General features: G+C 40.7%; 97 protein-coding genes and 5 tRNA genes (1 of these 102 running past the window's edge). 61 read left to right on the top strand and 41 right to left on the bottom strand.

Translation table 11 applies throughout. The features are described from left to right. From lepA to acpS, 7 genes are all read left to right on the top strand, one after another. Positions 1-161 carry the 3' portion of a translation elongation factor 4 gene (gene lepA, locus PR809_RS11265; protein WP_102137794.1) on the top strand. 1,633 nt of this gene lie to the left of the window's left edge, so 161 of the gene's 1,794 nt are visible here — the last part of the coding sequence; the start codon falls outside the window, past its left edge; the stop codon is at positions 159-161. Between the two features lie 17 nt (positions 162-178). After that, positions 179-1,144, top strand: a complete 966-nt coding sequence (lepB, locus tag PR809_RS11260; RefSeq protein WP_102137507.1) for a signal peptidase I — start codon at positions 179-181, stop codon at positions 1,142-1,144. A 301-nt stretch (positions 1,145-1,445) separates the two neighbouring features. Further along, positions 1,446-2,126 (top strand): ribonuclease III, encoded by a 681-nt coding sequence (rnc, locus tag PR809_RS11255; RefSeq protein ID WP_102137508.1) that lies wholly within the window; start codon positions 1,446-1,448, stop codon positions 2,124-2,126. Then, the gene (gene era, locus PR809_RS11250; protein ID WP_166267572.1) at positions 2,123-3,031 is read left to right on the top strand and encodes a GTPase Era; all 909 of its coding nucleotides are present in this window, start codon (positions 2,123-2,125) and stop codon (positions 3,029-3,031) included. Before rnc ends, era begins: the two co-directional genes overlap by 4 nt. Before the next feature lie 11 nt (positions 3,032-3,042). After that, positions 3,043-3,771: a DNA repair protein RecO gene (gene recO / locus PR809_RS11245; protein ID WP_102137510.1), complete on the top strand. Its 729-nt coding sequence runs from the start codon at positions 3,043-3,045 to the stop codon at positions 3,769-3,771. Between the two features lie 287 nt (positions 3,772-4,058). Beyond that, positions 4,059-4,790: a pyridoxine 5'-phosphate synthase gene (gene pdxJ / locus PR809_RS11240; RefSeq protein WP_102137511.1), complete on the top strand. Its 732-nt coding sequence runs from the start codon at positions 4,059-4,061 to the stop codon at positions 4,788-4,790. After that, positions 4,790-5,176 (top strand): holo-ACP synthase, encoded by a 387-nt coding sequence (gene acpS / locus PR809_RS11235; protein ID WP_102137512.1) that lies wholly within the window; start codon positions 4,790-4,792, stop codon positions 5,174-5,176. Before pdxJ ends, acpS begins: the two co-directional genes overlap by 1 nt. An 88-nt stretch (positions 5,177-5,264) precedes the next feature. On the opposite strand, the gene PR809_RS11230 is transcribed toward acpS, so the two are convergent. Then, a complete protein-coding gene (locus tag PR809_RS11230) occupies positions 5,265-5,525 on the bottom strand; it encodes a YfhL family 4Fe-4S dicluster ferredoxin (RefSeq protein WP_036959019.1) in 261 nt (86 codons plus the stop codon). Between the two features lie 538 nt (positions 5,526-6,063). Then, the gene (locus tag PR809_RS11225; RefSeq protein ID WP_102137513.1) at positions 6,064-6,513 is read right to left on the bottom strand and encodes an XRE family transcriptional regulator; all 450 of its coding nucleotides are present in this window, start codon (positions 6,511-6,513) and stop codon (positions 6,064-6,066) included. Between the two features lie 184 nt (positions 6,514-6,697). Between PR809_RS11225 and leuE the strand changes: the two genes are divergently transcribed. Together leuE and tadA are read left to right on the top strand one after the other, a co-directional pair. After that, entirely contained in the window at positions 6,698-7,345 is a 648-nt protein-coding gene (gene leuE, locus PR809_RS11220; protein ID WP_166267570.1) for a leucine efflux protein LeuE, read from the top strand. 95 nt (positions 7,346-7,440) lie between these two features. Further along, positions 7,441-7,923: a tRNA adenosine(34) deaminase TadA gene (tadA, locus tag PR809_RS11215; protein WP_102137515.1), complete on the top strand. Its 483-nt coding sequence runs from the start codon at positions 7,441-7,443 to the stop codon at positions 7,921-7,923. A gap of 42 nt (positions 7,924-7,965) precedes the next feature. Here the strand turns inward: tadA and mltF are convergent, their stop codons facing one another. After that, positions 7,966-9,630, bottom strand: coding sequence for a membrane-bound lytic murein transglycosylase MltF (gene mltF / locus PR809_RS11210; RefSeq protein ID WP_206276242.1), 1,665 nt, complete (start codon positions 9,628-9,630; stop codon positions 7,966-7,968). Positions 9,631-9,900: 270 nt separating this feature from the next. Between mltF and purL the strand changes: the two genes are divergently transcribed. Continuing rightward, on the top strand, positions 9,901-13,788 hold the full coding sequence (purL, locus tag PR809_RS11205) for a phosphoribosylformylglycinamidine synthase (protein ID WP_206276243.1): 3,888 nt from the start codon (positions 9,901-9,903) through the stop codon (positions 13,786-13,788). Between the two features lie 264 nt (positions 13,789-14,052). Further along, positions 14,053-16,629 carry a calcium-binding protein gene (locus tag PR809_RS11200; RefSeq protein WP_206276244.1) on the top strand — a complete coding sequence of 859 codons (2,577 nt, stop codon included), beginning with the start codon at positions 14,053-14,055 and terminating at the stop codon, positions 16,627-16,629. A gap of 148 nt (positions 16,630-16,777) precedes the next feature. On the opposite strand, the gene PR809_RS11195 is transcribed toward PR809_RS11200, so the two are convergent. From PR809_RS11195 to PR809_RS11180, 4 genes are all read right to left on the bottom strand, one after another. Continuing rightward, positions 16,778-17,425 (bottom strand): 3-keto-L-gulonate-6-phosphate decarboxylase UlaD, encoded by a 648-nt coding sequence (locus tag PR809_RS11195; protein WP_206276245.1) that lies wholly within the window; start codon positions 17,423-17,425, stop codon positions 16,778-16,780. Beyond that, entirely contained in the window at positions 17,422-18,252 is an 831-nt protein-coding gene (locus PR809_RS11190; protein WP_102137520.1) for a Cof-type HAD-IIB family hydrolase, read from the bottom strand. The genes PR809_RS11195 and PR809_RS11190 overlap by 4 nt, the downstream gene beginning before the upstream one ends. Positions 18,253-18,300: 48 nt before the next feature. Further along, a complete protein-coding gene (locus PR809_RS11185) occupies positions 18,301-18,768 on the bottom strand; it encodes a PTS sugar transporter subunit IIA (RefSeq protein ID WP_166267610.1) in 468 nt (155 codons plus the stop codon). 72 nt (positions 18,769-18,840) lie between these two features. Then, on the bottom strand, positions 18,841-20,595 hold the full coding sequence (locus PR809_RS11180) for a PTS ascorbate-specific subunit IIBC (protein WP_102137522.1): 1,755 nt from the start codon (positions 20,593-20,595) through the stop codon (positions 18,841-18,843). Positions 20,596-20,998: 403 nt separating this feature from the next. Between PR809_RS11180 and ulaR the strand changes: the two genes are divergently transcribed. After that, positions 20,999-21,754, top strand: coding sequence for an HTH-type transcriptional regulator UlaR (gene ulaR, locus PR809_RS11175; RefSeq protein ID WP_206276246.1), 756 nt, complete (start codon positions 20,999-21,001; stop codon positions 21,752-21,754). Positions 21,755-21,867: 113 nt separating this feature from the next. Then, positions 21,868-22,935, top strand: coding sequence for an L-ascorbate 6-phosphate lactonase (ulaG, locus tag PR809_RS11170; protein WP_102137524.1), 1,068 nt, complete (start codon positions 21,868-21,870; stop codon positions 22,933-22,935). A 112-nt stretch (positions 22,936-23,047) separates the two neighbouring features. On the opposite strand, the gene fbpC is transcribed toward ulaG, so the two are convergent. From fbpC to PR809_RS11140, 6 genes are all read right to left on the bottom strand, one after another. After that, complete coding sequence (gene fbpC, locus PR809_RS11165; RefSeq protein WP_206276247.1) at positions 23,048-24,097, bottom strand: ferric ABC transporter ATP-binding protein; 1,050 nt, start codon at positions 24,095-24,097, stop codon at positions 23,048-23,050. Positions 24,098-24,113: 16 nt separating this feature from the next. Next, positions 24,114-26,192 carry an ABC transporter permease gene (locus tag PR809_RS11160; RefSeq protein WP_206276248.1) on the bottom strand — a complete coding sequence of 693 codons (2,079 nt, stop codon included), beginning with the start codon at positions 26,190-26,192 and terminating at the stop codon, positions 24,114-24,116. Between the two features lie 202 nt (positions 26,193-26,394). Continuing rightward, complete coding sequence (locus PR809_RS11155) at positions 26,395-27,426, bottom strand: ABC transporter substrate-binding protein (RefSeq protein WP_102137526.1); 1,032 nt, start codon at positions 27,424-27,426, stop codon at positions 26,395-26,397. A 14-nt stretch (positions 27,427-27,440) separates the two neighbouring features. Then, positions 27,441-28,766, bottom strand: a complete 1,326-nt coding sequence (gene uhpC / locus PR809_RS11150; RefSeq protein WP_102137527.1) for an MFS transporter family glucose-6-phosphate receptor UhpC — start codon at positions 28,764-28,766, stop codon at positions 27,441-27,443. A 106-nt stretch (positions 28,767-28,872) separates the two neighbouring features. Then, positions 28,873-30,399 (bottom strand): MASE1 domain-containing sensor histidine kinase, encoded by a 1,527-nt coding sequence (locus PR809_RS11145; protein WP_206276249.1) that lies wholly within the window; start codon positions 30,397-30,399, stop codon positions 28,873-28,875. A gap of 7 nt (positions 30,400-30,406) precedes the next feature. Then, a complete protein-coding gene (locus PR809_RS11140; RefSeq protein WP_102137529.1) occupies positions 30,407-31,033 on the bottom strand; it encodes a response regulator transcription factor in 627 nt (208 codons plus the stop codon). Between the two features lie 1,053 nt (positions 31,034-32,086). Here PR809_RS11140 and PR809_RS11135 point away from each other — a divergent pair. From PR809_RS11135 to glnB, 5 genes are all read left to right on the top strand, one after another. Continuing rightward, entirely contained in the window at positions 32,087-33,526 is a 1,440-nt protein-coding gene (locus tag PR809_RS11135) for a sensor histidine kinase (protein ID WP_195697449.1), read from the top strand. After that, positions 33,526-34,356, top strand: coding sequence for a two-component system QseEF-associated lipoprotein QseG (qseG, locus tag PR809_RS11130; RefSeq protein ID WP_206276250.1), 831 nt, complete (start codon positions 33,526-33,528; stop codon positions 34,354-34,356). Before PR809_RS11135 ends, qseG begins: the two co-directional genes overlap by 1 nt. Further along, positions 34,353-35,693: a two-component system response regulator GlrR gene (gene glrR, locus PR809_RS11125; RefSeq protein ID WP_102137532.1), complete on the top strand. Its 1,341-nt coding sequence runs from the start codon at positions 34,353-34,355 to the stop codon at positions 35,691-35,693. The genes qseG and glrR overlap by 4 nt, the downstream gene beginning before the upstream one ends. An 88-nt stretch (positions 35,694-35,781) precedes the next feature. After that, positions 35,782-37,404 carry an NAD+ synthase gene (locus PR809_RS11120; protein ID WP_166267550.1) on the top strand — a complete coding sequence of 541 codons (1,623 nt, stop codon included), beginning with the start codon at positions 35,782-35,784 and terminating at the stop codon, positions 37,402-37,404. Positions 37,405-37,416: 12 nt separating this feature from the next. Further along, positions 37,417-37,755, top strand: a complete 339-nt coding sequence (gene glnB, locus PR809_RS11115; protein ID WP_004912721.1) for a nitrogen regulatory protein P-II — start codon at positions 37,417-37,419, stop codon at positions 37,753-37,755. Positions 37,756-37,943: 188 nt separating this feature from the next. Here glnB and hmpA read toward each other — a convergent pair whose 3' ends face one another. After that, entirely contained in the window at positions 37,944-39,143 is a 1,200-nt protein-coding gene (gene hmpA / locus PR809_RS11110) for an NO-inducible flavohemoprotein (protein ID WP_206276251.1), read from the bottom strand. Between the two features lie 462 nt (positions 39,144-39,605). Between hmpA and glyA the strand changes: the two genes are divergently transcribed. Further along, positions 39,606-40,859, top strand: coding sequence for a serine hydroxymethyltransferase (gene glyA, locus PR809_RS11105; RefSeq protein WP_102137535.1), 1,254 nt, complete (start codon positions 39,606-39,608; stop codon positions 40,857-40,859). An 81-nt stretch (positions 40,860-40,940) separates the two neighbouring features. Beyond that, entirely contained in the window at positions 40,941-42,092 is a 1,152-nt protein-coding gene (locus PR809_RS11100; RefSeq protein WP_102137536.1) for a 3-phenylpropionate MFS transporter, read from the top strand. Positions 42,093-42,129: 37 nt separating this feature from the next. On the opposite strand, the gene PR809_RS11095 is transcribed toward PR809_RS11100, so the two are convergent. The 10 genes from PR809_RS11095 to PR809_RS11050 form a co-directional block, all read right to left on the bottom strand. Next, the gene (locus PR809_RS11095) at positions 42,130-42,834 is read right to left on the bottom strand and encodes a fimbrial biogenesis chaperone (RefSeq protein WP_102137537.1); all 705 of its coding nucleotides are present in this window, start codon (positions 42,832-42,834) and stop codon (positions 42,130-42,132) included. A gap of 13 nt (positions 42,835-42,847) precedes the next feature. Further along, the gene (locus tag PR809_RS11090) at positions 42,848-43,927 is read right to left on the bottom strand and encodes a fimbrial protein (RefSeq protein WP_336298717.1); all 1,080 of its coding nucleotides are present in this window, start codon (positions 43,925-43,927) and stop codon (positions 42,848-42,850) included. An 11-nt stretch (positions 43,928-43,938) separates the two neighbouring features. After that, positions 43,939-46,443 carry a fimbria/pilus outer membrane usher protein gene (locus tag PR809_RS11085; protein WP_206276252.1) on the bottom strand — a complete coding sequence of 835 codons (2,505 nt, stop codon included), beginning with the start codon at positions 46,441-46,443 and terminating at the stop codon, positions 43,939-43,941. 14 nt (positions 46,444-46,457) lie between these two features. Further along, on the bottom strand, positions 46,458-47,147 hold the full coding sequence (locus tag PR809_RS11080) for a fimbrial biogenesis chaperone (protein WP_206276253.1): 690 nt from the start codon (positions 47,145-47,147) through the stop codon (positions 46,458-46,460). A 49-nt stretch (positions 47,148-47,196) separates the two neighbouring features. Then, the gene (locus tag PR809_RS11075) at positions 47,197-47,787 is read right to left on the bottom strand and encodes a fimbrial protein (RefSeq protein ID WP_036958998.1); all 591 of its coding nucleotides are present in this window, start codon (positions 47,785-47,787) and stop codon (positions 47,197-47,199) included. A gap of 419 nt (positions 47,788-48,206) precedes the next feature. After that, positions 48,207-49,484, bottom strand: a complete 1,278-nt coding sequence (locus PR809_RS11070; protein ID WP_102137540.1) for a TRAP transporter large permease — start codon at positions 49,482-49,484, stop codon at positions 48,207-48,209. Continuing rightward, positions 49,475-49,954, bottom strand: coding sequence for a TRAP transporter small permease (locus PR809_RS11065; RefSeq protein ID WP_004264924.1), 480 nt, complete (start codon positions 49,952-49,954; stop codon positions 49,475-49,477). The genes PR809_RS11070 and PR809_RS11065 overlap by 10 nt, the downstream gene beginning before the upstream one ends. A gap of 77 nt (positions 49,955-50,031) precedes the next feature. Further along, positions 50,032-51,036 carry a C4-dicarboxylate TRAP transporter substrate-binding protein gene (locus tag PR809_RS11060; protein ID WP_102137541.1) on the bottom strand — a complete coding sequence of 335 codons (1,005 nt, stop codon included), beginning with the start codon at positions 51,034-51,036 and terminating at the stop codon, positions 50,032-50,034. Between the two features lie 52 nt (positions 51,037-51,088). Then, positions 51,089-52,534 carry a tagaturonate reductase gene (locus PR809_RS11055; protein ID WP_206276254.1) on the bottom strand — a complete coding sequence of 482 codons (1,446 nt, stop codon included), beginning with the start codon at positions 52,532-52,534 and terminating at the stop codon, positions 51,089-51,091. Positions 52,535-52,897: 363 nt separating this feature from the next. Next, entirely contained in the window at positions 52,898-53,803 is a 906-nt protein-coding gene (locus PR809_RS11050; RefSeq protein ID WP_102137543.1) for a GntR family transcriptional regulator, read from the bottom strand. Positions 53,804-53,946: 143 nt separating this feature from the next. Between PR809_RS11050 and PR809_RS11045 the strand changes: the two genes are divergently transcribed. Continuing rightward, complete coding sequence (locus PR809_RS11045) at positions 53,947-54,963, top strand: zinc-binding alcohol dehydrogenase family protein (protein ID WP_102137544.1); 1,017 nt, start codon at positions 53,947-53,949, stop codon at positions 54,961-54,963. Between the two features lie 85 nt (positions 54,964-55,048). Here the strand turns inward: PR809_RS11045 and suhB are convergent, their stop codons facing one another. Continuing rightward, a complete protein-coding gene (gene suhB, locus PR809_RS11040) occupies positions 55,049-55,852 on the bottom strand; it encodes an inositol-1-monophosphatase (RefSeq protein ID WP_102137545.1) in 804 nt (267 codons plus the stop codon). Positions 55,853-55,975: 123 nt separating this feature from the next. On the opposite strand from suhB, the gene trmJ reads away from it, so the two are divergent. From trmJ to rluF, 22 genes are all read left to right on the top strand, one after another. After that, positions 55,976-56,707: a tRNA (cytosine(32)/uridine(32)-2'-O)-methyltransferase TrmJ gene (gene trmJ / locus PR809_RS11035; protein ID WP_102137546.1), complete on the top strand. Its 732-nt coding sequence runs from the start codon at positions 55,976-55,978 to the stop codon at positions 56,705-56,707. A gap of 119 nt (positions 56,708-56,826) precedes the next feature. After that, positions 56,827-57,324 carry a Fe-S cluster assembly transcriptional regulator IscR gene (gene iscR / locus PR809_RS11030; protein ID WP_004264917.1) on the top strand — a complete coding sequence of 166 codons (498 nt, stop codon included), beginning with the start codon at positions 56,827-56,829 and terminating at the stop codon, positions 57,322-57,324. Positions 57,325-57,445: 121 nt separating this feature from the next. After that, on the top strand, positions 57,446-58,660 hold the full coding sequence (locus PR809_RS11025; RefSeq protein WP_004264915.1) for an IscS subfamily cysteine desulfurase: 1,215 nt from the start codon (positions 57,446-57,448) through the stop codon (positions 58,658-58,660). A 24-nt stretch (positions 58,661-58,684) separates the two neighbouring features. Then, positions 58,685-59,071, top strand: a complete 387-nt coding sequence (gene iscU / locus PR809_RS11020; RefSeq protein ID WP_004264914.1) for a Fe-S cluster assembly scaffold IscU — start codon at positions 58,685-58,687, stop codon at positions 59,069-59,071. A 201-nt stretch (positions 59,072-59,272) separates the two neighbouring features. Continuing rightward, positions 59,273-59,596 carry an iron-sulfur cluster assembly protein IscA gene (gene iscA / locus PR809_RS11015; RefSeq protein WP_004912669.1) on the top strand — a complete coding sequence of 108 codons (324 nt, stop codon included), beginning with the start codon at positions 59,273-59,275 and terminating at the stop codon, positions 59,594-59,596. Positions 59,597-59,684: 88 nt separating this feature from the next. Then, positions 59,685-60,206, top strand: a complete 522-nt coding sequence (gene hscB, locus PR809_RS11010; protein ID WP_206277015.1) for a co-chaperone HscB — start codon at positions 59,685-59,687, stop codon at positions 60,204-60,206. Between the two features lie 12 nt (positions 60,207-60,218). After that, on the top strand, positions 60,219-62,069 hold the full coding sequence (gene hscA / locus PR809_RS11005) for a Fe-S protein assembly chaperone HscA (RefSeq protein ID WP_206277016.1): 1,851 nt from the start codon (positions 60,219-60,221) through the stop codon (positions 62,067-62,069). A gap of 2 nt (positions 62,070-62,071) precedes the next feature. Next, positions 62,072-62,407 carry an ISC system 2Fe-2S type ferredoxin gene (fdx, locus tag PR809_RS11000; protein WP_004912660.1) on the top strand — a complete coding sequence of 112 codons (336 nt, stop codon included), beginning with the start codon at positions 62,072-62,074 and terminating at the stop codon, positions 62,405-62,407. A gap of 338 nt (positions 62,408-62,745) precedes the next feature. Further along, a complete protein-coding gene (gene iscX, locus PR809_RS10995) occupies positions 62,746-62,946 on the top strand; it encodes a Fe-S cluster assembly protein IscX (protein WP_166267534.1) in 201 nt (66 codons plus the stop codon). A gap of 173 nt (positions 62,947-63,119) precedes the next feature. Then, a complete protein-coding gene (gene pepB / locus PR809_RS10990; RefSeq protein ID WP_166267532.1) occupies positions 63,120-64,415 on the top strand; it encodes an aminopeptidase PepB in 1,296 nt (431 codons plus the stop codon). A gap of 112 nt (positions 64,416-64,527) precedes the next feature. After that, a complete protein-coding gene (locus PR809_RS10985; RefSeq protein ID WP_102137549.1) occupies positions 64,528-64,980 on the top strand; it encodes an enhanced serine sensitivity protein SseB C-terminal domain-containing protein in 453 nt (150 codons plus the stop codon). A 315-nt stretch (positions 64,981-65,295) separates the two neighbouring features. After that, positions 65,296-70,335 (top strand): alpha-2-macroglobulin family protein, encoded by a 5,040-nt coding sequence (locus PR809_RS10980; RefSeq protein ID WP_206276576.1) that lies wholly within the window; start codon positions 65,296-65,298, stop codon positions 70,333-70,335. A 73-nt stretch (positions 70,336-70,408) separates the two neighbouring features. After that, positions 70,409-72,730, top strand: coding sequence for a peptidoglycan glycosyltransferase PbpC (gene pbpC, locus PR809_RS10975; protein ID WP_166267528.1), 2,322 nt, complete (start codon positions 70,409-70,411; stop codon positions 72,728-72,730). Positions 72,731-73,007: 277 nt separating this feature from the next. Continuing rightward, positions 73,008-73,433, top strand: a complete 426-nt coding sequence (gene ndk / locus PR809_RS10970) for a nucleoside-diphosphate kinase (protein ID WP_004264899.1) — start codon at positions 73,008-73,010, stop codon at positions 73,431-73,433. A gap of 161 nt (positions 73,434-73,594) precedes the next feature. After that, a complete protein-coding gene (locus PR809_RS10965; protein WP_206276577.1) occupies positions 73,595-74,776 on the top strand; it encodes a bifunctional tRNA (adenosine(37)-C2)-methyltransferase TrmG/ribosomal RNA large subunit methyltransferase RlmN in 1,182 nt (393 codons plus the stop codon). Positions 74,777-74,978: 202 nt separating this feature from the next. Then, the gene (rodZ, locus tag PR809_RS10960; protein ID WP_102137552.1) at positions 74,979-75,923 is read left to right on the top strand and encodes a cytoskeleton protein RodZ; all 945 of its coding nucleotides are present in this window, start codon (positions 74,979-74,981) and stop codon (positions 75,921-75,923) included. Between the two features lie 173 nt (positions 75,924-76,096). Then, positions 76,097-77,215, top strand: a complete 1,119-nt coding sequence (ispG, locus tag PR809_RS10955; RefSeq protein WP_004264895.1) for a flavodoxin-dependent (E)-4-hydroxy-3-methylbut-2-enyl-diphosphate synthase — start codon at positions 76,097-76,099, stop codon at positions 77,213-77,215. Between the two features lie 219 nt (positions 77,216-77,434). Continuing rightward, entirely contained in the window at positions 77,435-78,712 is a 1,278-nt protein-coding gene (hisS, locus tag PR809_RS10950) for a histidine--tRNA ligase (RefSeq protein ID WP_102137553.1), read from the top strand. A gap of 10 nt (positions 78,713-78,722) precedes the next feature. Further along, the gene (locus PR809_RS10945) at positions 78,723-79,346 is read left to right on the top strand and encodes a YfgM family protein (protein WP_102137554.1); all 624 of its coding nucleotides are present in this window, start codon (positions 78,723-78,725) and stop codon (positions 79,344-79,346) included. A 20-nt stretch (positions 79,347-79,366) separates the two neighbouring features. Next, the gene (gene bamB / locus PR809_RS10940; protein WP_166267522.1) at positions 79,367-80,539 is read left to right on the top strand and encodes an outer membrane protein assembly factor BamB; all 1,173 of its coding nucleotides are present in this window, start codon (positions 79,367-79,369) and stop codon (positions 80,537-80,539) included. 130 nt (positions 80,540-80,669) lie between these two features. Further along, on the top strand, positions 80,670-82,148 hold the full coding sequence (gene der, locus PR809_RS10935; protein ID WP_102137556.1) for a ribosome biogenesis GTPase Der: 1,479 nt from the start codon (positions 80,670-80,672) through the stop codon (positions 82,146-82,148). 180 nt (positions 82,149-82,328) lie between these two features. Beyond that, positions 82,329-83,198, top strand: coding sequence for a 23S rRNA pseudouridine(2604) synthase RluF (rluF, locus tag PR809_RS10930; protein ID WP_102137557.1), 870 nt, complete (start codon positions 82,329-82,331; stop codon positions 83,196-83,198). Between the two features lie 119 nt (positions 83,199-83,317). Here rluF and PR809_RS10925 read toward each other — a convergent pair whose 3' ends face one another. Beyond that, the gene (locus PR809_RS10925) at positions 83,318-84,454 is read right to left on the bottom strand and encodes a M4 family metallopeptidase (protein WP_166267520.1); all 1,137 of its coding nucleotides are present in this window, start codon (positions 84,452-84,454) and stop codon (positions 83,318-83,320) included. Positions 84,455-84,612: 158 nt separating this feature from the next. After that, complete coding sequence (gene hemF, locus PR809_RS10920) at positions 84,613-85,530, bottom strand: oxygen-dependent coproporphyrinogen oxidase (RefSeq protein ID WP_102137558.1); 918 nt, start codon at positions 85,528-85,530, stop codon at positions 84,613-84,615. Between the two features lie 136 nt (positions 85,531-85,666). Between hemF and PR809_RS10915 the strand changes: the two genes are divergently transcribed. The 3 genes from PR809_RS10915 (at position 85,667) to PR809_RS10905 (ending at position 87,937) form a co-directional block, all read left to right on the top strand. Beyond that, a complete protein-coding gene (locus tag PR809_RS10915) occupies positions 85,667-86,098 on the top strand; it encodes a GNAT family acetyltransferase (protein ID WP_004264887.1) in 432 nt (143 codons plus the stop codon). A gap of 91 nt (positions 86,099-86,189) precedes the next feature. After that, complete coding sequence (locus PR809_RS10910; protein WP_206276578.1) at positions 86,190-86,795, top strand: RpoE-regulated lipoprotein; 606 nt, start codon at positions 86,190-86,192, stop codon at positions 86,793-86,795. A gap of 242 nt (positions 86,796-87,037) precedes the next feature. Continuing rightward, positions 87,038-87,937 (top strand): Dyp-type peroxidase, encoded by a 900-nt coding sequence (locus PR809_RS10905; RefSeq protein WP_195697433.1) that lies wholly within the window; start codon positions 87,038-87,040, stop codon positions 87,935-87,937. Between the two features lie 65 nt (positions 87,938-88,002). Here the strand turns inward: PR809_RS10905 and PR809_RS10900 are convergent, their stop codons facing one another. Both PR809_RS10900 and PR809_RS10895 read right to left on the bottom strand, forming a co-directional pair. Then, positions 88,003-88,416 carry a type II toxin-antitoxin system HicB family antitoxin gene (locus PR809_RS10900; protein ID WP_094961723.1) on the bottom strand — a complete coding sequence of 138 codons (414 nt, stop codon included), beginning with the start codon at positions 88,414-88,416 and terminating at the stop codon, positions 88,003-88,005. Positions 88,417-88,465: 49 nt separating this feature from the next. Continuing rightward, entirely contained in the window at positions 88,466-88,651 is a 186-nt protein-coding gene (locus PR809_RS10895; protein WP_094961724.1) for a type II toxin-antitoxin system HicA family toxin, read from the bottom strand. A 322-nt stretch (positions 88,652-88,973) separates the two neighbouring features. On the opposite strand from PR809_RS10895, the gene PR809_RS10890 reads away from it, so the two are divergent. From PR809_RS10890 to cysM, 5 genes are all read left to right on the top strand, one after another. After that, positions 88,974-89,996 carry a sulfate ABC transporter substrate-binding protein gene (locus PR809_RS10890; protein ID WP_206276579.1) on the top strand — a complete coding sequence of 341 codons (1,023 nt, stop codon included), beginning with the start codon at positions 88,974-88,976 and terminating at the stop codon, positions 89,994-89,996. Next, complete coding sequence (gene cysT / locus PR809_RS10885) at positions 89,996-90,826, top strand: sulfate/thiosulfate ABC transporter permease CysT (protein WP_102137562.1); 831 nt, start codon at positions 89,996-89,998, stop codon at positions 90,824-90,826. The genes PR809_RS10890 and cysT overlap by 1 nt, the downstream gene beginning before the upstream one ends. After that, complete coding sequence (gene cysW, locus PR809_RS10880; RefSeq protein ID WP_102137563.1) at positions 90,826-91,686, top strand: sulfate/thiosulfate ABC transporter permease CysW; 861 nt, start codon at positions 90,826-90,828, stop codon at positions 91,684-91,686. The genes cysT and cysW overlap by 1 nt, the downstream gene beginning before the upstream one ends. Positions 91,687-91,688: 2 nt before the next feature. Then, positions 91,689-92,777 (top strand): sulfate/thiosulfate ABC transporter ATP-binding protein CysA, encoded by a 1,089-nt coding sequence (cysA, locus tag PR809_RS10875; protein WP_102137564.1) that lies wholly within the window; start codon positions 91,689-91,691, stop codon positions 92,775-92,777. A gap of 374 nt (positions 92,778-93,151) precedes the next feature. Then, positions 93,152-94,036 carry a cysteine synthase CysM gene (gene cysM / locus PR809_RS10870; RefSeq protein ID WP_206277095.1) on the top strand — a complete coding sequence of 295 codons (885 nt, stop codon included), beginning with the start codon at positions 93,152-93,154 and terminating at the stop codon, positions 94,034-94,036. Between the two features lie 302 nt (positions 94,037-94,338). Here cysM and PR809_RS10865 read toward each other — a convergent pair whose 3' ends face one another. The 3 genes from PR809_RS10865 to PR809_RS10855 all read right to left on the bottom strand — a co-directional run bounded on the left by PR809_RS10865 (position 94,339) and on the right by PR809_RS10855 (position 98,198). Then, positions 94,339-95,076 (bottom strand): fimbrial biogenesis chaperone, encoded by a 738-nt coding sequence (locus PR809_RS10865; protein WP_195697431.1) that lies wholly within the window; start codon positions 95,074-95,076, stop codon positions 94,339-94,341. Positions 95,077-95,098: 22 nt separating this feature from the next. Beyond that, positions 95,099-97,582 carry a fimbria/pilus outer membrane usher protein gene (locus tag PR809_RS10860; protein ID WP_102137567.1) on the bottom strand — a complete coding sequence of 828 codons (2,484 nt, stop codon included), beginning with the start codon at positions 97,580-97,582 and terminating at the stop codon, positions 95,099-95,101. An 85-nt stretch (positions 97,583-97,667) separates the two neighbouring features. Further along, a complete protein-coding gene (locus PR809_RS10855) occupies positions 97,668-98,198 on the bottom strand; it encodes a fimbrial protein (protein WP_102137568.1) in 531 nt (176 codons plus the stop codon). An 837-nt stretch (positions 98,199-99,035) separates the two neighbouring features. Here PR809_RS10855 and PR809_RS10850 point away from each other — a divergent pair. Both PR809_RS10850 and PR809_RS10845 read left to right on the top strand, forming a co-directional pair. Further along, complete coding sequence (locus tag PR809_RS10850) at positions 99,036-99,242, top strand: Tn3 family transposase (RefSeq protein ID WP_114365397.1); 207 nt, start codon at positions 99,036-99,038, stop codon at positions 99,240-99,242. A 1,059-nt stretch (positions 99,243-100,301) separates the two neighbouring features. Next, positions 100,302-101,270 carry a fimbrial protein gene (locus PR809_RS10845; protein ID WP_102137569.1) on the top strand — a complete coding sequence of 323 codons (969 nt, stop codon included), beginning with the start codon at positions 100,302-100,304 and terminating at the stop codon, positions 101,268-101,270. Positions 101,271-101,401: 131 nt separating this feature from the next. Here PR809_RS10845 and crr read toward each other — a convergent pair whose 3' ends face one another. The 5 genes from crr to cysZ form a co-directional block, all read right to left on the bottom strand. Next, positions 101,402-101,911 carry a PTS glucose transporter subunit IIA gene (gene crr, locus PR809_RS10840; RefSeq protein ID WP_004264878.1) on the bottom strand — a complete coding sequence of 170 codons (510 nt, stop codon included), beginning with the start codon at positions 101,909-101,911 and terminating at the stop codon, positions 101,402-101,404. A 48-nt stretch (positions 101,912-101,959) separates the two neighbouring features. Beyond that, the gene (ptsI, locus tag PR809_RS10835) at positions 101,960-103,687 is read right to left on the bottom strand and encodes a phosphoenolpyruvate-protein phosphotransferase PtsI (RefSeq protein ID WP_102137570.1); all 1,728 of its coding nucleotides are present in this window, start codon (positions 103,685-103,687) and stop codon (positions 101,960-101,962) included. Between the two features lie 140 nt (positions 103,688-103,827). After that, complete coding sequence (ptsH, locus tag PR809_RS10830; RefSeq protein ID WP_004264876.1) at positions 103,828-104,085, bottom strand: phosphocarrier protein Hpr; 258 nt, start codon at positions 104,083-104,085, stop codon at positions 103,828-103,830. Positions 104,086-104,437: 352 nt separating this feature from the next. Continuing rightward, positions 104,438-105,391: a cysteine synthase A gene (gene cysK / locus PR809_RS10825; RefSeq protein WP_102137571.1), complete on the bottom strand. Its 954-nt coding sequence runs from the start codon at positions 105,389-105,391 to the stop codon at positions 104,438-104,440. Positions 105,392-105,630: 239 nt separating this feature from the next. After that, entirely contained in the window at positions 105,631-106,395 is a 765-nt protein-coding gene (cysZ, locus tag PR809_RS10820) for a sulfate transporter CysZ (RefSeq protein ID WP_102137572.1), read from the bottom strand. A 218-nt stretch (positions 106,396-106,613) separates the two neighbouring features. On the opposite strand from cysZ, the gene zipA reads away from it, so the two are divergent. From zipA to PR809_RS10800, 4 genes are all read left to right on the top strand, one after another. Beyond that, on the top strand, positions 106,614-107,615 hold the full coding sequence (gene zipA / locus PR809_RS10815; protein WP_206276906.1) for a cell division protein ZipA: 1,002 nt from the start codon (positions 106,614-106,616) through the stop codon (positions 107,613-107,615). Positions 107,616-107,672: 57 nt separating this feature from the next. Continuing rightward, the gene (gene ligA / locus PR809_RS10810) at positions 107,673-109,691 is read left to right on the top strand and encodes an NAD-dependent DNA ligase LigA (RefSeq protein ID WP_102137574.1); all 2,019 of its coding nucleotides are present in this window, start codon (positions 107,673-107,675) and stop codon (positions 109,689-109,691) included. A gap of 276 nt (positions 109,692-109,967) precedes the next feature. Next, the gene (locus PR809_RS10805) at positions 109,968-111,152 is read left to right on the top strand and encodes a NupC/NupG family nucleoside CNT transporter (protein WP_102137575.1); all 1,185 of its coding nucleotides are present in this window, start codon (positions 109,968-109,970) and stop codon (positions 111,150-111,152) included. 81 nt (positions 111,153-111,233) lie between these two features. Continuing rightward, positions 111,234-111,449: a DUF3820 family protein gene (locus tag PR809_RS10800; RefSeq protein WP_004912576.1), complete on the top strand. Its 216-nt coding sequence runs from the start codon at positions 111,234-111,236 to the stop codon at positions 111,447-111,449. On the opposite strand, the gene PR809_RS10795 is transcribed toward PR809_RS10800, so the two are convergent. Next, positions 111,446-111,862, bottom strand: coding sequence for a MarR family winged helix-turn-helix transcriptional regulator (locus PR809_RS10795; RefSeq protein WP_206276905.1), 417 nt, complete (start codon positions 111,860-111,862; stop codon positions 111,446-111,448). The genes PR809_RS10800 and PR809_RS10795 overlap by 4 nt on opposite strands. Positions 111,863-111,985: 123 nt before the next feature. Here PR809_RS10795 and PR809_RS10790 point away from each other — a divergent pair, with 123 nt between their 5' ends. Further along, positions 111,986-112,738 (top strand): SDR family NAD(P)-dependent oxidoreductase, encoded by a 753-nt coding sequence (locus PR809_RS10790; protein WP_102137577.1) that lies wholly within the window; start codon positions 111,986-111,988, stop codon positions 112,736-112,738. Between the two features lie 70 nt (positions 112,739-112,808). Here the strand turns inward: PR809_RS10790 and PR809_RS10785 are convergent. The 3 genes from PR809_RS10785 to gltX all read right to left on the bottom strand — a co-directional run bounded on the left by PR809_RS10785 (position 112,809) and on the right by gltX (position 114,599). Next, positions 112,809-112,884, bottom strand: a tRNA-Ala gene (locus PR809_RS10785). Positions 112,885-112,926: 42 nt separating this feature from the next. Continuing rightward, positions 112,927-113,002, bottom strand: a tRNA-Ala gene (locus PR809_RS10780). Positions 113,003-113,177: 175 nt separating this feature from the next. Further along, positions 113,178-114,599 (bottom strand): glutamate--tRNA ligase, encoded by a 1,422-nt coding sequence (gene gltX, locus PR809_RS10775; protein ID WP_206276904.1) that lies wholly within the window; start codon positions 114,597-114,599, stop codon positions 113,178-113,180. Positions 114,600-115,022: 423 nt separating this feature from the next. Between gltX and PR809_RS10770 the strand changes: the two genes are divergently transcribed. The 3 genes from PR809_RS10770 (at position 115,023) to PR809_RS10760 (ending at position 115,313) form a co-directional block, all read left to right on the top strand. Then, positions 115,023-115,098, top strand: a tRNA-Val gene (locus PR809_RS10770). 26 nt (positions 115,099-115,124) lie between these two features. After that, positions 115,125-115,200: transfer RNA gene (locus tag PR809_RS10765), tRNA-Val, on the top strand. A 37-nt stretch (positions 115,201-115,237) separates the two neighbouring features. Further along, positions 115,238-115,313: transfer RNA gene (locus PR809_RS10760), tRNA-Val, on the top strand. Positions 115,314-115,343: the final 30 nt, after the last annotated feature.

Here is a 115,343-nt window from a genome sequence, read left to right as displayed (position 1 = left end):
TGCGTAAAAACGTACTCGCCAAGTGTTATGGTGGTGACGTTAGCCGTAAGAAAAAACTGTTGCAGAAGCAAAAGGATGGTAAGAAACGTATGAAGCAAGTTGGTAACGTTGAGCTACCACAAGAAGCGTTCCTTGCTATATTGCACGTTGGTAAAGACTAAGTTTACAAGGAGCCTCAATGGCGAACACCTTTGCCTTGATCCTAACACTGGCAACATTAATCACAGGGATTATATGGTGTTTAGACAAGTTTAAATTTGCACCTGCGCGTAAAGCAAAACTCAAGCAGTTACAGGATGCAGCGAATGGCGCAGTGAGTGAAGCGGATGTGGCAAATGCTGTCCGCCGTCCATCTTGGCTTGAAACAGGGTCGTCTATTTTCCCTGTGTTAGCGATTGTATTGATTGTGCGCTCATTTATTTATGAGCCATTTCAAATACCTTCAGGGTCAATGATGCCAACATTGTTAGTTGGTGACTTTATGTTGGTTGAGAAATTTGCTTATGGGCTAAAAGATCCAATTACCCAAACGACACTAGTCGAAACGGGTAAGCCAAAGCGTGGTGATATCGCGGTATTTAAATATCCGAAAGATACTAACGTGGATTTTGTGAAGCGTGTTATTGGTCTACCGGGAGATAAAATTGTTTATAACCCGGATGCTAAAGAGCTAACAATTTACCCTAATTGTGCTGACAACAAGTGCACAGAGAAACTGCCAATTGTTTATGGTCCTCTAGCCCCGAGTGAGTGGACAATGTTCCTTGATATCGGTTCTGTTGTTGATAACCAAAAAGGGAATTATGAAGTTCCGTTAGATCAAGCATTGCCAAGAAATGCACTACGTCAGTATGAGCGCAGCGAAAAATTAGATACCGTAGAGCATCAAATTCTTATTATTCGCCAAGCGATTACTGAAGCAAAATATTTGCAACCAGGTATGCCGAAGAATGAATGGATTGTTCCTGAAAAGCACTACTTTATGATGGGTGATAACAGAGATAATAGCTCTGACAGCCGCATGTGGGGCTTTGTACCGGAAGAAAATTTAGTTGGTCGTGCGGTATTTATTTGGTTAAGTTTAGATAAGCAAGAAAACGAATGGCCGACGGGTGTACGCTTTAGTCGAATTGGTCCACTATAATTTGATTAGTCGGTTAGCTAAATATTGAAAATGCGGGTTTTCGTTTGAAAATCCGCATTATCCGAAGCATTATTGTTTTACCCAGTGTACAATATAAATTAATTAATATTATTGGCTCCTCAATTATTAACTCACCTATTTTAACTTATTGTAACTAATGGTTTTTTATAATTAGTTCCACTGAGCTGCAAAAAATGTGGGAAAATAAGGTGTCAGTGCAAACGCAACAGTTTTGTAAAATGGGACATTTTACAGGTCTGTTGCGTGTGCTTTTTTATCAAATAAAAATGGTTGGGCGCACATGAACCCCTCTTTATTAGAAAGATTACAGCGTAAGCTTGGTTATCAATTCAAACAGAACGAATTATTAATCCAAGCATTAACACATAGAAGTGCAAGCAGCAAACATAATGAGCGTCTAGAATTTTTAGGTGACTCGATTTTAAGTTTTGTGATTGCAAATGACTTATACCATCGTTTTCCAAAGGTAGACGAGGGGGATATGAGTCGCATGCGAGCAACGCTTGTACGCGGAAATACATTAGCAGAAATCGCACGTGAATTTGAACTCGGTGAATGTTTACGTTTAGGGCCGGGGGAATTAAAAAGCGGTGGTTTTCGTCGCGAATCTATCCTTGCTGATACTGTTGAAGCACTGATCGGTGGTATTTTTTTAGATAGTGATATCCAAACGATCGAAAGAATTATTTTAGATTGGTATCAAAGTAGACTGGTTGAGATCAGTCCGGGTGATAAACAAAAAGACCCGAAAACAAGGTTACAAGAATATCTGCAAGGGCGCCATTTACCACTACCTAATTATTTGGTTGTTCAGGTTAAGGGTGAAGCTCACGATCAAGAATTTACGATCCACTGTCAAGTCAGTGGTATTGACCAACCGATTAATGGCGTTGGTTCAAGCCGTCGTAAAGCGGAGCAAGCAGCAGCAGAACAAGCATTGAAAATTTTGGAGCTTGAATGAGTGAATTACAATCCCACTGTGGTTTCGTCGCCATAGTTGGACGGCCAAATGTCGGTAAATCGACATTATTGAATCAATTACTGGGGCAAAAAGTTTCGATTACATCGAGAAAGCCACAGACGACTCGCCATCGTATTATGGGGATCCATACAGAAGATAATTACCAAATTATTTATGTTGATACCCCAGGACTTCATATTGAAGAAAAACGTGCAATTAACCGTTTAATGAACCGCGCTGCATCCAGTTCAATCGGCGATGTTGAGTTAGTTATTTTTGTTGTTGAAGGGACTAATTGGACCGCTGATGATGAGATGGTACTGACCAAGCTATCTAGCTTACGCTGCCCTGTGATCTTAGCGATTAATAAGATTGACAACGTCACTGATAAAACGGTTTTACTTCCTCATATTGGTATGATCAGCCAGAAAATGAATTTCTTGGATGTTGTTCCTATCAGTGCAGAAAAAGGTGTAGGTGTTGATACCATTGCTAAGATTGTAAAACAGCATATCCCTGAAGCAGTGCACCATTTTCCAGAAGACTATATTACTGACCGTTCGCAGCGTTTTATGGCATCAGAAATTATCCGAGAAAAGCTCATGCGTTTCTTAGGTGACGAACTGCCATACTCAGTTACAGTTGAAATTGAACAATTTAAAGTAACAGATGCGGGTATTTACCATATCAATGGCTTAATTCTTGTTGAGCGTGAAGGCCAAAAGAAAATGGTTATTGGTAACAAAGGTAGCAAACTGAAAACTATTGGTACCGAAGCGCGTATCGATATGGAAAGAATGTTTGATAACAAGGTTCACCTTGAGCTTTGGGTTAAGGTTAAATCTGGTTGGGCTGATGACGAAAGAGCATTACGCAGCCTAGGTTATGTTGACGACCTAAAATAGTAGGTGGCAAAGTGAGTGGTTGGCAGCGTGCGTTTGTACTCCATTCAAGGCCTTACAGTGAGACGAGTTTACTGCTCGATTTTTTTACTGAAGGTGAAGGAAAAATACGTTTACTTGCAAAAGGCGCTCGCCGTAATCGCTCACCATTGAGGGGCTGTTTACAGCCCTTTACACCTTTGCTTATCCGTTGGGGTGGCAAAGGTGAAATCAAAACCTTAATTAATGCTGATCCCGTATCTTTAGCCCTCCCTTTAACAGGTACCGTTCTATATAGCGGTTTATACCTTAATGAATTAACCGCGCGTGTATTAGAGTTTGGTACACCATATTCCGCACTATTTTTTGATTACCTCTCCTGCTTACAAATTCTGGCTGCAAGTGAGCACACTCCCGAGTTTGCATTGCGTCGATTTGAACTAGCTTTGCTTTCTTACCTTGGTTATGGTGTTGATTTTTTACATTGTGCTGGTAGCGGGGAACCTGTTTCTGACACAATGACTTACCGGTATAGAGAAGAAAAGGGGTTCATTGGCAGTTTGGTTGTTGACCAACTTAGTTTTACGGGTAAACAACTGAAAGCATTGGCGAGTCGAGAATTCCCTGACACAGATACGCTTAAAGCAGCAAAACGTTTTACCCGGCTGGCATTAAAACCCTATTTAGGTGGTAAGCCATTAAAAAGTCGAGAATTATTTCGTCAGTTTACTTATTCACCCGTTGAACATAACAAACAGAGTTAAAACTGTTTTTAATTTTATTTTTATCTAATTTGTCACGCCGTTATTACTAGCATATATCCTTTTCTCATGTGTCTTTTTAGCTGAATTAGCGTAATCAGACAACGCAAATTTTTTGCCGATATAAAATCTTACGAAGCGCTTCGCAAAAATAAAGTTCAAATACTGAAACAGAGCGTGCGGATTGGAATTTGCTTCGAATGGTGAGAGATTTATTCCCTCAACAGAGAAAATTACAGTAGGATAGTGGGTAGATAAGTTTATTAGCGTTTATTAATGGGGAATAAAAAATGGCAGAGCTTTTGTTAGGCGTAAATATCGACCATATTGCAACGGTTAGAAATGCAAGAGGAACTCAATATCCAGACCCTGTACAAGCTGCATTTGTTGCGGAGCAAGCCGGAGCTGACGGTATTACAGTGCACTTACGCGAGGACCGTCGCCATATTACAGATAGAGACATCGCTTTGTTGAATGAAACTATTCAAACGCGTATGAATCTTGAAATGGCAGTAACTGAGGAAATGGTTGAAATTGCATGCCGTATCAAACCAACTTTTTGCTGTTTAGTGCCAGAAAAGCGTGAAGAAGTCACTACTGAAGGTGGTTTAGATGTTGCGGGCCAAAAGCAAAAAGTGGCTGATGCTGTAAAACGTCTAACTGACGCGGGTATTCTTGTTTCATTATTCATTGATGCGGATCATCAACAAATTGATGCTGCTCAAGCGTGTGGCGCACCATTTATTGAAATTCACACTGGAGCTTATGCTGATGCGAAGTCAGAACAAGAGCAAGAGTTAGAATTTCGTCGTATTCGTGATGGCGTCGTGTACGCAGCAAGTAAAGGCATTAAAGTCAATGCAGGTCACGGCTTAACATACCATAACGTTCAACGCATTGCGCAGTTGCCTGAAATTTATGAGCTTAATATTGGCCATGCAATTATTGGTCGAGCTTTATTTAGTGGGTTGGCTCAAGCCGTTGCTGACATGAAAAAAATCTTATTAGAAGCACGCAAATAATGGCAATTGTTGGATTGGGAACGGATATTGTTGAAATTGCACGTATTGAGTCTGTTCTTGAACGAACGGGTGATAGCTTAGCAAAAAGGATCTTAACGGAGACTGAGTTAGTTCAATATCAACAACAGTCAAAGCCAGCTCGCTTTTTAGCCAAACGGTTTGCAGTGAAAGAAGCAGCAGCTAAAGCATTAGGCACTGGGATCCGTAATGGCTTAGCATTTAACCAATTTGAAGTCAGCAATGATAAATTGGGGAAACCATTACTAAGCCTAACAGGAGAAGCATTGGCACTAGCAAATCGGTTAAGAGTCACGCATTGCCATGTTTCTATTACCGATGAGCGGCACTATGCATCTGCGACAGTTATCATAGAAAGTAATTCTTAAACCGATGTCATATTGAGCTGCCAGTAAGAGTTACTGGCAGCATTTAGGGGTAACTAGGCGAATAATTGAAAACAAAGTGAAGTTAAGCCTAAATTTTATCCGCATGGTGAATGGCGACAAACTTATCCCAAAGCTGTTCTTCAGTTTCGATATGTTGCGGATCAGTGATGATCGTATTAGTAATTGGGCATACGGACTGGCAAGTAGGTTTGTCGTAATGGCCTACACATTCAGTACATAGAGTTGAGTCAATTTCATAAATTTCATCGCCCATAAAAATTGCATCATTTGGGCACTCAGGTTCGCACATATCGCAATTGATACAGCGTTTTGTAATTAATAAAGACATATCAGTGATTTACATTGTATTAAGTTAAAAACTAGTAACTTATACCTTGCACCTATTCGTTACTTTCGTTTGGTTTTTATATTTTTATGTCGTGTATTTTACCTTTAAAGTTCGAAAAAAGTAACAACAAATCATAATGTAGATGCTTTATATCATTTAAACGATAAATTTATGTTTTTTGCGTTCAATTTTTGTTACATCAAGATGTTGGCAGTCTTTTCTGTTATTTGAGTGATACCTGGATAGTTACCTTCTGATTTTACAATAATCAGTAAATTAGAATATAATAATAATGTAAGCTTAGATGAGGATATAACTAGACTTGTACTAAAAAATTGAATTTAGATGTGTGAAATAAAATTTATTATTTTAAATTAATTACTCATGATAGAGTTTTTACGCTGATAAATTTATATTTTTATGATTAATATTTTTATTTATTTTTTATAAAAACATAATTTAAAATTAGTTATTTTAAATAAGGGGCATAGTGCCCCTTGGAAACTAATTTAAATTTTCATAAAATATAAGGCTGATATTATATGATACTATAGCTATGAGTTCTCCAGCTTTTATCTTTTTCAGCTTGACTAAATATATGAATAAGCCCATTAGCGATAAACAGAGTTGCTGATTGAATCGTACTTCCAACAGTAAATTCATCAACATAGAGTAGTTTTATACCTGCTTTATCGTCGATTTCATATAACTCGACAATTTTTTCGCTTAAATTATATCCATATAAATATTGTTTATTCTCTACCGTATCATAAAATGCTTGAATGTTACCAAGGTAGGATCTTAATTTTCCTTTTTGAGCTGGAGCATTTGGGTCAATTTTACCATTTTCAGCCATAGAATATACAACGTAAGTTTTATCTTTTGAGTGACCTAAAAAATAATTACGCTTTGCAGCACTGAACGTCATTGTTGTTGGGTAAAACTCTTCAAATGAACCATCTTGTACTAATCGTCTAATGATAGCCATATATTTATTCCTTCTAATGTTAATAATGAATAATAATGTGATTGCCTAGTTATCATAAATAAATAAGTTAGATTTAAAATAATCTTTATTATTAGTTCATTTCATATATCTAATTAATAGAATAAACATTCACAAAGATTGAAAGTTATGATAGAAATAATAAAAAAGATAAAGGGTTAACAATATGTTCGAAAATCTTGGCGTTCTTAACTTCTGGACTTATTTGGCAGGGCTTGTACTAATCATTATCGTACCAGGGCCTAATTCATTATATGTATTAAAAACAAGTACATCGAGCGGCACACGGTTTGGTTATCGGGCTGCGCTAGGGGTATTTACTGGGGATGCGATATTAATTTTCCTATCATTTATCGGTGTCGCGTCAGTGATAAAAGCATCTCCAACGCTATTTATGATAGTGCGCTATTTAGGTGCGGCTTATCTGCTATATTTAGGCGGTAAGATTTTATATAGCACCTTTATGCGTAAAAAATCGAGTCAAGACGGCATTGACGTTATCTCAATTAAAACAGAAAAACATTTTACTCGTGCCCTTGTACTTAGCTTAACAAACCCGAAAGCTATTTTATTTTATATCTCTTTCTTCATTCAATTTGTTGATTTTAATTACTCTCATGCATGGGTGCCCTACCTTGTACTCGCGACGATCTTAGAATTAGTTAGTTTTTTATACTTAAGCTTATTGATTTTTAGTGGTTACTTGATAGCGCGTTTTTTACGTGAAAAACAACTCCTTGCAAAGCTTGGAAATTGTACGGTAGGTGCTTTCTTTATGGGTTTTGCCGCTAAATTAGCGATTTTTAGTAATTAAAATTAGGCTGTTATTATAGAGGCAAAAGCATTTTAATTGCGGTCACTCTAACATTTAAGGATAATTACGTGTAAACGCATTGGCCAGAGGCAAGAGTGACGCAAATAGAAATTGATGAATATTGGATGCAACAAGCCATTGAACTTGCGCTAAAAGCACAAGATCTCGGAGAAATTCCTGTTGGTGCGGTTTTAGTTAAAGATAACCGCTTAATTGCTTCGGGTTGGAACCGCTCTATTATTGATCACAATCCGACAGCACATGCTGAGATCATAGCTTTGCAACATGCAGGGCAAGCGCTATCAAATTATCGGCTATTAGATACCACGCTATATGTCACGTTAGAGCCTTGTATTATGTGTGCAGGTGCAATGATCCACAGCCGCATTAGCCGTGTAGTTTATGGCGCGAAGGATTTTAAAACAGGAGCTTGTGGTTCTTACCTAAATATCATGGGGCAAGCTGGGCTAAATCATTATGTTGATGTTACTGGTGGTGTTCTAGAAAAAGAGTGTTCTTCAATGCTGAGTGCTTTTTTTAAACTGCGTAGAGCCCAAAAAAAAGAACAAAAGCGCTAACACAATAAAATTTAGCGCTTTTATTTTTTATTTCAGCACAACTTATAGTGGGTTTTCAGGTGCTTTTGGTGGAGAGACAGCGGCATCACCATCGGCCTCATCGGTATTTTGCGATGGGTGCAGTGAAAGCAAATATTTTCCTAATGGTAGTCTTTTTTCTTCAAGAGTTTTAGGGGGTTGCGTCGTAGAGCGCATTTTCTCTAAGTGCGAAATACTCACTTTTTCAGGAACAGGGGACTGGTTTTGAATCGTTTGAGCCCCTGCTGGGGTAAGATCTTCTGGAGAAATTAAATAAATAAGTGATTTTTGCGCAATATCAAGCGCATGTTGCTTTCTTTCTTGGCTTTGTAGGTAACCAACTAGGCTTTGATGATAACGACGAATGTTTTCAACGTAACGATAAGCTTCATGGCCACGAGCATAGCCATAAGTGAGTTGTGAGTAATATTTTTTCTGCGTTAATAAGGGTAAACGGGCTTTTACGTCTAACCACCTGTTAGGGTCTCCACCTAACATTTCAGTTAATTTACGCACATCCTGCATATGCCCATATCCCATATTATAGGCAGAAAGGGCGAACCAGATACGGTCATCCTCTTCGATGGTTTCAGGTAAACGTTCCATAATATAAGCAATATACGCGGCCCCACCCTTGATACTTTCTTCAGGGTCTAACCTGTCCACAATACCCATTGTTGTTGCTGTTGGCTTGGTTAGCATCATCAAACCGCGTACCCCTGTAGGCGAAGTTGCTAAAGGATCCCAATGGGACTCTTGCCATGCGATAGCCGCTAACAGTTTCCAGTCAATGACTTGAGCGTATTTTTCAAAAAGTGGTTGATATTCAGGGAGCTTGCTATCAATTGCTTTTATAAATGCCATTGTGTCGAAATAATCGAAAGACTCTACATGGCTAAAATATTTTTCATTAAGACGTGCGAGTAATTCGGTTTCATGGCTGAGATTGAAGAAATCAAGCAATGCAGCGTCTAAACTGTTTTCTTTGCTACGACGCATGTACCAAGTGACAGCATGTTCATCCAAGAGATCAAAAGCAACGGCAATTTGAGGGTGAATGCGTTGCTGTAGCGCAACAGCGATAGAGTCTTCTAATGTGTAGTCAACCTCACCATCGGCAACCATTTCAAGGATTTGATTGGTATTGTATTTTGAGGTTTCTTCCCATTTTAGGTTTGGGTATTCTTTGGCCAGTTCTTTCAGTGTACTTGCATGAGCCGTACCTGCTGTAACTAACAATTTACCATTAATTTCATTGAAATTTTTAGGTCGATTAGTCCCTTTGCGATAGACAAGCTGTTGAGTGACATTAAGATAACTTGGACCTGTTTTCGTTTTGGCTAAACGATCTTTGTTATACAGCAAGCCCGCGACTGCGATATCAGCATCACCATTTTCAAGGTCATCGAATATTTGCTCGAATGTTGGGCGGATGGTTATTTTAAGCTTAACTCCTAGGTATGAAGCAAAGCCTTGAGCCAGCTCGTAGTCAAACCCACGCAGCTGTTTTTGCTCATCAATATAGATAAGTGGTGAGCTAACGGCACTAATACGTAATTCACCTTGAGAAATAATTTTATTAATTTGTGAATCTTGCGTATTGGGCCAACGGACGTTAAAACCGATGACCATAGTAGCCAGTAGCGCGATGACCACGACAATTAAATAGTTAACTTTTAAGTTATTCAAATAATAGTTTCTCGTGCATTGACTGGTGTTGTATGTCCATAAAAGAGTATGGCTAAGTAATGGTTATAATTCCAGTGGTCGGCTATTTTGCTCAACATTTAGGAACGGTGCAACCTATATTATCGTATTTAGCACAGAATAATATTTAACTAATCGCTTTATTTTTAATCACGCAAACGGTTTCGTATTGATGAACATTGCTCTATAATGTGTTCCGGTTTCCCTGCTTTCATGTTCAGGGCTGGCGTTTAAAAGAGAGAAATTAAGACGATGGAAATTTTGCGTGGTTCACCTGCTCTATCAGCATTTCGTATTACCCGCCTTTTGGCGCTGTTTGCAGAAAAACAGCTTCCTGTCACGGATATCTATGCTGAATATATGCACTTTGCTGAATTATCAGCGCCGTTGAGTGATAGCGAGCAAGGCAAACTAAGCAGTTTGTTAAAGTATGGTCCTTCTCTGGCAGAGCACGACCCATTCGGTAAGCTTATTTTAGTCACCCCTCGTCCGGGTACTATCTCTCCATGGTCTTCAAAAGCAACGGATATTGCCCATAACTGTGGCCTTAGCCAAGTAAAGCGTATTGAGCGTGGGATTGCTTATTATATTCAAGGTGATGAACTGACCCAAGAACAGTGGCATGAAGTGATCGCGGCTTTACACGATCGCATGATGGAAAGCATTTTCTCTTCTTTTGAACAAGCGAGCGCATTATTTGTGCAGCAGCAGCCGGCACCAATGAAATCCATAGATGTGATTACGGGCGGCCGCCTTGCATTGGAAACAGCAAATAGGGAAATGGGTCTAGCGTTAGCTGATGACGAAATTGATTACTTGCTAGATGCATTTATTGGGTTAGAACGTAACCCAACGGATGTTGAGCTTTACATGTTTGCTCAAGCAAACTCAGAACATTGCCGCCACAAAATCTTTAATGCAGATTGGGTTATTGATGGTGAAGAACAGCCTAAGTCGCTGTTTAAAATGATTAAAAACACCTTTGAAAAAACACCTGACCATGTTTTATCTGCTTATAAAGATAATGCTGCGGTGATGGAAGGTTCATCTGTTGGGCGTTTCTTCCCTGAGCCTGAAGGGCGTACATACCGTTATCATCAAGAAGATGCTCATATCTTAATGAAGGTCGAAACTCATAACCACCCAACAGCGATTTCCCCTTGGCCAGGCGCAGCAACGGGCTCTGGCGGTGAAATTCGTGATGAAGGCGCAACGGGCCGTGGTGCTAAGCCAAAAGCCGGTTTAGTGGGTTTTTCTGTTTCTAACTTACGCATTCCCGGCTTTGAACAGCCTTGGGAAGAGGATTTCGGTAAGCCAGAGCGCATTGTGACCGCTTTAGATATTATGATGGAAGGGCCATTAGGCGGCGCGGCATTTAATAATGAATTTGGCCGTCCTGCGTTATTAGGTTATTTCCGTACTTATGAAGAAAAGGTCAATAGCCACAATGGTGAAGAGTTACGTGGTTATCATAAACCTATCATGTTAGCGGGTGGCATCGGCAATATCCGTGCTGATCACGTACAAAAAGGTGAAATTACGGTTGGTGCCAAACTCATTGTACTGGGTGGCCCTTCGATGAATATTGGGTTAGGTGGTGGAGCTGCTTCATCCATGGCATCCGGCCAATCAGATGCAGACCTCGATTTTGCTTCGGTACAGCGTGATAACGCAGAGATGGAACGCCGTTGCCAAGAAGTCATCGATAGCTGCTGGCAACTGGGTGATGATAACCCAATTTTATTTATCCATGACGTAGGCGCAGGTGGTTTGTCGAACGCAATGCCTGAACTGGTCAGTGATGGTGGCCGTGGTGGGCGCTTTGAGCTACGTAAAATTCTCAATGATGAACCAGGAATGAGCCCACTGGAGGTTTGGTGTAATGAATCTCAAGAACGTTATGTAATGGCAGTTTCACCTGAGCAACTCCCTGTGTTCACCGCGATTTGTGAACGTGAACGTGCTCCGTTCGCAGTGATTGGGGAAGCCACTGAAGAGCGTCATTTAACGCTTAATGATGAACACTTTGCTAACCAACCAATAGACATGCCACTGGATGTTTTATTAGGCAAAACGCCAAAAATGTTGCGTGACGTGAAAACATTAAAGGCAGAGCCGGATTCATTAGACAGAACGGCGATTAATTTAAATGAAGCGGTAAAACGTGTCCTGCATTTACCCGCTGTAGCTGAAAAAACATTCTTAATTACCATTGGCGACCGCACAGTTACAGGTATGGTTGCTCGTGACCAGATGGTTGGCCCATGGCAAATTCCTGTCGCTAACTGCGCGGTAACCACTGCTAGCTTAGATAGCTACTATGGGGAATCCATGTCAATTGGCGAAAGAACGCCAGTGGCTTTAGTGGATTTCGCTGCGTCAGCGCGTATGGCGGTAGGTGAAGCATTAACTAACTTAGCGTGTTCTTATGTGCAAGATCTTAAACGTGTAAAACTTTCTGCAAACTGGATGGCAGCAGCTGGGCACCCGGGGGAAGACGCAGGTTTATATGAAGCGGTTAAAGCGGTTGGGGAAGAACTTTGCCCTGCGTTAGGGTTAACGATCCCAGTTGGTAAAGACTCCATGTCAATGAAAACCCGTTGGCAGCAAGATGGCGAAGAGCGTGAAATGACATCGCCACTGTCCTTGGTGATCAGCGCATTTGGCCGTGTTGAAGATGTCCGCTTAACAGTGACACCTGAGCTAAAAACAGGCCATGATAACGCCTTGTTATTGATTGACCTTGGACAAGGCAATAACGCACTGGGCGGTTCTGCACTTGCACAGGTATATCGTCAATTAGGTAATAAAGCCCCTGATGTACGCAGCCCGGAAGTCTTGCTCGGCTTCTTTAATACCATTCAGAAGTTATTATCAGAGCAAAAACTATTAGCCTACCATGACCGCTCAGATGGTGGTTTATTCGTCACGTTAGTGGAAATGGCCTTTGCGGGTCATTGCGGCATTAATGTTGATATCAGCTCTTTTGATGAAGACACGCTGGCAGCGTTATTTAACGAAGAGTTAGGTGCGGTCATTCAAATTCATGAAGCTGATAGAGCGTATGTGGCAGAATGCTTTGAGCAAGCAGGGCTTGCAGGCTGTGTTCATCATCTAGGTTCTGCAATAAAGGATGATGCCGTGATCATCAATAGCCGAGATACCGTTGTTTATCGTGAGTCTCGCAGCTTACTGCGTCAATGGTGGGCTGAAACGACTTGGCAAATGCAGCGTTTGCGCGATAACGAAGTGTGCGCAGATGAAGAACACGCATTAAAACAGGATAACCAAGACCCTGGTTTGAATGTGAAACTGACTTATGACATTGAAGAAGACATTGCAGCACCGTTTATTTTGTCTGGTGTGCGTCCTAAAGTGGCCGTTTTACGTGAACAAGGCGTGAACTCCCATGTGGAAATGGCTGCCGCTTTCGACCGTGCTGGTTTCGACGCAGTTGATGTGCATATGAGTGATTTACTTGCAGGTAACTTGTCTTTGGAACAGTTCCAAACATTAGTGGCTTGCGGCGGTTTCTCTTATGGGGACGTATTAGGTGCAGGCGAGGGTTGGGCAAAATCTATTCTGTTCAACAATAAAGTCCGCGATGAATTTGCTGCGTTCTTTAACCGTGCAGACACCTTATCACTGGGGGTATGTAATGGCTGCCAGATGATGTCGAATTTACATACGCTTATTCCAGGTGCAGAGTTCTGGCCGCGTTTTGTGCGTAACCGTTCTGAACGCTTTGAAGCGCGTTTTAGCTTAGTTGAAATAGCAAAAAGCCCATCGCTGTTGCTGCAAGACATGGCGGGCTCTCGTATGCCAATAGCGGTTTCTCATGGGGAAGGGCAAGTGGAAACCCGTGCGGCTGCACATTTACAGCAGTTAGAAGATAATGGGCTGGTGGCAATGCGCTTCGTAAATAACTACGGCCAAGTGACAGAACAATATCCAGCTAATCCGAATGGGTCAGTTAATGGTATTACTTCGGTGACCTCGAAAGATGGCCGAGCAACGATCATGATGCCGCACCCAGAGCGTGTTTTCCGTACCGTGAGCAATTCATGGCACCCTGAAAATTGGGGAGAAGATAGCCCATGGATGCGTATTTTCCGTAACGCACGTAAGCAATTAGGTTAATTAGCATTTAAGCAAATTAGTCTCTAAGCAAATTTTGAATACAAGCACTCTATCACTAGGTATAAAGCCAACGTGATAGAGTGCTTTTTTATTATTTAAATATTAATTAATTTCTAATTTATTTCATGAATAAATTTATTGATATATCAGATTAACTTTTTAATTAAAAAATAAATTAAGTGCTAAATTGTTGAATGTTAAATAGTGCTAAGGCAGTGAATGGCTTAGTTATTTATATTCACGGTAAAATTCTAGAGAGTTAATATGGATGCTATAAATAAATTAAAAATGATGATGTCTTATGATAAGGAAATTGAAGGTTTGGATTATATTGATAAGAAATCAATATACATTAATTTAATGAGGGATTGCCTTAATTTAAATGAGGGGGAAGGGCATGAAGTTAAACTGAAAAATACTCGAAATGTTGTTTTTTCAGGGGAGGTGAAATCAAATTTATTTATAAAAGGGAATAAAGAAAACAATGTATTAGATGCAGGTAAAATGAAAGCTTCGATTAATGGGTATGATGGAAACGATCATCTTATTTTTCGGTCGGGTGTTGCACGAGGTGGAGATGGCGATGATAATTATTATTTACGCCGTTATCAATGGGAGAATGTTAAAAATAAAAAAACAATTAAATTAAATGCGAGAATTGTTGAAAAAACTGAAAGCCAGAGTGAAGTTAACTTAGGTTACACGCTAAATGAGATAACTAATGTAAAACTCATTGATAATGACCTGATGTTAACAATTAAGACAAAGTCGCCTTATAAAACGACGGATACTTTAGAGTTGAATTTAACATTAAAAAATGCGTATCAAAATTCAGCAGATGGAAAAGTATTAAAACATCATTATCAACTTTATACCCATGATGGTTTCTGTTTAACACCTATTCTAAAAAATTATAGAAATAAGGGAAGTTTTGATAAGATTTATGAGATTAGCTATTTTCAAGATAAAGATTATCTTAAGAGGCGTGCTGAGAATGACAAAGTTATCATCAATCAAGAAAAGAAAAATATTATTATCAATAATCAGGGGTATTCATCTCCGTCATGGGGGGATTTTAATCCTAATGGGAATGTTAAAAACCTAACGTACACAGGTAGTCATAATGATGATAACTTAACTATGGTAAATAGAGATAGCTATATTATAGCAACAAAAGGGAATGATATTTATCAATTGAAAATAGGTGGTCTTGCACAGTCAGAATTGACCGTTGATCTTAGTAATATGAAAGGAAGGGATGGTCGCGATAATAGCATTATTATAAAGCTGTTTGATGAATATGGAAAGCAGTTACGTGCAGAGGGTCACTCAATATATTTTTCCAATATGTTTAATGATAAAAAACTGAATATCAAATTCGTAGGTTATGAAAATAAAGAATTCCAACATATATATATAAAGGATGCGAATGATAATCTATTTAAGATTAACCTAAAGGTAGATGGACATGAAATAGTTACTGAAAAAAGACCCGATTTATTTACTCAGCAATCTGATGAACTTTACCATAGAAGAGGAGAGATTTATCAAAATGCGATTATTGATGCATTAGATGGAGATGATAAAATTTATAATTATAGTTATTTTGGCATGGTTGTTAATGGTGGAAAGGGTAACGACAGAATCGCTGCACATGAAGGAATGAATGTTTTATATGGTGGTGCTGGGAATGATTTTTTAGAGGGCAGTGTGCAAGGGGACTTATTATTATCAGATTTAGGTAATGATACCTTAAATGGCAATGATGGTAATGATCACTATATTGTTGATGGTTCTATAGGCCGCGGAATAACAGTTATCAATGATAATAATGGAATTAACAACATCCATTTAATGCATTTTAATAATAAATATAAAGATATAGAAGAAAATGGGGTGCCGTATCAAGTTTTTACGTCAAATTCAAAGTTACGCGAGGTGAAAATAAAAAGAATATCCTCTGATGAAATAAATAAAAATCATATTCACCATTATGATAGGCTTCCTGATAATATCTCAAATGATGTAAAGGAAAGTATGAGTCATATGGTAAGGTACTTGGCAGAACATAAACAATATTGGAAAAGAGAATATCCATTATTACCATGGCAGCCGATGTTTGCTTTTAAAGGTTTTTTCGAAAACTCGGATCACGCAATAATCGATTTATCTTTACCAGAGATCCATATTACAAAGGATTCCAAACCTTCTCAGTTAGTTATGCAATTTACTGGTAATCAACATAAAGTAATAGATGAAAGTAAACACGGACGAGTATTTAAAGCCAATATGGGCACTGGAAGTATATCTATGGCACACAATAATACTGGCCATAATGTCTTGTATGCAGAAGAAGGAAATATTGATTTATACGGTGGTGCAGGAAATGACGTACTAATTGCTAATGGCCATAGTGGGTTGTTAAGTGACCAAGAAGGAGAAAATATATTTATTGTTAATGGGGAGTTCAGAGGGGAGAGTATTATTCACCACTATAATGATAAAGACAAAATACACCTAATTAGCTTTAATCGAATACCTGAACTAATAGAGCCTGATAACCAAAATGAAATAGTTCACTATATTTATAGCTCTGAGTCTGGTTATAAAGTCACGATTATCCAACACAAAAATAGTCAAGAGCCAATCGTTATTCATCATAATTCATTATCAGGGGCTCGAAAGTATACAACAGCCCAAAAACTTGAGTATTTAGTGAATACTTTAGCAGAAATGCGGTTGCAAGATGAATATAATAGCGGTGGAATTAATGATTTTGAAAGAATAAATAACCATTGGCAACCAGCTCAACTTGTTAATAATTTTTTGTCAAAAAGGTAAGTACAAAAAAATATTAAGTACATGAGCGATTTATTTTTAACGTTATAGAGCGAATAAAATATGAAGCCCTAACCTATTGATAGTATTAGGGCTAGCTGTATTATAACAGACTGTATTCGAGCGAATATAGCAGTTTAATTAAAGCTCATTATTTCCAAAAACGGTCAATTTGTTCCCTTAATGCTTCCGCCGTTTTTTTGCCTTTTTCGCCAACTAATGCACGGCCAGCAATAAAGGCTTTTGCTTTGATACCGTTAAATAGATGAAGGTCTTCAGGGACTATTCCGCCTGTAATCGAGAGTTCTAACCCTAAATCAGACAGTTTACGCATTTTTTCGATATCTTCATTTGTCCAGCCAATACCAGCAAGTTCGGCATCGCGGGAACGATGGTAAATTGCTTGCGTAATACCAAGTTTGACCCAATTTTTGGCATCTTCAAATGTCCAATTACCATAGATTTCAATTTGGATCTCACGATTAAACTCATCGGCAACTTTTTTACAGGCAGCAATAGTGGCAATATGCGCTGCGGCTGAAACCGTGATCCAGTCTGCTCCCGCTTCAAATGCCATTCTCGATAAAATGGCTCCCCCGTCGGTGGTTTTCATATCGCAAACCAGAATGTGGTCGGGGTACTTTTGACGTAAAGTCGAGACCGCATTCATGCCATCAGCGAAAGCCAAAATGGTACCCACTTCAATAATATCAACAAAAGTGTGTACATTTTCAGCCACTTCGAGAGCAGCGGGTAAGTTGGTTTGGTCTAAAGCAATTTGGATCAAAGGTTTTGTCATTGTGATTGTCCTAAAATATTTTCATGTATTAGACGCGCAAGGCCATCACCATTGTTATCTGTCGCACAAACAAAATCCGCGTGGGACTTCACGGTGTCATCGGCATTTTTCATTGCAACTCCTAAGCCTGCTAGCTCAATCATGGAGATATCGTTGTGATTATCACCAACAGCAATAACTTGGTTTGAGTCATAACCCAGAGAGTTAAGATACTCAGCTAAACGCGTTCCTTTGTTATTGCCTTTAGCAGCAAAATCGAAACGGTTTGACCATGATTTTTCTGCATTAAAAGTTTGTTTTATCCAAGGCAAGTTTAAGAAACGCGCTAACGTAGCGGGTTCACCTTCGACGACAAATTTCCAAATATAGTCAGCGTGCTGGACTTGTTCTTCAAATGAATCAATGCGATAAATTTTTGGCGGATGTGCCATGGTTGGGTTGTTAGCCCATTGCTCCATCGCGCTCATGTAATCGATAGGGTCGATTTTTGAATACACCATGGCGTCGGTGATATACATCACCATTTTTAGTTTGTCCTGTTGCGCTAATTCAATAAAAGTAAGCGCATTCTCTTTGGTGAGAGCATTGTGTGTGAGAACTTTTTCATTTTGGTAATCATAGATATAAGTACCATTGCAACAAATAATTGGCGTGGTTAAACCAAGCTCATCATAATAGGGACGGGCTGCGGTGTGGTGGCGCCCTGTGACTATCATGACATGGCATTGCTTTGCTGCGTTGTTAATAGCTTGTTTGACAGCGGGATGGATAGTGTGTTCTTGGGTTAAAACTGTGCCATCTAAGTCAAGCGCTAATACGTTATACATAGTTGATTACCTCTATCGCTAATTAATGATTCTTTTATTATCATTAAATTAGCATAATGCTTGATCAATAACCTGATAAACATCATCAATGGTGCGGCAGCGACGTAATTTATCAAGGTCGACACCGGTTTCGCTGTCTTCATCATCGAGGACGCGAGTCACCTCCATCAAGCCCTCCATATGTTCATCGGATGAACTGCCTGCTAAAGTGATCAGCACATCAACCGGTTCATCTTCACCCTCAAAAATAATCGGTTTTTTCAGTGTGACTAAAGCAAAGGCGGTTTTTAGCACACCATCTTCAGGTCTAGCATGGGGCAGGGCCAAGCTAGGCGCGATGCAAATATAAGGTCCGAGTTTTTCGACGCTGCTGATGATTGCCTCATGATAACTGGGTTTTATTGCACCTGATGCGATGAGCAGGTCTGTACCTATCTTAATGGCATCACGCCAGTTATCAGCGGATGCTTGAAGCTGTATCGAATTATTGTCGATTAGTGACTGTTTAAATCCCATCATTGCGTTCCTATTTTTTAATGTTAAGGAAATCGATACCGCCATGAGCGATATCTATTCCTATGACTTAGGCTATTTATTTACGATAAAATTGGTATGTATGATATCGAGTAGTTCATCACCGAATGAGTTGGGGTTGAGCATATTTTGTACGCCAAGCACAAATTTTCCATCACCGGGATCCATCTCTGAGCTTAAATGCTTAGAAGAGACAATAATGTCTGTCGCTGTTAATTTCGATTTATAGTCAGATACTGCGCAGGAATCCATGATGTGTGGGATCCCCTTTTTCTCAAGATACTGGCCAATTTTCATTTTCATCATCATGGACGAGCCTTGCCCATTACCACAAACGGCTAAGATACGTACAGGTTTAGCTCCACTATGTTCAATAGGCGCTGATTCGGCTTCTTCACTAATACTAACGACGGGTTCGCTTGTACTCTGTGCATCTTCTTCGGCACGCAATTTCTTTGCCGCAAAATACATATAGACAACGGCTAAGGCGACAATGACAAAGAAGAACATTTTAGTGAACGACAAACCTTGCATAATGACAGGGAAGGCGAGTGCCCAGTCGGCCATGCCCATCCAACCACTGAATTCAGTTCCGTGGTTGTTAATTAAGCTGATTGCCCAAGCTGAACCCAATACTTCGATGATGCCCATCACGAAACACACTTTCATGACCGCTTTCCAGCCGCCAAAATGGTTTGCAAAGATACCAATAGTGGCATTGGAGAAAAACATTGGGATAAAACCAGGGATAATCATAATTGGCGAATTAAATGCCAACATACCCAGAACGGCAACAAATTGCCCGATAGCACCCCACATAAAACCAAATACCATAGCATTAGGGGAGAATGCATAGATTGCCGCACAATCGATGGCGAGCACTGCATTAGGAATGACACGCTCGGAAATCCCTTTAAAGGCCTCAGAAAGCTCGGCAACAAACATTCGCACGCCAGTGACAATGATTTGGATAGCGACGGCAAATTTTAGGCCGGTTTCAATAATATAAATGGTCCAGTGGGTGGTCCCTGCCATGGTTTGTAGGTTGGGGATACCAAAGGAAATTAAGATCACACCAAAGAATAAGGTCATTACAATGGCAGTGGCGGAGATACTGTCGTGGAAGATATGCAGCCATTTGGGCAGTTTTAAATTATCAACACTGTCATTTTTATCGCCCAATTTCGGGGAAACTTTGGTTGCTATCCATGAAGCAAACTGTTGTTGGTGGCCGATAGAAAAACCTGCACCACCCGTAACTTCTTGTGTTGGCTTGAACATAATATTGGAGGAAATACCCCAATACAGCGCCATTAAAACCGAGGAGTATAAAATGGTTTCCCACATGCTTGAGCCGAGAACAAAATAGAAAACTGCGATCAAGCCAGCTTGTTGAAACATAATATGCCCCGTCAACATAATGGTACGAATACCCGTCACGCGGCGAAAAAGGACTAAAAGAATGTTAAGGGCGAGGGCTAATAAGACGGTATAGCCCACCCAAGAGTAGTTATCCCCCATCGCTTCCATCGTGGCCATCATGGAAGTGTAAGGGTCAATAACTGAGCCTGTCAGTCCGTGGTATTCAGACATTTTTTCTATGACGGGTTTAAAGCTGGAAACTAAGGTACTAGCACCCACGCCAACTAGCATAAATCCAACAATTGTTTTGATTGTACCCTTGAGGATCGTCGTACCATCGCGCTTTAATAGCCAATAACCAATAAATGTGACTAAGCCTAATAATAGAGGCGCTTTTGTCATTACTTGGCTGTAAAAAATATAGAAAGCGTCGTATAAAAAATCCATATTTTTACCTCTAATCAAATTGTATTTGTAATTTATCTGGGTCAGAGATGATTCATATTGATCGTATCTGGTGTTATTGCGATATAATCATTTAAAGCGGTCAAACAGTCTCGCAAAAATCAAAGGTGATCATATGTAATCACGAATTGCTCTTTTATGATTGTTTGCATTTGTCTGTTTTTTTACCAGTAAAAAAATGAATAAATGGCGACTTGATCACGTAAAATTTAAATTATCAATATATATCAATATGTTAATTTTTACTTATGTCAAATGTTGTATTTTTGCATGAGCAAAGGTTGACAACATTAGATGAGATAAATAGAATCAAAACTAATCACAGATAATCATTTTGAATCATTTGTCATCATGGTGGTGATTATTAACAAATAAGGCGATGATTATGAATGAAGTGCAAAGACACAATGAAATATTGTCGTTATTGGAATCACATCGAGTGATCAATGTTTCTCATATAACCGAACAATTTAGTGTGTCTCCTGCAACTGCTCGTCGTGATATTTCAAAGTTAGATGGGCAAGGTAAATTACGAAAAGTCCGTAATGGTGCTGAACGCATTGAAAATAAAAAGCGTAAGTGGTCACCGTTAAACATCAATAGCACTGAGCACTATGAAGAAAAATCAGAAATCGCGATTAAAGCCGCGGAGCTGTGTCTTCCTGGGGAAAGTGCTGTCATTAACTGTGGTTCAACAGCTTTTATGTTAGGACAGCAATTGTGCGGAAAAAACGTACAAATTGTGACTAATTATTTTCCATTAGCGAGCTATTTGATTGACCAAGACCATGATGACGTTATTTTAATCGGTGGGCAGTATAATAAGGCTCAGAATATCTTTTTAAACCCCGCATTGAACACGTTAATGGGTTACGCAGGTAACTGGATGTTCACTTCAGGTAAAGGATTAACCGAAGCTGGCTTATACAAAGCTGACATGCTAACCGCGGTAGCTGAGCAGCAAATGCTTGACCAAATTGATAAATTAGTCGTTGTTGTAGACAGTTCCAAGGTGGGTCATCGAACCGGAATGTTATTTTGCCCAGCTAATAAGATAGATGTTCTTATCACTGGGAGGAATGCCAACTCTGAAGTTATCAAAGCGATTGCTGCACAGGGCACGCGAGTGATACTGGTTTAATTCCGTCGAATACCTGATTTTTTAATATAGACAAATTCAGCCGCCATGCCTTAATTTCTCGATTAAGGCATCAGGCTCCCTACATCTAAAATTCTAGAAAAGGTATTGTTACTATGAGCAAAGTAAATGAAATCACACGTGAATCTTGGATTTTAAGTACGTTTCCTGAGTGGGGAACGTGGCTAAATGAAGAAATTGAAAAAACGGTTATTGAACCCAATACCTTTTCAATGTGGTGGCTTGGGTGCACAGGAATTTGGTTAAAAAGTGAGGGAAATACCAATATTTGTATCGATTTTTGGTGTGGAACTGGGAAAAAAACGCAAAAAAATCCACTGATGAATAAACAGCATCAAATGATGCGTATGGGGGGGGTAGAAGCGCTGCAACCTAATTTACGTACTGCAATTTTTCCTCTCGACCCGTTTGCTATTAAAGAGGTTGATGCGATTTTAGCGTCTCATGACCATGCTGACCATATAGATGTCAATGTTGCTGCTGCGGTAATGCAAAACTGCGGTGACCACGTTAAATTTATTGGCCCTCAAGCCTGTGTGGATTTATGGACGAAGTGGGGCGTACCCGTAGAGCGCTGTGTGGTCGCCAAAGTGGGGGATGTGATTGATATCGGTGATATGAAAATCCGTGTATTAGATTCATTCGACCGTACTGCGTTAGTGACATTGCCACAGGGCGTTTCTTCCTATGATAAGCAAATTTTAGATGGTATGGATTCACGTGCAGTGAATTACCTGATTGAAACGACAGGTGGCTCGATTTACCATTCAGGCGATTCACATTATTCAAACTATTATGCGGCTCACGGTAACCGTTATCAAATTGATGTGGCATTGCTTTCCTATGGCGAGAACCCGCGTGGTGTGACCGATAAAATGACTTCATCAGATATTTTACGTGCAGCAGAGTCATTGGATTGCGAACGTGTTATTCCATTCCACCATGATATTTGGGCGAACTTCCAAAACGACCCACGTGAAATTGAAGTTTTATGGAATATGAAAAAAGAGCGTCTGCAATATAAATTTGCGCCGTTCTTCTGGCAAGTAGGTGGAAAATACACTTATCCAACGGATAAAGACCGTATGCATTATCAACATTTCCGCGGTTTTAACGATATATTTAAAAATGAACCTGAATTGCCATATAAAGCATTTTTGTAATTAATTGGTTTGTTAAGAAAAGCAGAAGGGGAAACTCTTCTGTTTTTTATTTGGGCTTAATAACGAAAAAACCGCCACGATGAAGTGACGGTTTAAGCTATTACATTTGAGATTATTCTTTTTCGTTTAAGATAAACATGCCGTATGGGTGGATCTGCAAATAGAGGTTTTCCCCAACAGAAGGTTGTAATTGAGTGGCATTGATTTGCAGCAACATTGATTGACCATGCCAATCAACAGTAACCTCATATTGAGGCCCCATATAAGCAACGTGAGTCACCGTACAGCGTTGGCTATCGTCGCCTTGTAAACTCAGTGTGATGGCTTCAGGACGAACCCCCACAGTCACCGCAGTTTTATCAGTCACAAACTGTTCTGGGCGTGGTAAGCGATAATTGAAAATATCCACAGAATCCGCACTGAGTGTTGCAGGGAAAATATTCGCATCACCCATAAAGCTCGCCATAAATTTTGAGGCTGGCTGGCGGTAGAGTTCTTGCGGTGAGCCTAGCTGCATGATTTTCCCTTTATTCATCACTAAAACCATATCCGATACCGCAAAGGCCTCGCTTTGGTCATGAGTGACATATAAAGAGGTGATATTAAACTGCTGCTGTAACTCACGAATTTTTTCACGCATGCTTCGACGTAAATTTGCATCCAAGTTACTTAATGGCTCATCGAATAACAGGACTTTTGGTTTAAGGATCAATGCACGAGCCAAAGCGACACGTTGTTGTTGGCCACCTGATATTTGGTCAACGAAACGGTCAGCAAAACCGGCTAAATCCACTAATTCTAATGCTTCCTCAACCCGTTTTTTAATTTCAGCTTTGGATAATCCTAACATTTTCAAGCCGTAACCGACGTTGTCACCCAAGGACATATGCGGAAACAGGGCGTAGGATTGGAAAACCATACAGATATCGCGTTGTTGAATGGAACGGTCTGTCACATCTTCACCGTCAATAAACATACGGCCTTCAGAGGGTTTCTCTAAGCCAGCCACTAAGCGTAATACGGTAGTTTTACCGCAGCCTGATGGGCCGAGTAGGGTCACCATGCTACCTTGCGGAATTGAAAGACTTAAATCATCGATGACGGTATTGTTGCCAAAGCGTTTAGTCACATTTTTTAGTTCAACAAAATGATGTTGTGTCATGTCAGTTACTCCATGATTACTGTGCATTTTTGGCTTTGGAACGTGAAACACGGGCTTCGCCAATCAAATAGTCAAATAAGAAAATAATTGCCAACATTACGACAATCAGGATTGAGCCGTAGGCAATGGCAACGCCATATTCACCGTCTTCGACACGGTTCAATATATAGGCCGTTGCGACGCGCGTATCTGGGGTAACCAAGAACACAATCGCACTGACAGTAGTGATCGCGCGGACAAAGCTATAAATCAACGCGGAGAGAATGGCTGGGCGCAACAGTGGCAACAGGATAAAGAAGATGGTGCGCATTGAACCCGCTCGTAAGCTGAGTGACGCTTCATCCAATGATTTATCAATTTGGCCTAATCCTGCGATACCGGCACGGATCCCCACAGGGACGTTACGCATGGTCATTGAAATAATTACGATGGCAGCCGTTCCCGTTAAATAAAACGGTGAGTCGTTAAAGGCTAAAATGTATGATACACCTGCCACGGTACCTGGTACCGCAAAGCACAACATCGTCGTGAATTCGATGGTCTTTTTACCACGGAAGTCTTGGCGAACCACGATATAGGCAATCAGTAAACCAAGGATCGCGGTAATAGGTGCGGCAATACCTGCGTACAGAAGGGTATCCAACAATGACGGCCATGCCCCATCGCTCATGCCTTGACCAAATAATTTAATAAAGTTATCAAAGGTTAAGGTGTAATCAACTCCCCAGTTAACAGTGAAACTGCCGTAGAAAATACTGCCGTATAACAAGACGTTAAATGCAACCCAAATGGCTAAGAAAGTTGTTACGGTGGCAATTAACGATGTCGGTAATGGTTGAACATCACCACGGTAAGATTTTCCTGACACAGTGACATAGGAGCGCTTGCCTATCCACATATACTGAACGCAGAATACTAATAGTGAGAACACTAATAGTGACGCACCTAAGGTACTGGCGGCTTGATAGTCCAGCTGTGACCCGGTGATATAGAAGTAAATTTGTGTTGCGAGTACGTCGAAATTTCCGCCTAAAACTAATGGGTTACTAAAGTCAGCCAATGATTGCACGATAACGATTAAAAATGCGTTTGCCAAAGCAGGTTTCAGTAATGGCATAAATACATTAAAGAAAGTTTGGTAACGGTTGGCTCGTAAAGTATAAGACGCTTCTTCTAAAGATGGGTGAATGGTTTTAATCGCACCATCTAAGATCATGAATGACATTGGCGTGAAGGCTAGAACTTGCGCTAACCAAATCCCTGTAAAGCCATACAGCCAGTTGGTATTTTCAAGGCCCATATAGGTCGCAAGGAATTCAGTAATATACCCTGAGCGTCCCATCATCAAGGTAACTCCGAGACCGACGACAAATGGTGGAGTGACGATAGGCAAAATAGAAAAAACACGGCCAATAATGGCAGAGCGTTTAGCAATACGCGTGGTATAAATGGCTAAAATTAAACCAAAGAAAGTACAGCCAGCCCCTACCGCTAACGATAAAAATACTGAGTTAATAATAACTTGGACAATATGAGATTGTGTCAAAATTGCCACAAAGGCGAATGGTGCAAAGTCTCCATTTCCATCAGTAAACATTGGGATAAAAATAGCGACACTTGGGAACACAATAAACAGGGTTATTAAAGCAACAACGGTGATCAGCGAGCCAATAACAAACTGGTCTCCACCGAGCCACTCAAGGCGGGTTAACGCCAATGTCATCACCATTCCCAAGGCGATAAATAGCACAATAGCGGAGTAACCTAACCCTTTTCCTTCAAAGTAGGAGGTTAAAATCACCACGGCGGCGGTGATAACAGCCACGCCAATATCGAAATAATGGCGTGTTTTGTGATAACGGTCCGCTGGTGTTAACGGGCGAATAAATAAAATGGAAGGTAATAAATACCAAAGCCAGCTAATGTTTAGGCTACTCCAACCGTAAGCCGCTATGATTTCGTCTTGTGTTGAGTCAAGAACGCCATAATCTAGGCTCCAAGAAGGTAGTAATGCGAAACCTAGCCAAGCAATCAGCAGCCAAAAAAAGATACTATCTTTTTTGGTTGGGGTCGATAAGGTTAGGGTTTGAGACATAGTTCCCCCTAAGCTCGTCATATTTTGCATTGTCACGGTGTTGGCTTATTTCGCTAACCCTAGTCACATACTTTTGCATGTTCTTAGAGATAACGTCACTTGCCGCCTAGTGGCAACGCTCATAACTCGAAGCTTAATTAAATTAATTTTTTATTTTAGTTAAGTAAGTGCTCAGTGCGGCGAGTTAACGCCGCACTTAATACTATTTGCTCATTTTGACTTCAGTAACCCATTTGTTGATAAGGTTTTTACGGACGTCAGCATCGCCGTATTTATCCATATCGTAATTAATTAGGTTCAACTCATTGAGTTTCAATGAGATAGGTGAGGATTCAGCCGTCGTATTGGTCAGGATTTGATAAGATTTCCCTTCTTTCCAGCTCAGCTCTTGAGCTTCTTTCGATAAGACGAAATCGACAAACAGTTTCGCGTTGTCCATATTACGTGCATTTTTCAGGATACTGATCCCACCGATTTCATAGCCTGTTCCTTCACAAGGGGCGATAAGTTCTAATGGCGCACCGTTTTCCACTTCTAATGAATAATCATGTAAGAAGCCAATACCAATTGCCGACTCACCACGAGCGGCATTACGTGCCGGGGCAATACCAGACTTAGTATATTGAGAGATATTTGAGTTTAGTTTTTTCAGGTAATCAAAGGCTTGCTCATTTCCCCATAATTGGTCGAAAGTGGCTAATGCGGTATAAGCAGTTCCTGAACTTTGTGGATCTGCAATTTGAATTTCGCCTTTATATTCAGGTTTAGTTAAATCTTTCCAGCAAGTTGGGATTGGCAAGCCTTTCTCTTTTAAGCGGTCTTTATTGACACCGAAACCTAAAATACCGATGTAAACAGCGGAAGAGTAGTTGCCTTTACGTTTTGCTGGGTCTTGGAACTGCGGCATGATTTCAGACAGATTCGGCGATTTGTATGGCTCAAGTAAATCCATTTCCCCAGCTTGTGAATGTGGGTCTAATGTACCGCCATACCACACGTCAGCTTGTGGGTTACGTTTTTCTGCTTCAATTTTGGCTAAAGTACTGCCAGAACCATTACGTACAAAGGTGGTTTTGACATCGTATTTCTTAGCAAAAGCTTGCGTTTCAGTTTCACACATGGCGTTAGTGGCGCTACAGTAAACAACTAAACGGCCTGCCGCATTCACAGTGGTAGAAATAGCCGCTAGGGATAAACCCGCAGCGATAAGCGTAGAGAGAGTTTTCAGTTTCATTTTCAGTCCTTTATTCAGGTTTTATTATCAGAGGGTGAAACAGTGCCTGCTAAATGCTCTCGTTTGCTGACATTGGCAATCAAAAGAGGCATTAGCAGTAATCCCATCAAAGCCGCGGCACTGGCTAGTAAAGAAAACATCCCTGACCAACCATAGTGTGCAATGACTTGAGAGAGTGGCCATCCAGCGATTGCAGCCCCTAAATAGGCATACAAACCCAGATAGCCCGTTACCGCTCCAGCTGCTTTTTTATGACAATATTCTGTTGCAGCTAGACCGATTAACATTTGGGGCCCAAAAACAAAAAATCCGATAGCAAAAAAACATACAGCCAATAAAGCGTAGTGATGAATTGGTGTTAACCATAAGGCGCTCACGGAGACACAAAGCCCCAATGAAAACAGTAGGATCATAGGTGCACGTTGGCCACGAAATAGGATATCAGAGCCCCAGCCCGAGCAGAGCGCACCTAATAATCCCCCTAATTCAAATAACGACAGTGTGGCATTTGCACTGAGTAAGTTAGTGCCATGCTTTTCTGTTAACCATAAATTCCCCCAATCGTTTATCGCCATGCGAATCAGATAAACCAAAATATAGGAGAAGCCTAGTAACCAAATCATTCGGTTAAAAATAATGGCATCTTTTAAAATCGTTAACATCGGCATGGGAGGGGACAAACGCTCTTGGCGTAACTCCAAAACATCTTGTCGCCATTGCCCCACGCTTGGTAGCTGTTCTTCTTGTGGTGTGCCACGTAATTGGCGGCACAGCCATAACCCAATGATGACACCAATAATCCCGGGGACAATTAACGCCATTTGCCAGCTGTACTGGGTTGCCAATAGTGCTGTAAGCAAAGGCAGTAACATTCCACCTAGGTTGATGGAAATATTCCACAGCCCCCACCAAAACCCACGCTCATTGCGTGAATACCAGTGCGTTAGAATACGTGCGCAAGGTGGCCAGCCCCAACCTTGAAAAAAGCCATTTAGTGTCCAGACAATTAATAACGCGGGAAACGATAAACAATAGGCAAAAATAATATTCAGTAGCCCAGTCATCACTAAACCGACGCCCATAAACCAACGGTATCCGGTAATATCGTGGAAAATTCCCGATAAAAACTTAGAAATACCGTAGGTTAAATAAAAGGCAGTCGCTATCCAGCCAATATCGCTTTTATCGAGAAACAGCTCGTTTTGCATGACAGGCATCACGAAGTTAAAACTCTTTCGCGTAAGGTAAAAAGTGGCATAACCAATAATCATTGATAGCATTAAGCGGCGACGCCAAAAACGATACGTGTTATCCAGACTCAAGGTGTCTTTACCTGTCATAGGGCGGTTTCTCTTGTTAGGCAGAATGTAATCAAGTTTTTAACAAAAAGGATGAGAGAAGGTATTAGAGGACTAGGAATTATTCCTAGTTTTGTGAGGTTTTATCTCAAAATGTGGGCAAGTTAACACTTATTTGTGTTCCATTTTGGGTGGTCAGTGTCCAGTCACCGCCTAAGGCTCGAACTCTCTCCTCAATACCGCGCAAACCAAAGCCACTCGTGCGTTTGCTAAATGGAATACCAACGCCATTATCATCAACAACTAGCTGGATCGAGTCACCTATTTGCTTAAGAGATATGTGGATTTGTGTGGCTTTTGCATGTTTACTGATATTGTTTAGTAACTCTTGGACGAGACGATAAAGTGTAAACAAAACCGTTTCATTGATCGGTGTTTCTTGTAAGCCATAATGAAATTGGCACTGGATATTATTTTGTGGGAAAGAAAATTCAGCAATTAAGTGCTTAAGTGCATTTTCAAGGGACATTTCATCCAATACGGGAGGGCGTAATTGGCGTAACATTTGCAGCGTAGATTGGTGAATTTGCTGGGCTAATTCATTTATTTGGCTTGCGGCTTGGTGGCTGATATCATCTGGCGCCGTTTTTTTCACTAGCATCGACTGAATTTGGATGGCAGTAATATTTTGCCCAATCTCATCATGCAGCTCACGGGCAATCGCTTTTTTGATATCCTCCTCTGTGTGCACGAGCTGCCGCATTAAGTCGCGGCGTGCTTTTAACTCCTCTTCTAGGCGTTGGCGATAACGCTGTAAATTACTGGCTAATTGTTTCTGCCGGCTAATTGCTATCCCAAGCCCAATGCCAATTAAGGCCTGGGTGCTGAGAAACATTTCTAACTCTTCTAAATCGGCAAATGCCCCGTGAAATTGCCGTGCAAAAGTAATAATTAAACTGCCTAATAATGCAGAAAGTACGCCACCTTGCCAGCCATAGCGGTAGGCCATAAAAACGTTAGGAATAAATACCAGAAGGACAATTAACCGTTCGATTTCGGGGGCGAAAAAAACTTGGACACTGAGCCCGACAACACAAAATAGAAAACACCAAACAATTAAGGATGTGCGCAATTGTTTATCTGGCGTTCCATAATCCAGTAACATCTGGTAGTGCTGTTCGTGGAGATACTCATAAATAAGGTAAACAAAAGGAGAAAGGAGTATTCCCCCTGTGAATGTTGTTAGAAATAACTGGCTAATGGAATAGGGTGATAACCCACTGAATAATAAGGCATGTAATACACTATTTGCGGCAACACCTGCGAGCAATAATAATAATCGTTGCCAATATAACGTATAGCGCCACCAGATGTTTTGAATGACAAAAGCAACACCTAGACTTAATAATGGAGACAACAGCAAAACAGGTTGAAAGAGAAGTTGCTCCGATGATAACCAAAAATTCAATATTCCTTCGCTAAGCAGCAGTGTTGGCCAGTAGCGCCGCCAAAGGATAATCATCAATGCTAGGCGCAAGCCTTGTGGAAGAAACAACGTTGCCTGAAAACTGTTTTGACTTAAATAAAAGCCGATGATCCACAACCCAATCCATAACAGGGAATAGGTAAAAAATAAAAAGATGGATTGCAGCGTTAACCGTAAGCTTTTATTCATGCCTGAATTACCTTGAAATTAGGTTATGTTCTAACGCGTAATGAACAAGGTCGATGGTATTTTCACATTGTAGTTTGCCTAAAATATTTGCGCGGTGCACATGCACAGTTTTATGGCTTAGTTCAAGTTGCTCTGCGATCACTTTGACACTCAAGCCAGCCACTAATAAATCAAACACTTCCCGTTCTCGGGGCGTCAGTTCTTGTAGGCTTTTTTGCTGTTGTGGTGAATGGCGTAGCGCTCGCATAGCATCAGAGCATAGGTAGCAACCGCCTTGGTGTACAGAGCGAACCGCTTGGACTAGCTCTTCAGGGCCACAACGTTTTGTTAAGTAAGCACTGGCGCCTGCATCCAATGCGCTTTGTACAAAGGCTGGGGTATCATAAATGCTCAAGATAATAGTGCGAAAATCAGGCTTTTTTTGGCGTAACCGTGATAAAAGTTGTAAACCGTTTTCATCTGGCATCGAAATATCCATGATGGCAACATCAATATCTAAATTAAGCAAATTAGGCCAAGCCTCTTGAGCATTGGCATATTGCCCGACAACCGAAATATCAGGTTCAAGTGTCAAAAGTTGTGCGAAACCAGAACGCACAACGATGTGGTCATCAACTAACGCGATTTTTATCATATTTTTTATCAATTTGATGAGTAGGGTATTGGGAAATCTTATATCAATATAGGAAAAGATAAGCTAGAAGCAGAATGTAAAATTCTGCTGTTCATCTATAATGACGAGCAATTTTTTTATTGGGGTAAAATTTTCACGCAAACTTATTTATATTGAATAATAAATAACCAAAAAACAAGGTGTATAAAAATAGCGACAAACCCCCCATAGGGGTGTCTCCAAAAGGAGACATTTATCTTATTGATAAATATAGACTTATAAGATTGGTGTTTAGGGTGTCTTAAATTAGCGACAATATTGAGAAAGAGATAAACCGTTTCAGTGTATCCAGAATCACTGAATAGACTGTGAAAAATAAATTGTCTTATTTTTTAATGTTTTAAAAAATAAGTTGAAAAGTTGGCACGGCTTGTGCATAATAATATTTAGTTGCTCATTCAACTTCTTATGTAGGTCCAAAATTAGTTGGGTACATACCACATAAACCAAGAATGACGCCAAAGTAAGGTGCCTACCGTCCAACAGCACAGATATTCGCCTTAGGGCCTTATCAAACACAGGGCGACACGTGGAGTGAGGCACCACCTATATAATTATCTTTAATGTAAAGACATAATTATATAAAGCAGTAACCATCAGAGTAGTTGTTATCGCTGGCGGGGTAAAGGTGAGTCCTTTATCCCGCCTTCCTGTTTTATGCCCATCATAATGCCTGTCATACTTCGAACCGCAGCGTTGTTACCTGCGTTCAGCTACTCTAGTCATATACTTTTGTATGCTTCATAGAGATATCTTCTCTTGTCACCTAGCTGCAATCCGAATTATTTAGGGCATAGCTGAAGATATTTTAGACGAGTCAGATATTAAACAATTCGCTTTATAGAATATACCTACCTGAAAACTATTGTCTTTTACCAATTAACTTGGCACGTTCATTGCTATTTCACTCTTATACTTAGTCTGATTTTAACGCTATGGGACACAGAATTTGGATTGTGCTTTTCGCATTACAGGGAGTTCTGCTACCATTGCAATACGTTTAATGGGTATGAGATGAATGTATTGAGTAAATGGCGTTTTTTCCCTCGCTCCTTGCGTCAACTAGTTGTGATGGCATTTTGGCTTGTACTGCTTCCTTTATTAGTATTAGCCTATCAAGCATATCAAAGCCTTGAGCAACTGAGTAACCAAGCAGCCAATATCAATAAAACCACGTTACTTGACGCACGGCGTAGTGAAGTGATGAGTAGCCTCGCATTAGAAATGGAGCGGAGCTATCGTCAATATTGTGTTTTGCAAGATGCCACATTGAAAACCCAATATCAGAAACAGTTTGCTGACTACCAGCAAATGTTTGAACGCCAGAGTACTATCTTACCCGCCTCGTCAGATACTTCCGCGTTGACTAAAACATTGGATGCGCTTAAGACGGTCACATGTGAAAACAATGAACCAACAGAAAAAATCACACGGGCTTTAGAACAATTTTCTACTGAGAATGCCTTATTAGTGCAAGAAACTCGAGATGTGATTTTTAGCCGTGGGGAACAGTTGCAAAAAGCGATTGCGAATAAAGGCCAACTATTTGGTTGGCAAAGTTTAATTTTATTCTTATTAAGCGCATTGCTAGTGGCACTATTCACTCGGATGATTATTGGCCCCGTTAAAGCTATCGAGCGAATGATTAACCGTCTCGGTACTGGGCGTACGATAGCCAATAATATTGAGCGCTTTAAAGGCCCTAGGGAGCTACGGACAATCGCACAGCGCATTATTTGGTTAAGTGAACGACTCGCATGGCTTGAATCACAGCGCCACGAATTTCTCCGCCATATTTCACATGAATTAAAAACGCCTCTTGCAAGCATGCGTGAAGGGACGGAGTTACTCGCGGACGAGGTTGCTGGGCCATTAACCGTGTCTCAAAAAGAGGTTGTAGAAATTCTTGATCACAGCAGTAAGCATCTTCAGCAACTTATTGAGCAATTACTTGATTATAATCGTAAGCTTGTAGATGACCCTCCAGAAGCACAGATCGTTGATTTACAAAAACTCATTGAAGATATCGTCAAAGCACATAACTTACCTGCACGGGCTAAGAACATCAAAACAGAAGTGCGTTTAAAAGTGGATAGCTGTTTAGCTGAACCCTCACTTCTTGGGCGAGTTATTGATAATATCTATTCCAATGCGGTGCACTATGGTGGCGAATCAGGTAATATTTGGATCTCTAGTCGCCAAACAGGTAATAAACTTCTGATTGAAGTTGCGAATACAGGAACGCCAATTCCTGAATCTGAGCAAAGCATGATTTTTGAGCCGTTCTATCAAGGTTCATTACAAAGAAAAGGTGCTGTTAAAGGAAGTGGGCTAGGGCTAAGTATTGCGCAAGATTGTATTAAACAAATGGGAGGAGAACTTTCTCTCGTTCCCAATAAATCAGCAGATGTCTGTTTTAGAATTGAACTGCCTCTAACCGCAGAGAATGAATAATGGTAAATCGGTCTACAGGTGTTTGGGCGGTACTTTACCGTAACGCATCGTTAAATAAACATAATCAAAGAGTACCTTATGTGATGAGACGTACGGGGCTCAATTTTGGGGCGGTTTTATTTTCCCTAATTTTAAGTGGTTGTGTAGTCAAGAATGGTCAGTCACCACTCGAAACTCTGGCCCAAGTCGTTGTGCCAGAAGTTAAAGTTACAGACTACCGTTATACATCATGTGAAACGATTTGGAATAATGACCAGCCAACTGCACGGGAAAATGCACTATTTTGGTTGCGAATGATGGACTGTGCTGATCGCACTGAAACCAGTCAAGCACGTGAAGACGCAAGCAAAATAGAAGTAACAAACTGGTCGAGCGCATTTCAACATAATATTTTGTTGAATTCTGCGGATCCGTCCATTGCAGAACGCCGTAAAATGCTTGATAGCATAAATACGTATAGTTTGAATTTTCCAACAGCCATAAGGCCATTATTACAATTATGGCGTGAGCAACAAGTGCAAATTATCAACTTGTCAGACTCAGGGGCCCGCTATAAACGCTTACAGCAAGAAATGGATAGCAAACTCGACCGTTTAAAGGAAGATAATGCTAAATTGGCTTTCGAGCTGAATACGACCTCCCGTAAGCTTGAAAATTTAACGGATATTGAACGTCAGCTTTCTTCTCGCAAAAAAAGCACGAACGAAACCGAAAAAGACGTGGAAAATGGGGGGGAAGGAGATAAACCTATTTCCTCAGAAGAGCCAAAGCCGGGTAACAGCGTATCTTCTCCAGTAGAACAAAATTCATCGGAGAATGAACAAAAATGACGAATCGCAAGTCAGCAAGTTTATTGTTAGTTGACGATGACCCAAGCCTTCTTAAACTGTTAGGTATGCGCTTGAGTAGTGAAGGTTTTAAAGTCACTACAGCAGAAAGTGGTCCAGAAGCACTAAAAATCTTACAAAAAGAAAAGTTAGATTTAGTGATCAGCGATTTACGCATGGACGAAATGGACGGCATGGCGCTATTTGATGAAATTCAAAAAGCGCATCCAAATATGCCTGTCATTATATTAACGGCACATGGCTCTATTCCTGATGCAGTAGCAGCAACGCAGCGGGGCGTATTTAGTTTTTTAACTAAACCTGTCGATAAAGACGCGTTGTATAAAGCGATTGATGAGGCACTCGCGCTCTCCTCGACACCGATTAGCGATGAAGAGTGGAGCTCTGGCATTGTCACGCGTAGTCCCTTAATGATACGGCTATTAGAACAAGCACATATGGTGGCGCAATCTGATGTTAGCGTATTGATTAATGGGCAAAGTGGTACAGGTAAAGAGGTATTAGCTCAGGCTATTCATAAAGCTAGTCCTAGGGCTCGTAAGCCATTTATTGCCATTAACTGCGGTGCACTGCCTGAACAATTATTAGAGTCTGAATTATTTGGCCATGCGAAAGGGGCTTTTACCGGTGCAGTCAGTAACCGCGAAGGGTTATTCTTTGCAGCCAGTGGTGGTACGTTATTTTTAGATGAAATTGGCGATATGCCAATGCCATTGCAGGTTAAATTATTGCGGGTATTGCAAGAGCGCAAAGTTCGTCCTTTAGGCAGTAACCGCGATTTAGACATTGACGTGCGTATTTTGTCTGCAACTCACCGTAATCTTCCTAAAGCGATGGAAAAAAATGAGTTTCGTGAAGACCTCTACTATCGCCTGAATGTGGTTAATTTACGTATTCCTGCGTTAAATGAGCGTTCAGAAGATATTCCATTATTAGCTAATCACTTATTACGTGAATCTGCATCACGACATAAACCTTTCGTACGCAGTTTTTCCAGTGATGCAATGAAATGCTTAATAACAGCGAGCTGGCCGGGTAATGTCCGCCAATTAGTGAATGTTATTGAACAGTGTGTTGCATTAACTACGTCCCCAGTTATCAGTGAAGCGTTGGTTAGCCAAGCCCTGCAAGGTGAAAATACGGCCTTGCCGACATTCGTTGAAGCACGTAATCAATTTGAATTGAATTATTTACGTAAGTTATTACAAATGACGAAGGGAAATGTCACCCAAGCAGCTCGAATGGCAGGACGAAACCGTACAGAATTTTATAAATTACTTGGCCGCCATGATTTAGAAGCCAATGATTTCAAAGAATAAATAAGAATTATTTACCACATGGTTGTTATCGATTACATTATGTGGAATAAGGCAATTCATATTCACGCTCCGGGAGAAAAAACACCTTATGAGCCGTAAGCTTAATATTTCACTAGCACAACTTAATTGGTTAGTCGGTGACATCGAAGGCAACTGCGAACGCATGTTGCAAGTTGTGAGTGAACAAGCACCAAACACAGATATTGTCATGTTTTCAGAGTTGTCTTTGACAGGCTACCCACCAGAAGATTTGATTTTTCGTGGCGATTTTGAAGATCGTTGCGTCGCACAATTAGAACGTTTACAAAAAGCAAGCTCAGAGACAGCGATTATCGTTGGTCACCCATGGTATGAAGGGGATGATATCTATAATGCATTATCATTTTTCTACCAAGGTAAACTGCACGCACGTTATTTTAAACAAGAGCTACCCAATTATGGCGTGTTTGATGAGCCTCGTTATTTTACCGCAGATGAAAAAACCTGTGTCGTTGAATTTAAAGGCTATCAGCTTGGCTTATTGATTTGTGAAGATATTTGGTATGACGAGCCGGTAGATGCAGCCAAAGGGGCTGGCGCTGAAATATTATTGACAATCAATGCATCTCCTTATGACATTAATAAAGAACATATTCGAACCGATTTATTAGTCGAACATTGTAAACGCACTCATATGCCAATTGTGTATCTCAACCAAGTGGGTGGGCAAGATGAATTGGTGTTTGATGGTGGCTCAAAAATCATTGCAAACAAGGGCAAGCAAACCTTTAAATTGGAAGAGTTTAAAGAGCAGGTTATTACAGTGCAATTTGATGAACTTGCACTGGTGAGCGAAGGTAGTGTATTTATTGAAAATGACCCTGTTGCACAGGTATACCAAGCCTTAGTCATGTCAACTCGTGACTACATCAATAAAAATGGTTTTAATGGGGCTATTTTAGGGCTATCAGGGGGTATTGACTCAGGGCTGACAGTGGCTATTGCTGTTGATGCAATAGGGAAAGAGCATGTGCAAGCAGTGATGATGCCATTCCGTTATACTTCTGAAATGAGTATTCACGACGCTAAAGAACAAGCTGATTTGCTTGGTGTTGAGTTTGATATCGTATCTATCGAGCCGATGTTTGATGCATTTATGGCGCAGTTAACGCCTATGTTTGAAGGGACTGCGGTTGATACAACTGAAGAAAACTTACAAGCACGGTGCCGAGCGGTTATTTTAATGGCGATGTCGAATAAACGCCGTCGCTTAGTGCTGACTACCAGTAATAAAAGTGAGTCAGCAGTCGGTTACTCAACGCTTTATGGTGATATGGCGGGTGGGTTTGATGTGTTAAAAGATGTGCCTAAAACCCTTGTCTTTGAGTTGGCTAAATACCGTAATACATTATCTCCTGCAATCCCACAACGTGTGATTGATAGGCCGCCATCAGCAGAACTTGCGCCAGGCCAATTAGATCAAGACAGTTTACCACCTTATGATGTGCTAGACGCCTTATTAGAAGGTTATGTGGAAAAAGACTTGTCAGTGAATGACCTAATCAAACTTGGTTTCGATAAAGACGTAGTACGCAAAGTTGTGCGTCTTGTCGATATTAATGAATATAAACGTCGTCAGGCTCCGGTTGGGCCACGTATTACGATGCGTAATTTTGGCAAAGATCGCCGCTATCCGATCACCTCAGGTTTTGGCCGTAAAAACTGGTCATAACAGGAATTATTTATGAAAAAAATTGATGCAATTATAAAGCCATTCAAACTTGATGATGTCCGTGAAGCGTTGGCAGAAGTCGGTATTACAGGAATGACCGTAACTGAAGTGAAAGGTTTTGGTCGTCAAAAAGGGCATACTGAACTTTACCGCGGTGCAGAGTATATGGTCGACTTTTTACCTAAGGTAAAAATTGAAATTGTTGTCCCTGATGACATTGTTGAAAACTGTGTCGAAACCATTATGCAAACGGCACAAACAGGTAAAATCGGTGATGGGAAGATCTTTGTTTATGATGTCGCCCGCGTGATCCGTATTCGTACTGGTGAGCAAGACGAAGAAGCGATTTAGTCAATTTAAGTTGATATGAAAATGCGGTAACGGAAAATACACAGGAATGGGATTAGAATTGCGTATTTATTATGCGAGCCCGTTACCGCTAAATTAGAAAACTACGAACATTCCACTAGTTAACCAATTTCCTTCAGTTAATATGTTTCATAGAATGCTCTCCTAAACAGAAGAGCATTTTTTGTGCATTAATTGAGGGGCAATACCTTGTGTGGCCCAAAACATTCATAGTGAATTGCATCGGCATTGACACCCATTGCAATTAACTGCTTACCTACGTGCTGCATAAAACCAACAGGGCCACAGAAATAGAACTGCATATTCGGTTGCTCAATCCATTCACGTACCAATTCTAAATTCATTAAACCTTCATATTGGTAATCAAACCCGAGGCGATCTTCCTCTCTTGGTTGATTAAACCAAATCGCAGATTGGCTAATTTGCTGTTTTGCTAGTAGTTGTTGAATCTCGTGCCTGAAGGCATGAACTGCACCATTCTCAGCGGCATGGAACCAATTTACTTGTGCGCTGTGAGCTTGTTCCGTTAGATGATTTAACATACTTAACATTGGGGTTAAGCCAACCCCTGCCGAAATTAGCGTAACAGGCGTTGTATTATCAACATCGATAAAGAAATCCCCACATGGAGGTGCGAGATGCACGCTGTCACCTTCATTTAATTGTTGATGTAAGAAATTAGAAACGGCGCCTTGGTCTTCACGTTTTACCGCGATACGGTAGCTACGACCATTAGGGGCAGTAGTCAGTGAGTATTGGCGGATTTCTTGGTTTTCAAATCCCGGGTTGTTGACATAAATCGTGATATATTGGCCTGGGCGGTAATCAGCGACAGGTTGCCCATCGACAGGAACAAATTCAAAACTTGTGATCACATCACTTTGTGACTGTTTTTGCGCTAATTTAAATTCACGTAAGCCTTCCCAACCCCCATTTTTATCTGCATTTTCTTGGTAAATCGCAGCTTCTCTACCAATAAAAATATCGGCTAAAACACCGTAAGCTCTTCCCCATGCATCAAGCACCTCTTGGCCTGGGTTAAGGAGTTCATCAATAGCCGCGAGTAAGTTTTCCCCAACAATGGGATAGTGCTCAGGTTTAATATTTAAGCTTACATGCTTTTGGGCGATTTTTTCGACAGCTGAAATGAGAGCTTCAGGAGTTTCAATATGCACAGCATATGCGCAGATAGCATTGAAAAGGGCTTCACGTTGGTCCCCATTCATTTGGTGAGTCATGTTAAAAATATCTTTTAACTCAGGATGCTGTTTAAACATCCTATCATAAAAATGTGCGGTCAGTTTTGGCCCTGTTTCAGCAATGGCAGGAATGGTGGATTTAACAATGGCGATGGTTTGGCTATCTAGCATACAGGTGCTCCTGAATTATTTTCATGTTCTCGTTATCGTTAAGGTAAAAAGCTATTTTTTGTAATATCAAAAATATCTCTTTGTACATCAGTGAGATAATATTATTTCATCTCAGTTAACCTCTATTTTTTGAGATCCATGAAGGCGATTTATAAAGATGTATTTTAAATACAACTTATAATATTTAAGGGTTTATGTAAAGACTCAAACTGGGAAAATAGGGTGAATTTAGGCACATAATGAGAAGGGGATTACAAATCTGGAGGTTTGTCCGTCAAAAATTAAAATTTGGGCTATTTTATAATGAAGCCTTCAGAAGCAAATGAAGTGAAAAAAATTAATGCAATCGTTTGCGTATATTTTTTCTTTAGGGCTATCTCAAGAGTGAAAAAGAGTTTACACTGTGTGTCATTGCGATGAATCGATTTTCAACCTATTGAATTGCTGAGGCAGGAGAAGCGAATGTTAAAGCGTGAAATGAATATTGCTGACTACGATCCAAAATTATGGGAAGCAATGGAGCAAGAAGTACAACGTCAAGAAGAACATATTGAATTAATTGCTTCTGAAAACTATACCAGTCCACGAGTCATGCAGGCTCAAGGTTCTCAGCTAACCAATAAATATGCAGAAGGTTACCCAGGCAAACGCTACTATGGCGGTTGTGAGCATGTTGATGTGGTCGAGCAATTAGCGATTGACCGCGCAAAAGAGCTATTTGGTGCTGACTACGCAAACGTACAACCACACTCAGGTTCACAAGCTAACGCTGCAGTTTATATGGCGTTATTACAACCAGGCGACACCGTTCTGGGGATGAACCTTGCACATGGTGGCCACTTAACCCACGGTTCACCAGTTAACTTCTCTGGTAAACTGTATAACATCGTACCTTATGGTATCGATGAAAGCGGTAAAATTGACTACGACGATATCAAAGCGCAAGCGGAAAAACACAAACCAAAAATGATTATCGGTGGTTTCTCTGCGTACTCAGGTGTGGTTGATTGGGCAAAAATGCGTGAAATCGCAGACAGCATTGGTGCTTACCTGTTTGTTGATATGGCTCACGTTGCAGGTTTGATTGCTGCGGGTGTTTATCCAAACCCAGTGCCTCACGCACACGTTGTGACGACAACGACACATAAAACTTTAGCGGGTCCACGTGGTGGATTAATTTTAGCTAAAGGTGGTGACGAAGAATTATACAAAAAAATCAATTCAGCAGTGTTCCCTGGTTCTCAAGGTGGCCCTTTAATGCATGTTATTGCAGGTAAAGCGGTTGCTCTGAAAGAAGCGATGGAACCTGAGTTTAAAGTTTATCAACAGCAAGTTGCTAAGAATGCGAAGGCGATGGTCGATGTTTTCCAAAAACGTGGCTATAAAGTGGTATCTGGCGGTACTGAAAACCACTTATTCTTAGTTGATTTAGTTGATAAAGACATCACTGGTAAAGATGCAGATGCAGCACTTGGCCGTGCGAATATCACTGTTAACAAAAACAGTGTACCGAACGACCCTAAGAGCCCATTTGTAACGTCTGGTGTACGAATTGGTTCTCCTGCGATTACGCGCCGTGGCTTCAAAGAAGCAGAAGCGGGTGAGCTAGCTGGCTGGATGTGTGATATTCTAGACAACCTCAATGACGAAGCGACCATTGAGAGCGTGAAGCAAAAAGTATTAGCAATTTGCAAAAAACACCCAGTTTACGCATAACATAACGTAATATTAATTACCTAAACCCGCTTCTACATGCATGTATGAGCGGGTTTTTTGCATTGAAAAAACGGAGGAGTGATGGTCATTCCATCAACGCGTTGGCTAGCTATTGATTATTTTACCTACTTTTTTGCCTACAGTATTTTCTTACCATTTTGGTCAGTTTGGCTACAAGGTGAAGGAATTGATGCAGAAATGATTGGCGTTTTGTTAGGGGTTGGGCTAGCAGCCCGTTTCCTTGGCGCGATGTTTATTACTCCTTTAGTTAAAGAGCCCTCGAAGTTGATCACGGCTCTACGCTTACTTGCTGGGCTTTCGCTCATTTTCTCTGTTGGCTTTGCTCTGGGGTCTCACTGGGCATGGCTATTATTTGTGATGATTGGGTTTAACCTATTCTTTGCGCCGATGGTTCCACTGGGAGACTCTCTGGCGGGGGCATGGCAAAAACAATTTACCTTTGACTACGGCAAAATTCGCGTCTGGGGGTCGATAGCCTTCATTATTGGCTCCTCATTGATGGGGTATTTAGCTGGTGTTTGGGGTAATAAGGCCATCATGATGGCCTTGATAGTAAGTTGTTTAGCATTATTACTAGGCGCAATGCTGAAACCAGCAATTATGCCAATGGGGGCGGCGAAAGCGGATGGCGGTAATAAGGTTACATTTAAACAATTGATAGCAGACAAAAACGTCGTTAGGTTTCTCATCTGTGTCACGTTACTGCAAGGGGCTCACGCGGCTTATTATGGCTTTGCTTCCCTATTTTGGAAAGAAGCTGGCTATTCAGACTTAGTGATTGGTAATTTATGGTCGCTCGGTGTCGTTGCTGAAGTCATTGTATTTATGTTAAGCCACCGTTTATTTAGGCGTTGGAGTGCTCGCAATTTACTGCTGTTATCAGCCTTTTGTGGAATTATTCGCTGGGGCTTGATGGGCGCGTTTACGGCATTACCGGTGTTAATTGTGGTGCAAATCCTGCACAGTGGTACTTTTACGGTTTGCCACTTAGCGGCAATGCGTTTTATAAGTGCAAGAAAAGAAAATGAAATTATCCCATTACAAGGTGTTTACTCTGCACTTGCAACTGGTGGTGGGTTAGCTGTACTGACTATTATTGTCGGATACATTTATGAACGAGTACCTGCTCATCATGGCGTAGTTTTTTATTTAATGGCGCTTCTTGCTGTTCCTGCATTATTTATTCGGCCTAAAGTTACCGCTCAATCCTAAAATCACCAGCCAAGCTATGAAAGGTGTTAAACCTATTTTATAGCTTGGTTTGGTATTGAATTTGTTTTCCAGTATCGTCAATATAAATCATTGTTATATTTTCTCCGTGATTAATATCAGCGGTTGAAAAGTAAGTTTGTGATGAAAATGGCTCTACCATCGAGCTTTTTGCAATAGAACGACTTTTATTATTAGCCAGATAGATATTGGCAATATTTAAAAAATAAGGGGTCGGGTTGTTGACGACAATACCGTCTTTAGCTAAATGAAATTGGATGTTTTTGATGACATTGTTTGGCTTTTCTGTGAGGTTTGTAGGGCGATAAAAAACTTTAATTCGTGTTTGAATGGCAAACTGTAGCATATTGGCACTATTTATTTGTTTTGGCTTTGGCGCAATGTCTAATACATTTAAATAAAATACAGACTCTTTATTCGTAGGGAGTTTGTCACCAATAAAACGTATTTGTAATTGAACTCCGTCATTTGCTGCGATTTTAGTGACGGGGGGCGTTACAATAAATAGTGCGTTCGTCGTTTCTGGTGTCGAGTCCGGATTACCTTCATCCACCCAGCTTTGAGTTAATGTGGCTTGTTCACTGTAATTAGTAAGTTGAATTCCGACGGACTTTTTATCACTAGGAAAAATAATTCGTGTTCCTTGTAAAACAAGACTTGCACTTGTTTGGAAGCTAAAAAATAGTAATGTAGCGAACCCTGTAATTTTAATGAATCCCACCATGGTATTTTCCTTGTTAATTATATGACATCACAACTGTTGCCGTACTTGAGACTTGCCCTTGAGTGACACTATTTGTGTTGTATGCATGGTAATAAGCTCCTAAATTTACTGAAAAAGAAGGGGAGATTGGATTTCCCTTGAGGACAGAAAAAATATTTGTCGCTCCATTTTTAGCTGCCACACTATCTGAAAGCACTAACGGTGTATTGAGATTACTTGCGCTAACTAATCGGAAGCCAACGCCTTTAGCGCCTTGGCTAATGGTATTATTCAATGTTGCTTTATCATTTGAGAGCAAATTGCTACTGGATAAAAAAATAGATACATCACGAGAAGCATTACCGCCTGCTAAAAAGTCTTGGCAAGTAAAATTAAGTGTGAATGGCGTGTAGCCCGCTCTGGTTACAGTTTTCACTGCATTGATGCTTACTGGGGGTAGCGAAACGACTAAACCTTGGTTAACAAAATTACAGGTAGTGAGGATTGGATTATAAGTTAAGGTAATTGGTTGTAAGTAGATATCATCGGCACTGGTTGGCCATTGTAGCGTTAACAGAAAAGTGACTAATTTGACTACAATATCTAATAACCACTGTAGAATTCCCAAGCTGGATGCATCAGAGGCGAGTACAATAGGGGTAACTGTGGCGGTGCTTCCTGATACTTCGACATAGTTGGTTCCGGGTTTAGTCGCAAGCAAATTAAATTGAACGGTAAAATTTGTATCGAGTTCACTACCTTGATGTACACCTTCCGTAAGGCCGATAACCCTATCTTTTTCTAATGCAGTGACTGTAATTGAGACAAACTGCTTTCCACCATTAAAACCAATAGTGGCGGTTCTACCTTGGAAAGGAGATGCGATACCAATAGAGTTAGGAAAAAGTATCCCTCTTGCAGTACAGGTAAAAGTTCCAGGGTAGATGGTTCTACTATTTTTACTAACTTGAGTCGATGTACTAGTGAGCTCTGTCGATAAATCAAAAGTAAGAGCGGGAGCCGTCACGGTAGAAGTTTGTCTACAATGCGCTGAGGAATACTGGCTGTAAGCCAATATACTGGAAAGCATCAGTGCTAAAGTGATTTTTTTCATCATATTTTCCTTTATCGACAGAGGTTTTTGTTCTTATCCATCGTGTTGAGTAGCGGCTCGATAACACATGTCTGTTTCCCTTTAAGCTTTATGTGCAATGCCATCGGTAATTGCTCACTTTTGATATACATCACGCCAGATTGACCGACATAACCAATACTCTGTTGTTTAGCATCTGTGATTTCTGTTCCAAAAGGTAAGCTATCGCCATTAGCAAGAGCGCCACGGATGATATAAGTTTGTCGAGTATCAGTTTCGAGTTTGATGTAACTTACCGCCCCTTGATATGGACTTACATTTGCCATATTACCGAGCACCTCAGCGCCTGCGGTTTTCTCTGTATCTGTCAAGGTATAGGTATTGGTTCTATAGGGGGTGGAGTTAGCGACTAAAACAACACCTTGTTGATTAGTTAAGGTGGTTTTATCGGCATTGACCATCATGTCACTGGCCATTGGTGCATCAATGATGGTGTAGGTCTGTCCTGTTTCCCCTGAAAAAACAATATGTCCAGGAATAGCAACCAGAGTTCCTTTGGCGCCTAAACCCGTTTGGCGGTAATTATTGGCCTCTGTGTAAGATCCTGAAAGTGTGCTAGAGGGAAGCTGATAGCTGACGTTCCCACCAACTAAGTTATTACCACCGCTTTGGTTCGTTGCAGTTAACGTATAATTGACTTGGTCATTTTTACCTGCAATACCACTGACACTCAGCGTAGTTTGTTGATAACGAGAGTCGGTGAAATAGCTTCCCATACTAATATTGGCGCGTTTTTCAAATAAAGAAAAAGGAACACTAAAGTTGGCATAAATACGAGTTTCTTCTTCGCTGTCGTAATTGCGAACACGTGAAACAGACACACTATAGGAAATATCGTTATAATTGTTTGCGTAACCGGCTTGATATTCACGGCTATTACCGTTTGCATTCCAATAATCACGGTGTGTACCCGATATGAATACCGAACCATAACCATCAGCTAATTGTTGGTTTAAATTCAACGTAAATGTATTTTTAGCACGTGAACCACGTAAAGCGTCATAATTAGTGAGTGAAAGCTCAGGTGGAATATTATTGCCGAGTTTTTCTGATAACTGGTCTTGATAAGCTTTCCAAGCGCGATAATTATCTTGGGAATAAATGGCATCAATAAAGCTATAGTAACCACTTGTGGAATAACGATATGACGCCAAGGTTAAATTGGTCGATGTTGCATTAATATATTTGTTATAAGTCAGGCGGTAGCTTTGCCCACTGTGATTTCCTGAATCCAATTTAGTATTTGCTTGCGTAATGTCAGCTGAAATGGCTCCAAAACTAAAATTCCAACCACTCCCTATAACGCCAGAATAGTATTTTTCGCTAAATAGCATTCCTGCATAAAGCGTCACTAAATTATTTAACCCATAGTGAAACTCACCTTGAGTAAATTTGGGTTGATAATGGGTATTGTCAATTTTAGTTTGCCCAGCAATGAGGCTGTAATTATAAACGCCCTGTTTGAGCATGTCAGGTACAGCAGAATAGGGCACAGTAAAGGTTTCTTGCCTTCCATCAGCTTCTTGGACAACGACGAATAAGTCACCTCCACCAGCACTAGGCTGAAGGTCATTAAATGCAAACTCACCAGGGGGAACGCTTTCTTGATAAACCAGATTATTATTTTGGTACACGCTGACTAAGGCATTTGTTTGAGCGACACCGCGTATAATAGGTACAAAATTTTGACTTGAATTTGGCAACATACTAGCTTCTGTTGCCAATGCAATCCCTCGAACTCGAATACTATTAAATAGGGCTGCGGGTGTATAAAAATCACCTAATTTCAACCCGGATTTGATTGCACTAAGAGGACGATAAATATAACGGGTATTGTTTTTCCATTTTTGGCTACTATGAGAGCTATGTCGATAGCTGGATTCATCTCTAAATTGCCAAGCGCCTAAATTAACGCCTGAATTTAAGGTAGCAAAAAAATTGTCACTGCTGGTTTTAGAGTTTTTTTTCTCTTTGTAGCTATAATAATTTGTATTATAAGAAAAAATAATTGCAGGTTCGCCATAATTCCAGAGACTGGGGTCAATATAGTTAGCTTCGAGTTGTTTCAGAGCGACTTGAGGGACGGTAATATCGAGTCGTAGGTCGTTGATATTGAATTTATATTTTATATTGGCCACTAAATCATCAATAGGAATAAATGGCTGTTGTTTGGTTTGTTCAATCACCTCAGAAGATAAATTCAGGTTTAATTTCTGCACATCATCAGCAGCAAGGCTAATCAGTTTACCATCATTATTGATATCAATTTCAAATTGGCCTTTCCAACTATTATTTACATAAAGCTCGGCTAATTGTTTACCTGATGGAATTTTACTGTCGGTATAGAATCGTGAAATATCTCCTTGTGCAGATTTACCTACCAATAGGGAAGTCTCAAACTCGTCCGCTATTGAGTTCTTTTGATAACTTTGTAGTCCTATTAAGATTAGGAGGTAGAGATAGTTTTCTTTTTTCACGATGATTTCTTCTATTAAAGTTTAATGTTTTTAGATTTGAAAACACCATAGTCATCCACATACATTAAAATAAGATCGTGGCTTTTCATTGTTCCTTTAATAGGTAATTCTTTTTCAGACATAGGGGCAATCATCGCAGAATCAATTAATGAATTATTTTTATCGTCCGATGGTGTGATAGCTGCAATAGTTAAATGGTATTGCGAGTTATTTTTAACTAATATGTTATTATTTTTAATCTGGTAGCTCGCATGATTAATTATTTCATCGGAGGATTCGGTTAGCCCAATAGGACGATAAAAAATTTTAATTCGTGAGCGTGTGGCTAGCTGAATTGCATTCTTGCCTTTAGCAGATTCTGGAGTTTTAGGAATATCTAAAACATTTAAGAAAAATACACTTTCAACATTGTCAGGAAGTTTTCCGGGTATTTTTTTTATTTTTAATTGCTGACCTTGTAAACCTTCAATTTTAACAATAGGAGGGGATAAATAAAAAGGCGCTTCAGAATTCTCAGGTGTGGAATTTTCATCACCGTTATCAATCCATGACTGAACAAGAGACGATGTTTTGCTATTATTGGTTAATTGTACAGTAATACTATCAGCGTCATCAGGATATATAATTCGAGTGCCTGTAATAATAACATTAGAAAATGTTGAGCTCGAAAATAAAATAGTGAGTAATAAAACTAGAGTTTTCATAATAGTATCCATTTAAAGCCAGGCTAATAAAAGCCTGGCTAAGTCATAATTATAAATAGGAAACTGTATATATTACATTTGATTGCAAAAGACCGACTTTGGCAGCAGTTGCATTAGTTTTATAATAACTGGCAATTAAATTGAGTGTAGCTCCTGTTGCACCACCAGTGTCAGCCCCTGTAAGGTTAGTATCAAAGGCCACATTGAGTGGAATTGCGGTTGTTGGAGTGCTGGTTTTAGATAAACTAAATCCAACATTTTTAGCAACGGAAGCATCATTTTCATTGACGGAAGTATTCACTAAATACAAACCGGAAGGGGAAATATTACTTGATGAATAAAAGTGTAATTTCAGATTACTTACAGGAGTGCTCGCAGGTGCGCAATCAGAGAAAGTTAAAGAAAATTGTTTTTGATTTTTAGAAATAACCGTCGCAGCAGTGGTCCCTGCATCTGTTACGGTTATTGGGTCAAGAACAACAGTCATATCGGCACTATTTCCGCCATTAATAGTACAAGTTGTATCGCTTATTGCTCCAGAAATTGAAATAATTCCTCCAGCACTATTAGTTATTGCAAGTGCTGAACCTGATATAACAGATAACGAAAGTAAAGACAGAGGTAGTATATATCTAGACATAATTAACCCCATAAGGTCAAAGTAAAATAAAGTGATATAACTTTGATTAACAGCCAAATGTAAATTAGCTGTGTTATTTTATGCTAGATATAAAATATATTTTTTTCAAATTAAAAGTCAAAAAAATATTTAATGAGATTAATGTCTTTTTTATATATATGAATTTAATGTGATATTGTTTTTCTAATTATTTCAATTTGACTCGTAATAAGTGTAATTTTTTAATGATCAGTAGTTTATCTTTTTGAGTATTTTTTGTTGTGCATGTTATTGTGACAAGGATAAAGGTAAATTAACTTAACAATAAACAAAAGTTACATTAATTTGTGGAATCAAATAAAATTTAATTTATAAAAAATTAATTGATAATAAAATGGCAAGTCATAGTTAATGACTTGCCATTGAGATATAATCTTATCTTATAAGCTTGGCAGGAAGGTCGTAAATACAGGCATAAAAGTGACTAAGAGTAATACGATAATTAATGTTAAGAATAATGGCATAACTTCACGAATAAAATCAGAAATACGTACACCAGTAATCGATGTGGCAACAAACATGACTGTTCCCATTGGCGGTGTTAAACAGCCGATAGCTAAATTAAGGATCATGACAATACCAAAATGGATAGGGTCAATTCCTAAAAGTTTTACCGTAGGCATTAATAATGGAACAAGAACAATAATTGCGGCATTACCTTCAATAAACATACCTAAAATTAAGAGCACAGCATTGACAATCATTAAGAAAACATATGGATTGTCAGAGAAATTGGTCATCATTTTGGCGACATCTTGTGCCACTTGCTCATTCGTCAATACCCAAGCTAGTGCAGAACAAGTCATGATAATCAACATAATACTTGCTGTAGAACGCGCTGTTTCTAAAAATGAGGCGGCAATGTCTTTTAACTTCATTTCGCGATAAAAGAAAGTACCAATTATAATAACGTAAAGTACAGCTATCGCACCCGCTTCGGTCGGTGTAAAGATCCCAAAGCGAATTCCACCAATAATAACAAGCACTAAAAGGAAAGCAGACATCGCCCCTTTACCTGTTTGGTAAACTTCAGCAAATGTAGGAGCTTTATCTCTAGCAGGTTTGTATCCACGTTTTTTTGCAATAAGATAAATGGCAAACATTAAAGCAACGCAGCACATTAAACCTGGAATGATCGCGGCCATGAACATCTTGCCAATAGAAACATCAGCAACAAATCCATAGATGATTAATGCAATACCGGGTGGAATAATAGGTGTTATTAATGACCCTGCAGCGGTAACAGCGGCAGAGAAGCTTTTCCCATAACCTAATTTGGTCATCTCGGGCACTAGCATTTTAGATAACATTGCACAGTCAGCAAGGTTAGATGCAGAAAGCCCACCCATCATTGTACTTAATAATACGTTAGATTGGGCAAGTCCCCCTGGATAGTGACCAGACAGTGTGCCAGTAAATTTTAACATTCGGCTAGTGATACCGGTGTAATTCAAAAGGTTACCTAACAGAATGAAAAAAGGGATTGCGAGTAATGTGACATTTTCTCCTGCCCCAATAATGCGCTGCACGGCAATAAGAGGAGAGATATCACCGACAGAAAAGAAATAAGTGAGCAATGCAATAAGCACACTTAAAAAAATAGGAACATTAATTAAAAAGCAAAATATTAATACGATACAGGCGATAACTACTGACATGGTTTATCTCCTTTTATTAATTTACTCATGTCTTCCAGTAAATGTTGAATAGAAAATAACACCATGATGGATGCACCAATAGGAACAGAAAGGTCGATATAGTAATAAGAAACACCAATAATTGGTGTTATTTTATCTTCTGCGATAATCGAGAGTTCATATCCAAGATAGCCAAAAATTGATAAAGCAATAATGGCCATAATATGAGTGATAACCGCGATAGCTAATTGTACTTTTTCAGGAAATAAAGAGGTAATTGCATCAATACTGACATGCATTCTTTTACCCGCAGCGGATGCTGCACCAATCATCACCAACCAAATGTAGCAAATGATTAAAACTTCCTCACTCCACATTAAAGGGTCATTAAGAAGCCAGCGCATGAATACAGCAAGAATAGTAATAATGACAATAGCGGCAACGGCAAGTGATGCCACTATATCACTTAATTTCCCCAGAAATTTAAACATAAAAGATCCTTGCGAGAACAATAGTTAACCGTTTGTGTTGTTAAAATATTGGCGGTGAGTACCGCCAAGTCATAGGGTTAATTATTAATAATATCTTGAGTTTGTTGATATAAGTTCGCAGACCATTCAGGGAACTCATTATAGAAAGGTTTAGATTTTTCTTTGAAGAGCGCTCTATCTACTTCAACAACCGTGACGCCTTCACTTTTCATTTTTTCAATAATTTCTTTTTCTTGTTGTAGGACTAGATCTGTTAAGAATTGCCCAGCTTCATTGCCTGATTCAACTAAAGCCTGTTGAATATTTTCGGGTAATTTATCATAAGTTTTACTGCCCATGACTAAGTTGGTCACGTTCTCTACATGGCCCGTTAGGATCAAGAACTTAGCTGCTTCATGGTGTTTTTGCCCATATAGCACTGGGATTGGGTTTTCTGCGCCATCAATAATTTTAAGATTAAGTGCAGTATAAACTTCAGCTAAAGGTAATGGTGTGGGTGTGGCACCCATTGCCTCTAAACCTTTAATTTGAATTTTATTATTGGGAACGCGAATTTTTAAACCTTTTAGGTCATCTGGGGTTTGGATCATTTTATTGGCTAAAATATGGCGTGAACCATATAGCCAATCTTTAGAAACGACATGAAGGCCTTTTTTATCTAATTGTTGTTCTAAAGAACCATACCAAGGCGAGGCGTTCAATTTAAAAATATCTTTATAAGATAGCCCTAAATATGGTCCAAACATAATGCCGTAATCAGGTACATAATCAGAGAAGAAGGCACCATCCGCTAAAGTAATTAATGGGCTACCTAACTTCATTTGTTCGATGACATCTTTTTTAGAACCTAATTGCGAACTTGGATAAGGGATTAATTCACCTTCACCATTGGTTTTTTCATTGAATTTTTTTGCCCATTCGTGGATAGCTAAGTCAAATGGCTCTCCGGGGTTATTTTCATAAGCAACTTTTAGCTTATATTTAGCATCTGCAAATGCTGCTCCTGTCATGCTGCCCATTAATAGCATTGTGCTGAGTGTTAAGCTAAGAAGTGTTTTTCCGTTTAATGTGCTCAGTTTCATAAATGTATCTCCTGTAGGGGGATTTATTGTTTTAAGTATTTATTATTTCTTTCTAACAAACGTATTTTTTGCGTAGCATTGATTCTGTACCATTACTCAGAATTTCAGTAACTTTCTGGCTCACATCATCCTGTAATTTCGGTATTTCGTTGAGGTCTAATCCCCATAAATCAGACATCGCTAGCACATTTTCAGTAAGTTGTTTTACATTTGAGTCATAGAGTTCATTCCAAGCTTTAAAGCGTTCCAGTAAATAATCATCATCATTTAAAGGAATGATTTTCCCAGCCTGCTCTCCTCGGTAGAAAACAATCAACGCAGCAAGTGAAAATGAAATGCAATAAGGGATTTTATTGTATTGATTAACGTAAGAGATTAATTGGGGTAATAAGCGAGTTTTAAATTTAGTTAGTGAGTTAAGCGAAATTGAGATTAATTCATGTTCTATATATGGGTTATTAAAACGGTCAATCACTGCGGAAGCAAAAGCTGCGAGCTCCGAAGGGCTTTGAGATAAAACAGGAATAACTTCATTATCAATTAAATCTTTAATGAAAGATAAGAAAATGGGGTTGGTAGTGACATCACGAACAGTTCTAATGCCTGCTAAGTAAGCAACGGGGACCATCGCAGTGTGTGCACCATTCAAAATTGCCACTTTACGCTCTTTATAGGGTTTTATATCGTCGACAACTTTGATATTTAATGGTAATTCATTTAGTTTTAGTTTTTGCTCTAATACTTTTGGTCCTTGAATGACAAACAAATAGAAATATTCAGCTGTGACGAGAAAATCGTCTTTATAACCTAATTCTTTTTCTAGTTTTTCAATTTCATTTTTTGGATAGCCAGTAACAATTCTATCGACTAACGTAGAACAAAACGTATTACTGTCATTTAGCCAAGCAATAAAATCTGCGGGAAGTTTCCAGTCTTGCGCATGTTTATTCACAAATTCTTGTAACTTGTCGCCATTATAGTCAATTAACTCACATGGGATGATGATTAACCCTTTACTGTTATCGCCATTAAAATATTGAAAGCGGTGAAATAAAAATTGCGTAAGTTTAGCCGGGAAACTACTTGCCGGTGTATCTTCTAGGCGTACGTCGTGCTTATATACGATCCCTGCTTCAGTTGTGTTAGAGAATACCCATTGTAAGTCAGGATTTTCTGCACACTTTAAAAATTTATCATATTCAGAGTAAATAAGTATTTCACGATTAACGGAATTAATTATTCTTATATTAGAAACGCTTTGTTTTTGTTCATTAATTCCCCTGGTGATGGCGGTATAAAGTCCATTTTGTTGATTAATTGAGGGATGTGATGAGTCAATTGGCCTAACAATAGTAATACCACTATTGAAGTCTGTTTTTTCATTCAGTTGGTCAACCATCCAGTCGATAAAAGCACGTAGAAAATTACCTTCTCCGAATTGTAGAATTCTTTCTGGGTATTGCTTGTTAGCCATTGACTGTCGATTTAAGTAATCCATGACCATTCCTCTAGTTATTATGTGTATTAATCATCTGGTGTTGACTCAGACTAGAAGTATTTTTTTCTATGGACTATTAATTGAATCAATTTTGTGGAATGAATGGCTTTTTGATGTTTTTAATGTGTTTTTTATCAGTTAAAAACAGACGGGTTATTGATGGATTAAATGTGTTTAATAAGTATTTATTTTAATTAATTGAAAAATAACAAATATTTTAGGTTGTTATAATTTTGAATAATAATAATTTTATAATTGAGTTGTTTTTTTACTAAAAAATTCAGGTTTTATTTGATGTGTACAATTATCGAGAAAATGAAATACTGTTGTTGGCCATCCATTGGCCTGGCATGTTGGTGCTATTTATTCATAAGTTTGTTGTATGGAATTGATCATCGTTCGTTTAGCGGTATCTAAATGGTGACGAAGTTCATTCATCGCAACAATGTCATTACGGCTAATTAAAGCACTTAAAATGGTCATATGTTCTTCAATTGCCAGTACATTTCTTTCTTTTAAGTCAGATTCATCCCACTGGTATTGAAAGTGAAATATCACAGTGATGATTTCAAGAGACTGATTAAAAAATGGGTTGTTGGCACCCGATAAAATAAGGCTATGTAGCTCATAATCGAGTTGGGAAAAGTCGCGGTAATTGATAGTCACCGTTTCGCGCAGTGTTCTATGCTTGAGTAATAGCTCTTTCGCTAAAATCCAACGATGGTCATCTGCGGGTAAATTTAAAAAGTGAGTAAGGGCGTTGGTTTCCAGTAATTCTCTGAACTCAAAAAGTTTTTCTGCATATTCACGTGAAAACTTCATCATATGCCAATTTCCTCGGTGGGTGTTTTTAATTAACCCATAACGAGAAAACTCCACTAAAAACTCTCGGACAACGCTAGAGCTCACATGGCTTTTTTTCGCCAATTGTAACTCAGTAAAAGTATCTCCAGGCATCAACTCTTTGCGTTTTATCATTTGGTAAAACGCTTTTTCGAATAAGACGATTTGTTGATCTGGAAGGCTTGACTCAACTGGGAAAAAATCAGTTTTATTGGGATAGCGAATGACATGGTATTCATTCCCTTGTTTTTCAATGATTTTCTTTTCTAGTAAATATTCAAGGGTATGTCTAACGGTGGTTCGACTGATATTAAACATTTCCGCTAAAGAAGATTGTGATGGGAAGGGAGACGTTAATAAATTTTTATGAATCGCATCTAAAAATTCGTTAATTGACCCATAACGTATATTTTTACTCCTTACCATTTAAATGCCCCTTAAGCTGTTTTTTATTCTTTAAAGACCGATTTAAAACCGATTTAAAAACATTTAATCACAAAATTTGGTTGCTAAGTATCTAGTCTATGTTTTTTAAATTAAAAAAGACAGATAAATTGATGGAGGAAAACATGAAACAATTGATTTGCCAGGAACCTAAAAAATTAGTCTACCAAGAAGTCGCTGAACCTACAGCTCAAGTTGGGCACGTAAAAATAAAAATACATGCAGTTGGAATATGTGGAACTGATATTCATGCATGGGGAGGAAATCAGCCATTTTTCCAGTATCCACGAGTATTAGGTCATGAAATATCTGGAACTATTTGTGAGGTTGGTTCTGATGTCACTCAATGGAAAGTAGGGCAACGTGTTGCCGTGATGCCTTATGTGGCTTGCTATGAGTGTGGGGCTTGCAAAAGTGGTAAAACAAATTGCTGTGAAAAAATTTCGGTGATTGGTGTTCATGAAGATGGTGGTTTTTGTGAGTTCTTAAACGTCCCACAAAACAATGTGTTAGCCATTGCGGATACCGTTACTGATATTGATGGGGCGTTAATTGAACCTTTTTCGATTAGTGCTCATGCCGTGAGGCGTGCACAAGTTAAGCCTCAAGATACTGTTCTAGTCGTAGGGGCGGGTCCGATAGGGCTTGGTGTCGCTGCGATTGCTAAAGCGGACGGTGCTAACGTATTAGTTGCTGATACCAGTGAGGCACGTCGCCAACATGTTGAAAAGGTATTAGGTTTAAAAACGTGTGACCCTGCGGCTGAAAACTACTTATCAAGTATTGAAAGCCATTTTTCAGGCATGCTTGCAGAGAAAGTCATTGATGCAACGGGGAACCAACACGCAATGAACACTGCAGTGAATTTAATTCGTCATGGCGGTTTGATCGTGTTTGTTGGGTTATTTAAAGGTAATTTATCGTTTCCAGACCCTGATTTTCATAAGAAAGAAACAACAATGATGGGAAGTCGTAATGCAACGCTTGAAGATTTTAATAAAGTTGCAAGGTTGATGGCGGAAGGGAAACTCGCGAGTGAAATGATGCTAACTCATCAATTTGATTTTAATTCTATTGGTGATAGTTATGAGCAAGACGTGATTAATAACCGTGAGCTAATTAAAGGTGTTATCTTATTTTAATACACATCAAGCCATTTAATCAGTAAAAAACACCCACACAAAACAGTCGAATTGTGTGGGTGTGAAAATTCAATAAGTTACCGGATTAACGTTTTAATGATTCCGATAATTCATTTTTCATGACAGACAGTATGTCTCTAACAACGCGTGGGCTACCTGCGACTAAGTTACCTGATGCGATGTAATTATGGCCGCCAATAAAGTCAGTCATAATACCGCCAGCTTCACGCATGATCAGCTCACCACCTAAGAAGTCCCAAGGTTTTAAGCCAATTTCAAAGAATGCATCAACACGACCGGAAGCAACATAGCATAGGTCTAATGCGGCAGAACCCGTACGACGGAAATCAGCACATTTGTCGAACATTGCAGTCATGATATTCATATATACCGCAGCGTGTTGTTTTTGTTTGAAAGGGAAACCTGTCGCAACGATAGCGCCATCAAGGTCGCGTTTTTCATCGATACGAATACGATAACCGTTAAGCTGAGCGCCTTGTCCACGTACTGCGCTAAATAATTCATTACGCATTGGGTCGTAAACAACAGCAACTTCTGTACGGCCTTTAACGCGTACAGCGATAGAGACAGAAAAATGAGGGAGGCGTTTTGTGAAGTTGGTAGTGCCATCCAGTGGATCGATTACCCATTGAATATCATCATCTTTACCAATTAACTCACCACTTTCTTCAGTGATAATCGTGTGGTCTGGATATGACTTGCGGATGATTTCAATAATTAGCTGCTCAGATTCATGGTCAACGTTAGTAACGAAATCGTTAGTGCCTTTCTGAGTGACTTTGATATTGCTAGGCATTTCATAGTTTTTAGCTATGTGATTACCGGCCTTACGTGCTGCACGTATGGCGATGTTAAGCATCGGATGCATGGGCTTTTTCCACTGGAATGTTAAAGAACGAAAAACTTGAGTGCCGAAGTATATAGATGTTCGTCACAATAAGCAATTTTGTGTTAAGCTATTGCGATAATTTTTTCATGAAACGTATAAACCATGTTAGATAATATCCGTATTGTTCTTGTTGAGACCTCACACACTGGTAATATGGGCTCAACGGCCCGCGCAATGAAAACCATGGGGCTTTCTAATCTCTATCTTGTTAATCCTCTTGTTGAACCAGACTCACACTCTATTGCGCTTTCTGCGGGGGCGAGTGATGTTATTGGTAATGCAACAATCGTTAAAACCCTCGATGAAGCCTTAGAAGGTTGTAAGTTAGTGATCGGCACCAGTGCTCGTTCTCGCACCTTATCTTGGCCAATGGTTGAGCCGCGTGAATGTGGCGTTAAATCTGTAGAGCAATCGAAGGAATCTCCCGTTGCTATCGTTTTTGGCCGCGAGCGAGTGGGGTTGACCAACGAAGAACTACAAAAATGTCAGTATCATTTATATATCCCCACGAACCCAGAATACGGCTCTTTGAATTTAGCGATGGCGGTTCAACTGGTGAGTTATGAGATACGCATGGCGTATCTTTCAATGGATGAAAAAAATACGGTAATTTCAACAGATGATGAGGTAGAATACCCGCCATCAGAAGACGTTGAGCGTTTTTATGTTCACCTTGAAAGCGTGTTGAATGAATCGGGTTTTATTCGTAAAGCACACCCTGGCTTAATTATGAATAAGTTACGTCGGTTATTCACACGTGCACATATTGAAACCCAAGAGTTACATATCCTGCGGGGTATTTTAACGTCAATGGAAAAATGGGCGAAAAAGTGAGGCGAAATCCACGGTAAAAACAGGCAAATAATACTTGAGTAAATTAGTCAGGTAAATAGTTGACTAAATTACTCAGGAATGTCACAATCTGACCATAATTTACCATGGAGTAATATGTTATGAGACTCACTTCCAAAGGGCGTTACGCAGTAACTGCGATGTTAGATGTCGCATTACACTCTCAGTCAGGTCCAGTGCCTTTAGCTGATATTTCTGAACGTCAGGGGATTTCCCTCTCTTATCTTGAGCAACTTTTTTCTCGTTTACGTAAAAACGAGTTGGTTTCGAGTGTGCGCGGTCCAGGCGGTGGTTATTTGCTTGGTAGAGACGCAGACCAAATCTTTGTTGCTGAAGTAATCGCTGCGGTAGATGAATCTGTTGACGCCACCCGCTGTCAGGGTAATAAAGAAGGTTGCCAAAATGGCGACCGCTGCTTAACTCACGCATTATGGCGTGATTTAAGCGATAGAATTACAAGTTTCCTTAGCAGCATTAGCCTTGATGAACTGGTTAAAAACCAAGAAGTCATGGTTGTTGCTGATAGACAAGATAACGAACAGCGTAAAACCATGCCTAATGGGATTACACCTGAATCGATTATCAATGTACGTGCTTAAAAATATTAAAAAAATTGCAGTCGGTACACCTCGGTGAGTTGTTAGACGAAGAGCTAATTTCCGCCATTTGTATCTTTAAAAATTAAAGGCAAGTTACCTTGTCCTTTGGAGTAAGTGAGCAATGAAATTACCAATTTATCTTGATTATTCAGCAACAACACCGGTTGACCCGCGTGTGGCTGAAAAAATGATGCAATGTTTAACAATGGATGGGAACTTTGGTAACCCAGCGTCCCGTTCTCATCGTTTCGGCTGGCAAGCGGAAGAAGCGGTAGATATTGCTCGCAATCAAATCGCCGAATTAGTGGGCGCTGACCCACGTGAAATCGTGTTTACTTCAGGCGCAACTGAGTCTGATAACTTAGCGATTAAAGGCGCTGCTAATTTCTATAAAAAGAAAGGCAACCACATTATTACCTGTAAAACGGAACATAAAGCCGTTTTAGATACCTGCCGCCAATTAGAGCGTGAAGGTTTTGAAGTGACTTACTTGTCACCGCAAAGCAACGGTTTAATTGCTATGCAAGACCTACAAGACGCTATCCGTGAAGACACCATTTTAATTTCTATTATGCATGTTAATAATGAAATTGGTGTGGTGCAGGATATCGAAGCTATTGGTGAATTATGCCGTAGTAAAGGGATTATTTTCCACGTTGACGCAACTCAAAGCGTGGGCAAATTGCCCATCGACCTGAATGCGTTAAAAGTTGATTTAATGTCATTTTCTGCGCACAAACTCTATGGCCCAATGGGTATTGGGGCACTGTATGTCCGCCGTAAACCACGTGTTCGCCTTGAAGCACAACAGCACGGTGGTGGTCATGAGCGCGGTATGCGTTCTGGGACATTACCTGTACACCAAATCGTTGGTATGGGCGAAGCTTACCGTATTGCCAAAGAAGAAATGGCTGCGGAATCTGAACGCTTACGCGGTTTACGGTTACGTTTGTGGAACGGCATTAAAGATATCGAAGAAGTTTACCTCAATGGTGATTTAGAACACGGTGCGCCGCACATTCTGAACGTCAGCTTCAACTATGTTGAAGGTGAATCACTGATGATGTCATTAAAAGATTTGGCTGTATCTTCAGGTTCTGCATGTACTTCTGCAAGCCTAGAACCTTCTTATGTACTGCGCGCTTTAGGGATGAATGATGAGCTGGCACATAGCTCAATCCGTTTCTCTTTAGGTCGTTTCACGACAGAAGAAGAAATTGACTATGCAATCAAAATGATTCATGGCGCAATTGGCCACTTACGCGAGCTGTCTCCTTTATGGGAAATGTTCAAAGACGGCGTAGATCTTAACAGCATCGAATGGTCTCACCATTAATCAGACGGTTTCAGGAGTTTAAAAATGGCTTACAGTGAAAAAGTTATCGATCATTATGAAAACCCACGTAACGTTGGTTCGTTTGACAACAGCGACCCAAGCGTCGGTAGCGGTATGGTAGGTGCACCTGCCTGTGGTGACGTCATGAAATTACAGATTAAAGTAAATGATGACGGCATTATTGAAGATGCACGTTTTAAAACTTATGGTTGCGGTTCAGCAATTGCATCAAGTTCACTGGTGACTGAGTGGATGAAAGGCAAAAGTTTGGATGAAGCGGAGTCAATCAAAAATACAGCAATTGCAGAAGAGTTAGAATTACCACCAGTGAAAATTCACTGTTCAATTCTAGCGGAAGACGCAATTAAAGCTGCTATTGCTGATTACAAAAGCAAACGCCAAAGCAAATAAGTTTTTAATCAGTCTATAGGGCAACCCATATTAATAAATAACAACAAGTTATCGTCCTATAACTGGAACAATACTCATGCCATCTAGGCTAAACATCGCTGAGTTTCTTAGTTTAGAAATCGGGTGGGTATAAAATAATTTGAAGGCGGATGCGACTCATGAGTAGCATCTGCCTTGTTTGTTTCTAAAGTGAGGTTTGCAATGTCTATTTCTCTTACAGAAAGTGCTGCGCAGCGTATTCAATCCTTTCTGCAAAATCGTGGAAAAGGCGAAGGCTTGCGTTTAGGTGTAAGAACTTCAGGTTGTTCAGGAATGGCTTATGTTCTTGAATTTGCTGATACAATCAATGAAGAAGACACAGTTTTTGAAGATAAAGGTGTGAAAGTCATCATCGATGGCAAGAGCATTGTTTATCTTGATGGTACTGAGCTGGATTTCGTGAAAGAAGGCTTAAACGAAGGGTTTAAATTTAATAACCCTAACGTCAATAGTGAATGCGGATGCGGTGAAAGTTTTCACGTATAATGCGTTTTATTAAGCCTAATTTTTGGCCAATCTTACTAATTTTATTTTATTAGTGGTATTGGTAACCGGTTCGAGAAACTGAGCACTTATGGATTATTTTACTCTTTTTGGGTTGACTCCCATCTATGCCATCGATAGCGAACAACTGACGTTACGTTTTCAAGACTTACAGCGTCAATACCATCCTGACCGTTTTGCAACCTGTTCTGAACAGGAGAAAATGCAAGCACTGCAAAAAGCAGCAAATATTAATGCTGCCTACCAAGCCCTCCGTCATCCGCTAAAACGCGCGGAATATATGCTTTCATTGCATGGTTTTGATATTAATAACGAACAACATACTATGCATGACACGGCATTTTTGATGGAGCAGCTTGAGCTACGTGAAGAGTTAGACAATATTGAGAACAGTGATGATGCACTTGATCTGTTGGCTAAATTTATGCAAAACGTTAAACAAATGCAGCAAGCACGAAGTGCCCTGATGGTGACAGAACTGGATGCCATGGAGTGGGAAAAAGCCGCTGATACAGTACGTAAACTACGTTTTCTCGATAAGCTTCAGCAGCAAGCAGAGCAACTCGAAGAACGATTACTAGATGAATTTTAAGAGAAAACGATTATGGCGTTACTACAAATCAGCGAACCCGGTATGACAGCAGCTCCGCATCAACGCAAATTGGCTGCAGGCATTGATTTAGGTACCACCCACTCTTTGATTGCGACAGTGCGCAGTGGTGAAGCTGCAGCTTTGCCTGATAGCCAAGGGCGCTTTTTATTACCATCGATTGTTAATTATCAACCCGAAAGCAAATTAGTGGGATGGGAAGCGAAACAACTTGCCGAGCAAGACCCGGTCAATACCATTATTTCAGTGAAACGTATGATGGGGCGTTCATTAGCCGATATTCAAAAACGCTACCCTGACTTACCTTATCAATTGACTGCCAGTGAAAATGGTTTGCCGTTTATTCAAACCGTGGCTGGCCAAGTTGACCCAATCCAAGTTTCTTCTGACATTCTAAGAACATTAGCAAAACGTGCAGAAGAAACCTTAGCGGGGGAAATGGATGGCGTAGTGATCACGGTTCCTGCTTATTTCGATGATGCTCAGCGTCAAGGTACGAAAGATGCGGCTCGTCTTGCAGGCTTACATGTATTACGTTTGCTGAATGAACCGACTGCCGCCGCGATTGCTTACGGATTAGATTCAGGGCAAGAAGGGGTGATCGCGGTATATGATTTAGGCGGTGGGACTTTTGATGTGTCCATTTTGCGCCTGAGCCGTGGAGTCTTCGAGGTGTTGGCGACGGGGGGCGACACTGCACTTGGTGGTGATGATTTCGACCAAGTATTGGCACAGTGGATTGCTGAACAGGCAGGCGTTTCATTACAAGGCGATCACCATTTAAATCGTCAGTTATTAAATGTGGCGACAGAAACGAAAATTGCCTTAAGTGCATCTGAAGTTGCGACGATCACCCTTGGTGATTGGCAAGGTGAAATTCAACGTGAACAGTTTGAAGCACTTATTGAAACTCATGTTAAACGCACTTTAATGGCTTGTCGTCGTGCATTGAAAGATGCAGGTGTTGAAGCGCAAGAGGTACTGAACGTTGTTATGGTCGGTGGCTCGACTCGCGTGCCATTAGTACGCCAAAAAGTCGGGGAGTTTTTCGGTAAATCACCTCTGACATCCATCGACCCAGATAAAGTCGTAGCAATTGGCGCCGCCATTCAAGCAGATATCTTAGTAGGGAACAAGCCCGACAGCGAAATGTTGTTATTGGACGTGATCCCGTTATCCCTTGGCCTAGAGACCATGGGGGGATTGGTTGAAAAAGTGATCCCGCGTAATACGACGATCCCAGTTGCTCGTGCTCAAGAATTTACCACATTTAAAGATGGGCAAACGGCGATGAGCGTTCATGTGGTGCAAGGTGAACGTGAAATGGTAGCAGATTGTCGTTCATTAGCTCGCTTTACCTTGCGTGATATTCCTGCAATGGCAGCTGGTGGTGCGCATATTCGTGTGACTTTCCAAGTGGATGCGGATGGGCTATTAAGTGTTAGCGCTATGGAGAAATCCACGGGTGTAGAAGCCTCTATTCAAGTTAAGCCATCATATGGGTTAACGGATAATGAAATTTCAAACATGATTAAAGATTCAATGACTAACGCGCAAGATGACTTAAATGCGCGCCGCCTAGCGGAGCAAAAAGTTGAAGCAGCAAGAGTGCTTGAAAGTTTAACGAGCGCATTAGCCCAAGATGGCAATTTACTGACGCCAGAAGAAGAGTCAGGAATTGATAATGCGGTCAATGAGTTAATTAAAGCGGTTGAGGGTACAGACCCAATCGCAATTGAAAATGCCATTAAACAACTGGATAAGCAATCGCAGGAGTTTGCCGCGCGTCGTATGGATACCTCCATTCGCCAAGCGTTGTCAGGCCATTCTGTGGATGAGATATAATTATGCCTAAAATAGTTTTTTTACCTCATAGTGATTTATGTCCAGACGGTGCGGTTGTCGAAGCACAAGAAGGCGAATCTATTTTAAATGTTGCACTACGCAGCGGTATTGAGCTTGAGCACGCCTGTGAAAAATCCTGTGCTTGTACAACTTGTCATTGTATCGTTCGTGAAGGTTTTGACTCACTGGAAGAAAGTAGTGAACTCGAAGATGACATGCTAGACAAAGCATGGGGACTAGAGCCAGAAAGCCGTTTGAGTTGTCAGGCGCTGGTGACGGATGAGGATTTAGTGGTAGAGATACCACGTTATACTATCAATCACGCCCGCGAACACTGATTTTTGTCATACTTCACGCTGTAGCGTTGTTGGCTTCTTTCACTAACCCTAGTCACATACTTGTGTATGCTCCTAGGGATTAGCTCATTTGCCGCCTAGCTACAACGTGAATTATTTAAAAAATCGAAGTGCTTGTTATGCATTGTCATACTTCACGCTGTAGCGTTGTTGGCTTCTTTCACTAACCCTAGTCACATACTTGTGTATGCTCCTAGGAATTAGCTCATTTGCCGCCTAGCTACACACAAACTATTTAGAGCATGACTAAAATTAGAGCACTGAATGACTTGTATGAAGTACATAAATGTCTCTGACAGATATAGATAAGAGAGGGTGTCGTGAGTTTAAAATGGTCAAATAGCCGTGAAATCGGAGAGGCACTGTATGACGCATTTCCCGATGTTGATCCAAAAACGGTGCGCTTTACCGATATGCACCAGTGGATTTGCGATTTAGACGAATTTGATGATGATCCGCAAAAATCGAATGAAAAAATCCTAGAAGCGATTTTGTTAGTTTGGCTGGATGAATTCGAATAACGAGGGATTTATTCTAAAGACCGAGCGACTATTAGAAATAGTGCTCGGTTTTTTATTTTATATCAGCACTATAATGATATCCCTATTAGCATTTATCAGTTAAGGTAATGCCATCTGCTGACAGAATAAATGGGCTTTTGCTGTCTGCAAAAATAGACAAAGTGAGAAAAACGATGACAAAACAAATTATGCCAGTAATGATTTCTTGTGAGCCAGCTGCACCTTGTTGGGGCGAAGGCGCATTGTTAAGCTCTAGCGATAAAGGGATGACAATCCACCTGAAACATGCAGGTAAATTATGTGCAGTACAAAGCGCTGGCCGTAAATTAGATGGCCAAGGGATCCGCAATGTTGCTTTGGCTGGCGAAGGCTGGGATTTAGAAAAAAGCTGGGCATTTTGGCAAGGTTTTCGTGCACCAAAAGGGGCTAGAACGATTGAATGGCCTGTATTGCCAGAAGCGGATCGTAAAGAGTTAGAAAACCGTATTCGTACCATTGATTGGGTACGTGATGTCATTAATGCACCGGCAGAAGAGTTAGGGCCAGAGCAACTCGCACAACGCGCCATTGATTTACTCTGCACGGTGGGCGCACAAGACATTAGTTACCGTATTATTAAAGGTGATGATTTATTAGAACAAGGTTATACCGGTATTCATACGGTTGGTCGCGGTTCAAGTCGTCCACCGGTCTTTTTAGCGTTAGATTACAACCCAGGTGCGAACCCAAATGCCCCTGTTTTTGCTGCGTTAGTGGGTAAAGGTATTACCTTTGACTCAGGTGGCTATAGCATCAAACCTTCCTCTTCAATGAATTCAATGAAAGCGGATATGGGTGGTGCTGCAACATTAGCGGGTTCATTGGCATTGGCGATTTCGCGTGGCTTACAAAAACGCGTGAAAATGTTCCTGTGTATTGCTGACAATATGGTTAGCGGCAATGCATTCAAGTTGGGTGATATTATTCGTTACCGTAATGGTAAGTCCGTTGAAATTATGAATACAGATGCGGAAGGTCGTTTAGTACTAGCCGATGGTCTGATTGATGCGAGCAAAGAAAAACCAACGTTGATCATCGATGCAGCAACCTTGACAGGCGCAGCGAAAATGGCTGTGGGTAATGATTACCATTCAGTATTGAGCTTCGATGATAAGTTAGTCGCTGACTTAATGAATGCGTCAGATGCAGAGTTCGAATTATTTTGGCGTTTACCATTAGCTGAATTCCATCGCCAACAATTACCGTCAGGCTTTGCCGATTTAAACAACATTGCAGCGCCATCTCATACCGCGGGTGCAAGTACAGCGGCTGCCTTTTTATCGCACTTTGTTGAAAATTATCGTCAAAACTGGGTACATATTGACTGCTCAGCAACTTACCGTAAATCCGCTGTTAGCTTATGGGCTGAGGGCGCAACCGGTACAGGTGTAAGAACATTGGCTAACTTATTAATCAGTAAATCAAAGTAGCGAATGTTTGATTGATAACAGGCACGGGAAGGTGACTTTTCGTGCCTATTTTTTTATCTTGACGTATTTGCGAGTATAATAAGCGATTCTTTTTAATAGCAGGGGATTGGCAATGTCGCAGCAATCGAATAATAACAGTTCCAACCAAGAAACTGAGATCCAATTTACTGAATTAACCGTGCCAAAAGGTTCATCACTTAAATTAAGTGTGTTAGAAGAACAGCCACAAGCCATTGTTGAGGCGCTGACTGAATTTTTTAAACAATACAAAGTGGTTAGACGCGGTTTTATGGTTTCCGCAATAGAGAACGATGACGCGCAAGAAACGCCTATCTTAATGATAGCATTGGAATTTACCGCAGGAGCGGAAAATATTGATACCATTATTCATGAGGCGGGAACACTTGCTTGTGAGTTCTTAGCTGATGACGAATCTATTGATTTTTGTGTGGTGAATGAAAATGAGCAAGGTGTTAGCCACTTTATTACTCAACACGTTCAACCTTTTTATCAGCGTCGTCTTGGTAGCTTCTTACGAGATACAATCCCAGTAAAAAATACCTAATAATTTCATGTATAGAGTGAGGAAAATACTTTTCTCACTCATAAAATGCATATTGGTCATTAATTAAATATATATTCTGCTTACTATTTAAAAAATATTATTTCATTTCTCTGTTTTTCTCTCCCATCATTTTTTCCGTTTTGTCTGATAGGTGTTCTTATTACATTCTGTTAAATTATATTGATAATTAAAACACTATCAGCAGCATTTATCTGTGTGTATTTTAAACGATTTAAACGTATATAGTGTGGTTTTAACCTTCTGTTAAAACCGTAAAAATAGAATACATTTTAACTAATTAAAGGGCGGGCGGTAATGAAACAACAATCAAGTTGGGCTTCATTGGCGGGTCTAAAAACCAAAAAACGTTATTTAGCACTTGCGTTAGCATCGGTCGTGGCATTGGCCGGTTGTGATAATGCAGATGAAACAACCAAAAATGAGCCAAATGTTTCAACAACAGCGCCAGAAAACCAAACCAAAACAGCGCCAGTTGCAGAACAGAAAAAAGTAGCACCGAAACTTTCCGCTGAAGAAATGGTAAAAAAATATGCAGGGAAAGATTTAACCATTTTGGATGCATCTGAATTACAACTTGATGGTGCAAGTGCCATGGTGGTGACATTCTCCGTGCCATTGCAAGCCAACCAAGACTTCGGCCAGTTTATTAACCTTATTGATGTTAAATCAGGAAAATTGGATGGAGCTTGGGAGCTGTCTGATAACCAGATGGAACTACGCTTCCGTCACCTTCCACCCTCTAAAGAATTAAATTTAACCATTAACCCAGGTATTAAAGCGGTTAATGAGCGTACAACGACCGACAGTTTTGAGAAAAAACTGACCACAGCACAAATTATCCCAACGGTTGGTTTTGCAAGTAAAGGCTCCTTATTACCGAGCAAGGTCGCCCAAGGCTTACCTGTGATAGCCTTGAACGTTGATAAAGTCGACGTCAATTTCTTCCGTGTAGATGAAAAGCAATTGCCACAATTTTTAGCGCAGTGGCAATATCGCAGTAATTATGAGTATTGGTATTCAGAAGAGTTTCTCGACAAAGTGGAGCTGGCTTATACCGGCCGCTTTGATTTAAACCCAGATAAAAATACCCGCCAAACCATTTTGCTGCCACTCAAAGATGTCAAAGAGTTGCAGCAAGATGGCGTATATTTGGCCATCATGCAAAAAGCAGGCAGCTATAGTTATCAATTCCCTGCGACCGTCTTCACATTGAGTGATATTGGTGTGTCACTACACAGTTACCAAGACCGTGTCGACATTTTCACCCAATCCTTAGCGAAAGGCTCCGCAATTAAAGGTGTTGAGCTGCGTATTTTGGATGAAAAAGGCCAGTTAGTGACAAAAGGCACGACAGATGGCGATGGTCATGCCCAGTTAGATAAATTAGCGGGTGGAAAATTATTACTGGCAACCCACGAAGGGCAAACCAGTATGATTGATTTAACTCAGCCTGCACTTGATTTATCTGAATTCGACATTTCAGGGCCGGAAGGCTACGCAAAACAATTTTTCACCTTTGGGCCTCGTGATTTATATCGTCCGGGTGAATTGCTACTGGTCAATGGTTTATTGCGTGATGGTGATGGTAATCCGGTTAAAACTCAACCAGTTAAAGTTGATGTATTAAAAACGGATGGGCAAGTGGTTCGTAGCTTTGTTTGGCAGCCGGAAGAAAACCAAAATGGGCTATATCAATATCAATTTGAAATCCCTAAAAATGCAGAGACAGGCGGTTGGTCACTGCGCTTTGATTTAGGTGATGGCTCGCCACTGCGTTATTACAAATTTAATGTTGAAGATTTCATGCCTGAACGTATGGCGCTAGAAATCGTTGGTAGCGATGTGCCGCGTTTAACTGATCAATCCGTGGATTTTGATATTCAAGGGCGTTATTTATATGGTGCGCCAGCGGCAGATAACCAGTTACAAGGCCAAATTGTGTTAAAGGCCAATCGCGAAGCGGTAGCAAAATTACCGGGCTTTGAATTTGGTGCTGTCAACGAGGAGGGCTTACCACGTAAGTTGGATGAGTTTGACCTAACGCTGGACAGCAACGGTGAAACGGTGATTTCAATTCCAAACAGTAATTGGAGTTCAACACGTTCACCGATTTCAGCTGTTTTACAAGCAAGTTTGCTTGAAGCAGGTGGCCGTCCAGTGACGCGTCGTGCTGAGCAAGCCATTTGGCCGGCGGAAAAATTGGTCGGTATTCGCCCATTATTTGCTAAGAAAGAAATTTATGATTACCGCACAGACCGTTATGTCAAACGCCATAATGTAGATGAAAACTCGCTTGCTGAGTTTGAATTAGTCATGGCAGATGCGGCGGGTAATAAACTGGCGGCAGAAAACTTAACAGCGCGTTTAGTGTACGAACGCCGTGATTATTACTGGAGTTGGTCTGAAAGTGGTGGCTGGTCTTCAAATTATGACCAAAAAGACCTCGTTATGGCGAATGAAAATATTGTCATCGCCAAAGACGGGACTGCGAAAGTGTCTTTCCCTGTGGATTGGGGCGCATTCCGCCTAGAAGTCGTCAACCCAGAAAATCAGCTCGTGTCGAGTGTCCAGTTCTGGGCAGGGTATTCATGGCAAGATAATACGGGGGGAAGTGGTTCAGTTCGCCCTGACCAAGTGAAACTTAGCCTAAATAAACCTGCGTACTTACCGGGTGAAAAAGCCAAAGTTCGCATTGAATCCCCTAAAGCAGGTAAAGGATATATATTGCTCGAGTCGAGTAATGGCCCACTGTGGTGGGAAGAAATCGACGTGCCAGAAAAGGGCTTAGACGTTGAAATTCCAGTCAATAAAGAGTGGGCTCGTCATGACCTTTACGTCTCAGCAGTTGTGGTTCGCCCAGGAGATGACTCTAAAGAAGCCACGGTGAAACGTGCGGTGGGTGTGTTGCATTTACCGATCGCAGATGAGAACCGTAAAATAGCGTTGGCTCTAACGACGCCAGACAAAATGCGTCCTAATCAAGACTTGACGGTAAAAATTAAAGCGACCGCACAAGACGGAAAACCATTACCTGAAAAAGTGAATGTGTTGTTATCAGCGGTAGATACTGGTGTATTGAATATCACGGATTTCAAAACCCCAGACCCGTATGACGCTTTCTTTGGCCGTAAGCGCTATAGTGTTGACCAATATGACGTTTATGGTCACTTAATTGAAGGCCAAGGTAAGGTTGCTAACCTGCGCTTTGGTGGTGACAGCGAAGAGGCGGCATTAGAGCGTGGTGGTATGAAGCCACTCACTGAAGTGCAAATTATTGCTGAGCAGGCTAAGCCTGTCACATTAAATAAAGACGGTGAGGGTGAAATTAGCCTTGCTATCCCTGATTTTAACGGCGAACTCCGCGTGATGGCGCAAGCATGGAACGAAAAAGAGTTCGGCCATGCAGATAGCAAAGTGATTGTCGCGGCACCATTAGTGACACAAATGTCGATGCCACGATTTATGGCTGGCGGTGATAAGTCTTACTTTGCACTTGATTTGACCAATATGACGGATAACACGCAGAATGTGACCGTCAACTTCAAGGCATCAGGAATGGTGAAACTTGATGGTGTCAGTAGCCGTGAGTTAGCGTTACCGAAAGGCAAACGCACCACGATTAACTTACCAGTCAAAGCAGACTACGGCTTTGGTGAAGGCGAAGTGTCGATGACCATTAATGGCATTAACATTCAAGGCGAAGCCAATAAAGATTACAGCAACAGTTGGAAAGTTGGCGTTCGTCCGGCACAACCGGCAGAAACCGTTTCGTTTGCAACCGCTATTGAGCCAGGTACCTCATGGGCACTGCCAATTAACCAGATTGCGGGCCTACAACCAGATACCATTGAAGGGCAAGTGCTATTAACGAGCCGTCCACCGTTAGATGTTTCTCGTTATATTAGAGAGTTATTTGCTTACCCATATGGTTGCTTGGAGCAAACTATCAGCGGGTTATATCCATCATTATTCTCAACTCAAGCTGAGCTGAATAAGATAGGGATTAAAACGCAAACGGATGCAGACCGCCATAAAGCGATTGAAATTGGTATTCCGCATTTGTTAAGTATGCAACGTAATGATGGCGGTTTCTCGTTATGGGATAGAAACGGCCGCGAAGAGTATTGGTTAACCGCATATGCAGCGGATTTCTTGAATAAAGCGAATCAGCGTGGGTTTACGGTTCCCCAAGAAGCTATCAGTAACGCAAACACGCGCTTATTGAGCTATTTACAAGATGGCAACCAAATCAATTATCCTTATACGGAAAATCAGGCAGGCGCGCGTTTCGCAACCCAAGCTTATGCAGGCTTAGTATTGGCGTCACAGCAAAAAGCACCTCTAGGTGCATTACGTCAACTTTATAACCAAAGAGATCATGCCGCGAGTGGCTTACCACTTGTTCAGTTAGGCGTTGCGTTGAACTTGATGGGGGATAAATCACGTGGTGAGAGCGCGGTGATTGACGGGCTGAAAAAACAGCGTAATCGCTACAGTTATGTCGGGGATTACGGCTCAGTGATCCGTGACGATGCGATGATTGTTGCGCTGTTAAATGAATATAATTTAATGCCAAAATCGCGCGACCAAAAACTGCAAACTTTGTCTAATAATTTGACTTCTCAACGTTATTTCTCGACACAAGAGAGCAACGCGTTGTACTTAGCGGGCCGTTTCTACTTAAATGAAAGTGAAGCCCCATGGAAAGCAACGATTAATGGCCAAGAACCTCCGATGGTTTCAGATAAACCTGTGAGTGAGTTCCTGAGCAAAGGTCAATTAGAAACAGGCTATAGCATCGAAAACAGTGGAACCAATACCCTGTATACACGCTTAAACGTAGTGGGGTATCCGCAACATTCACCGAAACCAAGTTCGAACGTATTAGGAATCACTCGTAGTTACTATGATATGAAAGGCAATCGCATTTCATTAGATAGACTAAGAAGCGGTGAAATGGTGGTGGTTAAGCTGGAAGTTCAGGCATCCCAAAGTGTGCCAGATGCGCTAGTGGTTGACTTGCTGCCTGCGGGCTTAGAACTAGAAAACCAAAATTTAGCGAACAGTAGCGCTAATTTGAGTGAATCTGCACCGAACCTGCAAGAACTGATTGATGATATGCAACAATCACAAATTCGCCATATGGAATACCGTGATGACCGTTTTGTGGCTGCCGTTGAAGTACAGCAATATCGACCAACGACATTAGTCTACTTAGCGCGGGCAGTGACACCGGGTGTGTATAGCATTCCAGTACCACAAGTTGAATCAATGTATGTCCCTGACTGGCGTGCGACTGGCTATTCTGATGGCCAATTAGAAATCGTTCGTTAATCTCCTCTTAAAGCCCTTATATTAATACTCAAGATATAAGGGCTCTTTTAATTTATTTTCGGTACTCCCATCAATGAAAAAATGGTTACGCCGCACAGGCATTACACTGGTTCTGTTGGTCATTATTTTGCCACTGGCTTTTCTAGCGGCTGATAAAATCTGGCCGTTGCCGATTAAGCAAATTGAAATGGCACGAACCGTGGTTGCAGCGGATGGCACACCATTGTGGCGCTTTGCAGACAAAGAGGGTATTTGGCGCTTTCCGGTTACACTCGAGGAGGTTTCTCCTGATTTTATCGAAGCGTTATTAACCTATGAAGATCGCCATTTTTATCGCCATCCGGGGGTAAACCCGTTTTCGCTAGTTAGGGCTGCGGGGCAGTTTGTGAGTTCGGGGCGCATTGTGTCAGGCGGTAGTACCATTTCGATGCAAGTTGCGCGGTTAATTGACCCCCATGAAAGAACATTGGGTGGTAAGCTAAAACAACTTTGGCGTACGGCTCAGCTTGAGTACCACTATTCAAAAGATGAAATTTTAGAGATGTATTTAAACCGCGCTCCGTATGGCGGAACGATTGAAGGGATTGGCGCCGCTAGCTGGGTATATTTGAATAAGTCACCGGCAAAATTGACAGCGAGTGAAGCGGCTCTCTTTGCTGTTTTACCCCAAGCCCCTAGCCGCTTAAGGCCAGACCGTTATCCAGAAAGAGCACAAGCCGCTCGTGATAAGGTGTTAGACCGGTTAGAGGAATACCAGGTCTGGAGCCCTGAAAAAGTTACTGATATTAAACAAGAACAGATTTGGTTAGCACCGCGAAAGAATCCACATTCAGCCCCCTTGCTGGCAAGGCGGGTGACCAAGGGGACGCAAGAGTCCATCATTGAAACCACTATCGATGCCAGCTTACAAAGGCAGCTGGAAGATATGGCAATGAATTGGAAAAACCAACTGCCAAAACAAACGTCACTGGGGATTTTGGTGGTCGATCATACGGATATGGCCGTGAAAGCGTATATTGGCTCCATTGATTTCCAAGATGATAGCCGTTTTGGGCATGTCGATATGGTAAGCGCTTGGCGCTCCCCCGGCTCAACGTTAAAACCATTTTTATATGCATTAGCGATGGATGATGGGCTCATCCACGCGGAATCGTTATTACAAGATGTTCCGCGGCGCTTTAATGATTATCGTCCCGGTAACTTTGACAGTGGTTTTAATGGCCCTGTGAGTGTCAGCGATGCATTAGTTCGCTCATTGAATTTACCCGTAGTGCAGTTGTTAGATGTGTATGGCAGTAAACGATTTACGGCTCAACTCCGCAATGTTGGGACTGAACTGCGCTTTCCGTTAGGCAGCGAGCCAAATTTGTCGCTAATTTTAGGCGGGACAGCTACACGGATGGAAGATTTGGTTTCCGCTTACAGCGCATTTGCGCGAAAAGGTAATGTGTCACCGCTGCGCTTTAAACCCACCGATGAAATTCGTGATAGAGCGCTGATGTCACCGGGCGCAGCATGGATAGTGCGCCGAATTATGGGTGGGGAAGCTCGTCCTGTACCGGATCCTAATTTATCAGGGCAAATAAATTTGGCATGGAAAACAGGGACCAGCTATGGTTATCGTGATGCGTGGGCGATTGGTGTTAATCCACGTTATACCATCGGTGTTTGGGTTGGGCGGCCTGATGCCACGCCTGTTGCAGGGCAGTTAGGTTTCGCCACAGCGATCCCTATTATGAATCAAATAAATGGCATGTTACTGAGCAAAATTTACCAATCACATGAGCCGTTACCAAAAGATGTGAAACCTGCCAGTGTAAGCCAAGCGGTGATTTGCTGGCCGGGTGGCACAGCATTGCTGAAAGATGACAATAATTGCCGCCAAAGGCGTCTTAGCTGGATCTTGGATAATACGATCCCACCGACTTTAATGGCGCGAGACCAAGAGTCGTTATTAGGATTAAGGCAAAAAATTTGGGTCAATGAGAAAGGGCTCCAAGTTGCGGCTGATTGCCCGAATGCCCAAGAAAAAGAAGTGCATTTATGGCCAATTACGGTGGAGTCATGGTTACCAAACAGTGAAAAACGGGAAAATCGGTTACCTAAAGCGGATTCAGTTTGTCCTCCTATGAAGTTAGAAATGCCGCCATTATTGATTTCTGGTATACGTGATGGTGAAGTATTACAGCGTTTACCTGGTAAAACTAGCTTAGACTTGCGTTTAGTCACACAGGGTGGGCAAGGGCAGAAATGGTGGTTTTTAAACGGAGAACAAGTGAATACAACCGAGCAAAACGGTTCTATTTTGCTAACACTCGATAAAAGTGGAAGCTACCAAATTTCAGTATTAGATTTAAGCGGCCAAGTAACGGCAATAAGCTTTAGAGTGAAGTAATAGATGAAAAACGTGACTTACCCGAAAAAATAGTGTTTTTTGCTATAAAAAGTTTAACAAAATGTTGTTGTGACTGTAGGAAATTGTAATCAGAGCCCCTATAATCATCGCCTTATTTTTCTTTTTCCTAGATAGGGTTGCCTTTGAAGTCTAAAGGTCTAACAATAGAATTAGAAATAATATAAAAAACTACAACATGCCTATTTTAAGTTCTTACATCCTAAGTTACAGGGAAGAATAAAGAATAAAGGCCTAATGAATCGCTAAGAGGTTATTTATGACTGTTCAACGTACATTTTCTATTATTAAACCAAACGCTGTGAAGAAAAACGTTATTGGTGCAATCTACAACCGTTTTGAAAGCGCCGGTTTCACTATTATCGCTGCTAAAATGATGCATTTGACTCGTGAGCAAGCTGAAGGCTTCTACGCTGAACACAAAGGCCGTCCTTTCTTTGAAGGTCTGGTTGAATTTATGACTTCAGGCCCTATCATGCTGCAAGTGTTAGAAGGTGAAAATGCAATCCAACGTCACCGTGACCTGATGGGCGCAACTAACCCAGATAACGCATTAGCGGGTACTTTACGCGCAGACTACGCAGACAGCTTCACTGAAAACGCAACTCACGGTTCAGACTCTGAAGAATCTGCGGCACGTGAAATCGCATATTTCTTCACTGCGGATGAAATCTGCCCACGCTAAGACTTCTTTAACTAATGCATTAGCATTATTGTTATAAAGTTTGTACAATGCGACGCCCTGCTATGATTAGCGGGGCGATTATATTTTTAAGACTGCAAAAATTACGTCGTGCTATACTCATTACTAGCACTGCCGAAAGTGTAACAACGAGGCAATACACCATGTCTGATATGACGACAGATGCACAATGTGCAACTTCTTCCGCTATTTCTGTCACACCAGAAAAAACGAACCAAAAAACCAATTTACTCGATTTAAACCGCAAACAAATGCGCGATTTTTTTGCTCAAATGGGTGAAAAACCGTTCCGCGCTGATCAGGTCATGAAATGGATTTATCATTATTGCTATGATGATTTTGACCAAATGACCGATATTAATAAAGTCCTTAGAGCAAAACTGAAAGAAGTTGCAGAAATCCGTGCACCGGAAGTCGCTGATGAACAACGTTCATCAGATGGCACCATCAAGTGGGCCATCAAAGTGGGTGACCAACTGGTTGAAACCGTCTATATCCCAGAAGCAGATCGGGCAACACTGTGTGTCTCTTCACAGGTCGGTTGTGCACTGGAATGTAAATTCTGCTCTACGGCACAGCAAGGTTTCAACCGTAACTTACGTGTTTCCGAAATCATTGGCCAGGTTTGGCGAGCTGCAAAAATTATTGGTTCACTGAAATCCAGCGGACGTCGTCCAATTACTAACGTCGTAATGATGGGAATGGGCGAACCATTACTGAATTTGAATAATGTCGTCCCTGCAATGGAGATTATGTTAGATGACTTCGGTTTTGGTTTATCTAAGCGCCGTGTCACGATTTCCACTTCGGGGGTTGTACCTGCATTAGATAAACTAGGGGATATGATTGACGTTGCATTAGCGATTTCACTACATGCACCAACAGACGATATTCGCGACGATATTGTTCCAATTAATAAAAAATACAATATTGAAACTTTCCTCAACAGCGTGAATCGTTATTTAACCAAATCTAATGCGAATGCAGGACGAGTAACTGTAGAGTATGTGATGTTAGATCACGTGAACGACAGTGTTGAGCAAGCTCATCAATTAGCAGAATGTTTAAAAAACACACCAAGTAAAATTAACTTAATCCCGTGGAACCCGTTCCCAGGGGCCCCTTACGGTAGAAGTTCGAATAGTCGTATCGACCGCTTCTGTAAAGTGTTGATGGGCTATGGTTTTACCACGATAGTGCGCAAAACACGCGGTGATGATATTGACGCTGCCTGTGGGCAACTTGCTGGTGACGTGATTGACAGAACGAAGCGAACGTTGAAAAAACGCTTAGCAGGGGAACCTATTAAGGTAAAAACAGTCTGATTTATAAATATGTTTGAATTAGTGAATTAGGTTATGATTTAGGGCGTTTTAGAGTTAGGCAAAACGCCCTTGTTAACCTACAATAGTAGAAGCAATAAGAAAAATTTAATTGTTGTTTCAACATGATGATAAATTATTGACGAATAAAGCTGCTCAATGTTTGCTTTATATATTTTAAACTTGGAAATAGTGTTGCCAGCAAATGACTATCGAAAATAATACCGAACAGACTACGACGACAGTCGGACAATTATTGACGCAAGCACGTGAGCGCATGGGGCTAACCCAAGATATTGTTGCAGAACGATTATGCCTTAAAATCAGTACGGTAAAAGAGATAGAACAAGATATTGCTCCCGCTGGTGTAGAACCGACATTTTTACGTGGTTATATTCGCCTTTATGCTCGAATGGTCGGCATATCAGAAAACGAATTAAAAACGTATTTGAAAACGGAAGAACCTGTCACATTAGCCAAAGTTTCTCCTATGCAAAGCTATTCTTTAGGGAAAAAACGTAAAAAGCGTGAAGGTTGGCTAATGAAACTGACGTGGTTGATTGTGATTGTGCTGATTGCAATGGTTGGTGTGTGGTGGTGGCAAGATCATAACGCACAGAAAAATGAGCTAGTTTCAATTGCAAATCAAAATGATTTGATTTTGTCTCAGCAAAATAACAGCACAACGCCGGTTGAATTGTCGACTTCAACAGAAATTGTCTCAACTGACACTGCCCCTGCCGCACAGGAAAATGCGCTTGAATTACAAGTTCAAGAGCCTGTATTAACCACAGACCCGATTACCGAGCCTGTCAGAACCATTCCATTACCTAATGCACCGCAATCTTCTGTTGCATTAGATAGAACACAAAACACAGAAACGACTGACCCTGTTGCTGTTAGCAGCCAAGCTTTGGTCTTAAACTTTACTGGCCAGTGCTGGTTAGAAATTCGTGACGCGAATAATAAAATCTTATTCAGTGGCACCAAAAATAATGGCGATAAGCTGGAGCTTGATGGCCCGCAGCCTTATCGTCTGAACATCGGTGCACCGGCAAATGTCACTGTACAGTTCCAAGGTAATGCCGTTGATTTAAGCCGCTTCATCAAAGCGAAACGTCCGGCAAAATTGAAGTTACCTGAAGCCTAAATTAGAAAGACAAAAAGAAGCAAACTATATCCGAAAACATCTTTTTTGATAGGCTATGGTTTGCTTTCTTGTGTATAGTTGAGCGTATAAAAATAATCGTTAAAACTATACCTCGGTAGCAAAGAGTACCACGGTAACAAAGAGCACATGGACGTTCGGAGAATTAAACAAAAATGCATAATGAATCACCGATAAAAAGACGTAAATCCACTCGTATTAATGTAGGCAGCGTACCAGTAGGCGATGGCGCACCTATCGCTGTCCAATCAATGACCAATACCCGCACAACTGATGTCGAAGCTACTGTCCGCCAAATTAAATCACTTGAGCGTGTTGGTGTGGATATTGTTCGCGTTTCTGTTCCTACGATGGATGCGGCAGAAGCGTTTAAGTTGATTAAACAGCAAGTTAGTGTTCCTCTGGTGGCTGATATCCATTTTGACTATCGTATTGCATTAAAAGTGGCCGAATACGGTGTTGATTGCTTGCGTATTAACCCAGGTAATATTGGTAGCGAAGAAAGAATTCGCCAAGTGGTTGATTGTGCACGCCATTACAATATTCCTATTCGCATTGGGGTCAATGGTGGTTCCCTTGAAAAAGATATTCAAGAGAAGTATGGCGAACCGACACCTGAAGCCTTAGTTGAGTCAGCAATGCGCCATGTGGATATCTTAGATAGACTGAATTTCGACCAGTTTAAAGTCAGTGTAAAAGCATCAGATGTGTTTCTCGCTGTCGGCTCCTACCGTTTATTAGCGAATAAAATCGATCAACCACTGCATTTAGGGATCACCGAGGCCGGTGGTGCACGTGCAGGTTCAGTAAAATCGGCAATTGGCTTAGGAATGCTACTGTCCGAGGGTATTGGTGATACCTTGCGTATTTCTTTAGCGGCGGACCCGGTTGAAGAAGTTAAAGTCGGTTTTGATATCTTAAAATCACTGCGTATTCGTTCACGTGGTATTAATTTTATTGCTTGTCCAACTTGTTCACGGCAAGAGTTTGATGTGATAGGCACGGTGAATGAGTTAGAACAGCGCTTAGAAGATATAATTACACCAATGGATGTGTCGATTATTGGTTGTGTGGTCAATGGTCCCGGTGAAGCGGAAGTGTCCACGCTAGGTGTTGCAGGCGCAAAAACCAAGAGTGGTTTCTATGAAGACGGTAAACGTCAAAAAGAGCGCTTTGATAATGACAACATTATCGACCAGTTAGAAGCTAAAATTCGAGCCAAAGCAGCGATGATGGATGAAAGCAAGCGGATTGAAGTCAATTTAAAAGATTAATTTTGTCTAATCTAGTGCCAAACGATTCATAGTGTCGTTTGGCATATTTAGAACAAACGCTATATCAATTATCCGCATTTTTTTCTAAAATCGGTCGCTCACCGTACAAATTGACAGATAAATCCCGATTAGTATCAGTAATTGGTGTTTGTTGATTGAACCAGATGATATTTCGCTCTTATAATCAAACTTATGTAATTCTGAAAATAGAGAAATAAAGTGGGAAAAAATATCCAAGCCATTCGCGGCATGAATGATTACTTACCAGCTGACACGCGTGTATGGCAGAAAATCGAAGCAACATTAAAAAATATTTTACAGGGTTATGGTTTTAGTGAAATTCGTACCCCGATTGTAGAGCAGACCCCGCTATTTCGCAGAGCGATAGGTGAAGTGACGGATGTCGTTGAAAAAGAAATGTACACTTTCAATGACCGTAATGATGAAAGTCTGACATTACGCCCTGAAAATACCGCAGGTTGTGTCCGTGCCGGTATTGAGCATGGTTTGCTGTACAATCAGGAACAGCGTTTGTGGTATTTAGGGCCAATGTTCCGTTATGAGCGCCCACAAAAAGGCCGTTACCGTCAATTTCACCAATTAGGTGCTGAAGTGTTTGGTCTTGCGGGTCCTGACATTGATGCGGAAGTCATCTTAATGACAGCGCGCTGGTGGAAAGCATTAGGTATTAGTGAGCATGTGACATTAGAGCTGAATTCGATTGGCTCATTAGAAGCGCGTGCTAATTACCGTGAGGCCTTAGTTGCTTTCTTAGAACAGCATAAAGACAAGCTGGATGAAGATTGCAAACGCCGGATGTACACAAATCCTCTGCGTGTTTTGGACTCCAAAAATCAAGACGTTCAGACTTTATTGAATGATGCACCTGAACTGTTTGATTACCTTGATGTCGAATCACGTGAGCACTTTGATGGCTTATGCAAGCTGTTAGAAGCCGCTGGCGTTCAATACCGTGTTAATCAGCGTTTAGTTCGTGGTCTTGACTACTATAACCGCACTGTTTTTGAATGGGTAACAACAGCGTTAGGCTCACAGGGTACAGTTTGCGCGGGTGGCCGTTATGATGGCTTAGTTGAACAATTAGGCGGTCGTGCAACACCTGCGGTGGGTTTTGCCATGGGTATGGAACGCATGGTGTTATTAGTCCAAGAAGTGAATCCTGAATTTACAGCGGATGCTTCAGTGGCTGATGTTTATCTTGCTTCATTTGGCGAAAATAGCCAGCAAGCAGCGATATTAGTGGCCGAAAAAGTGCGTGATGCACTACCGACACTGCGGTTAATGACTAACCACGGTGGTGGTAACTTCAAGAAACAGTTAGCAAGAGCGGATAAACAAGGCGCTAAAATTGCCCTGATCTTGGGGGAAGATGAAATTCAAAATAACCAAGTCACATTGAAAGATTTACGCACAGGCGTACAAGAAACCATTTCGCAGCAACTTATGGCGTCACGCATCGCCGAGTTATTAGGTTAAGGAGAGACAAGTGGAAGTCTATACAAACGAAAATGATCAAGTCGATGCGATTAAACGCTTCTTTGCGAATAATGGCGTGGCATTAGTTGTTGGCCTCGTAATTGGTGTGGGTGGTGTATTTGGTTGGAACTACTGGCAATCACATAAAACCAATGTACTGCAAGAAAGCGCTCAAAAGTTTGAAGCAGTAAACACTCAGTTACGTTCAGGTTCAGAACAAAGTATTGTTGCAGCGCAAAAATTCGCAGCTGAAACTGACGATGTATACAGTGCGATGATGGGCTTAGAGCTTGCGCAAATCGCTGTGGATAAAGGTGATTTGGCTAACGCACAAACTGCTTTGACCAATGCACTAGCGAAGGCAAAAACCGCGGATATGCAAGATTTAATTAACCTGCGTTTAGCGCGAGTTCAATTGGCTCAAGGTAATGCGGACGGTGCGATAGCATCAGTTGCAAATATTAAAAGTAAGTCATGGCAAGCAACGGCACAGGATGTCCGTGGTGATGCTTTACTCCACAAGGGCGATAAAGCAGGTGCAAAAGCGGCTTACGCTCAGGGGTTAGAAAGTGAAGGCTCTCAATCTATTAGAGGTATTTTGACTCTGAAGTTGAACAACGTATCTAATTCATAAGAAGAAAGGAAACGACAAACATGCAGTTGCGCAAAACACTTTTAGTTGGCCTAGTCGCTTCAGCTTTACTTGCCGGTTGTTCCAGCGAAACTGATTCTATTATCATGGCGCCACTTCCACAGGTTGAAAATCAATTCAGCCCATCAATTGTTTGGGATAAATCTGTCGGAAATGGTGTTGAACAATTTTATTCTGAATTATCACCTGTTTGGGATGGTTCAGCGGTTTATGCAGCAGACCGTAAAGGTTTAGTTAAAGCTTTTGAACTCGATAGCGGTAAAGAGCTCTGGTCAGTCGATTTATCTAAACGAACAGGTTTTCTTTCTGCTAACTTGTCTGCGTTATTGTCAGGCGGTTTAACCGTCGATGGCGACAAAATCTTTGTGGGTACAGAGCGCGGAACCGTTATTGCGCTGAACAAAGAAGATGGCCAAGTTGTTTGGGATGTCGAAGTTGCCGGTGAAGCCCTTTCTAAACCGGTAGTGAGTAATGATTTTGTTATTATTCATACCAGTAATGGCCAACTGCAAGCTTTAGACGTCAATAGCGGTGAAATCAAATGGACCGTTAACATGGATACCCCATCGTTGTCATTACGTGGTGAATCTGCGCCTGCGGTTGCTTTTGGTGCTGCGATTGTCGGTGGGGACAACGGCCGTGTCAGTGCGGTGCTGTTGTCTCAAGGTCAATTAATTTGGCAACAACGTATTTCGCAAGTGACAAGTTCGACAGAAATCGGCCGCTTAAATGATGTCGACATGACACCAATTATTGATGACGGTAAAGTGTATGCGATTGCTTATAATGGCACATTGGCAGCACTGGATATGCGCTCAGGTCAAATTCTGTGGAAACGTGAGCTGGGCTCAATCAATGATATGGTGATGTCAGGTGAAAACCTGTATCTCGTTGACCAAAGTGATCGCGTATTATCTGTTCGTAAAAGCGACGGTGTGACGCTATGGACGCAGGAAGACCTGTTAAATCGTGGGTTATCTGCGCCAGAAATGTATAATGGCTATCTTGTTGTCGGTGATAAAGAAGGTTATCTGCATTGGTTAGACATGAATACGGGTGGGTTTGTTGCACAAAACAAATTAAACAGCTCAGGTATTCACAGTCGCCCAGTTGTTGCGAGTGATAAGCTAATGGTTCAGACAAAAAACGGAACAGTTTACCTGTTAACACGTTAATTTTCTGACAAACCGCCAATTTATCGATAAAATCAACGGTTCCTGAAGACAGGAGCCGTTTCGTTTTTTTGTTTTCTGAGTTAAAGCCTCAGAATTCCTTAAGTTAATAAAAGTTGTGAGGCATCTAAGAATGATACCCGTCGTAGCGCTGGTAGGGCGTCCAAACGTAGGAAAATCCACGTTATTTAACCGTTTAACCCGTACCCGTGACGCATTAGTAGCGGACTTTCCCGGTCTGACTCGTGATCGCAAATATGGTCGTGCTGAAGTTGAAGGGCATGAATTCATTATTATCGACACGGGTGGTATCGATGGGACTGAGGAAGGCGTAGAAACGCACATGGCCGCACAGTCCTTGCAAGCCATTGAAGAGGCCGATATTGTTCTGTTTATGGTTGATGCAAGATCTGGGTTAATGCCTGCAGATGAAGGTATTGCCAAACATCTTCGTAGTCGCAAGAAAAAAACATATTTAGTCGCGAACAAAACAGATGGCATCGATGTTACAACGGCAATCGGGGATTTTTACTCTCTTGGCTTAGGGGAAATTCATCCTATCGCAGCATCACACGGCCGTGGTGTCACTCAGTTAATCGAACAATCGTTAAAACCTTTTATTGGTGAAGACGAAGAAGAGGTTGAGCTGACCGAAGAAGAAGAAAATGCGGCTTATTGGGCTGAGTTAGAAGCTCAAGGTGAGCTTGATGAAGACGAAGAAGATGACTTTGACCCAACAACACTACCGATTAAATTAGCCATTGTTGGTCGCCCGAATGTAGGTAAATCCACATTAACCAACCGTATATTAGGTGAAGATAGGGTTATTGTGTTTGATATGCCCGGGACAACCCGTGACAGCATTTACATTCCAATGGAACGCGATGAGCGTGAATATATCCTGATTGACACCGCAGGTGTTCGTAAACGTGGCAAAGTCACTGAAACAGTCGAAAAATTCTCTGTAATTAAAACGTTACAAGCGATTGAAGATGCGAACGTTGTATTATTAGTCATTGATGCACGCGAAGGTATCTCAGACCAAGATTTATCTTTACTTGGTTTTATCCTCAATGCGGGGCGCTCATTGGTGATTGCGGTCAATAAATGGGACGGTATGAAGCCAGAAGACCGCGAACACGTAAAAGACATGCTTGAACTGCGTCTTGGCTTTGTTGATTTCGCACGTATTCACTTTATTTCTGCACTGCATGGTAGTGGAGTGGGGAATCTATTTGAATCAGTGCAAGAAGCTTACGAATCAGCAACTCGTCGAGTCGGAACGGCATTATTAACACGCATTATGAAGATGGCAGAAGATGAGCACCAACCACCGCTTATCCGTGGTCGCCGTGTTAAAATGAAATATGCCCATGCCGGAGGACACAACCCACCGATTGTGGTGATCCACGGTAACCAAGTTTCCGATTTACCAGATAGCTATAAACGTTATTTGATGAATTACTTCCGTCGTTCATTACAAGTGATGGGAACGCCAATTCGAATTCTGTTTAAAGAGGGTGAAAACCCTTATGCAGATAAGAAAAATAAGTTAACGGCAACCCAGCTACGTAAGCGTAAGCGTTTAATGCAGCATTTGAAAAAGCGTTAGTCAGTAAGGCGTTAATGAAGGTTTAATTAACCCTATTGAACAGACAAAGCCGTAACAAAATTATTCTGTTACGGCTTTTTAATATTATCTAGATTGATACTTTAAGAAAGAATATCGCCCTTACGTGACCAGAATACATCATGATGGACGAAGGGTAAGAATTAAAGATTGAGGGAAATTATGGACACTCGTTCTTCTACACGTTTAAACAAATATATTAGTGAAAGTGGTATTTGCTCAAGGCGTGAAGCTGACCGTTATATTGAGCAGGGTAATGTATTTATTAATGGTAAGCGTGCAGGAATTGGCGACCAAGTTTTTTCTGGTGACGTGGTAAAAGTTAATGGGCAATTAATTGAGCCGCGTAATGAAGAAGATTTAGTGTTAATCGCACTCAATAAGCCAGTCGGTATTGTCAGTACGACGGAGAGTGGTGAAAAAGATAATATTGTTGATTATGTTAATCACAGCACCCGAATTTTTCCAATTGGCCGCTTAGATAAAGACTCTCAAGGGTTAATTTTTCTAACAAACCATGGGGATTTGGTGAATAAAATTTTGCGGGCTGGAAATTCTCATGAGAAAGAGTATTTAGTTACTGTCAATAAGCCCGTTACAGATGATTTTATTCGTGGAATGGGCGCTGGAGTCCCGATCCTCGGTACAATGACTAAAAAATGTAAGGTTAAGAAGGAAGCGCCTTTTGTTTTTAGAATTACGCTTGTGCAAGGGCTAAACCGTCAAATTCGTCGTATGTGTGAGCATTTTGGTTTTGAAGTCACAAAACTTGAACGCGTTCGCATTATGAATGTTAAGTTGACCGGCATTCCTGTCGGTGAGTGGCGAGACTTAACGGATGATGAACTAATTGAATTATTTGATATGATGGAAAAATCTGAGTCAGACGTAAAATTGAAAAAGCCACAGAAATCCACTTCTGCGAGTAAAGGTAATACAAAGCAAGCGTCGCCAAGTAAACCAAAAGCAAAAACAGAAAACCCGACACGTAAAAAATTTACACAACCAGGTAGAAAAAAGAAAAAACGCTAACGTGCAGGTTTGATTAATAAGGCTGAATGAAAGAGTTAGCGAATGCTCTTTAATATCGGCCTTTAGTTTTTCAGTAAATGGTTCTTAAATAGTTTAATGCTATCTAGCGATATTAATGATTACAGATTGACTTCTAACCCAACATCTAACCAACTCTGTTGTGTTTTTTGTGCGATATTATTATCAAACAGTTTCTTAGCTGCGCGGATCGTTGCATCAGCAAATTCGATGAAGGTTGCCTTCGAGGTCACGCGTTTGTCAGATACGGCTTCAAGCCAAATTTTACCTGCAATATCCCATGTATAACCACCAAGGCTCTTGGCTAATAGGTAAAAGGCTTTATTTGGAATGCCTGAATTAATATGTACGCCGCCATTATCAATAAAAATAGGTAAATCCTGATATTGCGCCATATGGCCAACTTGTGGATCTCTAATATCGTCAGAAAGATAATAAGCGTCGCCTGGATCCATCATAGAACGTAGTGCTGGCGCATTTATTTGGTCGATAAATAAATTTTCCCCGAGTAACCAACTAGATGTATCCGCTGTTTCATTGTTCAAATATTGTTTCACCATAATACCAAGTACGTCTGCGACGGACTCATTCAGTGCTCCTGACTGGAAAGAGTATCTAAAATTAGCTTTTGAACTAATGAAACCATGAGCAAGTTCGTGAGCGATTATATCAATGTCGTTATAGAATGGACCAAAAACGATTCCATCCCCGTCACCAAAGAAAATAGCTTGAGAATTCCAAAATGCGTTAGCGTAGTTTGTTCCATAATGAATAACCGCATTAATATCAGCAGAACAGCCAAAAATTTGGTCAATATTTAATTTTTCCTTAAAAAAGGTACGAATAACGCCAATTGAATTAAATACTTGCCCAGCTGGCCTTGAGGGAGCTTGAGTGTCGTCTTCGCACATAATGACAGCATAGTCATCATGTGGCATATGACTATCTGGAGAAAGTCCTGAACGTTCACAGATTGGTAGGTCGGAGTGCCAGTGGTGCTTATATGGAACGGGGAGTTGAGCGTCACGAATAAAGCGGTTATAACGCTTTCCAGCTGTATCTATAGGGCAAGATGAAAGATTATTGCGATGAAGTAAGGCATCTTCATGTGAATAGGTTCGGCTCATAATATCATTGATATGTGTGAGCGTTGGTTTTAAGTCACTATGACCTGCTTTAGTCACTAAATTGGCCAATAAACAAGGTGAGAGTAACGAACGGCCTAAAGATTGATTCATATTATAACTCCATTCAGTTGGGTGAAATGGAATCATAATTCGTCGTGATGGTTTTGTAACTACCTGATATGTAAGCTTTAAAATTAATTATTGTTATTTTATGTTAGAAAGGTAGAACAGTTATCTTTCTACCTTAATTTGTAAACCAATGTTATTAATTATGGCAAAACCCACTCTTTATTTAAGATTAAAAATTCAGTATAGAGAGCGGCCTCTTGGCTATTCGGTTCTGGGTGATAGTCGTATTCCCAGCGAACAAGCGGAGGCATTGACATTAAAATTGATTCTGTTCGGCCTCCACTTTGTAAGCCAAATAATGTACCTCTATCCCATACTAAATTGAATTCTACGTAACGGCCACGACGATATAATTGGAATTGACGTTCTCGTTCACCCCATGAATACTCTCGACGTTTTTCAACAATAGGCACATAGGCATCTAAAAAGCCATTGCCAATGGCTTGAGTGAAGTTAAAACAAGACTCAAACCCGCCTTGGTTAAGGTCGTCATAAAATAGCCCGCCAACACCACGAGGCTCATTTCTATGTTTTAGGAAGAAATATTCATCACACCAATTTTTATATTTAGGATAAACATCATGCCCATAAGGACGACATAAATCACGAGCAACGGTGTGCCAGTGGATAACATCTTCATGAAAACCATAGAAAGGGGTTAAATCAAAACCACCACCAAACCACCAAACAGGCTCACAACCTTCTTTTTCAGCAATAAAGAAACGGACATTAGCGTGGGTTGTTGGAATATAAGGATTCAGAGGGTGAATAACGAGAGAGACGCCCATTGCTTGGTAGCTGCGACCTGCAAGTTCAGGGCGATGGGCTGAAGCAGATGCAGGTAATTTTTCTCCTTTAATATGCGAGAAATTCACCCCTGCTTGTTCAAATAGTGCCCCTTTAGTTAGTACCCGGCTGCGACCTCCACCACCTTCAGAGCGTTCCCATGTTTGTTCTAGAAAAGTTTCTTTACCATCTAGCTCAGTGATTTTTTTGCAAATGGTCTCTTGCAAGCTTTGCAAATAGGTTTTTACACGATCAATATCTGGGTAATTCATTGTTTTATAATAGAACCATAGGTAAAAAATAATGGTTAAAGTATACCCTTTTGCTCGAAGAAAGGCATATTGAATATTGATTGTGTCGTAAAAGCAGAGATAATGGCAGAAAGATTAGGTTAAGCAGGCAAATAAGATGGAAATACGAGTCTTTCGGCAAAGTGATTATGAAGATGTCCTGACACTATGGGAGCGCTGTTCTCTCAATGAATTTTCAGGGGATCCTGAGCTCGATATCGAACGCAAATTACAGTGTGGGGCAGACTTATTTTTAGTGGCTGAAGTTGCCGGGGAAGTCGTTGGCACTATTATGGGAGGATATGATGGCATTCGTGGTACTGCTGTTTACCTTGCCGTTCACCCTGAATACCGTGGCCGTGGTATCGCTAACGCACTAGTGAGCCGACTAGAAAAAAAACTGATCGCCAGAGGCTGCGGAAGAATAGAGCTGTTAGTGAGTGAAGAGTCTGATGCGGCTATCTGTATGTTTGAAAAAATGTTGTATGAAGAAGAACAACCTGAACGTTTAATTTATTCGAAAAAATTAACTCACGAAACGGATTTTTAAGTTAATTGACTATTTATTTAACTATTCATGGGAATGTTTTAATAAATAGATTGTCACAATATGCATTATGCGACTCATAAAAGAGGATGATATGTCCCAACATGCAAAGTTGAATAGTAATAATGGATTATCGCCGTTGTTTAAGGCTTCTCTACTCTGTGGAGCAGCCCTGTTATCAGGGTGTGCGGGTGTGAAGGTTTTTTCACCGTCGACTTGGTTTAGTGGCCCACTGACGGTTTCTGACTCAGGCCTTGGTCAAGTGACTAGTTTTACACCAATGCAAGCGGATATCATTAAGAAACAACTGGATGACCGCTATACATTACGCAGCGGTATGCAAATGGAAAATGGGGATGTGGTCACAATTTTCCAAGGAATGGATGATGATGAAGTAAAATTAGAAATAGTTGGTCCAGAGCACGGCTATGTATCGCGAATTACGGTGAATGACCCTGATATCGCAACCGAATGGGGGCCTACGATTGGTACTGAATTTAGCGAAATTTATCAAAAAGCATTTGGTATTTGCGGCTTAGGTGAGCGAGTCAATGACGTTCCTACCATTGAATGTAATTCACCGCAATCAAGTAAAGTGGTTTACCGTTTTACAGGTAAATGGCAAGGACCAGAAGATTTAATGCCTTCAGATAATGACCTGAAAACATGGCAAGTCTCACAAATTATTTGGCATAAATAACCTCATTTCGTTAATGATATCGCCAGGTCTATTCATACTGGCGATATCTTCCCACTAAAATTTCTTTTTCCTTGTTTTCAAAGAAATTTCCCCTTTCTTAAATTTTCTTTCTTATAATAGACCGGAAACCTATATTCCCTTGCGTTAAAACAAGGCGAACATCATAGCGATAAGATAGAATATTAAAATCGCTTATATAAAAAATAGGTTATATAACATATTCATTTTACGAGGTTTACCGTATGTCTCATTCTCAAAGTGGTATTTTGAAAGAACATAGCCGTTTTGGTATTTTTATTGAAGCGCAAGTGCAAGAGGGATCTCTGGATGAAGTTAAGTCTGGATGTAAAAGCTTTGTCGAGGCTTTAACCAAATTACAAGCGCAATATCCAGATGATCGCCTTGGTGCCGTTATCGCGTTTGGTTCTGACATCTGGAAACAGCTCGGTAAGGCAAATACTGCCCCTGAATTGAAACCATTTCGCACTCTAGGTAAAGGGCTTGCTCCTGCCACTCAACGGGATATGTTTATTCATATTCAATCACTGCGCCATGATATTAATTTTTCATTAGCGCAGGCAGCTTTAAAAGCATTTGGTAAATCTATCTCTGTAGTGGAAGAAATTCATGGCTTCCGTTGGGTAGATGACAGAGATTTAAGCGGTTTTATTGATGGAACAGAGAACCCGCAAGGGGAAGAAATTGCAGAAGTCACATTAATCGAAGACGGTGAAGATACAGGCGGAAGTTATGTTTTAGTCCAACGCTATGAACACGATTTGAGAAAATGGGATCGTTTTTCGGAACATGAACAAGAAAAAATGATTGGTCGTACGAAAAAAGATAGTGTTGAATTAGATGAAGATGCACGCAATGTCACCTCTCATGTCTCACGCGTAGTGATAGAAGAAGAGGGCGAAGAGCTTTCAGTTATGCGTCACAGCTTGCCATATGGTACAGCAAGCGGCAAACATGGCTTATTTTTTATCGCTTATTGTGCAAGGTTACACAATATTGAACAGCAATTATTAAGTATGTTCGGCGAAAAAGACGGCAAATACGATGATTTGCTACGTATGACGAAAGCCGTTTCGGGGAGTTATTACTATGCTCCGTCGATTGAGACATTGACGTCTCTTTGATCAATAAGTTGCCGCAGGGATGCGGCGATTGATAATTATTTATATAATCTATTATTTTCCATGTATTAATCGGTTTTTTTTAATTCTTTACGAGCTGCAGCAGCAATAAAACCACTACGGCTACCATATTCAGGATTAACCTTCACTAAAGCATCAATACGATGTAATAAACGATGCGGCAAGGTGATATTAATACGCTCAGTTCGGCCATCGTATTTATCCATATCGACATCCACAAATAACCATATCCCATGCGCATATTCAGGTTGTATTGGGTTCAATAGCGTTTGCTGAGATTTCGATAATGGGATCTCAAAGCCTTTTTCACTCAATAATTCAAAGTGAGCATCAATTGCTGATTTTGCTTCTGCGTAAGCCTCTTCTATATTGCTGCCCGCGAATGTACACCCTTCAATATCAGGAAACCAGCCACTTGCGCTGCCATCATTATCAATTTCAATAAAGGCGGTATAAAGCATTAGGTTATCTCCATTAAAGATAGCGCTCATGCGTGAACGCTTTTCTTATTTAATGTTTTAGTTTCGCAGCCTTCAAAATGTGATTTAGTGTGCCTATCTTTAAATCTTTTTGTGGATGCGGAACAGTAATTACAATTGAAAAATGTGGGTGGGAAAACTGATGGTGACTTCCTTTTATTCTTTCAAGTTTCCAACCGTTTTTTTGCAGTATGTTTATCAGTTCCGAACTTTGCACGATCCCTCCATTTCGTTAACTGATATACACATAATACACACTCTGAAGAGTGCTTACAATATTTAAAGTGTGTATTATGTGTATAAAAAAGAGAGAGGGGGAAAATGTTTAAGGTGTCTTTGCTTCGCTAAACTTAAAAATGAAACGCATTCATATCACTAACTAATTAAAAAATCAGTTAATTTTCCTGCTTATGACGTTCATTTCTTTGTTATTCCAATTTGGTATATAAAAAGGTGATTGATAGCTACACAGTTATAACCAAAACAGATACAGTGGTTTTAATCTTAGCCATTTGGGTTTAGTTACGAACAGGTGTGGAATGAAAAAATCATTTTTGAAAAAAACAGCACTAGCGAGTTTGGCAACGGTATCATTACTTGGTAGCTCGCCATTAGTTGCCGCTGAACTACTTAATAGCTCTTATGATATTGCTCGTGAATTATTTGTGGCATTGAATCCATCATTTGAAAAGCAATGGAATGAGGCTCACCCTGACGACAAACTCACGATTAAGCAATCACACGCAGGTTCATCTAAGCAGGCCTTAGCTATTTTACAAGGTTTGAAAGCGGATGTCGTGACCTACAACCAAGTCACTGACGTGCAAATTTTGCATGAGAAAGGGAATTTGATCCCAGCAGACTGGCAAGCGCGTTTACCAAATAATAGCTCGCCTTATTATTCAACGATGGCATTTTTAGTTCGTAAAGGAAACCCTAAAGAAATTAAAACGTGGGATGATTTAGTCCGCGAAGATGTCAAACTAATCTTCCCAAATCCAAAAACATCAGGAAATGGCCGTTATACCTACCTTGCGGCATGGGGCGCTTTTAATCAGGAAAATAAAGATGATAAAGCAAAAACCCGTGAACAAATGAAACAGTTTTTGAAAAATGTAGAGGTATTCGATACCGGTGGGCGTGGCGCGACGACGTCATTTATTGAGCGAGGGCTCGGTGACGTCCTCATTAGCTTTGAATCAGAGGTGAATAATATTCGCTCTCAGTATGGCGAGTCAGACTACGAAGTCATTGTACCGCCAGTGGATATCTTAGCGGAGTTTCCTGTCGCTTGGGTCGACAAAAATGTACAGAAAAATGGCACGGAAGACGTCGCTAAAGCTTACTTAAATTATCTCTATAGCCCACAGGCTCAAGAAATCATCACTCAGTATAATTATCGAGTGAATGACAAAGCGGTGATGAATGCAAATAAGGCTAAATTTCCTGAAACTCAGCTCTTTACCGTTGAGTCACAATTTGAGAGCTGGCCAAAAGTGATGGAGGTTCATTTTGCCACCGGTGGGGAATTTGACCAATTAATGGCAGAAGGGCGCCGTTAATGGAGCGTTCAGGAAAGCGTTTCTTGCCGGGTTTCGGGCTAACGCTAGGTAGCAGTCTATTTTATACCTGTTTGATATTGCTATTACCCATGAGCGCATTGGTAATTCAATTATCGGAAATGACATGGCAGCAATATTGGGCGGTCATTAGTTACCCGCAAGTGGTTGCCGCGTATAAAGTGACGTTATTGTCAGCACTAGTGGCAAGCTTGTTTAATGCGGTGTTTGGCATGCTATTAGCGTGGATCCTAACGCGTTATCGTTTTCCTGGGCGTTTGTTTTTAGATGGTTTAGTGGATTTACCTTTTGCCTTACCTACTGCGGTAGCGGGGCTGACATTGGCAACCCTGTTTGCAACCTCGGGCTGGTATGGGCAATATCTGCAGCAGTTTGATATTAAAGTCGTGAATACTTGGTTGGGAATTGCGGTTGCGATGGCTTTTACCAGTATTCCGTTTGTTGTGCGTACAGTTCAACCTGTATTGGAAGAGCTCGGCCCTGAGTACGAAGAAGCTGCTCAAACCCTAGGTGCGAGCCGTTGGCAAACCTTTCGTCGAGTGGTACTGCCAGAGCTTTCACCGGCCTTATTAGCCGGAACGGTTTTGTCCTTTACACGGAGTTTAGGCGAGTTTGGTGCCATTATATTTATTGCGGGTAATATTGCGTGGCAAACCGAAGTTGTTTCATTAATGATTTTTAGTCAGCTACAGCAATTTGACTACCCGGCAGCCAGTGCTGTGGCCTCGGTTATTTTAGCGGTTTCATTGTTACTTCTATTTAGTGTTAATTTAGTACAAAGCCGCTTTGGTAAACGGTTAGGGGGCAAGTAATGGCGCAAATTACACCAATTCACACTGCTAGCCGTACTCAAATTAACTGGGGAAAATGGCTACTAATTGCAATAGGTTTATTGTTTTCATTTTTACTGTTAGTCATTCCAATTGTTTGGATATTTATTACGGCTTTTCAAAAAGGGTTAGATACCGTTTTATTAAATCTGGCAGACCCAGACATGTTACATGCCATTGGTTTAACAGTATTAATCGCTTTAATTACCGTTCCAGTAAATTTAGTCTTTGGCACCATGATGGCCTGGTTAGTAACACGATTTCAGTTTCCAGGCCGCCAATTATTACTCACCTTGGTGGATATCCCATTTGCGGTTTCACCTGTTGTTGCGGGTTTGTTGTACTTACTTTTTTATGGCTCGAACAGCTGGTTTGGTGGGTGGCTTGAAGGTTTTGATATCCAGCTCATGTTTTCATGGCCAGGTATGGCGTTAGTGACCATTTTTGTGACGTGTCCATTTGTCGTACGTGAGCTCGTGCCCTTGATGTTAAGCCAAGGTAGCCAAGAAGATGAAGCTGCGGTGTTACTGGGAGCGTCAGGATGGAAGATGTTTTGGCGTGTGACATTACCCAATATCCGCTGGGCACTACTGTATGGGGTCGTTTTAACTAACGCCCGGGCAATCGGTGAATTTGGTGCGGTCTCGGTAGTTTCAGGGGCTATCCGTGGGGAAACATACACCTTACCGTTGCAGGTTGAATTATTGCATCAAGATTATAATACGGTAGGGGCGTTTACGGCCGCAGGGATCCTCGCAGTCATGGCGATTATCACCTTAATTCTTAAAAGTGCATTGCAGTGGCATTTAAGTCGACAGCAATCTGAATCAGGAGTCCATTAATCATGAGTATTGAAATTGAAAAAATCGGTAAGTTATTTGGTAAAACCCAAGTACTCAACGATATTTCACTGGATATCGCATCGGGTGAAATGGTTGCCCTATTAGGGCCTTCTGGTTCAGGAAAAACAACCTTATTGCGTATTATTGCAGGGCTTGAACAGCAAAGTCAGGGGTTATTACGTTTTCATGGCCATGATGTCAGTAAAATTCACGCCAAAGATAGGCATGTTGGCTTTGTATTTCAACACTATGCGCTATTTCGGCACATGACAGTATTTGATAATGTGGCATTTGGTTTAACTGTCTTACCCAGAAAACAGCGGCCATCAGCTCAAGTTATTAAAGATAAAGTAACCAAATTGCTAGAAATGGTTCAGCTTGGCCATTTGGCTTCACGTTACCCCGCACAACTTTCAGGGGGGCAAAAACAGCGTGTGGCATTAGCAAGGGCTCTCGCGGTTGACCCGCAAATTTTATTATTGGATGAGCCTTTTGGTGCGCTCGACGCACAAGTGCGTATTGAGTTACGCCGTTGGCTACGCCAATTACATGATGAACTAAAATTTACCAGTGTTTTTGTCACCCACGACCAAGAAGAAGCCATGGAAGTGGCGGACAGAGTGGTGGTGATGAGCCAAGGTCATATTGAACAAGTGGGTACACCGAGTGATATTTGGCAACGTCCAGAGACACGTTTTGTCCTTGAATTTATGGGGGAAATCAACCAAATCTCTGCCCATATCAAAGGTTCCACATTAAATATCGATGGATATGCGTTCCCACTAAAGCATACAGGTGCTCAGCAAGGTGAAGTCGATGTATTCTTACGGCCTTGGGATATTTCATTACAAGCGGAAGTGGATGAGCAGCACCGTTTACCCGTTAGGGTCACCGAATCGGGGCCAAGAGGGCATTTTTGGCAATTAACCGTTCAGCCTTTAGGTTGGGGTAAAGAACCGTTGTCAGTGATTTGGCAATCTGCTAAAACGATACCAACTCGAGGTGAGCGTTACTTTTTAGGCAGCCAACAGGCGAAGATTTATCAAGGGGATCAGGAATTAATTTTCCCACAGTTAGCTAAAAGTGCATGAATATAAAATTCAATAATTTATAACACTGATAAATATATTATTGGTGTTATATTTTCTATTATTTTCTTCATATATTAGCGATATTTAGGCTTTGTATATAAAAATATGCAGCCTAATTCCTTTCATGTTCAAAATTCATCTAACTCATTGATAAAATAGGGTTAATCATTGTATTTTTATGTGAAATATAACTGGTAATTCTATAAGCTTATTGTAATATAATATATCAATTAGCTATATCAGAAATGGTCATTAAGATAATCTATTTTTCTAATATTAATGTGAAGAGATTTCAACTTTCACGTACCAATATTGGGGTAATATCTTATCTCTATTGTTTCTTATTTATATATAAAAATTATAAGGATGGTAACGTGTCGGCTCTGGAACAATTTATCGGTAATACCCCATTAGTAAAACTTCAGCGTTTAACACAAGGGATTGAAGCTGAAATTTGGGTGAAACTTGAAGGTAATAACCCCGCAGGTTCAGTGAAAGATCGCGCGGCATTTTCAATGATTAATGAAGCGCAATTACGGGGTGAAATTAAACCAGGTGATACGCTAATTGAAGCAACTAGTGGAAATACAGGTATCGCACTCGCGATGATTGCTGCGGTAAAAGGCTACAAACTGAAATTACTCATGCCTGATAACATGAGTAAAGAGCGACAAGCTTCAATGCAAGCCTATGGTGCAGAACTCATCTTAGTGAGTACGGCTGTTGGTATGGAAGGTGCCCGCGATTTGGCTAAGGAAATGGAACAAAGAGGCGAGGGGAAAGTTTTAGACCAATTTAATAACCCTGATAACCCGTTGGCCCATTTTAAAACCACAGGTCCTGAAATATGGCAGCAAACTAACGGTAGCATTACCCACTTTGTGTCCAGTATGGGGACGACAGGGACAATTACAGGGGTAAGCCGTTATTTAAAATCCCAATCTTCAGAGGTACATGTTGTTGGTTTACAGCCTGCGGAAAAGAGTCAGATCCCCGGTATTCGTCGTTGGTCCCCTGGCTATTTGCCCGGTATCTTCGATGACTCGTTAGTCGACAGCGTGCTGGATATAAACCAGCAAGAAGCGGAAGAGACTATGAGAGCTTTAGCTAAAATTGAAGGTATCTTTTGTGGGGTGAGCTCGGGTGGGGCGGTTGCCGGTGCGTTAAAAGTGGCGAAGGCTAACCCAGGAGCGGTCATTGTGGCAGTCATTTGCGACCGAGGAGACCGTTATTTATCAACAGGTGTATTTAATGAGTGAGATAATTTAATGGCAAGTCTGTGCTCAATAAAAAATCTCCACAAATCATAACCACCCGCTATGCGGGTGGTTTGCTCTAGCCCTATAAGGGCTTATTACTGTAATGGCATAGTTAATTTGGTCACCCATTCAGAGGTAATATCATCTCCTCATAATGGGTGACAATCATGGCAAAACGTATAAGACGACTATTCAGTGTTGGATTCAAGCTTGAAGCTGCTCAATTGGTTCTTGACCAACGGCTAGAAGCATTATCCCTAATATAACTGGTAGTGCTTTTATTGATTATTTTCTGTTATTTTTCATTTATTTTTCGGCTGTGGTAGTAATTGGCAAGGCTGCGCTGCAGCACACTGGTATTTATTAAATTTCAGGCCACCAAAGTCATCAATGTAAGCGACTTCAAAACTATTCCATGCTGGGTTTTTCAATGTCACGGTTGAATCACTAAATGGGGCGACAAGCACTTCAGGAAAATCTTTATCCTTACTTTGGTCAACATTGATATTGGTGATCACAATATTAAACGGGGTTGGATTCGATAACGTAATCTGTCCACCTTGTTTTGTGACTTTTAAATCGCGCTGAAAATCTTTCTCGGCAGAGACTTTGTAGTCAATACCTTTTGGGCGATAAAACAGTTTTAAGCGTGATTGGATAGTAAACTGAACCGCATTCGCTTCTTTACCTTGCGGTGGAATACCTAATACATTGAAATACAACAGACTCTCCCTGTCCGTTGGTAAGGTATTTTGCCCATCCATATAGGCAATTTTGATTTGTTTTTTCTGTTTAGGGCCGATTTTTTGTAAAAAAGGTAACGCCACTAGTGAGTTAGTCAGCTTTTCACCTTTCTGGTTTTCTATCCATGTCTGCGCTAAAAATGAAGAAGCGGTATCTTGGTTTTCAACAACGACACTGGTTCCGCCATCGGCTTCATTAAAAATAACACGGGTTCTATCTAACCCAAGGACGGCATACGCTTGGCTCATGACGCTTGATAGTAAAACAACGGAAAATACTTTTTTAAATAATGTCATTTTTTCACCCATTGAAATCACATTAGTGACGACAAGTAATTGAATCGCTACTTTTAGCCAGGAGGCTGTCCGCTAAGAACGTGCATGCTTGTGCATCTCCCCAGTTGACGCTAAGCTGATCGCCCATGTTCAACCCGGTTAAGTAGACGATGCCAGATTCAGCTATAATGCCTGAAACTTTACCCGTTACGTTATTTTTCACCACTGAGCCTAATGGTGGGTATTGACCATTAGCTAGCTTAATTCGTGTTATCAGCGATTTACCAATATCCGCATCCATTTTAGCATAACCGATTGCACCATCAGTGAGTGTAGACGCTAAAACATTATCATCAATGTTTACGGTGTCTGGTAAGTTGTTCACATCCACCTTATACTCCATATTATAGTAGGTCGGAACGTTACTGATAGTAGCTAACCCACGACTATTCGTCGTCGCATTGCCATTTTCAATAATCACGCCTTTCGCATTTGGCACATCAACCACTAAGCGAGATTGGTCACGATATGTTAAACGGTGCGCTGAAATACCGTGTTGTGTCGCGGTAACCGAGCCACTCACTGTCATACCCAGCGACGTCATTGAGTCCGATAATGACCCTGTGACTTGCACTTGGCCAGCATCCGCACTGTGTGATACATATGTGCTCACCATCCCTTCCGATAACCCATCTTGGGTTGATGCAGTTAAATTATAGTTCGTATTGCTATCAATATGACGACTGTAATTCACATTATTCGCATAGCGCTTGTTGTTGTCACTATAAGAGGCGAAATACGATATGGATGCATTATGATTTTCAGAGTTTAACGGTTTACTGACTGATAAATAAACTTGGTTATCTGTTTTATTATTAGCTCCACGAACTTGGTTTAAAGATAGGGATATGTTCCCACCTTTCATGATACCTTCATCGAAGAATTTATTTAGCCCCACACTGAAATAGTTATTTTGCTTACCATTCCAATAGGTTTTACGGGATGCGGTGATATTCGCACTCGCATTAATCCCAGGTAATTGCTGAGCGTAAGACAATGAAAAAACATGTTTATCTTTATTGGTATCGATATTTTGTCTGTCGACAAAGTTTTGCTCAACAAAATTAGATAAAGAGTTAAAGGTTCTGTCGGCAAAACGGTACCCGGTTAATGTCAACTGCCCATTAAAACTCGGTAAATCTTTGGCATAGTTGATACGGTAGCTTTTGCCTTTCTCATGCCCCAGTAAGGTATCGGCGTAAGATTGGGTGATATCCACCGAAAAAGCCCCTAAAAAGCCGATATTTTGACCAATGCCGAGGTTAATAGCTTTATATTTATTTCCCGCTGTCGCCACTATTCCCCCAAAAACAGAGGTATTGTTAAACACCCCAACAGAGCTTTCGACAGTCATAAAATTGTCGTTAGCATGGGTACCATTTTTCGGGGATAGTTGACCTAAATTCAAGGTGTAGCGCGCTTGTCCTTTACGGGTTAAAAACGGAATATTGGTTGTGGTAAACTGAAATTTCGTTTCTTTACCGTTATCCTCTGCCACGGTCACATCAATGGTTCCCATGATGGATTGACTTAAATCCTTAATCACAAAAGGACCCGCCGGCACTTTCACTTGGCTGATGATACGGCCATTTTGTGATAAGGTCACCGTTGCGTTTGAGGCTGCAACCCCGGTAATTTGAGGCGCATACCCTCTGAGATTCGGTGGCATCATGCTTTCATCGGTGAACATGCTCACGCCTTTGAAACGCACGCTATCAAACAAATCTGATTTAATAAAAATTTCCCCGGCAAACAACTTCGCCGATAAGCTGGTAATATCCCTAAAAGCGTAGACTTGGTCCCAATCTAAGTTGCGTTTCTTGCTACTCTGTCCATCTTCGCCAACCAATTTATTTTCATATTGGTAATTTGCCCGTAAACGCCATTGCGCGAAGTTAGCGCCCACATTTCCGAAGGCATATAACTGGTTACGTGTTTCTTCGTTTTTACGGGTTAAATGATTATCGCTAATCGTATAATCTAAAATTAACCCAGCAATACCGTAATCGCGCATTTCAGGGGTTACCCACGAAGAATAAGTCGATTCCATATATTTCTGAGGTATCGAAATACTCAGAACTTGTTCGCTATCATTAAAATCGATAGCCACGTTTTGATCGAGAGAGAGTAAATTAATACAATCGTTTTCTTGAGAGGAAAGTAATATTTCTTTCGCCTCTTCATTTAATGGGAAACGTTTTATTAACTGCGCCGTAATACACGGCTCAATTATTCCACCATTATTAATAAATTTAATTTTTTCGCCGCGGATGATTTTTTTATCATTTAAAATGATATCCGACTCATATAAGCCTTCACTTAAACTATTTTTTTCAAAATAGCTTAGGTCAATATTATCGTCTACAGATAAATTAAGGGCGTTGATATTAAAAGTTTCAGCGTTCGTATATCCACCACACATAATGAGTGAGATAATATAACCTATATTTTTTCTGTTAAAATACATGTTGGCACTCTTATGCTAATCGATAGAGGAAATACAAAGCTTTACACTAATCAGCGTAAAGCTTTGTTTAGGTATGATGGCTATCTTATTCGTAGCTTAATACATAGTTAGCGATAGAGTTGATGCTACCTGAAGTTGCTGCACCAGTTGCTTCTGCTTGAGCAGATAAAATAATTGTGGTGTCAGACGCTTTCAGTGTTTGCTCTAAGGTATCACCTGGTTTAATGGCTTTACCTGCATTGTCTAAGAATGAAACTGCAACGTTATTTGCGCTACCTGTGCTTGACCATAAAGTTGCGTTAGTTGCATCAGGTTGGCCATTAAAAGTAATTTTTACTTTAGAATATGGTGTACCTGAAGCACTTGGGTCTAATTGGCAATCTTGTAATTTTAATTCAAATGTATTTAGTGGGCCTTTTTTACCTGCAGAACTTAAATTAGCAGCGGCAATACTACCTAATTGAACTTCTTTATTTACATCGGTCGGAGAAATTGTACATGCACCGCTATTTACTGTGCCTTTAAAAGTAATTTTACCTGAACCTGCATCCGCAGCCATTGCAGAAATAGAAGTTGTAGTTAACGCTAAGCATAATGCAATTAAAGTCTTATTCATTTTTGTTTACCTTATATTAAATAATTTAATTAAAAAAATTTATCTGTTGTGAAGAACGAAACAAATAATATCCATAAAATGAGTAATCAGATACCGCTAAAGTATGTATTTACGCGGTAGAATGTAACGAAATATATTAATCTAACGTATTGAAATTAAAGGAAAGTATAAATTGAGATATTTATTGGTATTATTACCGGGGCCGCTTTAGGGTATTAAATGTAGTTTATTAATCCAATAAATTAGCAATGGAAAGAATTAAGCTCCAACATAGCCAATAAAAACAAATAAACGCGTCACCAGAGTATTTTGGTGATAAAATATTTTTTAAATAATCAAAAATCGAGTTTTTGAGATATTTATTTACATCCGTTTATGGGTTTGAAACGATTTTATCACGTTAAATCATTCATTAGCATGAAAGGAAGTGATCTAATTACTTGTTTTTTAATGTTATTTTAAATTTTCTTAAATGAAGGCGATATTCTATTATTTTTCACTTATTTTTATCCGATAAAGTAGACAAACTAAAATTAGTTATAAAACAATTGGTTAGTGTTTGTTGTGTCTTAGAAAGATATTATGGTCTTAATTTGATAGAAAACGGGGCTTGAATGACTGATTTACCCAATAGAGCAGACTTTAGCTAATTTAGAGACAGATTTTAATACAAAGCTGAGTCATGTTAGCCTCAACATAAATTCAGATGTGAATGACTTTGTCAAAAAGTAGCCGCCGTCAAATCGGTTACAATGGGGGTTAGCCAGTAAAAAGTGGAAAACCAGTATTGATAATCCGATTTATAGGCAAATAAAGAATACTGGAATAATTGATATCATGAAGTTTGTGAACAATGAAACGGGGTTTTTGTCTGTTTTTAATTCAGTCTCATCCAGAAAAAACAGTTTAGAAGCTGATAATAATGATCTTCTTGCTTATATCTTTGGTAACAGCGCAAACTATGGTGTTCACCGAATAGCATCTGCATCAGACCGAAGTCTTAGCATATTACGTGACGTCAATGATATGTTTATTCGACCATAAACGAAAAATCGCCATTTGGAAGTGTGGATGGGCAAAAGCACATTTGCTGAATCAATACATTCAAAGCGTGTTCTTCAGACAAATACTTTAGAAAGGGAAAAGGCGTTTTCGCAATGACTCCTGTATCTAATCATGTCGCATTGGTAACGACAATCATTTCATCTAATGAGTATGAAGGTCATCGTATCTTTAATTTATTTATGTACTTTAGTATAAAGCACAATTATTTTAATTTTAAATATAGTATGAAACGAAAAATGGGCTAATTTATGGAGGTGCTATTTTTGCGGCATGCATAACATGATGACTTAAATATATATCATGTGCAGTGTTATTTGCTTTTTAAGGTACATGTTTTCTACCGTTATCCTACCTTAACTTCAGCGTGCCGAACGCTGGCCCATTCAACATGAATTGGCGTATAAATCTTAGTTGATTTCACATCACTGTGTACCCTCAATTGAGGATCTACGCCTAGCTTCTCAGGTGAATGCATAGCGAATGTCCTTATTTCTTGCTTTTTAAAATACACGGCATAGATAACTAGGATACTGTTTGTGCAAGATGATGAACTGCTGAGCTAATCAAGCGACTTCTTTATTGAGAACCGACAAACAACGTAAGGGTTAGCAGTGTTACCTCTACTTTCCTCGATGATCAGTTTTAGCTCTCCGCCTGTTGGAATAGCAGAGTGCGTAGTCTCTTTGTTTTTAATTTTTTGTCTATAGATATCTATAGATATATATACCCCAAAAACCCTATTTACTGGCACATTTATTTTAATTTATTATATTTAGTTACATACTATAGATGAAATTAATAATTTACTAATACTATTTTACTCATCAATTGAGTACCATTCGTGAAAATAACGCATGCCCATTTAAAGTAGTAGAAAGGGGTGTATAAAACGCAGTCAATAGCTACGGGTTTACTGAATTTGAAGCGTGAGATGGATATCTAGTACGTACATTAGCATAGTCCAATGTTGAACATGTTGATTACATAGATATAAATGTGACTTTTAAAATTTTAGTATTAGCCCTGAGGAATAATTAAATGAAATCTCTTATGAGCAAAAAAATAGAAAATAAACTAAAACTAGGTGTGTTTGGCTCGTTACTGATGGCTTTTAGCACATTTTCTTATTCCGGTGTTAGCTGTACTCCTTTGGGTGCGTGGTACCCATTACCATTATTATCCATTGATATGAATACAATCCCAGGTACTGTTCCTGAAGGAACAAGATTAGGCTCAGGGTTTTCAGCGTTATCATGGCGATGTAATTTTTCTGGAACTGTAGCAGATAGAACTATCTGGTTTCATAGTCAAACACCCGGCTCAGTTAAAGCTCACCTTCTCTCTAGCGGAGTTAAAGTTTTTCAGTCATCTTATGTGGGGAAAGTTGAAATTACAGCACCGACTACTCCAGCATTAAATGTGGGATATTGGAAGGTAGGTACCGAAAACATATCATTGTGGCATAATTTTACTATAGAACGTGGAAAGGGGCCGTTAAAATCATTTGACACAGGTGATTTCATTCTTGGTTATCACACGGATGGAGTGGGGAATCGTATTGCTGATTATTACACTATCCGCCTTGTTGGCACATTAATTAATTATTGTCCAACACCGATTGTTACGATGAGTGACAAAGTAGTTGATTTTAAAGAGCTGACAACGGATCAATTTGAAAATAATAAAACAATAAAAGAAAATTTTAATTTAACGTTAACTCCAGTTTCAACTTGTGATGCTGCTTTAGAAGTTAGTGTTAAATTTCAAAGCAATAAAGGCGTAGTGAATAATAAATATATCGTTTTTGATAACGGTTTGCAGATGGCGATTACCGATAGAAGTTTGGGGCAGGAAATTAGTTTTGGTCAGGAGTATTATAAAGGTGTTATTACTAAGCAAAAGCCCGGTAATTATCAGTATTCAGCTGAGTTATCTAAAAAAAATAATGAGAATATTAAGCAGGGGCCATTTAGCAATACCGTAAATGTTTTATTTACATATAAGTAATAGAAATATAATTCTCAAATGTTGTTGATAAAAATAAAAAACCTAACCTGATTATCAAGTTTTAATCATCATGCTAAATGAAAAACCATCAGGCAAGACCTGATGGTTTAAACTAAATATTGGCACTTAAGCTATTTCTTAATACGCATGATGACAGTTTCACCGACTGTCACGGAGCCTGTCAGTTTGTTGAGTTCTTTGATTTCGTCCATATTAGAAATGACAACTGGCGTTAAAACAGATTTTGCTTTCTCTTCTAACAGTGCTAAATCAAACTCAATGATTAAATCACCTTTTTTCACCGTTTGGCCTTCTTCAGCGATGCGTTTAAAGCCTTCACCTTTAAGCTCAACGGTATCAATACCGAAGTGAACAAATAGTTCTATACCATCATCTGACTCAATAGAAAACGCATGGTTAGTTTCAAAAATCTTACCAATTGTGCCGTCTACAGGGGCAACGATTTTGTTACCTGCGGGTTTAATCGCAATACCATCACCCACAATTTTTTCTGCGAACACAACGTCTGGAACATCTTCAATATTGACAATTTCACCAGATAAAGGTGCGATAATTTCAATACTGCCACTGCTACTTTTGTCTTCCGAAACGAGTGATTTCAGTTTGTCAAACAGACCCATGGACCTTCTCCTAATCGTTTTATATGGGACCGAACTAATGTGCTGTTCCTAGCATAACGTTTTTTCTTGGATAAAGGTATCTACAAGTTTCATCAATTCATCCGCTGTTGGTTGAGCAAGTGCTTGTTCAGCCAACGCTTGAGTATCAGCAAAGCTCGCATTGCGAATTAACTTTTTGATACGTGGAATTGAAATTGCGCTCATACTAAATTCATCCAGCCCCATGCCAAGTAGCAATAAGGTTGCACGCTCATCTCCTGCTAACTCCCCACACATCCCAGTCCATTTACCTTCAGCGTGTGATGCATCGATCACTTGCTTAATTAAGTTTAGGACAGCAGGTGACATCGGGTTGTAAAGATGAGAAATCAGTTCATTACCACGGTCGACCGCTAAAGTGTATTGAGTGAGATCGTTCGTCCCAATACTAAAGAAATCAACTTCTTTTGCCAAGTGGCGAGCAATCACAGCAGCGGCTGGTGTTTCAACCATCACACCGACTTCAATTGACTCGTCAAAAGCCTTACCTTCCTCACGTAACTGAGCTTTTAGCATTTCTAGCTCTGCTTTTAGTTCACGAACTTCTTCAACGGAAATGACCATTGGGAACATAATACGCAGTTTACCAAATTTAGAGGCTCTTAAAATAGCTCTTAACTGTGAGTGTAAGATTTCTTTGCGATCAAGACAAATACGAATTGCACGCCAGCCGAGGAATGGGTTCTCTTCTTTCGGTAAATTCATATATGGCAGGTCTTTATCACCGCCTATATCCATTGTGCGGACAATAACGGCTTGGCTGCCCATTGCTTCTGCAACTGCTTTATAAGCTTGAAATTGCTCTTCTTCAGTAGGAAGAGAGTCTCTATCCATAAATAAAAATTCAGTGCGGTAAAGGCCAACGCCTTCTGCGCCATTGCGTTCAGCACCAGCGACATCTCGTACGGTACCAATGTTGGCACAAACTTCAACTTGATGACCATCAAGGGTGATAGCAGGCAAATCTTTTAATTTTGCGAGCTCTTCTTTTTCTTGTAGGTATTCATCACGGAAGGCTTTGAGTTTGTCGATTTCTGCTTCAGATGGGTTCAGGTGGATAGTGTTGTTAACACCATCTAATACAATGAAATCGCCATTTTTAATTTTGCGGGTGGCATCACTAGTTCCGACAATGGCTGGTAACTCAAGGGAACGTGCCATAATCGAGGTATGTGATGTACGGCCACCTAAATCAGTAATAAACCCTAATACTTTATCTAAATTCAGCTGTGCGGTTTCTGAAGGGGTTAAATCAGCCGCCACTAAAATAACTTCTTCGCTGATTGCACTTAAATCAACGATAGGAATATTTAAGATGTTTTTTAATAAACGCTTACCGATATCACGTACGTCAGCGGCACGCTCTTTAAGGTATTCATCATCAAGAGATTCAAGGGCTTGAGCTTGATCTTCAATAACAGAATACGCAGCTGCATCAGCTGTTTTTTTGTCGCCTTTGATTAAAGTGACAATTTCTTGCTCCAGCTCTTCATCTTCCAGCAGCATTATATGACCTTCAAAAATCTCAGCTTTTTCAGCTCCAAGATTTTTTTCGGCTTTTTCTTTAATCAAATTGAGTTGTTCGGCTGACTTGTTTCGTCCCTCAATAAAGCGAGCGATTTCTTTATCAACCTGATCGTCAGCGATTTTTTTTGTGCTAACAACGATAGGATCTTCTTTGAGGATTAAAGCTTGACCAAAAGCAAAACCCGGGGATACTAAAATTCCTGAAATCATAATATTACCTTACTGCTGCTAGTGCTGGGAGTTCTGATGTTGCAGAGACGACAATGAATATAGCCGATTATACAAATGCCCCCGAATGACATCACTCAGGGACATTGAATGAAATCAGTAAATGCTATTTTCGTGCGAAATTATTCTAATTCGCCCATCAGTTTAACTAAATGCTCAACGGCTTCTTTTTCGTCTTCGCCTTCAGCAGAAATTGTTACTACTGTGCCTTGTGTTAGGCCTAAGGTTTGTAATTTAAACAAACTTTTTGCGCTAGCGGATTTGCCGCCAGAGATTAAAGAAATATCAGAAGAGAATGCTTTTGCTTCTTTTACAAATTGAGCTGCAGGACGAGTATGTAGACCATTTGGTGCCGTAATAGTAACTTCTTGCTGAAACATAGTATTTCCTCAATAACTTTCGTTTTTTTAATTACCCAGCCAATTGTAGATGAAATAGACTAGGTTTGCGTATAAGTTAGATTATTAACTTGAAAAAAGGTTTCCTACTTTGTGCGGTATCAACCCTTTTTCTATTTTTCTTGCGATCTCGCCACTTTTTTCTCATTGGCAAATTATTTTACTCGCCCTAGAGGTTGGCTAAAAAGTGATTAATTTCGAGGTGCAAAATAATTACTATGTTTAATACTAAACCCCGAATTATAAATCATCTCCATCCGTGCTAAACTTTGATCCATGCCACAAAAAAAGCACCATTTAGGTGCTTTTTTAACGATATTGTAACGAAGTTATGTTACTCAGCGGAGATGTCAGCAAATAGGGCTGTAGACAAATAACGCTCACCTGAAGAAGGTAAAATAACGACGATATTTTTACCTTTATAGGCAGGGTCTGCGGCAATTTGAGTGGCAGCAGCAATAGCCGCGCCTGATGAAATACCCGCCAGAATGCCTTCTTTTTCCATTAGTTCACGAGCAGTTTTGATGGCTTCGTCATCGCTGATTTGAATGACTTTATCGAGTAATTTTAAATCTAAGTTACCCGGAATAAACCCAGCTCCGATCCCTTGGATCTTATGTGGTCCTGGTTTAATTTCTTCACCTGCTAAGGCTTGTGTGATAACGGGTGAGGTTTCTGGCTCAACAGCTACGATAGTCACATCTTTGCCTTTGGTGTTTTTCAGGTACTTTGCAATCCCTGTAATTGTCCCACCTGTACCGACACCAGCAACCACAACGTCGACATTGCCGTCAGTATCTTCCCAAATTTCAGGCCCTGTGGTTTTTTCATGAATCTCAGGGTTTGCTGGGTTATTAAACTGTTGAAGTAATAGGTATTTCTTAGGGTTGCTATTCACTATTTCTTCAGCTTTAGCTATCGCACCTTTCATACCTTTTGCCCCCTCGGTTAAAACGAGGTTGGCGCCCAGTGCTTTGAGCAGTTTACGACGTTCAATACTCATCGTTTCAGGCATGGTTAAGGTCAACTTATAACCTCTTGCCGCAGCGACATAGGCTAAAGCGATCCCTGTATTACCACTGGTTGGCTCAACTAATTCTTTGTCTTTGTTTAGGATACCTTTTTTCTCTGCGTCCCAAATCATGTTCGCACCAATACGGCACTTAACACTGAAGCTTGGGTTGCGAGATTCCACTTTTGCTAAAATATTGCCATTACCAAAATGCTTTAATCGGACAAGTGGGGTGTGGCCAATGGTCAACGAGTTATCATCATAAATTTTGCTCATGGGATATCCTTAAAAATCGGTTAGCCAGTAATGTAATCGGTATTAATTAAAAATAATGAGATGGATTCAACATACGTTAAGAACAGATTAATGCAAATATGATTTGAGAATAAGCTTATAACGAAATGTTATTTTAGAACTAATAATTCTAAAGAATGATTATAGTGTAACAAAAATAAGTCAATAAAAGAGCGCAGGCGGTAAACCTGCGCACTGATTAATAGACAATGATTAATAGATTAGTAGCGTGCGTAACGCTCACGATACCGGTCAACCCACATCAATGTTGCACCGCAAACTGCAACAGGCATGATCACTAAGTTGACAAAAGGGACCATCATTAACAGGCTGATAACGCCACCAAATTGAACGTTTCTCATCCGTTCTTTGGCAAGTGCTTGCTTCATTTCGCCGAAGCCAACACGGTGGTTATCAAACGGGTAATCGCAATATTGGATTGACATCATCCAAGCACCAAATAAAAACCACAGTACGGGGGCGACGGTTTGGCCAATACCGGGTATGAAAAATAAGATCAGTAACCCAATAGCGCGAGGTAAGTAGTAACCGATTCGGACAAACTCGCGTTTTATCATGCGAGGAACATCTTTTAATAACTCCGCGACGCCAGTATCTGGCGACGGTTTGCCTGTTAGCTCCGCTTCGAGTTTTTCTGATAGCCAGCCGTTAAAAGGTGCCGCGATAATATTGGCTATCGTACTAAAAAAATAAGTAAACACGAGCAAAATAGAGATAACAGCGATTGGCCAAATAACATAATCGAGCCATTGTAGCCAGTCAGGAATGTAACCCATTACTTGGTCAATCCAGCCACCAAGCTTGGTATATAACCACCAAAATGCGCCGCCTAAGAATAAAATATTGGCTAATAGGGGCAAAATAACAAAACGTTTGATACCGGGACGAGTGATTAATCTCCAGCCTTGTGTAAAATAATAAAAACCAGAATGGTCTTTTTGTGTCGAAAATGTCGATTGGGTCATACTTCTTGTTCTCTCCTTTTCGGTTGACCATGTATCATATAGATATGAAATTAGGCTGACTAGCCATTATTCGCTTAAAAAAGCAGCAAATGAAAGCGGAATATTCTCTTTCTTGTAAGAAAATCGTTCTGGGGGTTGCACTTAGAGCAATTGAGAAATAATCTTAAGGTAGTTTCCGCCGTGTTGGCATTATCATTCATCAACTAGAGATAGCAGCGATGCAGGATTTGCGTCTGATATTAGTGGTCGTAGGTGCGATAGCGATTGTCGCTTTATTACTGCATGGTTTATGGACCAGCCGTAAAGAGCGCTCAAAGTTATTTCGCGACAGACCCGTAAAACGTAGAAAGAACGATATGCAAGAGAACTCATCAGAATATGATGATTCTGCATTATTTACTGAAAATCAACCTACTCAGCAGGCGCCTGTTCATCCGGCTGCAACTGAGCCTGTATATCCGGTAAAAAATGAGTCTCCAGTTGAACCTAATATACAGCCACAGGTGTCGGTTGAACCTGACATTATTATGAATAGGGAGCCAGAGGCTAAACCGCCAGTTCATAATGAACCTACGCCGCATCAACGTACTGAACCTGTTCATGTACCCGAGCAACTCACTATTAACATGAGTGAGGAAGTGGCAATAGAGCCTGAAATTCGTACTCAGTCGGTTACGGGTATTGCCGCTGAACCACATATTGATTCAACTAAATTAAGAGAAGAGCCTCAGCCGAGCACCTATGAACAAGAGACGCAGCATATTGAGAAGAAAGCTGAGCCGCAGGAAGCTCCTGCTACAACAAGTAGCAAGGAGACAGTTCTGGTACTTCACGTAGCCGCTCATCAAGGACAAGAACTGCAAGGTGAGTTATTACTGCAAAGTATTTTACAAGCTGGTTTCCAATTCGGGGAAATGAAAATATTCCACCGTCATGTAAATCCGTCGGGTACGGGACCAGTGCTGTTTAGCCTGGCTAACATGGTGAAACCGGGCTCATTTGACCCTGAGACAATGGCTGACTTTAGTACGCCAGGGGTTTCCATGTTTATGATGGTACCGTCTTATGGTGATGCAGGGCAAAATTTCAAACTGATGTTACAAGCCGCTCAACGTATCGCATCAGATGCGGGAGGCGTCGTTCTTGATGACGAACGCAAAATGCTGACACCTCAAAAAATAGAGGTGTATCATGCTCGAATTAGAAACACATTAAGTTAAATAAACATTAAACAAAACCCCCATTAATTGGGGGTTTTTTATCTGTATGAGTGGATCATGACAACCAAGCAAGAAATAGACGAATTAAAAAAACAGTTACGTCATCATGAATATCAATACCATGTATTAGATGCGCCTGAAATTCCAGACGTTGAATATGACAAGCTAATGCAACGTCTAAAAGAGATTGAGGCGCTGCATCCTGAACTTGTTACGAGTGATTCACCAACTCAACGTGTTGGTGCCGCACCATTAGCGGCGTTTGATACCGTACGCCATGAAATACCTATGTTATCGCTAGATAATGTTTTTGACGAAGAGAGTTACCTTGCGTTTGATAAGCGGGTAAGAGATCGTTTGAAAAACCATCAAGAGCTGACTTTCTGTTGTGAGCTTAAACTTGATGGACTCGCGGTAAGTTTGTTGTATGAAAACGGTGAGTTAGTACAAGCTGCGACTCGTGGTGATGGGACAGTCGGTGAAAATATTACCGCGAATGTTCGAACCATACGCGCTATCCCATTGCGTTTAACCGGCAGTAATATTCCAGATCGTGTTGAGATCCGCGGCGAAGTTTTCATGCCCCAAAAAGGGTTTGAAGCGCTGAATGAGCAAGCACGTAAAACAGATGGCAAAGTCTTTGCGAACCCACGTAATGCGGCTGCGGGTTCTCTGCGTCAATTAGACCCACGTATTACCGCCAAAAGGCCACTCACTTTTTATTGTTATGGTGTTGGGTTAGTGGAAGGTGGCACGTTACCAGATACACATTATGACCGTTTGATGCAATTCAAAGCATGGGGGTTACCAGTTAGTGATTATGTTCAATTACGAGTTGGTCATCAGGCCGTATTAGATTTTTACCATGAAATTGAGCAAGTTCGCCCTGATCTTGGCTTTGATATCGATGGGGTAGTCATTAAAGTTAACTCAATTGCGATTCAAGAAGAGTTAGGTTTTGTTTCTCGAGCACCTCGTTGGGCGACTGCGTTTAAATTTCCAGCTCAAGAGCAAGTTACACTATTAAAAGATGTGGAATTTCAAGTTGGGCGTACCGGTGCTATCACGCCAGTGGCGCGTTTAGAGCCCGTGCAAGTCGCGGGTGTGGTAGTCAGCAATGCGACGCTGCACAATGCAGATGAAATTGAACGCCTTGGTGTGCATATCGGTGATACGGTCATTATTCGTCGAGCAGGGGATGTTATTCCACAAATCGTCAGTGTTGTCGTTGATAAGCGCCCCGCGAATAGCCGTGAAATTGTTTTCCCAACTCATTGCCCTGTATGCGGCTCTGATATCGAACGAGTCGAAGGTGAAGCGGTAGCGCGCTGTACAGGTGGGCTGATTTGTGGGGCACAACGCAAAGAAGCGCTGAAGCATTTTGTCTCACGCCGAGCAATGGATGTCGATGGCATGGGCGATAAAATTATCGACCAGTTAGTTGAAAAAGAGTATGTCAAAACTCCAGCAGATTTGTACCAATTAAGTGCAGGCATTTTAACTGGCCTCGATAGAATGGGGCCGAAGTCGGCACAGAATCTGGTTGATGCACTCAATAAGTCTAAACAAACGACGTTGGCTCGCTTTATTTACGCTCTTGGAATTCGAGAGGTTGGTGAAGCCACAGCGGCAAATTTAGCGGCGCATTACACCACACTTGAAGCCGTGATGGCAGCAGATGAAGAGTCACTAAAAACGGTTCAAGATATTGGTCATGTGGTTGCGAAACATGTGGTTAATTTCTTTCATGAGGCCCATAACCAAGCAGTGATTGATGATTTAATCAATAAGGCAAACATTCATTGGCCAGAAGTAAAAGTCGTGAATAGTGCAGAAATCGACAGCCCATTTGCAGGTAAAACGGTGGTGCTAACAGGGTCAATGAGCGTATTGACGCGTGATGAAGCCAAAGACAAGTTAGTGGCTTTGGGCGCAAAAGTCTCAGGAAGCGTCTCGAAGAAAACAGATTTGGTCATTGCAGGGGAGGCCGCAGGTTCTAAATTAGCGAAAGCAAATGAACTTGGCATACGCGTTATCGATGAAAATGAATTGATTCGTTTGCTGAATATCCAATAGTGAACTATATTCAATTTGGCTTAGTTGCCTACAATCTCTGTAGGCAACAATTTTATACGCAGGTTGTTGTAAGTCTTAACTTAAATTCTCAGTAAAATTTCTGTGCAAAAAAAGCGAATGGTAGGAATTGTTATCGTTGAAACGTGATCGCCTTCTTCTTTTTGCAAAATACACCTAGTAAGCTTTCATATTAATGTGACGTCCGTCTCATTTAAATGTTACCTATTACATAGAATATGCACCATAGACTGATTCTTAAATTTGTTGGAGTCGCATATGACCTCGATCCTGCATTTCGTTTTATCTTTAGTTGTAATCGCAGCTCTTGCCATTTTAGCTAGTAGTAACCGTAGAGGGATCCGTCCTCGCTATGTTGTTCAACTGCTCGTTATTCAAATTGCACTAGCGTATTTGTTCTTGAAATCGAATATTGGCGAGTCTTTTGTTCTTGGTGTGGCAGGGGTATTTACCCACTTGCTAGGCTATGCAGCAGAAGGAACCAAATTTATTTTTGGTGGTATGATTGAAGGGAACTTAGCGTTCTTCTTCTTACAAGTGTTATGCCCAATCATCTTTATTTCTGCGTTGATCGGGATCTTACAGCACATCAAAATTCTTCCTATCGTGATCCGTATTATCGGTACCGTATTATCGAAAGTGAACGGTATGGGTAAGTTGGAATCTTTTAACGCAGTAAGTTCATTGTTATTGGGTCAGTCAGAAAACTTTATCGCGTATAAAGACCAATTGAACCGGATGTCAGACCGCAGAATGTACACCATGGCAGCAACAGCTATGTCAACGGTATCTATGTCTATCGTTGGGGCATATATGACCATGTTAGAGCCACGTTTCGTGGTCGCTGCATTGGTTCTGAATATGTTTGGTACTTTCGTCGTACTGTCACTGATTAACCCTTACCCACCGGAAGGTGAAGAAGATATTCAAATGAGCAACCTGCACGAAGGGCAAAGCTTCTTTGAAATGTTAGGTGAATATATTCTTGCAGGGTTTAAAGTAGCGATTATTGTTTCAGCGATGTTGATTGGTTTTATTGCTCTTATTGCGATGATTAACGGTATTTTCTCAGCTGTATTCGGTATCGACTTCCAAACTATGTTAGGTTACGTGTTCTATCCGTTTGCATGGATGCTCGGTATTCCTGCTGATGAAGCCTTACAGGTTGGCGGAATTATGGCAGTGAAAATGGTCACGAATGAATTCGTTGCGATGGATGGTTTACAAGCGATTGCTGGTGGGTTATCTGAGCGTTCTGTTGGTATCTTATCGGTATTCTTAGTGTCTTTCGCTAACTTCTCATCCATTGGTATTATTGCGGGTGCAATTAAAGGCTTAGATGAGAAACAAGGTAATACTGTGGCTCGCTTCGGTTTAAAATTACTGTACGGTTCAACCTTAGTTAGCTTCTTATCTGCAGCGGTCGTTGGGTTAGTTTTGTAATCCATTAAAACATGCTAGATTACGAAACGGCGTTCAAATGAGCGCCGTTTTTTTATGCTTTGATACGAAAGAGAAATCACAATGGAAAAACAAGACCTCATTGATATGGCCAATACGTATATGCCATTTGGTAAATATAAAGGGTGCGTATTAATTGATTTACCCGAAGAATATTTATTATGGTTCTATAAGAAAGGAGAGTTCCCTGCTGGACGTTTAGGGCAATTAATGGAGATGACCCTAGGACTAAAAATAGAAGGCTTAGAAGGGCTGGTAAAACCTTTAAAACGGGGTTAATCGTGGCCTAGTGCGTGAGTAATTTTCTGACTTAAAGTAATAAATAGTTTCTGTTCTCGGGGGGTTAATGCTGCTTTGACCTTAGCTGCATTTTCAGCACGCCCTGTAGCTGCACGCTGCAAAAAATGATGCCCTTTGTCGGTTAAACGGGTGATCAGCTCCCGTCTATCTTCTTCAGATTGATATTGCTCGACAAATTCATAAGATTTCAGAACTCGAAGAAACTTCGATAAATTTTGGCGAGAGAGCCCAAGTGATTGGCTTAACTGGCTTGGTGTTAAATCCCCTTTTAATCTCAATATCTCTAGCACATCATATTGACCCCAAGTTATTTGCTCAGGGGTAAAGCTAACTCTGCGTGCAACTAGCGTACATTGCAGCAGGGAAAGTGCATCTTCAAGAGAATTTGGCATTATGAAAACTCCGTAACATTCAATCTATTGAGTATATATTGATTTTAATAATAAGACGACTAGTTGATTAACTTTAGTTAATTAATTATAGTTAACTAAAGTTAATCATAATTGAGGTGAGTTATGGGTAAGTTTAATCAGCGAGTGGCATTGGTTACAGGGGCATCGACTGGTGTCGGTTTTACTATTGCACAAAAGCTGTATTCACTTGGTGCGATAACGGTAATTACGGGGCGTAATGAGGTAGCTTTACAGCAAGCCGCTAAAGAGATAGACCCAACAGGACAGCGTGTCTATGCCATAAAAATGGATGTCGCAAATGCACAAGACTTTAAAACAACAGTCGAAAAAATTGAGCAGCAATACGGTGTTCTACATTATTTAGTGAATAATGCAGGGATAACTGGCCCTCATGGTGTCAATATTGAGGATTATCCTTTAGAGGCTTGGCATGAGGTGATTGAAACCGATATAACAGGGACATTTCATGGTATGAAGTACAGTATTCCTGCGATTTTGCGTAGTGGTGGGGGAGCTATCGTCAATTTATCAGCTTGCAATGGGGTAACAGGGATAGCGGGTATAGCACCATACACGGCAGCAAAGCATGCAGTATTGGGGTTAACACGTTCCGCAGCCTTAGAGAACGCTCAAAAAGGTATCCGTATCAATGCTGTTGGCCCTGGCTATGTAGAAACTCCGAATATCAGTGTATTACCCCAGGAAACGCAGCAATGGATGGCCTCTACTCACCCAATGGGCAGAATGGCGACTCGGCAAGAAATTGCTAATGTGGTGGCCTTTTTGTTATCAGAAGAGAGTAGCTTTATAACCGGTGCATTTATTCCTATTGATGGTGGTTATACCGCGCAGTAATTCATAATCTAAAAGATATTATTGATTTAAAATGGAAGAGGTGAATAGCGACTTTTAGTCTTTAAGTGATTGGTGGAGCTAAGCGGGATCGAACCGCTGACCTCTTGCATGCCATGCAAGCGCTCTCCCAGCTGAGCTATAGCCCCAATCGAAATGTTTTGTATTTTGCCACCTAACAGGGAATTAGGTGGTGGAGCTAAGCGGGATCGAACCGCTGACCTCTTGCATGCCATGCAAGCGCTCTCCCAGCTGAGCTATAGCCCCAAACAAAATCTTTTGGACGGGATGCATCATATTCAAGCTAAGTTAGAGTGTCAATAAAATAATCGGGTTTTAGGTTTAATTGCTGAAATATAGAACATTTTGCAGTCAGCTGAGTGGGGAAGGGAGATTGAGGCAGAGAATTGGCCCCCAATAAATTGGAGGCCAATAATTAAAATTATTGAGCAGAAGCTTCACGTTCAGCAATAAACGCTAAGGCTTTTTCAATACGAGCGATAGAACGAGCTTGGCCGATAGCGTGAACAGTGACATCTAGGCCTGGAGATTGGCCAGCACCTGTCACAGCGACACGTAAAGGCATACCCACTTTACCCATGCCCACTTCTAACTCAGCTGCTGTCGCTTCGATAGCTTGGTGAACATTTTCAGCCGTCCAATCAGTGATCGCAGCTAACTTAGCTTTTACCACTTCTAATGGCTGGCGAGCGACTGGGCGCAAATGTTTCTTAGCAGCATCTGCATCAAACTCGTCAAAATCTTGGTAGAAATAGTGGCAAGATTCGGCCATTTCTTTCAATGTTTTGCAACGTTCACCCAGTAATTTGATTAGATCAACTAATTGAGGCCCTGTGCTGGTATCAATATTCTGTTGTTCAATATGCCATGCAAGATAGGTTGCAACTTCTTCTGCTGGTAATGTATTGATATAATGATGGTTTAACCATTGTAGTTTTTCAGTGTTAAACGCGCTTGCTGATTTACTGATAGCATCAAGGCTGAAATATTCTTTCATTTCATCAACAGTGAAAATCTCTTGGTCGCCATGAGACCAACCTAAACGCACTAAATAGTTAAGAAGTGCTTGCGGCAAGTAACCATCATCACGATATTGCATAACGCTAACAGCACCATGGCGTTTTGACAGTTTTTTACCATCATCACCTAGGATCATCGAAACGTGAGCATACACAGGCACTGGTGCCCCTAATGCTTTTAGAATGTTGATTTGGCGAGGCGTGTTGTTGATATGGTCTTCACCACGGATAACGTGGGTAATTTCCATATCCCAGTCATCAATAACCACACAGAAGTTGTAAGTTGGTGAACCATCAGTACGACGAATAATTAAATCGTCCAGCTCTTGGTTACTAAATTCAATTGGCCCACGAATTTTGTCGTCAAAAATAACGGAACCTTCTTGTGGGTTACGGAAACGAACAACGTGTGGCTCATCAGGTGTATGGTTGTGGGCATGGTCACGGCAGCAGCCATCATAACGAGGCTTTTCGTTATTTGCCATTTGCTCTTCACGCAAAGCTTCTAAGCGCTCTTTCGAACAATAACAACGATAAGCGGTACCTGCATCTAACATTTGGTCAATGACATCATTATAACGGTCAAAGCGTTTAGTCTGATAGTACGGGCCTTCATCCCAATTTAAATTCAACCAGTTCATACCGTCCATAATGGCATCGATAGCTTCCTGAGTTGAGCGTTCTAAGTCAGTATCTTCAATACGCAGGACAAATTCGCCCTGATTGTGGCGACTAAATAACCAGGAATACAGAGCGGTACGCGCACCACCAACGTGTAAATAGCCAGTTGGGCTTGGCGCAAAACGGGTTTTGATTTTACTCATCGAGATTGCCTTAATTGCAAAACATGTTTTTGAAGCGCTTATCTGTTTACTGTTTAGAAGACTAAAAACAGGCACAATTGACTTGATGGCGAGTTTGATGTTCTAAGCAGTGAAATGTCTAAGCATTGCTAAAATGTATATCTATTCTATCATCCTACAATGATTCCTCAATCAAGTTATCAGAATAGAAGGCAAGAAATTAGTTTGTTTCGCCAAATTTGACATAAATAAATACGCTTTAAAAATAGTTTATGTTTTTTTCTTAAAAGAATAACGAGAAAATGATAGGTAATTGATTAAAAAGGCGGCTTTTCTGGCGAATATTGAAACATCTTGATTATTTTTGCAACGAACGAAAAAAATCTATTGAAAAAGCGTTGACTCAGAACTCAGTATCCCTATAATGCACCTCCATCGACGACGGGGCGATTAGCTCAGTTGGTAGAGCACCTCCCTTACAAGGAGGGGGTCAGTGGTTCGAGCCCGCTATCGCCCACCACCGTTGACGATGAATGATAAATAATTGGGCGATTAGCTCAGTTGGTAGAGCACCTCCCTTACAAGGAGGGGGTCAGTGGTTCGAGCCCGCTATCGCCCACCAATTATTTATTACAATGTGGTAGTATAAGTCATGAAGTGGGCGATTAGCTCAGTTGGTAGAGCACCTCCCTTACAAGGAGGGGGTCAGTGGTTCGAGCCCGCTATCGCCCACCACTTCATTCATTACTCGCATTAAAACACAAA

This window comes from Providencia sp. PROV201, assembly GCF_028479545.1.
GTDB classification, from domain to species: Bacteria; Pseudomonadota; Gammaproteobacteria; order Enterobacterales; family Enterobacteriaceae; genus Providencia; species Providencia huaxiensis.
The sequence above is the reverse complement of the archived record's forward strand: the minus strand, read 5'-3'. Positions and strand labels throughout refer to the sequence as shown.

Coding starts and splice junctions, on each gene's coding strand:
- rluF (WP_102137557.1), top strand. CDS start 82,329: ATGGACACTCGTTCTTCTACACGTTTAAACAAATATATTAGTGAAAGT.
- PR809_RS11075 (WP_036958998.1), bottom strand. CDS start 47,787: ATGTCTAGATATATACTACCTCTGTCTTTACTTTCGTTATCTGTTATA.
- PR809_RS11155 (WP_102137526.1), bottom strand. CDS start 27,426: ATGAAACTGAAAACTCTCTCTACGCTTATCGCTGCGGGTTTATCCCTA.
- PR809_RS10805 (WP_102137575.1), top strand. CDS start 109,968: ATGACCTCGATCCTGCATTTCGTTTTATCTTTAGTTGTAATCGCAGCT.
- PR809_RS10890 (WP_206276579.1), top strand. CDS start 88,974: ATGAAAAAATCATTTTTGAAAAAAACAGCACTAGCGAGTTTGGCAACG.
- zipA (WP_206276906.1), top strand. CDS start 106,614: ATGCAGGATTTGCGTCTGATATTAGTGGTCGTAGGTGCGATAGCGATT.
- iscA (WP_004912669.1), top strand. CDS start 59,273: ATGTCTATTTCTCTTACAGAAAGTGCTGCGCAGCGTATTCAATCCTTT.
- cysW (WP_102137563.1), top strand. CDS start 90,826: ATGGCGCAAATTACACCAATTCACACTGCTAGCCGTACTCAAATTAAC.
- PR809_RS11060 (WP_102137541.1), bottom strand. CDS start 51,036: ATGAAACTGAGCACATTAAACGGAAAAACACTTCTTAGCTTAACACTC.
- rodZ (WP_102137552.1), top strand. CDS start 74,979: ATGACTATCGAAAATAATACCGAACAGACTACGACGACAGTCGGACAA.
- pepB (WP_166267532.1), top strand. CDS start 63,120: ATGACAAAACAAATTATGCCAGTAATGATTTCTTGTGAGCCAGCTGCA.
- PR809_RS11200 (WP_206276244.1), top strand. CDS start 14,053: ATGGATGCTATAAATAAATTAAAAATGATGATGTCTTATGATAAGGAA.
- PR809_RS10790 (WP_102137577.1), top strand. CDS start 111,986: ATGGGTAAGTTTAATCAGCGAGTGGCATTGGTTACAGGGGCATCGACT.
- PR809_RS10925 (WP_166267520.1), bottom strand. CDS start 84,454: ATGAATCAATCTTTAGGCCGTTCGTTACTCTCACCTTGTTTATTGGCC.
- PR809_RS10850 (WP_114365397.1), top strand. CDS start 99,036: ATGAAGTTTGTGAACAATGAAACGGGGTTTTTGTCTGTTTTTAATTCA.
- cysA (WP_102137564.1), top strand. CDS start 91,689: ATGAGTATTGAAATTGAAAAAATCGGTAAGTTATTTGGTAAAACCCAA.
- cysK (WP_102137571.1), bottom strand. CDS start 105,391: ATGAGCAAAATTTATGATGATAACTCGTTGACCATTGGCCACACCCCA.
- trmJ (WP_102137546.1), top strand. CDS start 55,976: ATGTTAGATAATATCCGTATTGTTCTTGTTGAGACCTCACACACTGGT.
- cysT (WP_102137562.1), top strand. CDS start 89,996: ATGGAGCGTTCAGGAAAGCGTTTCTTGCCGGGTTTCGGGCTAACGCTA.
- PR809_RS11120 (WP_166267550.1), top strand. CDS start 35,782: ATGAGCCGTAAGCTTAATATTTCACTAGCACAACTTAATTGGTTAGTC.
- PR809_RS11065 (WP_004264924.1), bottom strand. CDS start 49,954: ATGTTTAAATTTCTGGGGAAATTAAGTGATATAGTGGCATCACTTGCC.
- PR809_RS11160 (WP_206276248.1), bottom strand. CDS start 26,192: ATGTCTCAAACCCTAACCTTATCGACCCCAACCAAAAAAGATAGTATC.
- PR809_RS11190 (WP_102137520.1), bottom strand. CDS start 18,252: ATGTATAACGTATTAGCGCTTGACTTAGATGGCACAGTTTTAACCCAA.
- leuE (WP_166267570.1), top strand. CDS start 6,698: ATGTTCGAAAATCTTGGCGTTCTTAACTTCTGGACTTATTTGGCAGGG.
- PR809_RS11225 (WP_102137513.1), bottom strand. CDS start 6,513: ATGGCTATCATTAGACGATTAGTACAAGATGGTTCATTTGAAGAGTTT.
- der (WP_102137556.1), top strand. CDS start 80,670: ATGATACCCGTCGTAGCGCTGGTAGGGCGTCCAAACGTAGGAAAATCC.
- ligA (WP_102137574.1), top strand. CDS start 107,673: ATGACAACCAAGCAAGAAATAGACGAATTAAAAAAACAGTTACGTCAT.
- fdx (WP_004912660.1), top strand. CDS start 62,072: ATGCCTAAAATAGTTTTTTTACCTCATAGTGATTTATGTCCAGACGGT.
- ptsI (WP_102137570.1), bottom strand. CDS start 103,687: ATGATTTCAGGAATTTTAGTATCCCCGGGTTTTGCTTTTGGTCAAGCT.
- suhB (WP_102137545.1), bottom strand. CDS start 55,852: ATGCATCCGATGCTTAACATCGCCATACGTGCAGCACGTAAGGCCGGT.
- PR809_RS11055 (WP_206276254.1), bottom strand. CDS start 52,534: ATGGATTACTTAAATCGACAGTCAATGGCTAACAAGCAATACCCAGAA.
- PR809_RS11145 (WP_206276249.1), bottom strand. CDS start 30,399: ATGAATAAAAGCTTACGGTTAACGCTGCAATCCATCTTTTTATTTTTT.
- acpS (WP_102137512.1), top strand. CDS start 4,790: ATGGCAATTGTTGGATTGGGAACGGATATTGTTGAAATTGCACGTATT.
- hemF (WP_102137558.1), bottom strand. CDS start 85,530: ATGAATTACCCAGATATTGATCGTGTAAAAACCTATTTGCAAAGCTTG.
- PR809_RS10800 (WP_004912576.1), top strand. CDS start 111,234: ATGGAAAAACAAGACCTCATTGATATGGCCAATACGTATATGCCATTT.
- ndk (WP_004264899.1), top strand. CDS start 73,008: ATGACTGTTCAACGTACATTTTCTATTATTAAACCAAACGCTGTGAAG.
- lepB (WP_102137507.1), top strand. CDS start 179: ATGGCGAACACCTTTGCCTTGATCCTAACACTGGCAACATTAATCACA.
- PR809_RS10865 (WP_195697431.1), bottom strand. CDS start 95,076: ATGACATTATTTAAAAAAGTATTTTCCGTTGTTTTACTATCAAGCGTC.
- PR809_RS11195 (WP_206276245.1), bottom strand. CDS start 17,425: ATGACAAAACCTTTGATCCAAATTGCTTTAGACCAAACCAACTTACCC.
- PR809_RS10860 (WP_102137567.1), bottom strand. CDS start 97,582: ATGTATTTTAACAGAAAAAATATAGGTTATATTATCTCACTCATTATG.
- ulaG (WP_102137524.1), top strand. CDS start 21,868: ATGAGCAAAGTAAATGAAATCACACGTGAATCTTGGATTTTAAGTACG.
- PR809_RS11180 (WP_102137522.1), bottom strand. CDS start 20,595: ATGGATTTTTTATACGACGCTTTCTATATTTTTTACAGCCAAGTAATG.
- qseG (WP_206276250.1), top strand. CDS start 33,526: ATGGTAAATCGGTCTACAGGTGTTTGGGCGGTACTTTACCGTAACGCA.
- PR809_RS10910 (WP_206276578.1), top strand. CDS start 86,190: ATGTCCCAACATGCAAAGTTGAATAGTAATAATGGATTATCGCCGTTG.
- fbpC (WP_206276247.1), bottom strand. CDS start 24,097: ATGACACAACATCATTTTGTTGAACTAAAAAATGTGACTAAACGCTTT.
- glnB (WP_004912721.1), top strand. CDS start 37,417: ATGAAAAAAATTGATGCAATTATAAAGCCATTCAAACTTGATGATGTC.
- PR809_RS10905 (WP_195697433.1), top strand. CDS start 87,038: ATGTCTCATTCTCAAAGTGGTATTTTGAAAGAACATAGCCGTTTTGGT.
- PR809_RS11185 (WP_166267610.1), bottom strand. CDS start 18,768: ATGGGATTTAAACAGTCACTAATCGACAATAATTCGATACAGCTTCAA.
- PR809_RS10845 (WP_102137569.1), top strand. CDS start 100,302: ATGAAATCTCTTATGAGCAAAAAAATAGAAAATAAACTAAAACTAGGT.
- PR809_RS10900 (WP_094961723.1), bottom strand. CDS start 88,416: ATGCTTTATACCGCCTTTATTGAAATTGATAATGATGGCAGCGCAAGT.
- PR809_RS11100 (WP_102137536.1), top strand. CDS start 40,941: ATGGTCATTCCATCAACGCGTTGGCTAGCTATTGATTATTTTACCTAC.
- PR809_RS10915 (WP_004264887.1), top strand. CDS start 85,667: ATGGAAATACGAGTCTTTCGGCAAAGTGATTATGAAGATGTCCTGACA.
- PR809_RS10980 (WP_206276576.1), top strand. CDS start 65,296: ATGAAACAACAATCAAGTTGGGCTTCATTGGCGGGTCTAAAAACCAAA.
- hmpA (WP_206276251.1), bottom strand. CDS start 39,143: ATGCTAGATAGCCAAACCATCGCCATTGTTAAATCCACCATTCCTGCC.
- hscB (WP_206277015.1), top strand. CDS start 59,685: ATGGATTATTTTACTCTTTTTGGGTTGACTCCCATCTATGCCATCGAT.
- PR809_RS11050 (WP_102137543.1), bottom strand. CDS start 53,803: ATGGTAAGGAGTAAAAATATACGTTATGGGTCAATTAACGAATTTTTA.
- iscU (WP_004264914.1), top strand. CDS start 58,685: ATGGCTTACAGTGAAAAAGTTATCGATCATTATGAAAACCCACGTAAC.
- pdxJ (WP_102137511.1), top strand. CDS start 4,059: ATGGCAGAGCTTTTGTTAGGCGTAAATATCGACCATATTGCAACGGTT.
- cysZ (WP_102137572.1), bottom strand. CDS start 106,395: ATGACCCAATCGACATTTTCGACACAAAAAGACCATTCTGGTTTTTAT.
- glrR (WP_102137532.1), top strand. CDS start 34,353: ATGACGAATCGCAAGTCAGCAAGTTTATTGTTAGTTGACGATGACCCA.
- rnc (WP_102137508.1), top strand. CDS start 1,446: ATGAACCCCTCTTTATTAGAAAGATTACAGCGTAAGCTTGGTTATCAA.
- PR809_RS11045 (WP_102137544.1), top strand. CDS start 53,947: ATGAAACAATTGATTTGCCAGGAACCTAAAAAATTAGTCTACCAAGAA.
- ispG (WP_004264895.1), top strand. CDS start 76,097: ATGCATAATGAATCACCGATAAAAAGACGTAAATCCACTCGTATTAAT.
- hscA (WP_206277016.1), top strand. CDS start 60,219: ATGGCGTTACTACAAATCAGCGAACCCGGTATGACAGCAGCTCCGCAT.
- crr (WP_004264878.1), bottom strand. CDS start 101,911: ATGGGTCTGTTTGACAAACTGAAATCACTCGTTTCGGAAGACAAAAGT.
- PR809_RS11135 (WP_195697449.1), top strand. CDS start 32,087: ATGAATGTATTGAGTAAATGGCGTTTTTTCCCTCGCTCCTTGCGTCAA.
- PR809_RS10795 (WP_206276905.1), bottom strand. CDS start 111,862: ATGCCAAATTCTCTTGAAGATGCACTTTCCCTGCTGCAATGTACGCTA.
- PR809_RS10965 (WP_206276577.1), top strand. CDS start 73,595: ATGTCTGATATGACGACAGATGCACAATGTGCAACTTCTTCCGCTATT.
- PR809_RS10855 (WP_102137568.1), bottom strand. CDS start 98,198: ATGAATAAGACTTTAATTGCATTATGCTTAGCGTTAACTACAACTTCT.
- uhpC (WP_102137527.1), bottom strand. CDS start 28,766: ATGACAGGTAAAGACACCTTGAGTCTGGATAACACGTATCGTTTTTGG.
- purL (WP_206276243.1), top strand. CDS start 9,901: ATGGAAATTTTGCGTGGTTCACCTGCTCTATCAGCATTTCGTATTACC.
- iscR (WP_004264917.1), top strand. CDS start 56,827: ATGAGACTCACTTCCAAAGGGCGTTACGCAGTAACTGCGATGTTAGAT.
- PR809_RS10985 (WP_102137549.1), top strand. CDS start 64,528: ATGTCGCAGCAATCGAATAATAACAGTTCCAACCAAGAAACTGAGATC.
- PR809_RS11070 (WP_102137540.1), bottom strand. CDS start 49,484: ATGTCAGTAGTTATCGCCTGTATCGTATTAATATTTTGCTTTTTAATT.
- PR809_RS11140 (WP_102137529.1), bottom strand. CDS start 31,033: ATGATAAAAATCGCGTTAGTTGATGACCACATCGTTGTGCGTTCTGGT.
- era (WP_166267572.1), top strand. CDS start 2,123: ATGAGTGAATTACAATCCCACTGTGGTTTCGTCGCCATAGTTGGACGG.
- ptsH (WP_004264876.1), bottom strand. CDS start 104,085: ATGTTTCAGCAAGAAGTTACTATTACGGCACCAAATGGTCTACATACT.
- glyA (WP_102137535.1), top strand. CDS start 39,606: ATGTTAAAGCGTGAAATGAATATTGCTGACTACGATCCAAAATTATGG.
- PR809_RS11025 (WP_004264915.1), top strand. CDS start 57,446: ATGAAATTACCAATTTATCTTGATTATTCAGCAACAACACCGGTTGAC.
- pbpC (WP_166267528.1), top strand. CDS start 70,409: ATGAAAAAATGGTTACGCCGCACAGGCATTACACTGGTTCTGTTGGTC.
- PR809_RS11080 (WP_206276253.1), bottom strand. CDS start 47,147: ATGAAAACTCTAGTTTTATTACTCACTATTTTATTTTCGAGCTCAACA.
- PR809_RS11095 (WP_102137537.1), bottom strand. CDS start 42,834: ATGGTGGGATTCATTAAAATTACAGGGTTCGCTACATTACTATTTTTT.
- PR809_RS11230 (WP_036959019.1), bottom strand. CDS start 5,525: ATGTCTTTATTAATTACAAAACGCTGTATCAATTGCGATATGTGCGAA.
- bamB (WP_166267522.1), top strand. CDS start 79,367: ATGCAGTTGCGCAAAACACTTTTAGTTGGCCTAGTCGCTTCAGCTTTA.
- gltX (WP_206276904.1), bottom strand. CDS start 114,599: ATGAGTAAAATCAAAACCCGTTTTGCGCCAAGCCCAACTGGCTATTTA.
- ulaR (WP_206276246.1), top strand. CDS start 20,999: ATGAATGAAGTGCAAAGACACAATGAAATATTGTCGTTATTGGAATCA.
- PR809_RS11090 (WP_336298717.1), bottom strand. CDS start 43,927: ATGAAAAAAATCACTTTAGCACTGATGCTTTCCAGTATATTGGCTTAC.